We start from the raw sequence: 114,821 nt of genomic DNA, 5'->3' as shown, positions 1-114,821 counted from the left end.
GTTCAAGGCGGGCTTTTACGGAACCCTGCGGTGAATCGTCTTCTCGCGAGTAAGTCCGATGCTCGGCATCCAGCGCCTGATGCACGGCGCGGATGTCAGTTTTCGGCAATGCCGCTTTCTCACGTTCGGAAAGCAACAGTGCGTCAATATACTCAGTTGTTTTATTCATTGGCAGGTAACTGGTAGCTCCAGGTTTCACTTAGCGTCTGATCGGCATTCACCAATGCGGCACGCATTTCCGTGGTTTTCTTCGCGTCTTTGACTTTCACGCGCAGCATTAAACGCCAGCCTTTGGTGACCGGGTTATAGCGTACATTACTGTCAACGATTTCGCCGTTATCGCCAATGCTGGTTTGCGCAGCGACAGGCGTATCTGGCGGCAGTTTTTTCATGTCGGCGCCAACAAAATCCACCACGAAGGCAATAGTGCCGTCGGGCTGGCGAATCAGATTCGACTGTTTAACGTCACCCGTTGAGCGGCGTGTTTGCAGCACCCAGGCATTATCCGGCGCATGAAGTTTATCTTCATCACGGCTGAAGGTCAGAGTGTATTTGAAGTTCATCTCTTTACCCGGTTCCGGCAGTTGATCCGGAGTCCAGTAAGCGACGATGTTATCGTTGGTTTCATCATTGGTCGGAATTTCAACCAGCTCAACCTTACCTTTGCCCCAGTCGCCTTTCGGGGTAATCCAGGCGCTTGGACGCAGATCGTAGCGATCGTCTAAATCTTCAAAGCGCGAGAACTCGCGGCCACGCTGCAACAGGCCGAATCCCTGAGGGTTCTCCATCGCATAGCTGCTCACGGCAAGGTGTTTTGGATTGTTTAGCGGACGCCAAATCCACTCGCCATTACCCGCATGAATGGATAAGCCGTTCGAGTCATGCAGTTCCGGACGATAGTTGGTCGTCGGCGACGGCTGGTTCGGCCCAAACAGGAACATACTGGTTAATGGCGCAACACCCAGCTTGCCCACTTTGTCACGCAGATAGACTTTTGACTGCACGTCCACCACGGTATCGCGGCCAGGAATGATCACAAAACGGTAGGCGCCGGTCGCACGCGGAGAATCCAGTAATGCATAGACGGTCAAACGCTTATCGGTTGGTTTTGGACGCTCAATCCAGAACTCGCGAAAGCGGGGAAATTCTTCACCAGACGGCAAGGCGGTATCAATCGCCAGGCCGCGCGCAGATAGGCCGTACACCTGACCTGCGCCAATAACACGGAAATAACTGGCGCCAAGCATACTGACGATTTCGTCGTTCTTATCTTTACTGTTGATGGGGTACAAGACTTTGAACCCGGCGAAGCCTAAATCTTTTACCGTATCTTTATCGTGCTGGACATTGCCGAAATTGAAGTAATCCGGGCTGTATTTGATTCTTTTGACCGTCGTCGCCGTCACTTCGTTGATCTTGACCGGCGTATCGAAGTACATCCCCTGATGGTAAAATTCGAGCTTAAATGGGGTCTTTAAGTTGTTCCAGTAGGCTTTGTCGCTGTTAAACTGGATCTGCTGATAATCCGCATATTTCATGTCGCGGAAAACGGAGGGCAAGTTGCTTTTAGGCGCCTCATAGCCTTTCCCGGCTAAAGTTTGAGCTTGTTTTGCTACGTCATCAATACTGAACGCCCAGCTTGATGATGCGTAGAGCGTTAACATAACAGCTGCGCCCAACCAACGCATTTTCATCATTTGTCGTTTATGTTTCATAATAAGTAAGCACTTCCCCCTTTGTGTGCTTATATCGATCCGATCCATTTTAATGGATAATCAGGCATTACGACAACTGAATCCAGGCTTTGTTCAGCACGCTGGCTCATGGATTAAGCACCTCTCGCGCCTGTTTTCACTTTGCGTGCTTATCCTGGAGACAGGTTGTCGGAGTTGGTGTAGGGTTGCCACCGAATGTAACCATAATTCGCCTTATGGATAAGGTGAACAATCTGAGAATACGTGACCTTATATGAGCTCTGTACCCGCGCCGCGTGAATATTTTCTTGACTCTATCCGCGCATGGTTGATGTTGTTAGGGATTCCCTTTCATATCTCGTTGATCTATTCCACTCACAGTTGGCATGTCAATAGCGCCTCGCCATCCTGGTGGCTAACCCTGTTTAACGATTTTATCCACTCTTTTCGTATGCAGGTGTTTTTTGTTATTTCCGGTTATTTTTCGTACATGCTATTTTTACGTTACCCGTTAAAACGTTGGTGGAAAGTACGGGTAGAGCGTGTGGGTATTCCCATGCTTACCGCGATCCCTTTGCTTACCTTGCCGCAATTTATCATGTTGCAATTTGTCAAAGGAAAAACAGAGAACTGGCATATGCTCTCTGCTTATGAAAAATATAATACGCTAGCGTGGGAGCTCATTTCACATCTGTGGTTTTTACTGGTACTGGTGATATTAACGACAGTCAGTATCGGAATTTTTACCTGGTTCCAAAAAAGGCAGAAAACAAGCAAGCCTCGTCCCGCCGCCATTTCACTGGCCAAACTTTCGCTTATTTTTTTCCTGCTGGGAGTGGGTTACGCCGCCATCAGGCGCACTATTTTCATCGTGTATCCGGCTATCCTCAGTGACGGCATGTTCAATTTTATTGTGATGCAAACGCTATTTTATGTGCCCTTCTTTATTCTCGGCGCGTTGGCCTTCATTCACCCCGAGCTGAAAGCGCGCTTCACCACGCCATCACGCGGATGCTCTTTAGGCGCTGCTACTGCTTTTATCGCTTATTTACTGAATCAACGTTATGGGAGCGGCGACGCCTGGATGTACGAAACCGAATCCGTGATTACGATGGTAATGGGGCTGTGGATGGTGAACGTGGTATTTTCACTGGGACATCGCTTGTTAAACTTCCAGTCCGCGCGTGTAACCTATTTCGTGAACGCTTCACTGTTTATCTATCTGGTGCATCATCCCTTAACGCTTTTCTTTGGCGCGTATATTACGCCGCATATCTCTTCCAACCTGATAGGGTTCTTGTGCGGGCTGATATTTGTCATTGGTATTGCGTTAATTCTGTACGAAATTCATTTACGCATCCCGCTTCTGAAATTTCTCTTTTCAGGTAAACCGCCTGTAAGACGAGAAAGCCACGCTACGATCGGGTAGTTTTCCGCACGCCGGCTCAAAGCAGCCATTCAACAGGTAAAATTGCCGCCAACCGTACCAAAACCCGCTGCCAGAAACGTGTAGCGGGTTCTTTCTTTAACACCTTTTCCTCTTCTTGCTGACGATCGATCCAGTTAATTCTTCCCCAGCGATCCAGCCGGAGTTGCCAGGCCGCATCACGTTGGCTCTGCGTAAAACGCTTATGGATGAGCGTCGCCAGCGTTTCACTTTCAATTACAAAACCCATTTCGGTATTTAAAAGCGTTGAACGGGGATCAAAATTAAGCGACCCGATAAACACCTTACTACCATCAATGCTGAACGTTTTAGCATGTAAGCTGGACCCTGAGTTCCCGGTGAGTCCGCGATCATGTACGACGGTTTCATGCTCGCGGGTCGGTTTCAGTTCGTAGAGCTCCACGCCATAGCGCAGTAACTTCTTTCGCCAGCGCGCGTACCCCGCGTGAACAACCGCCACATCGTTTGCCGCCAGGGAGTTAGTCAAGATGGCGATCTTCACGCCTTTCCTGACCAGATTAAGCAACTGCGCTACGCCTGCGCGCGTAGGGACAAAGTAAGCGGAAATAATGTCGATACGCTCCGTCGGCGAGCCCATCACGTCAAATAATCGCTGTGGAAGAAGTGAATGGCGCTGCGCTTTCCCCTCGCCTTTAGAAGGGTCGTCGCTCAGCAACCGGGTTTTTGCCCAAATCAGCGGCAACGTTCCACGATCCAAATCCGCCATAAACTGACTGGTTTCCAGCTTATGCAGATAGCGGCGGGTGATTTCATCATTATACCAGGACTCGGGAAGTTCGATACGCTGCGTCAGTTCCTGCTCAGAAAGGGATAGCACTTGCTGTAATGTCGATACTGAACTACAACGCCAGTAACGTTCAAAATCATTGGCGACATCGTTGACCACGGGGCCAATTGCCATCACGTCCAGATCGGAAAATAGCGGCTCCTCGCCAGCGCCGAAATAGGCATCGCCGATGTTGCGCCCACCGACCAGCGTCACTACGCCGTCGGCAGTGTAACTTTTATTGTGCATTCGCCGATTAAGCCGCGCAAAATCCGTCAAATATCCCAGCGCGCGTAGTGTACGAAAAGAGAAAGGATTAAACAGACGAACTTCGATGTTGGGATGGCTATCCAGCAACCGTAACGTATCATCAAGACCGGGCGTATTGTTATCATCCAGCAACAGACGAACATGAACGCCGCGTTTCGCCGCCGACAACAGTACCGAAAAGAGCAGCCGCCCGGACATATCGTCTTCCCAAATATAGTACTGCACATCCAGCGTCCGCGCCGCCATTTCGGTCAGGCGGTAGCGGGCGGCAAACGCATCCAGACTGTTATCCAGAGCGAGAATGCCGCACTTTCCAGGATGGCGCGCACATAGCGGTTCAACGGCACGCTCCAGGCGTGTTTTATCAGGCAGGGTCGTCGCCTTGCTGAGTAAGTAATCTTGCGTAAAGCCGGGCAGTTTCTTCATCATAACAGACAAAGTATACCTGTTCAGGCAGAGCGTAACGGGTAATAAAATCTGAAACCGTCCTGACGGCGATTTCAGCAGCCTGGGCGCGAGGATAGCCATAAACGCCGGTGCTAATTGCCGGAAAAGCGATAGAACGATAGCGATTCGCCTCGGCAAGCAGCAAACAATTCCGGTATGCCTCTTCGAGTAACTCAGCCTCCTGGTGTTCGCCGCCTCGCCAGACGGGCCCCACCGTATGAATAACTGCCTTTACAGAAAGCTTGCCGGCAGGCGTGATAACCGCATGTCCTGTCGGACATTCGCCCTGTTGCTGGCGGATTTGTTTACAGGCGTCCAGCAATGCAGGTCCCGCCGCGCGATGAATAGCGCCGTCTACGCCGCCGCCTCCCATTAATGACGGGTTAGCGGCGTTGACAATCGCATCGACACTAAGTTGAGTGATATCACCCTGTATGACCTGAAGACGTGATGTCATAGTCCCCCCTTTGTCTCACCTTATCTGCAAAGTGTACAGCAGGGCTTTCAACAGAGTCGCTCTTTTTATACCTATGACGCAGCCGTTAACGGTATTCAATATTCATAACCGCCAGACTTTTTTGCGCATTGAGGTAATGAAGCCGCACCGTCGCAATAGACTGAATATCCCGCGGCAAAGCAGGCGCCTGCCGAAGGTCAATCCTGTGTACTTGCTTTTTACCTTCGCGTAGGCAGGTTAAATCAATATTTTCGGCGTGAGTATAAACATCGCACGATGGCTCAACAATAGCGCCGTGAAAATGGATAACGCCCCCCTGTACCGTTTGTTGCCCCATCGCAGAATGAGTAAAAAAAGCGCAAATGCACAGGCTTACACCCGGGATATTTTTCTTTATTACGGACATGTTAACTCCTCAATGATTAGTCATCCTCGAGGGTTCGGCGTTACTCTTTAGCGCCATGCCGAGACGATGAAACGCTTTTATCGTCTTTTTATACCCAGGCCAGCCCATCTATTTCCGCTACCATCAAAAAACTACTGTGCAGAAGGCGGCCATTGTTGTGATAAATGCAGCGATTGTCCGTCTGAAACAGTAACAATAATTTTAACCGAGTCCTCTGAAGAGATATTTACACTAAGTCGAGACAACTCAATCGGTTGATTAGCAGGTAAAGATAGCGTCTGTTTTTGCTGTGTATGGCTTTGTCCCCCAGCCCCGTCACGCACAGAGAGAATTTGCACCTGACAGACGCAGGGTTCGTTTAATGTTACCAGGGGGATTACCGTGTAAATATCACCTTGCTGGGTCGTGGTAAAAGTAATCTGATTTGAAAGTGTGGCAAGAAGCAATAAGGTATGCATAATTTCCTCCCCAAAAAAAACAGGGCTTACGCCCTGTTTTTTATTAGCTCTGACGCTAAATTAATACTGGTTAGCCGTAGCGTTGTTGCCAAAACCAACCTGACGCACCATTACGCTGGAATCAGATGCGGTCTGATTAACCAGCGCAGCGTTATTACCGCCGTATTGACCAACAGTAATATCGGAGTTTTTAGCGTTCCACTGATCGATGGTGGCATTGTTTCTGAAACCATTCTGAGTCAGTTCAATGGTACTATTATCTGCACCCTGGCCCACATCGGCACCGTTACCATAACCGCTCTGGGTAATGGTCGTTTCAGATTTACGGGCATCGCTTTGCAGAGCAAGCGCAGCGTTAGCAGAACCGTACTGATAGATGCTCAACGTTGAATCCGGGCCGGAACTATTGCCGCCGCCGTTATGATTACCGCCGCCGCCCCATTGTGGAACGACGCCTGCCAGAGCACTGCCAGAAACTACGATTGCTGCGAATGCTGCCACTTTTAAAAGTTTCATGGTAAAACCCCCATCGGATTGATTTTAAAAGTCGTAACGGTATTAGCGTTGGGTGACGCGAATAGCCATATGCGACTGTTTCTGTACTACAACTGCTGTTTTCTGCGTACCGTGTTGAGTAATATTGGCTTTATTTCCAGAACCTTTCTGGATAATGGCCGCACTATTACCGTAAGCGCTTTGCGATATACTGGCATCGTTGGCATTGCCTGTCTGTTCAATATATGCAAAGTTATAATTCCCTGCCTGGTCGACTCTCGCCCGGTTATTCCCTCCTTCTTGTGAAATAACGGACAATAGTTTTGAACCTTCCTGGCGTACCCTGGCACTATTATCCGTGCCGACTTGACCAATAATGGCTGCCTGATTAAATGAAGACTTACTTAATTCATTTACCACAAAATTATATTCTGAGCGAGCCAGATCATAATTAGTCGCGGTTGCAATCCCAGGCGCACCCAGTATTGTCAACATCATAAATAACAATTTGTTTTTCATGCTGTCACCCTGGACCTGGTCGTACATAGCAAAATTTATCTATAGCCTTACAGATTGTTAACGACATGCATTTCTTGTTAGCGCGTCGTTACGATGAAGAGTATGTCCGTGGAAACATTTTTAATAACTCACCCACGAGTGGTATTTTTTTATTTAAGCTCATACCAAAGTGCTAATAAGATGATAATTACATGATTATTTATAATTAATTTTTGGCCGCAGAAGATAGTGTATCGCGAAACAAAAACATGAAGTGTTGTTATATGTTACGCCGCCCTGAAGGTGCTCTTATGCTTCCCCGGGAGGGCAATTCGTACAAGACGTGACACACTTCGTTTTTTTTGCCTTTGTGTTGTCCAGGTTAATGCAGCATCTCGAATTTTAAGAAAAAATAAAATCAAGACGTGATGAATAATAATAAAAATCATTTTAAATCAATATATTAATATAATTTGTATGATTTTTCAAATCTATGCAATAACAGCAAAATGTACAACTTTACTATCAAATCTAAACTTCAAAAAAACCCAAAAACAATATTTTAATATATATTTTTACATTCTGTTACAAGTTTAACACTTGCTTTAAGATTTGTAATGGCTAGATTGAAAACAGTTAAAAGTATTTTCTCAAATATTTTTCTCTTTCTGGACGATGGGCTATTTCAACCCACAGCAGTGCAACATCTGTCAGTACTTCTGGTGCCTTTATTTTATGGGGGCAACTGTCAGATGTGCGATTAAAAAAGTGGAGTTTCATCATGTTTAATGAAGTCCATAGTAGTCATGGTCATACACTATTGTTGATCACAAAGCCATCCCTGCAAGCTACGGCATTATTGCAACATTTAAAACAATCGCTGGCCTTAGCCGGAAAACTGCATAATATTCAACGTTCTCTGGAAGATATTTCTGCTGGTTGTATTGTTTTAATGGATATGATGGAAGCGGATAAGAAGCTTATCCACTATTGGCAGGATAATTTAAGTCGGAAAAACAATAATATAAAAACATTATTGTTAAATACCCCTGACGATTACCCCTACCGTGAAATTGAAAACTGGCCTCATATTAACGGCGTGGTTTACGCCGCCGAAGACCAGGAACACGTGGTCAGCGGATTACAGGGAATTCTGCGAGGCGAGTGCTATTTTTCACAAAAATTAGCCAGTTACCTGATTACACACTCAGGGAATTACCGCTACAACAGTACCGAGTCAGCATTACTGACCCATCGTGAAAAAGAGATCCTCAATAAGTTACGTATTGGCGCATCTAATAATGAAATCGCCAGGTCGCTATTTATCAGCGAGAATACGGTTAAGACACATCTTTATAATCTTTTCAAAAAGATAGCTGTCAAGAATCGTACCCAGGCAGTTTCATGGGCAAACGATAATCTCAGGCGGTAAGGCCATGAAACGCTATCTGAGCTGGATGGTAGCAGCAGAGTTACTGTTCGCTACCGGAAACCTGTATGCCAATGAAGTTGAGGTCGAGGTTCCCGGATTATTAACCGACCATACCGTCTCTTCGATAGGACATGATTTCTATCGTGCATTCAGCGACAAATGGGAAAGCGAGTACACCGGTAATCTGACCATTAATGAAAGACCCAGTGCGCGTTGGGGAAGCTGGATCACCATAACGGTAAATCAGAGCGTTATTTTCCAGACCTTTTTATTTCCAATGAAAAGAGACTTCGAGAAAACCGTAGTCTTCGCATTAGCGCAAACAGAGGAAGCATTAAATCGCCGACAAATAGATCAAACGCTATTAAGTACGAGTGATTTAGCGCGTGATGAATTCTAAAACATGATTTTTATCCGGAGGCTGTCATGCGTATTAAACATGCAGTAGTGCTGCTCATGCTTTTTTCGCCATTAACCTGGGCCGGAAATATGACGTTCCAGTTCCGTAATCCTAACTTTGGCGGTAATCCCAATAACGGCTCCTTTTTATTGAATAGCGCCCAGGCGCAAAATTCATATAAAGACCCCAATTATGATGACGATTTTGGTATCGAAACCCCCTCAGCGTTGGATAACTTTACGCAGGCTATTCAATCACAAATTCTGGGCGGCTTGTTGACCAATATTAATACCGGGAAACCAGGACGTATGGTGACCAACGATTTTATTATCGATATCGCTAATCGCGACGGACAGCTCCAGCTCAACGTCACGGACAGAAAAACGGGAAGAACCTCGACTATCGAAGTGTCAGGTTTACAAACTCAGTCAACCGATTTTTAAGCTACAGTCACTAAAGGATATAAATCATGCCGCGCTTACTTATTTTGGTTGCCGTTTTATTGTTGAGTGGATGCTTAACTGCCCCGCCTAAACAAGCTGCGAAACCGACATTAATGCCCCGCGCACAAAGTTACAAAGATTTGACGCACTTGCCTGTACCCACCGGTAAGATCTTTGTTTCGGTATATAACATTCAGGATGAAACGGGCCAATTTAAACCTTACCCGGCAAGTAACTTTTCCACGGCTGTGCCGCAGAGCGCAACTGCTATGTTGGTTACCGCGCTGAAAGATTCGCGCTGGTTTATCCCACTGGAACGACAGGGCTTACAGAATCTTTTGAATGAACGAAAAATCATTCGCGCAGCCCAGGAAAACGGTACCGTGGCGATGAATAACCGTATCCCGCTTCAGTCGCTGACGGCGGCAAATATTATGGTGGAGGGTTCTATTATTGGTTATGAAAGCAACGTCAAATCCGGCGGGGCCGGCGCAAGATATTTCGGTATTGGCGCTGATACGCAATATCAGTTGGATCAGATTGCTGTCAATCTGCGCGTGGTTAACGTCAGCACGGGCGAAATCCTTTCTTCGGTGAATACCAGTAAAACCATCCTTTCCTATGAAGTACAGGCTGGCGTGTTCCGCTTTATTGATTACCAGCGCTTACTGGAAGGCGAAATCGGCTACACCTCGAACGAACCGGTGATGCTGTGTCTAATGTCAGCCATTGAAACCGGCGTTATCTTCCTCATTAACGATGGTATCGATCGCGGACTGTGGGATTTGCAGAATAAAGCGGACAGGCAAAATGATATTCTGGTAAAATACCGTGAGCTGTCAGTGCCACCAGAATCCTGATGAATACGAAAAAGCGTGGGGAAGAACCCCATGCTTTTTTATTTTGTGACCGCCGTATGCGCTGAATGTTGCTCGCGACGTGATGCCAGCCATAGCCCACTATTTTTCATGGCATAGCCAAAGATTAGCCCCAGCGCCAGCGACGGTAACACCAACCGCCAGTCACCCTGTCCTGCAAATGTCGCACAGGCGCCGATAAATGTTCCCGGTACAAAAGAAAGCAATAGCTGCTTTGCCTGGATACACATCAGGAATGCCACGCCCCCCGTCAACACGTAACTGACAATTTCCAGATGCGGCGCCAGCGCGCTGCCGTGAATAATGACCAGCGCCCACACCATACCGCTTAACAGAGTACAGGCGGAAATCAACAATCCCTTAAAGCCGCCCTGCGGACAGGCGAAATAAGCCGTACAGCCTAAAAAACCGGCCCAGCTTAGCAACCCCAGGGAGACGGCCACCCATCCCCATATTCCAGAAAGGATGCCCGTCGTGATAGCAATAGAAAGAAGTATGTTCATGGTGCGCATCATAGCAGAAAAGCGCCCAATTAATGAGATCGCGCACACATTTTATGCAATTTAATAAAACGAGTTACAGTTTAAAGTGATTAACATCACATTACTCTTCATCTTCTTCCTGAAGTTCATCCCACATGACCCCTATCGCATCACGCGTTAGTGGCGCCAGGGTGCGCCAGAATGGCGTAACGGCATGAGCTTCAACTTTACCAAGGAAGGTATTGCACCAGGGAAGCAAATAATCGGCAAATAAGGTTTCCAGCGCTTCACTTTCATCTTCGGCAGACTGTTCTTCCAGCCAGGAGGCAGCGAGCAATAAAGTGCCAATGTGATCGGCAGGCGTATCGCCCAGCGGCATCCCTCGCGACGTTAAAAAAGCGCGCACCTCAGACTCTTCCGCGCCTTCGATCCACGCGCTGCGGTATGGCGGTACCGCGCACTCTTCCCCGACAAATAACGCGTTGTAATCGGTGGAAATCTGCGTGATATCACAGCTTTTCTGTAAACGCGCCAGCATGTCATCCTGCTCCAGCGGCCAGTTTGCCGCCAGCTTACCTTCACGGATTAACGTAAACAGCGGAACCAGTAAAGGATCTTGCGGTTGGCGGTAATACAACGATCCCAGCACACGGCACAGGATTGAAAACTCATTCATTGATATCTTCCCGTAAATAACGATTAAAGTTCGGCAAATTCCGGTACAGGCGCCATACCGCGTGATTCGAGAAAGGCCAGTAAGCGCTGCGGCGAGACGTTCAGGATTCGATCTTCCGGGAAGTTCACCGCATCCAGAATTTTCCGGCACTCGGTGAAATCGCCAAGCGTAAAGGCCGTATGGGAATCAGAGCCTAACGCTACCCAGCCTCCCGCATCGCGTACGGCGGCAGCGACCGCACGGCAATTATCTTCGCTTCCTTTACGCGAATGCAGAAAAGAAGAGTTGTTGATTTCCAGCGCTACATGGTGTTTCGCCGCCGCCTGCGCGATGGCATTAACATCCACGGGATACTTTGGATTTCCGGGGTGGCTAATAATATGCACCTTGCCGTTGGCGATGGTTGCGATCATTGCCTGGGTATTGGTTTCTTTATCATGCGGCGCAAAAACGGGCTCATGAAAGCCTGCGATAATCAGATCCAGCGAGTCGAACATCTTTCCGGAACAATCAATTTCACCGTTAATATTCTTGATATTCGCCTCAATACCACGCAGTATCCCCACGCCGTCAACCAGACGCGGCCAGATGCGCATGTTAATAAAATGCCAGTGATGCGGCGCATCTTCCATGTCCGGACCATGATCGGTAATCGCAAAAAGTTTAATACCTTTGCGTTTGGCTTCCGCGATATAATCGCTCAGCGTACTGTAGGCATGAGTGCTGGCGACGGTATGCATGTGCAGATCAACGGGATACATTGCTCTCTCCTGTAGTCATTTCCGACAAGGATAGCAGGTATCGCCAGCGTTTTTTAGCGAAACCCGGCCCACGCCGGGTTGATGTCAGTATCCTCTCGCCCGGTCCACTTGCCCCGTCACCAACTCCCCCTTCGCCAGCTGGGTAATGGTGCGGGCAATATAATCGATGGCTTCTGCCGGACGGGTTACTGCCGCAATATGCGGCGTCATGGCGACTCGCGGATGGTGCCATAATGGGCTTTCCTGCGGTAACGGTTCCTGGCTAAAGACATCCAACATCGCGCCTTTTAGCTTGCCGCTATCAAGCGCGGCAAGCAAATCCGTCTCCTGAACATGAACACCGCGCGCGAGATTCAGCACGTAAGCGCCATCCGGCAATTGATCCAACAATTCGCTATTGATAATTCCCACCGTTTGGGCCGTATTCGGCAGCAGGTTAATCAGCACCCGAGTCTGGTTCAGGAAAGCGCGCAGTTCTTCACGCCCAGCATAACTTTCCACGCCAGGCCAGGATTTGCGGCTACGACTCCAGCAACGTAACGGGAACCCCCACACCTGTAGACTTTCTGCCACTTTTGAGCCCAGTACCCCTGCGCCCATGATACCGACGCTAAATTCCTCGCGGGTATATTCCGGCAACGGTTTCCATATCGCCTGATTTTTCAGCGACTGATAATCATCGAAACGACGGAACCAGTGTAATACCTGGCTGACGGCATATTCCTGCATTTGCAGGCCCATACCGGTATCTTCCAGGCGGAATAGAGGAATGGAGGCATCCAGCATTTCCGGATGCGCATTTAATTTACTCAGAATTGAATCCACCCCCGCGCCCAGCGCAAAGACGGCTTTTAACCGTCTTCCGGCCAGCATTTCAACCGGGGGCTGCCATACAAGCGCATAGTCTGCGGGGTTGTTATCACCGGCCTTCCATTCACGAACGCGCGCATGAGGGAGGACCTTCTCCAGCGCATTCACCCACCAGGCGGCGTTAAATGTCGGGTGATAAAAAATTATCTCCATGTTATCTCCTGAGCAGTATTGTGCGGAATGTGATTGCGCCTGTTGTCAGCGTTTTCAACGGGATGTGCAGCATAGCAAATTTCCCGGCGCGGGCAAAAAAAGCAGTTTTCGCTTATTAAAGCCACAGATTGGTGGAAGTTTGTATAAACGCGTTTTTTTTAAAAAAAGTTGATTGACGTAGAAAGGATATTTCCCTACATTAGCGCCCGTTCCAGTAATGCTGGAGCGACAATTTGGTGAGGTGTCCGAGTGGCTGAAGGAGCACGCCTGGAAAGTGTGTATACGGCAACGTATCGGGGGTTCGAATCCCCCCCTCACCGCCATCTTAAAGAAAGAGCTCGTACGAAAGTACGGGCTTTTTTTCTCATTAAGTCACCTTATCGGGGGGATGAGAACACCCGACCGGGGTTCGACAACTGGCGCAGCCAGTTGGACAGACGACGAGCCTGCGAGGAGACTGCCCGCAGGGCGAGCGCAGCGAGTCAATCCCCCCCTCACCGCCATCTTAAAGAAAGAGCTCGTACGAAAGTACGGGCTTTTTTTTCACCTAAAGCCACCCTAGAGGCTGAGGAATCCCCAGAAAAAAAGACAGGCATAGAGTTTTGTGATCTACTGATTGCGCTAACAAATTCAATGAGATCACCTCTATGCCTGCCCGAACATTATGCCAGAAATTTTTCCGTGGCGCTCTGAGCCCGTTTCATCAATATCGTCAGAATGCTCTTCTTGATGCTACCGTGGCTTTGACCCGTGGTGCATCACTTACTCTGACAAGCATCGGTCGCTACCTTCCTGGTTCAGCACAAGTCAAAAACAGGATAAAACGCGTTGACCGCCTGTCAGGTAATACCTCTTTGCATGAGGATATCCCGTTGATATTCCGTAATATTACATCACTCCTTACTCGCCAGTTTTCCTGGTGTGTTATCGCTGTCGACTGGAGCGGTTACCCGTCCAGGAATATCACATCCTTCGTGCCAGTCTTATCTGTGATGGGCGTTCAATCCCTCTGCTTAGTCGGCTTGTACCTTCAGCAAAGCAAAATAATTCGCTGATACAAAAAGAATTTCTCGATGAACTTCACCGGTGCGTAAATCCCAAAGCAAAAGTCATACTTATTACAGATGCGGGGTTTCAGAGTGCATGGTTTCGGCACATAAAATCACTGGGGTGGGACTTTATTGGCCGCATAAGGGGAACGGTTCAATTCTGTCTGCTGCATGATGGCGAAAGATGGCTGAAAATAACGGATGTTCGGGGTAAAGCAAGCCCGGAATATCCGGGAGCAGGATGGCTTGCCCGGGCGGAATATGCCCGGTGTTCAGGCCATTTTTATCTTCATAAAAGGGAAACCAGAGGACGTAAAAACCAGCGTTCCAGAGGGCGATTATCCAGCCCAACGACAGAAAAAGAAAAACGGACAGACATTCCGCCAGATCGCCATGAACTGGCATGCCGATCACCGCCGCTGGTCTGAACACTATGCGACGAACATCCGGCGCAGGCTGGAAATGTATGTATTCCCGGATATCGGGGACAAATACATCGATCAAATCGTCACAGAGGATCTGCTGTTTACCCTGCGCAAAGTGGAGAACAAAGGCTTTCTGGAGATCACCGCGCGGCTGAAAAATTACGTCACCGGGATCATGCGTTATGCGGTGAAAAAGCAGCTAATCAAATCAAACCCCGCTCTGGATCTGGACGGTGAATTTACGCCGCCGGAAACACAGCATTACCCGGCCCTGCCGCTTGAGAAACTACCAGAATTATTATCCCGGACGGATAACTACTCCGGCAGGCTGCTGACACGGTATGCGCTTAAGCTGTCGCTGCTGTTCTTTGTGCGCTCCAGCGAACTGCGCTTTGCCCGCTGGAGTGAGATCGACTGGCAGCAGAAGCTCTGGATAATCCCGGTAGAACGGGAGCAGATCGAAAACGTGCGCTTATCTCATCGTGGTACAAAGATGAAAACGCAGCACATTGTTCCATTGTCTGAGCAGGCGATGGCGATCCTGAAACAAACTGAAGCGCTCTCCGGGCATCTGGCGTTTATTTTCCCCGGCGAATACGACCAGGACAAGTGCATGAGCGACAACACCATCAACAAAGCATTGCGCGTGATGGGCTACGACACCAGAAAAGAGATCTGCGGTCACGGCTTCCGGGCGATGGCGTGCAGTGCGCTGAGTGAGTCGGGACGGTGGAGCAAAGAAGCGATTGAAAAGCAAATGAGTCACCAGGAAAGAAACAGCGTCCGTGCCGCCTATATTCATAAGGCAAAATATCTGGAGGAGCGGATCGCTATGATGCAGTGGTGGGCGGATTATCTGGATGCAAGCATGGATCTGTATGTGTCACCTTACCAGTATGCAGGCAACCTTAAGGAGGCCTCGTAACATGCCCCCCAAAGTCTGGTCGTTCTTTGCCCCGTTCAGGGGCAAAGAAACCATTCACGATCGGCTCACGAATTGCCCGGGATTCAGTTCCGGCACGGCACGGAATCCTGTCGTTTTTTTAAAGTTCATATTATGAACAAAATTATTCATTGAATCAGAAGGATCAATGGCATCCATATTCAGACGATCCAGTACCTGCCTGGTTACAGCCACACTAAGAATAGGTAACTCTTCCGGATAGCCCGTTGCAGTATTCAGCAATTCATCCACAGCAGTTACAATCACCATGTCATCAGGGAGCAGGTTAAGTAACTCGCGGGCCACCCGCAAAACACAACTACAGATATAATCCTGAAGTAATTCATTCCGTTTACCGACCGGCATTTTCTTTACAGACAGTTTCCCGCTTTTCAGTAATGATTTAATTTCAGTGGGGATGACATGTCCACCATGAACATGCAACGTCACCAGCAACACCCCGGATATCTCATCAATACAGAAGTGGATCGATGACCCCAATTCACTGAGTTCATCAAACGGAGCGAAAAACTCAATAGCATTTATTCTGGCCCGAGGCTCGCCATCCAGAATGCCAGTGGCAATTCCGGTCTGCTGTTCATGATCTGCAGAATCCTGCTGCCACTGCTGATAGAGTGAATCAAAGTTATCCTGGTCGTCCTTTTTCGCGACGTCAACGGCTTCATTCAGTTTCTGTTTTTTCTTCCTGTCGATCTTCAGCAATCGGGACAAAAAACCGGGGCGGTAGTTTTGCACAGCCTGTCTGGCCTGCGCTTCTTTGCTACCGAAAAAAACAGGCTGCACAGGGGCATCAGCCCGGGCTATTGACAGCCAGTCAACAGGATCTCCGCATCCTTTATGCACCGACTGCAATACATCAATATAATTATTCCAGACGTCAACTTCATATTCAGCCTGCTCCAGTTCGGCCATCCGGGCATACGCTTTTTGCTGCTTTTACAGTTCGCGTCTGCGCTTTTCTGCATCACGTTCAATTCGCCGGGAAGTCGCCTGTAATGAACGAATGGTGCCTTTCCATCCCATATAATAATCCACTCCTTTAACCAGCAATATATCCGGGAGCAACGCTCTCGTTGTGTACTGAACCAAATTGAATGACGACGCGGAATCCTCCCCCTCCTGACTTTTCCAGGTATCTTCCAGCGCACGGCGGAAAACGTGGTATTCTCAAATCACGAACCACACATTCATTATGTCCTGGTCATATAACTTCCATCCGTATTTCATGATTTTCTTTATTTATCATCAGACGTTTTCAGCATCAGTGAATTCCCCTCCAGTGACACGGTACGCGCCTTATCAGGATCGAGGTCATCCCGTGTCAGCACCAGTCGCCAGTCGTTCTTACGCGCATCCGGTGAGCGGAACTGTGCCACCAGCGCCACATATTGCGCTTTCTCATCCAGCAGCATATCCAGCGAGACGGTATTACCTGGACGCACCCACACATCCTTTTCGGCCACCAGGTCAGCGCCCAGTACGGTGTTAGCATCAGACTGCAGTGCCGCATAATCGGCCTTATCAAACGCCTGACGATCTTTCAACTGGTAGACCCACACATCCGTTGCCAGCGGCATCCCGTCTTCATCGGGATTGAGTGCTGCACGGGCCTTCAGATCGAGACGCAGGGTTTTCACCGTCTTGTAAAAGATGGCCGTTACCACCGATTTCGTGCCGTCGCTGACGCTCTGGGTCAGCCCGCAGCCGGACAGGAGAAAAGCCAGCGGCAGCAGCGCGGCCAGCAGTCGGTATTGTTTCGTCATATCACTCTTCAACGTCTGTCACCTCGCGGTGTTGTGGATTTTTCTGCAGTCCTTCGTAATAGCCCAGGCTGACGGTGAGACGGTCCGGCATCGCCGGGTCCGGTGTCATATCGTCAGGGTCGTGCCCCAGCAGGCAGGAGTACCCCATGTATACCGAATCGTCAGAATATTGGCAGGTCAGCCGTGGCCGGGGCAGTAACCGGCGCGGGAACGTCAGGGAAATATGCGCATCGTAGCGCCAGCCCAGATAGACCCGCAGCAGGGCCAGTAAATCGTTATACAGCGTAAAATCCGGGGGGAACCAGCCCTGCAAATCCGCTTTGCTTTCGGTATACAGCCGTATATCAATGGTACCGTTGACATCGGTGGCAACACCGCCCAGCACGAGATGGTCCCCCAGGCAAAATCCTCCGGCGGTACTCAGCGTCAGTTCCGGAACTTCCACCCGCCGCTTATGGTGCGGCAACACCGTGGCCGTCGTATCCGGCGTGACCATTTTCACCACCTGAGCCACCCCTTCGGCAGTCCGCCCCGGCACCTGCAGAGCGGGCAGCATGCCGAGAAAGCGCGACAGCGGAGTGTCCAGGTGTTCAGCGGTGCCGGGAATACCAAGCCCCGCCAGTCCCAGCAGGCACTGTGAAATGGCATCGGTGCCGCCATCCTCAAACGAAGCCGGGTAACTGTGCTTACGCCAGATACGGTAATACTGGGTTATCAGCCGGTGGTTGAAGATATCGAGAAAGTGCTCCACCGTCTCATGACCCTCACGCCGTTGCGTGATGTCATCAATATACTGGGTCGGCAGCGGCGACGTGATGCCGTAGAGCCCCATAAAGGTGGTTCTGACCGTGGGCGGCGAATCCGGATTATCATCCGGATTAATCTCAATGCCCTTAAACTCACCTGCCGGAAAGCCCATTCCGGCATACGGACGCAGACGCACCGGGTCATCGCCGATGCGCCTGCTGCTGCCGAGTGGTGGATACTCAGGATGCGTCTTTTCCAGCCACTGCAGAAAGCGGTAAAAATGGGTGTACGGCAGGCGTTCGCCGAACGCGTCATTTAGCGTCGTAAAGCTGACTGATGGTTCTCTTTCCATCGCAGGCAGTGTCCTGTCGGTTGCAGTATCAGGGTGAGGCGGTTAAACAGGTGCATATCGGCGTACTGCGCGAAGAAGCGGTTGAGCAGGCTGCCGAACAGCCAGACATCGCCCTCACCGGTAAACATCGTGGTGTCGAGGGTCACTTCAATGTCCACGCCCCGCTGTAAGCCGCGTTTCCAGTATTCCAGCCGGTGGTGTTCAACCCTGAGAATGCCATTCAGACGGCGACGGTTAACATCGCTGTCCGCCCAGTTATAGAGCGCCAGGGTATTACGCAGTACCTCTGCATTGTTCATCATCCACAGAAAGCTGCTGCCCAGGTGGCTCAGCAACTTCCAGTGAAAACGATTCTCACTGGGCGGATAGCAGGGTATGGAGGGGCGACAGAGGTTACGCACGCGCACCGGGGTCTGCTGTGTGCCGCAGAGTTGTTCCAGCAACACGCTCTGCAGGGTTTTACGCGGCAGACACCCATTGGTGCCGGTAAGGCTCAGCGCCAGAGGGTCATCCGGCTGCAGGCGCTCCCGTTCAAACGCTTCGCCACCGAGGATTAACCACGTTTCCGTACGCCCGGAGGGGCCACGCTGCACGCGGGTATGAAAGTAGCGGGCCGGTCGCTCACGCCGGTACATCCCGCCCTGCTGTTCAAAGAGACGAAACGATGTGTAACGCAGCGCATCCTCTTCAAACGAGGCCGCCACGGATTCAACCGCAAAGATTTCGGTATGCGGGTCATCATCGCGCAGCGGCTGCAGGCGATAGTCGGTCTGTTCTGCATTAATCGCCAGCGGACGCGCATCGAGGCGAAACAGGTTCACCACCGGCACGCAGTGCAGGCGCAGGTTCTCTTCGCTGACCGTGAAATCGTGCGGCCAGTGCTGCGTGAAACGTAACTCCAGCTCAAACCAGGGCAGCGTTTCAGGCCAGGCAACCTGCTCCAGCCCTTCCAGCGAGACGAACATAAACTTCTCGCGGAAGGTAAAGTATTCCAGCAGATGCTGATAGCTGCTGTACCCGCTCTTTTCCACCTCCCACAGATGCGCATCATCATCAAAGGCGCTGGCGCGAAAGCGCAGCGGTAAGGGCTGGCGGTCCATATTGCCCGGCAAACGAAGGTAGGCCTGGGCCACCCGGCGGGTCAGAAACAGATGCAGCAGTGAGGCCAGCGGCGCATCGCCGTTCAGGTATACCGGCAGCGCGGAGAGGTCGAGCCGCCGCCAGTCCGCCGTGTTACCGCAGGAAAAACGCAAACGCAGGGCGCTGGCACCCTCCGGCTCCGCAAAGACACTCGCCGTCTCAAGGGCGAGCGGCTGCAGGGTCAGCGGTCGCGTGGTGCGGTAACGACAGCGAATCCGGTTGTCGCCCACCGGCGCGGAAATCACTTCGGTGTGCTGATGCACCGTGTCGCTGTGCTTGAGTCCGTCCGGCTCAGGGGCAATTTCCACCACGCACATCGACGGCAGCGGGCGCAGATAGTGCGGCCACAGCAGGCTGATAACACCTTCGGTCAGTTCGGGGTAGTCATCATCGAGTTTCTGCCGAACACGCCCCATCAGGAAGGCAAAGCCCTGGAACAGGCGGGTCACAGACTCATCCATCGCACCGTTCATCGTCAGTCCCATCTGCCGGGCCTCTTCCGGATGCAGCTCAGCAAACTCCCGCGCCGCATCACGCAGGTAGCGCATTTCGGTGTCGAAGTAGCGGAGGGTCAGGTCGTCCATTAACTGTCTCCGTCTGGTATCTTTGCTTTTTCAGTACAGAACTTGATGATCATCCCGACGATACAGACCAGGAGAACGAAGGGACAAAAAGAGAGCAGACAATCAAGAATCCCGCCCCAAAAACCTCTGTAAAACGTACGGGTATCAGTAAAAAAGAGGACGCCGCTAAGTACCAGGAAAATAGCACCGGCAGCACGGGGACACATCAGGGCCGATGCCAGCATCATCAGGATAACAGGCAGCATCAGTAGCGCCTGCACGCCAGTTACGACCATATCTTTAAAGCTGGTGAAATGGTGAGAAAAGTGCATTGAGAAACCCTGCAGGATAAGTACTTAATAAGTCACAGATAGCGCATTCGTTGCCGAAGCCGCTCAGCGTTAAATCGTTCATTACAGTCCGTCTCCGCCACCGTTATCTGACGGCACATCAGGGACGCTATCCGTATCAAGGAACACCTGCTGCGGCAGTCTGAACCCTTTCAGCTTCAGCAGCGCCAGCGGGCCTTCACCTGCATCTGTACGCATCATAATGTTCAGCGGACTGCCGTCTTTCACCTTCCAGCTCAGAATAAAGGTGCTGTTGTCGGTGGCCTGGACCTGCGCCCTGTCCAGCAGGCGGATAAAGCCCCAGCTTCCGGGGTAGTCGGCGTAGATACGCTCTCCGGCGCTGACGCTGGTCCAGGTTAACGTGGTATGCGGTTTCCACTGGCTGTCCGGCCAGACGAACGGCTGCCAGTTCTCCACCTGGTTGTGGTAGTCCAGCTTTTGCTGGTCGAGATAGAGGTCGGTCTGCATCACGTCACGGGCCGGTTTGCCCATCAGCGCAAAATGTACGCTGGCGTCACCGCCGGTAAACGCCACATCCGCCAGTTCGCTGAGCTGGTTCAGGGCATTCAGGAAGTCCGGGTTAAAGTGCAGCCCCTGTGCGGCAATCGCATCCGGCACCCAGTGACGACCTTCCCTGCGCAGCACGCCGCCCAGGCTGGTTTTCACAAACTGCGTGATGCGCCCGGTGTCGTTACGCAGGTATTGCGACAACAGCGGCAGCGATGCTTCGCTCTGTTTATCCGGCGAAAACGGCCAGCGGTCATTGAAGTCCTGCTGCCAGTCGTTGACGATGGCCTGCTGCCATTGATTATTAATGCTCTCTGCAGTGGGCGACAGCACCTGCTGCCAGGCCTGCTCCATCGGTTGCACGAACACCGCCTGACCAAAGCCACTCCATTCCTGACCGAGACTGGCAGCCACCAGACTGCCGTAGTCACGGGTATCGGTGATATCCACCGATTTCCCCTGGAACACCGTCTGCGCCAGCGCCTGCATCATCGCCTGCGGGTCGGCGGCACCGGTGACCTGCTGGAGCTTAAGACGCACGCGGGTAACGCGGGTGAGGAAGGTCTGCAGACTCAGGCTGTTATCACCACTGCCCTTCGTGTCCATCAGCCCCAGCACAGGACCAAAGGCTGCATCGAGAGGACCGTGCGCTCCGGCTTTCTGGTCGATGGCTTTCGCGTCATCGGTACTGAGCAGATTTTTCGCTGATTTCACCAGCGAGTCGGTCAGAGCTTCCTGCTGTTGTCCGGCGCGCCCCTGGGTGTTGAGTGTGTTCATCAGCGCCACCAGCGGCGACTGGCGGACATCCGCCATCAGGGTGAGCTGGTCAATGGCATCCGAGAGCGTGGAGGCTTTCTGCCAGCGGATGCTGTTGAGGAAATCCAGCCAGGCGCTGGCATAATCAGTGAAGTAGCGTTCCGTCAGCCGGGCTTTCAGCGCTTCCGGAGAAATATCCTGCATCACCGGGTGCCGGTTATCGCTCAGCACCCAGTCAATCTCGTCCCGGCGTTCGCTGACCACTTTATCAATCGCCGGTTGAACCGCATCATCCCACGCCTGGCGGGTGAACATCCCCGGCACCACGTCATCGGTGGTGAACAATCGCGAGGCATCCGTGTCGCCGGTCATATCGGTGAGACGCATATCGGCGTAGTTACGGGAGACCTGCACCAGCATTTTCTGGTAGAGCGCCGATTCAGCATTACGCTGACCAATCAGGCGCAACAGGGCGCTGCGGGTGGTGGCGACCAGTTGCGGGTCTGAGGCAATTTTCCAGGCCGGGTGTGACGGCAGATTCTGCGCCAGAAAGGCCAGTTGTCGGGGCCCCTCGTACTGCCAGACACCGGGTGCCACGCCATCACGGCGTGGCCAGAGGGCCATCACCGTTGAGGTGAAGAAATTCGCGTCCATCTTCTCCGGACGGTTTAACATCAGCCAGGCTTTCAGCCAGTTATACGCATCCCGGCTCAGTTTTGCCCGCGGGTCGCTGTCAGCAGGTAGCGCATTCCAGGCGGTCAGCGCGTCACGCAACCTGGCGGCGGAGGCATCACGCAACAGCGGCAACGCGCTGCGGGCATACTCCGGCCACAGGCGGGCCAGCAGGTCATCATTCTGGCTCTGGCCAAAGCGGCTGTACCACGGCACGCCGTGCTGACTCCGGTACTGAAGGCGCGCCATCTCCCGCTGCAGCTCACCCAGTGCAGCCAGTCGTTTATCCGCGTTCTGGTGTTCATCACGGGCTGTTACTGCCAGTTGCTGTGCGTCGGTAATCTCCTGACGGTTGGTGTTCCAGGAAAAGAGTACGCCCGCGCAGGTCAGACCGAGGGCCACCAGCACCGCCTGATACAGCGTGCGCTCCCACGCCATTCCGGCACGCTGGATTCTGAGCGAGGGCAAATCGTTCAGAATGGCGTTCCAGCTGTTATCCGGCAGCCAGCGCTGCCTGTCGGTTCCGTCCTTCGGGTAAACCGCCGGGCTGAACATCACCCCGCGCAGCGGCACCGCATAGGGGCCGGTGAGCAGCGACACCGCCAGCGCATGAAAACGCTCCGCCATCCCGTTACGCAACTGCCAGCCCAGACGCAACAGGAAATCATGCGTATGGCTGCCCAGCCCCTGCTGCACGCCAGGCTCTATCAACGTGTCCGGTAGCGATTTCAGGGTCTCCACCAGCTCCGGCGGCGTGGTGTGCGGGGCCAGCAGGCAACCCACCGGCTGAGTCTCGCGGCCCTCCTGTGGCCACGCGCTCTTCTGCACTTCCCACAGATACAGCGGCACGCGCCAGCCCAGTTTTTTATAGCGTTCGTTAAGCTGGCGAACAATCAGGTCGCCCTGCATCGCCTGACGCAGTTCGCCGTCATAGACCAGCACTATCGCGCTGACCGCACAGCGTTTAAGTTTACGCAGCACCGCGATACGGGCGCTGTCGGCTCCCGGGAGCAGACTGCCGCCCCATACGGCGACAACGTTGTTGGCTTCCAGCCATCCGGCTTCCGTCAGGCCCGGTACAGCAAGGTCTGTCTGGTTCGGTGAACCGCAAATCACCACAAACCGCACTTTACTGCGCCAGGTCAGCCCGTAGTGATGCTTAAGGTAGTCACGCATCTCCGTGATATACGCCGGGGTGGAGACTTTTTCCCGCGCTGTTTTAGCCTGCCTGTCATCGTCTGATTTGGGCTCCCGCTGCTGATACAACCGGTAGCCAGCCATTACGGCCGTCAACAACGCCTGAACACCCAGCCAGACCAGGCCCATCTGTGCAGGAGAGAGTCCGTAATGTTTGCCCAGCAGCCATACCACTCCGGCTGACAGCACTCCCGATACCAGCGTAAACAGGGTTGCCCCCGATGGTCGCCAGACCTGTCCCTTAAGCGACATATTCACCTCCACTGCTGACACTCATCAAAAACGCCTCGCTTCCCTTAGCCAGTGCCAGCACCTGCGTTTCACGGGTATGTTCTGCCATCTGTATTGCCTGCGTGACCGCAAACCATGTTTCACCGTCTTTCATCTCGCCCAGCCAGTGAGGCAGATACTGCTGAACCGGTGATGCGGGTGGAATGACCGTCGCTTCCCCCTGCTCGGCTACAGCCTTATGCTGATGGCTCAGGGCGACCATCAGACGACTGATATGTGGCTGAGTGACCGCATCAGACCACACGCCTTTCATCGTATTGCTGACACACTGATATTGCAGAAACTGCCGGAGATCACCGTCAGGTAAGGTATTATCGGTGGGGAACACACGGTGCAGCGTGGCACAGGGCCGCAGCCCGGTACGGATATCCGGATGAGATAACAACCAGGCCACCGCCCCCTGAGTGCCTTCACTGCCAGGCGTCCAGTTATGACGGATAATGAGCCAGCCCGTACGCACCGCATCTTTCTGTTGCCAGAGTGTCATCTGGCGGCTGAAAGGCTCAGGCTTCATTTCCGAAAGCTGGATCGCCGACAGTGGCAGTGACAGCGCCGCCCACACCGACCGGAAACATTGCCAGTCGTCCTCAGACGCGCTTTCCGGCAGGCAGACCGTCAGCGACTGATTGCGGATGAAAATCTGTAGCGCCACGCGCAGCGGAGCCAGCAATTCGGTAAACAAATACGTGGCCCCCGGACATTCAGGCAGACGTAGCGGAGCCAACGTACTTACCGGCTCACCACTGTCCTGCGGTGTCCGCACCTGTTCAGGGAAAAGAGTACTGACGCCTGACACCACCATGCCTTCTTGAGCCCACCTCTGCCACTGCGCTTCCAGCATGGCGTTGTACTGCGTGGTGCCATCAGCGTGCTCCAGGAGTACGCCATAACGGTACATCCACCAGCCCGCAATCCCGGCAAACAGCAGTATCAGCACCACCACACCGGCAAAGGCGTAAACCAGCGCCCGCGAGTCATGCAGCCAGAAATAAATACCGCATCCGGCCATCACCACGGCTGAACAACTTAACATCAGCGACCGCCACCAGCCTGACCACGACGGCGCGGCAGGCCAGTGAACCGCATCCGGCGCGGGGATTTTCCATGCCATCAGATTCAGCTCCCCAGAATACCGCCGGTGGCGCTGGCGATCACCGTGCAGCCGCACTGGCACTGCGCACCATCAAAAGCAGCCTGTTCACTGTCTGACTGCCATTCCGGTGATGTCCCCACAATGCGATTAACGCCATGCCCTTCAATCGGGCAGGACACCAGATCGTTGAGTAATGCGGCTTTGATACCGTCGATAATCATGGTGGAAGAGGCGGAGATCACTTCCCCGCCGCTGCTAAGTTTGTCGTGCAGACGAATAATGCCCTTGCTCATAGAAAATTCCTATCAATAGTAAAAAAAACCATCCAGGTATGAAGTACGAGAGGGCATTTCACGGCCATCTGAAGTCAATAAATCAGGGGGCAGCACTTTAATTTGCTCTTTGGTGATTTTTTCCAAATCAACCCGCTTTGGCTCATTAAAACCAAGTACAGTAAAAATGGCCTCGGCCAGAAGCGTCGTCGGTTTAGGCCTTTTTCGTTGCTTGCGTACACCACGGAAACAGGCATATGCCGTGATGGAATAGGAAATTACGACGAGCTTCAAAAAATCCTCAAGAGAAAGTGACTTAGAGGCAAAAAAAACAAAAAGGAGCAAAACAGTAAAAAAGCCGCCAATCAAAAAAATTCCTGATCGATACTCATAAAAAACATCGATTTCTCGCCCATGGCGACAATATGGCGTCATAGTGATAGTTCGAAGTTCGGGGAGAGCTATTGCGTATACGACATAGTGTTCTTCTCTACCCATCACAGCCATTTCCACGAAATCACCAACCTTTACATTGGTTTTCCCCAGCCAGCCACTGAATGAAACGCCATTGATCTTCCCACGTACAAAATCACTTGCATCACTCATTCGAACCTGACTTTGGCCTGTTACCGCTGCTCCTGCAGTATTGCCTGTCATCGCCACTAACAATCCCCCTACCTGGTTGCGAGATTCCTGATGAGCAAAGGCTTCTGGGTCATATTCACGATCAGTAAAATAACCGATGACTTTCTGCACGCTAAACTCTTCCAACATTCCACTGACTTTGAACAAAGGCTGTCGAGGTGGTAGCTCTGGCGGTGGTGGTTCTGTTGCCAGGATTGCGTCCAACTGAGTTATCTCAGCAGACGCTTGCTCGTTCTCCCGTTCAAGCTTTAGAGGATCACATTCGTCAGGATGCTCAACCGCCCATTTGTTGTTAACTTCAATGATTGTTTCGCAATGGCTTTTCTTTCGCCTGATTTCATCAAACGCAATAAACTCTCCCGAAAATTTCCTGTCCTTTGTCATAACACAGCCCCCAGTGCTTTTTGATATTCTTCCTGCTGGTTGTCATACTCCTTGTCACGAGGCTTTTTGGGGCCCAGTTGCCAGGTACTCTTCAGTTTGTCATCAGGCTCCAGTCCGAATACGCCCTCCCGACACCATTTCTGTAAATCGTTACCAAAGTAGTAAGTGATGAGTTGTTCGATCAGGAACAGAGCTATCATCACCTCCCAACTCGCCAACCAAGAAATTGCTTCAGCCGCAGCCCACTTTGCAGCCACATCCGCAATTTCTTTCCTCACAATCCCACTATCGGCCAGAAGTTTCATAAGACCTTCGCTGGATTTAACTAATAGCCCCACATCATTGGCACTCTTCATAAAGTACAATCCGACATAAGACCATCGAGTATGCTCAGCAAAGCCCTCTGCATATAAATCTTCAGCATCCAGAACCAGATTGATCACCGCAGCGGTCGTCCCTGCACCGGTCCCCACAAACTTCACGCTTGTGGTTCCGGCCCCATTCTGAATACCGTGTTTAACCGCCGGTTCAATAATCTCTGTGGTTGTGCTAAGAGTCCCAAGGAACGCAGACGCTATCTGCGCATGACTTTTCGAATCCCCTTTGCTCTCCTGCAGCTGATTTTTGAATTCCAGCCCGTTGAAGAACAGCGCCAGCAATTTGATTCGGGCCCCTTTCAGGGCGCTTTCGCCTTCAGCACCCTGGGCAAATTTGTCAAAATCACTTTGATAGCGAGTGCTAAGTTTCCGCCGTTCAGCCGCGCCCGAATACTTCATATCCTCCAGGAGCTGACTTCTGAACGTATCACCGTCCTGTAACTGCCCGAGTGACAGTTGCACCGCATTATCAAATGACACACCGGATACCACCTGGAACAGTGTTTTCGTCAGCAACCCGTTTAACCCGTCCAGAAACTTACCGGCGCGGCTGATGTTAAAGAAGCGATCGCCAAATGTGCTCAGGCGACGGTCACAGTACAGCATCATCCGCGAGAACGATGAAGACGGCGTGGCGGGTCGCTCCAGTGCTTCATTGGCACCGGCATATGCTTCATTCAGCTTGCCTGCCAGCGGGGCCACCGCCGCCAGGAAGGATGCTTCGTCCGCTTTCTCTGTTTTGCCGTGGCTCTTTGCCAGGCTTTCCAGATAGGCGGTCATATCGGCTATCACATCGGGGTTATTGAGCAGCAGCGAGCGCCAGACCAGGTTACTTTCGGATTTCGCAGAATACTGGTTTATCAGGCTGTCCAGCCACTGTGCGCCGGTATCGGTCAGGTTCAGCGAGGCCAGCGCATAATCCACAATTTCGCGGTAGCTCAGGTTATCCTCCACACTCGTGGAGTAAAAATCCTGGCTACAGGTAATAAACGGCGCAGACTTAAGCCAGTCGATACGCAAACCGTGCAGGGCTTCCATCCGGGTGGCTATCACCTTACAAAACTGCTCATAACAGGTATTGAAGGCATTTATCTTGTCGTGATTCAGCTCCGCATCGTACTTCGCCCAACTGGTCGCCAACGCCTCATCACCCGCCTGTTCTGATGACAGTTGCGCCCGTTGCAACAGATCATTCAGTGCCGACTGACGCTGCGTGTCAGCGCCCGGCACCATCGCGATGACACCACCAGAAACCTTATCCATGCCGTAATTTGCAGTACTGCTGAAGGCATCCAGTGTGTGCTTTTCTGCCAGCGCTTTTTCCATCTGCTGGATTTGGTTGCGGGCACCAGCCAGTGACTGCACACTCATAAACTCAATCGACAGCTCGTCCAGCCAGCCCGCATGCAGGGCGGCCATATCATCACTGAATCCCGCCAGCTCATGAGCAATACCCGCCGCATCATCCAGCGCCACCACCAGTTGGGTAATGGGTTTGTCGTAGCGGTTAACCCCGGCCCCCTGTTTCTGCATCGCGTCTATTGTCCGCTGCGCCTGCTCACAGCGGCGGCGGCTCCACGACGTCAGGGTGCCCTGAGCCCGCACTTCGCCTTCATCAAAATAAAACCACGGTGATGCGCTGTCCGTGCGGCTGATACGCCGTACCGGCGGGTTATACGGCAGCGTCAGTACGGGGCAGGCAGGGCCCGGCGTCATGTAGTCAGCTATTTCATTGAGCACCTCAACGCTTGCCTGGGCGACACGCTGTTCGTTAGCAGGCGTGGTCCACTGCCAGTATTCCACGCACTGCATCCGTTTCTTACGGGCGTTCGCATCAGAGCCGTAGCGCTCCAGCGTACCGGTCCGCCATTTGGCCGATGTGAATGCAATCCAGCAGTTGCCCTTCAGGGCAGCAGGACTGAGGATGAGCATCTCCAGATTGGTTGGGTTGTGGTACGGCATGGTGCAGTCAGATTTTTTCTGCGACCGTGCATACGCAGCGGAGGGCTGTTTCCACAGGCTGCCGTCTTCCGCTACCGACCAGCCTTCCCACTGACGGTTACTTTCGTAATACACATACACAAAGCCCTGACGCAGGGCGCGCAGCAGGTAGTCATAGCCGTCGCCGGTGGGGAACGGCGTGTCCGGCTTCGCCCAGGCCGGAACGCTGGCCGACAGCCCGGCAGGCACCACGGCATAACGTACCGGCAATATCGCCGGGCCGGATATCTGGCAGTGTGAGCAGGGTTTCGGCCCCAGGGGAGAGGTTGTCATACAGGGCTCCTTGCGTCAGATGCGGACGCGTTCGTCTCTTCGGTGTTCAGGTCGTGGCAGAGCTGCTGCCAGTCCCGGTCAGACAGTGCGCCAGTGCAGATGGCGTAATCCGTGTCCGGCTCCCGCTCGCGTGGTGAAAGCAAAATCTTCATCCGGGGATGCATATCCAGTTCAGGATGTAACCGCAGGCAGTCGAGCGCCAGCGCCTGCTGGTCGGTATCGTTGTCAAAACCGTGCAGCTGCTGCGCGCGTTTCAGCGCCCTGCGAATAATCGTGACTGCAGTGGCTTCATCGTGACGGGGCTTGTTGATATGTGCCTGCCGATAGTGTTCCAGGACACGGACGATTTTACCGGTCTGACTGATGTGAATTTCATCCTCCGGGTTCACCATCAGGGAGAACGTCATATACGGGTATGGCGACGGAGAATGGTCGTGGCTGACGAGCCTGCCATCACCGTCCGGGTAATGCCAGCCGGAAAGCACGCCCAGCCAGCGTTCATGCTGCACATCATCCAGTTGCGGCCACAGGATGCCGTGTATCGCCGGGTCGTAATACCGCAGCAGTATCTGTTGTCCAGAAATCAGCCGCTGAATGGCCGTGTAACCGAGTTGTTTTGCCATGACAGCGGTTTCGTAAGGGCTGGTCAGCCAGCCGCAAACTGCCCGACCGCCACCATTGCACAGGCGGTCAGGATGTTGATCTTCCAGGGCATGACGGATGCTGCTCTCCAGCAGGGCGTGATGGGTAGCCTGCGTCAGGTCGAGTGGTATCAGCCAGGGATGGCGGTCCATGCTCAGGTTGCGGTGCGGCAGCGTGACCGGCACCGGGCGCTGGTCCATCAGTGCGCAAATAAACGGGTGCATCATATCTTCCGGCAATGCCTCCCGGTCGATAAGCAGGTATACATATTCCTGACGCTCAGTGATGGCGGCCTGCACCTGAGTCAGCAAAACGTCCGCCTGTTGCGTGACGGCCTGCGGACTGAAATCGTACATGATAGTCACAGGGTCGTCCTCACAGTGGCTCAGCCGCATCTTTAGGCGCCTTCATTGTTGAACAGCCCTCCGGCAGGCTGATACTGCCCTGCATCGATGCCGCCCCCAGCTTCTCCAGCGTTCCGGCCTTCACCGTGACGTTACCGGAGCCGCCCAGGGTGATACTCCCGCCTTTCATCTGTATCCATGCGCCACCGCACTCCAGCAGCAGTTCGGTTTGTGCCGAGACCGTGACCTTGCCGCTCTGACTGCTTATCTGTATATCCTTCATCGCGAACATATCCAGTGCATCACTCTGCGCCTGAATCTCCACCTTTCCGGCGGCAGCAAACAGTTTGATGCCGAGCTGTTTCGCAAACAGACTGAGGGTCTCGCTCACGGCGATACACAGCTTTTTGCCGATGCTGATATCCGCATCCTGGCCGGTGGTGGCAATCAGGTTCTGACCGGCGGCAAGCTGGATGCTGGACGGGGTGACCTGTGCGATACCCGACGGGGCCGAGAGCAGCAGCGCCTGTTGTTGCAGGTTCTTCAGCGTGCTGTTGAGCAGGTCGGTCTGTTTCTGCACGTCGGCCAGTTCCGCTTTTGCCATTTCGGCTGCGGCTCTGAGACTGCTGGCTTCCTGAATCGCCGCTTCCAGCTCGCTGACCGCTGCCTGCATATCAAGCATCGGACCGTCAGCCTGTTGCTGGCCGTCGGCGGTGATGAAAATGCCTTTCGCGGCGCGGAACACACCGTGACCGTCAGTGCGCAGTTCAGCCCCTTCACCACGCAGCGCCCTGGCATCAGAATCCTGGACGTTAAATCCCAAGTTTAATTGTGTCTTACCGGAATGCGGCGTGGAGAGGTGGATATTCTCTTTTCCGCGCTCATCCTGCAGGCGCATTTCATTGGCTGCAGGCGTGAGAAGGATGTTGCGTGTGTAATTTTCGATGGTGACGTGGTCGGGATGACGCGAGTCATGCAGCGACCAGGCAATAAATGGCTTGTCCGGGTGACCGCCGTCAAACATCACCGCCACTTCGGTGCCCTGTATCAGCGGCAGGTGCAGACCGAAATTGTCACCGGCATAATCGCGGGCACGGCGCAGCCACGGGCTTTCGCCGCCCTGCGGCCACGAATCTTTATCGAAGTCAAAACGCACCCGGTAGCGGCCCATTTTGTCGATATGGCTGTAGATATCACTGGCCTGTGAACTGGTGATACGCGCCGTCAGCGGGACGGTGATGCGGGCACGGGGCTGTTCCGGCGGGCAGAAACTGACCGCATCCCGCCAGGCAATCCCTTCGGCTTTCAGCTTATAGTGCGAGTCACGACTGGCTGAGGATTCGATGGCGGTCACCAGCATCCCGTTTGCAAAAGCCTGTGAGGTGTCGCCTTCGGCTTTCAGTATCTGACCGGGCGCAATCAGCGTTGAATTACTTTCGAGGCTCAGCCGGTGCTGGCGGTTCAACTGACGTTCGTGACGCAGGCGGGCGTAGAAATAGCCGCTTTCGGTGTTATTGCTGTCCGGGCGGTTGTACTGGTCGCCTTCGCTCAGGAAACCATCGGTATAGTGGTAATCGTTGCCGTAAGTGGTTTTGTCATCGTCGTGGGTCAGGTCCGCATCCGCGTTCATGATGGCGTCAGCGGTACGGTAGTTATAGTCATGCATACTGACTGAACGTTCCGCCACCTGGTGATGCGCCTGTAAATTCCACACCGACTCCGCACGGTTGTCGTGCATCCCCGCCGGGTTCACCGCCGGGACGCTCACGTCATACTGCCAGCCCTTTCCTGAATCCCCGAACAGCACCACTTCATGCCCGGTTTCACTGTCCTGGGTGAAGTTAAACCAGATACCGACTTCACTGAGCAGTCGGGCGATAAACTCCGCATCGGAGAGCATGAACTGGGTGATAATCTCCCTCGACGGCCAGGTATTACTCAGGCGGAACTCAAACAACCAGCCCGGCCAGTTGTGGTTCTTCCGCAGGATTTTTTCCACCACCTCCGGGACCGACATATTCTGGTAAATGGCGCTGCGGCGGCTGTTATCCAGCAGGGAGAGGCGCGGCTCAAACGTCAGGCGGTAGGTGGCTTCATCCGCCGAAACGGAAAGACGAGAGAAACGGGTGATGACGCCGTACACGGTGCGCCGGACTTCCGGCGCAATGGTCCGGCGAAACGCCGCCTCCGGCAGGGTCTGCATAATGAAGGTGACGTTCTTCATCAGCATCACCGACGGGTCGATATCCTTATCAGCACTGGTCAGCACCACGTCATAACGGTAGCGGGTGCTTAAACCTTCGCGTCCCTGAAATGACTCCACGTCCAGCGGCGCGGTGCAGCCTTTCACCTTCAGGTGATAACGGTTCAGGGTCAGGGCATCCAGAACGGGAGAGACAGTGGTCATCGTGGCTCCTTCATCTTTCATCCGGAGCAGGCTCACCTGTGCCGGAAAGCGTGAAATCTCAGCCCGGCAGGGCCATCTGTAATACGTGGTGCAGGGAAACCTGCAGTCCGGCACTCAGAGCGCTGGTCACCAGCAGCGCCAGAACGATATGCGCCAGACGGGAGTGAAGCAGCGTGCCGCGCACCGTCGGGCGGCGCTCCACCACCAGCGGCGCAGATAAGGGCTGTCCACCGGCAGGCACCAGCGCATTAAGGGATTCCAGTGCATATTCGCGCTTATACCGGCCGTCAGGCATTTTGTCCCGGAGCCGTTCACTCCAGCGCTGACTGAACCCCATGCCGAATAAACGCTGGTACAAAACCAGCAGGCGTGGGTCCGGTGCGGCCTGATGCAACAGCTCCCGCACGCGCTCAAACATCACCTCGCCAGCCCGCATCTGCATGACAAAACGGGCCTGCAGCGGATTATGCAGCCAGACGGAGTTCTCCAGCGAGGAGGCAGTGTTGAGTACAGCATCATCCATCATGGCGCACTGTGCATAAATGACATGATTAATAAAATCATCGTGTTCTTTTGCTGCTTTCAGCTTTTCCTGCACGGTTTCCACCAGCATGACTGCATAGTGATACAATGCTTCATCGCGAGCCTGCGCAGGCTGATGATAAATATCCATCACAAACAAATAAGTATCCTGCAGCAGGGAGTCAATATAAACACTGGCATTGTCGCAGCCGGGAAAATGAGATGACGCAGACGATACAGAGAAGTCCAAAATAAGACACCCCACTTACAGTAATGACATTTTTATAAAGACTATCCCTCTGTGATTACAAATCAATCCGGCAAACTGTAATAATTCATTGCCATCCATAAAATAATATCGCCACCCCCGTAAAATCTGGCACAGAGGTAGTATCCATGAGATTCTTTTTGTTTTAGTTCGTAATTAGTTTTCCTGAAAAGTAATTCACAAAACAAATGAAATTAGCATCACCCATAAATATGGGTGCCTATCATTGATATATTCAGAAAGTCAACCAGCTAAAATATCCAATTAAGGACAATGATGATCATAATATCCAATATCATAGATGGCGTTATTTTTTGACAGGTTCAGTTTGTTTTCTGGATGAAGCAAATAAACACCCCGGATACAATCCTGTCAGCATTCAGGAAAAAGGCCGTTAAAAGGCTAAGGGTAAAGGTAAGAGCGCATAAGGGTGGCTACGCAGACCCGATACCCAGAATGCTGATGAGCCGCTGATCAATACGCTGTGTGCGGTGAGTCGGGCGATGAAGTCACTGCTGCTGGATATCGCCCGTATCCGGGGCGGTGAATGGGTACAGTGAAAGGAGGAAATCATGAACCTGAAACCTGTTGAACCCGATGCCCGTGAACTGGTGGACCGTGCCCGTATTCTGACGGGGTGATGCTGGAAAATCCTGATGAGGCCGGGCCAAACTATGTTCTGTTGCTCATTCTGGCCGAACAACTCCATCGTCTGCACGATATCTTCGAAGCGGCTGAATACCGCCGGATGCGGGAAGACAAGCTCTCTCTGTTATTTCACTGTGGCCTCCTGAGCTCTGAGAGACCCCTCTGAAATCACAAAAAACAATCACCTTTTCACGTCCATCGACCGGATGTAAGCTCCGGATTGCACAATGCTGTCGTTGCCAGCGCCCATGCTTCACGGCCTGAAAGAAGCGCCTGAGGAACTCAGGATGGCAGCCCCTACCGGTGAATACCTCCGCAAACACCGGCTCGCAGGTCACTGCGACAGAGGTCAAACTTCACAAACAACATGTCTTTTCGCTGCGCCAGCACTCTGGTCAGCATTCAACGACATCTGAAATTTCCGGGTAAATCCCTGTCCGGCTGAGGATCTGCCCCCTTTACCCTACGGGCTGTGGCCTGCATTGCCGCCAGGCTTTGCTGCCGCGTGACCGTAAAACTGCGCCAGAATCCGCGATCTTTCGCGCCCGGCCCTCAACCGGTGCGTCACTTTGCGTCGCGCAAAGTGACAAAGTGACGCACAACCACCACACCGCGTTATGCCCCTGATTTCAGGAGCCCGGCGCTCATTCCCGAATCTGACACGCCTTTTTGGGGCCGCTGTCAGCAAAAAAGAGGAGAAAAAGATCGATACCGAGGGGGGCATGATGCCCCGGAGAAGTCCTGCGCTGGCAGGCAGTCCGTACCGTGTACTGGCTGAAACTCCCTGTACCTCAACAAGCTGCCACTCCGGCGTGAAGGCATCGTTCTGGCGCAGCCAAAAAGCATACGCCGGAGACTGTTTGTGTTTTCAAAATCATGGGGGAAAGGGTACGGGCAGGTTAGGCAGTGAAATGAAGGCGCTGGCAAAGCACTGTGGCGGCAGCCTAAAACAGTAAACGATCGCCTCTATATGTAACACTTCCGCTGCCGGCATCAGGCTGCCTGTATCAACAATTTTCACAAAGTATTTTAAGCGTCTGAAGTTCATCCTGTCCCCTGCCTTTAATCTCTACGACGTAACGTCTTAGAATGCTTTGCAAAATGCCTGCCAGTTTTTCACGCCTCATCAGACGCAGGTACACAGCCATCACCATAAGGTCACAGCATTTGACCCGTAAAATTACAAACAAAGCTGCACCACGCCGGGGCACAAAGTATGGATTAGATCAAAACTTCAACGCTTTGTTGTTTTTGTCAGCAAACAAACGCGTAATCTTATTTCCCCCTTTGACAAGCCGATCGCACATCGTTACTATGCGCCTCGTTCACACGATTCCTCTGTAGTTCAGTCGGTAGAACGGCGGACTGTTAATCCGTATGTCACTGGTTCGAGTCCAGTCAGAGGAGCCAGATTTTAGTATTAAGACGCCTCAGTGAGTCTTAATGCGTTATAAAAACAAGCAGTTAGATTGACCCGGTTGTCCTGAAAAGGATTGCCGGGTTTTTTGATATCTGTAGTTTTCGGGGGATTCATCGGGGGCCTCTCGGTTCGTTGAACGAATGGAGCCCCCCCGCTATGGCACTCACTGATACCGCTATCCGCAAGCCCAGCCCCACAGACACCCCCTTCAAACTCGGCGGCAGTGCCGGACTGTACCTGCTGATCAAACCCAACGGCTCAAAACTCTGGTATATGAAGTACCGCATTGACGGGAAAGAGAAGAAGCTGGCCTTTGGTCCTTACCCGGATGTTTCCCTGCTTACGGCATGCCAGTTCCGCAATGCGGCACGCAGTAAAATGCGTGCGGGGGTCGATCCCTCCGTTGACAAAAAAATCGCGCAACAGAAAAAGAAAAACGGACAGACATTCCGCCAGATCGCCATAAACTGGCATGCCGATCACCGGCGCTGGATCTGGATCTGGACGGTGAATTTACGCCGCCGGAAACACAGCATTACCCGGCCCTGCCGCTTGAGAAACTACCAGAATTATTATCCCGGACGGATAACTACTCCGGCAGGCTGCTGACACGCTATGCCCTTAAATTGTCGCTGCTGTTCTTTGTGCGCTCCAGCGAACTGCGCTTTGCCCGCTGGAGTGAGATCGACTGGCAGCAGAAGCTCTGGATAATCCCGGAAGAACGGGAGCAGATCGAAAACGTGTGCTTCTCTCACCGTGGCACAAAGATGAAAACACAGCACATCGTCCCGCTGTCCGATCAGGTAATGGCGATCCTGAAACAAACTGAAGCGCTCTCCGGGCATCTGGCGTTTATTTTCCCCGGCGAATACGACCAGGACAAGTGCATGAGCGACAACACCATCAACAAAGCATTGCGCGTGATGGGCTACGACACCAGAAAAGAGATCTGCGGTCACGGCTTCCGGGCGATGGCGTGCAGTGCGCTGAGTGAGTCGGGACGGTGGAGCAAAGAAGCGATTGAAAAGCAAATGAGCCATCAGGAAAGGAACAGCGTGCGTGCCGCCTATATTCATAAGGCAAAATATCTGGAGGAGCGGATCGCTATGATGCAGTGGTGGGCGGATTATCTTGATAAAAATACTGAGCGATATGTGTCTCCTTATCAGTTTGCGGGACACCAGAGGCAAGCGTCATAGAACGGCCTTCCCCTTTTAACCAAGAAAATTTATTGGATAGTTATACAGGCAACACTATCCCGAAATAATAATCCATACTGAATAAATATTTCGTGAATTCCGGTTGAATGTTAACTGTACTGTCACCGTTAATATTCTCGTATTTTTGGCCTCTTCCTTGAGGCTTTGTATTTATTGTTGAGGAGCGTTAGGATCATCACCGTAATCAACTTCACATGGAGAGCCTTTATCTAATGCAGTGAATTTATTATCCTTAAAGGTGTACATCATATATTTGCATTGCAAATTTCTGAGATCAGATTGGGGAGCGGTATTTCCATTCATCCACAATACAATACTATTAGGATAAAAGCCAGGTTCAAACTCTTCAGGTGAAGGCGTACCATTATCATGATAAGGGCGATAATGGGTATTTTCATTAAACTCTGGTAATTCAGAAACGATCTCTCCTGAAGTCTTATCAATCACCCAGCCACAGACCCAGCGATTGTCGCCACACTCTTTCGGGAGTTCACCGTTCCAGCTCAGGTAAAGGCGATAATGTCCGGCAAAATTAACAGGCTTGGCAAGCTCCCGCTGCATTGTCTGCTTCCATTTGTTGGTATAGCTCTGCTGCTCTGCCGATAACGCAATATTCTTTGCAAATGGCCCGGTGCTCACCGCAACAGGGTAATCAGAAAACTGTGGATTATCCTTACCGGCAAAGGCTTCGCAGGTAAAAGTCAGCAATGCAAAGCCCAGTAAAATGTTATTGTGCTTCATTTTTGGAATCCTTCAATTTTTGAATCAGATCATCTGGCATAATAAATACCTTATTTAGCTTGTCACCATTGTAATAACCGATGCCGTCAGCAGACGCGTAACGTTTTTTATGAATACGATGATGGTTTTTGTCTACAACAAATGACCTATCTGGATTTTTCTCGTATTCATGCGGATCGGGGCTGATGGGTTTTCCTTGCTTCACGCCAACTGATGCAAATTCCAACGCACAAGCATAAGCGGCATCGTCCACGCTGCCGTTACCTTCCAGATAGGCGATAATCGCTGGGCGTTTAACTTTGATTATGTATTCTTCAAAAATCCTGTCCTGTATGGCCTCATCATACGGTGCATTAACATCCAGATTAAGGTTTCTGACCGCTTCTTTTAATGGATCGGTTGTTACCTGGTAGCGCCCTGTTGCAAACATATCAAATTGCGCCTGTGCATCCATTACCTGCTGAAGTGTCATCGAGGTCAGATTAGTTTTACTGTGCACCTCTGTGTGGGTCGGATGCGGGTGCGGGTATGTCCGGTTATAAATGGTGTAATCATTCCGGGATTCAGCATCGCAAATTAAATCCGCAAACGGACTGTGCGCCCAGCCGCGTTTTTTCGACGTGCTGATGGCATCCAGAAACACCAGCGGGTGCATATGCCATGGCGTTCGCGACATGTCCGGTACCTGATCCATCCAGCGAGTGGCGTTCAGAAAACGGATACCATAGCTGTACCATTCCGGCGCTTCCTTTTTGAGCAATGTGGTGAAGAAAGCCTGCCAGACGGGGTCATCTGACGTACAGTACCAGTCACCCGGATGTTTCACACACAGGTGTTGCAGGTGATCAATGTAATCCGGGTTCTGTACTGCCCGGCGGTACTCCTGGGCCGAATAGCGTGTCTCACCGCTGTCGATTTTATCCAGCAGCCGCTGGTAGTTGTGTTTCACCTGCGCATGACTGGTACGCGGGTCTTTTGAGGAAGCGTTAAACAGCATCTGAAAAATATGCCACACCAGTCCCGCAGGCTGGTTTTTGCCGTCGAGGTGGTCAAAGCTACGCGGGCTGGCTTCAACGGTTTCAAAACCCCGCTCCGCCAGGTCATAGCGTGACAGCAGCTTCAGGTCGGATTCTGCAAGATAGCCCCGCGATGCGCCAGCCTGCCAGTAAGTCACCTGATTGTCTTCTGTGTGCTGGCTGCCATTCAGGGAAAAAATACCGTCCTGATGGGTAGTCAACTGGCTTTGATATATCGCATTTACGCTGTTCTTCATATAGAGCGGTATACCCGCCGGGTATTTGCCAAACGCGGGTTTATCCCGCTCCACATGTTCAGAATTACTCAGAAAGCGCGGCAAGTCATCAGTGGTAACGCACTCAATATGCACCTGATAGCGCCCGTTATAACCGCCATCCTTCGGTGCCTGATAATACCCCAGATGCCCGATAGCATCCCCGGACCGTATCGGGTACGGCGTCGGGCAGACCACGGTATCAAACTGCATCGTCTCTTTTGCCGGAGGTAGCAGATTACTCCACCATGCCGGGCGCTCCGGCCCGTTATGGTCCGGCAACAGATTGCCGTTATCGCACACCCCCCAGAGCAGGTCCGCGGCGTTCAGGTTCATTTTATCGGTGATACCTTCCACCAGTGACACGTGCGCATACCGTCGCCCGCGAGCGGTCATCTGTGCTGCCGGGTCTGATTTATTCCAGTTCACGCGGGTACCGGGCTTCAGTGTGGTGGCGGTCCATTGCAGGGTATCGTCAACATACGCTTTCAGGTGCTGACCGTCAGCCACTTTGTACGCCGTGCTTTCTTCGGGATACGCCGACCACGGGGCCAGGTGCATATACAGCGTGTAAAACGTCAGGGAGCTGGCAGCGGTTTGTCCCGGCTGGATATGATGCCTGACCAGCACGAAGGACGAGGAATAAAACAAATCGCCCGACTCCCACGGCAGAGTAAGGTAGTCCCGGTTAATACGGTAAGCGACAACCTCACCGTCTGCCATACAGCGTATGGCCTGCTCGCCTTTCCCGGGCACAGGGTACTCCATCACCTCCTGTGGTGCTTTCCCACTCAGGGCGCACCACGGCGTGGTGGCATCGGTGATATGAATCCCGCCATGCCACATCCCGTTACTGCCAATGAGCCAGTGTCCGGTAGGCTCTCCCTGAAGATGAGCCAGAATGTCGTCAATGTTGCTGAACGCGTGCCCCCGGTTATTTTTGGGGACCGGAAAGACCCGGATAAAGGGACGTGGTGGTGTACTGACGGCAGCACCGGTAGTACTGGCTGAGGTGTTTCCCATGAATCTCTGTTCCCTGACACCATGATAAAAGTGCGTTTATTTTCCGCGCAATAGCCTGTATTCAGTACAATTTTTCATTTCAGGATGTTACCGGCATATCTGATACGCCGGACTGACATAGGGCTCCTTCATCCCTGTACGGCATCGCCGCAGCACGAAGAATCAAAAAGGGAAAAGGCCTGGGTAATGGCGCATAAAGGTAACGACCCTGCCCGAAAAGGCTACAGGACTAAAAACAAAAAGGCAGGGCTGATGCAGAAAAGAGCGTTCAGAACGCTTCCCCCAAATCGATTCTATACCCCCTCCAGCCAGCAGCTCTGCCAGCCATGCTATGGTCCGGATGTTTCCGCACCTGCCTGAGGTGGCGTATGTATTCTGATACATACGCCACCTCAGGCAGGCTTCTCTTTGGATGAACCCCGGCTATGTGCCGGATGTCGCTTTTCTGTCGCGCCGCAATGGACTACAACACCCGCGCAGTCCCGAAGGGGCTGCCGGGTGTAGGAACCCGTCGAAACTAACAGGCAATAATGGTTTACCGTTATCGCCCTGAACTGCCGTTGATGTGCGCAGTATATATCTGTGCACGACGTTCAATGGTGGCTCAGGCAGGGCAGCCTTCGGGCTGGCCGGTGTCCTGTTAGGCCGGTTTCTCACCCCTGTTCTGGGCCATCACCATGAGCGTGAGAACTCCGATGATGGCCTGTTACCCCTGACAGGAGAACACCATCATGATGGTTATTCCGCTCTCTGAACTCAGAAAAAAGCTCGATCGCCACGGTTATATTCCCCAGTCCTGTGAAGATAACGACGAACTGATCCAGCTTCTGGATATCCGGGGCCCCACTCCGGCAGGCGTCCTGCACCACGACAACATCCTTCACTGGCTCAGCGAATCCGATCTCTGGAACGAACGTTTTCCCTCTCGCCCTCTGTCCCGCGCCGATCAATATCCACTCCGTCTTGCCCTGGAAATCCACAGCACCCTGGCCCTTGCAGAGTCCCGCACTGTCACGGCCCTGGCCGACTGTAACCATTACCCCCCCGGAAAACTTCACCATCTGCGCCAGTTGCTGGCATCGGTACTTTACGATTTTGCCCTGCGCCTGACGACGTTCCGCTTTGACAGTGCCAACCCACAGCTTCCCGGCGGACTGTTTCCGGTTATCAACGATCTGCGTCAGCTTGCGGATGACATCTTTAGCGATCATAACCAAAAACGGCCCGTAGAGCGTGTGGAGATGGACAGGCTGGCGACAATATTCGCCCGGATACACATCCGGTTTGATGAATGGTGCGCAGACCCGATACCCAGAATGCTGATAAACCGCTGATCAATACGCTGTGTGCGGTGAGTCGGGCGATGAAGTCACTGCTGCTGGATATCGCCCGTATCCGGGGCGGTGAATGGGTACAGTGAAAGGAGAAAATCATGAACCTGAAACCTGTTGAACCCGATGCCCGTGAACTGGTGGAGCGTGCCCGTATTCTGACGGGGTGATGCTGGAAAATCCTGATGAGATTGGGCCGAATTTTGTCCTTTTGCTTATCCTCGCCGAGCAGCTCCAGCGCCTGCGTGATATTTTCGAAGCGGCTGAAGTCCGGCGCATGCAGGAAGACAAGCTCCCTCTGTAATTCCACCGTGGCCTCCTGGTTTTTCGGGAAGCCACATAAGATCCATAAAAAATATTAGAGTCAAGGGGAAACTCTTTTCACGTCCATCGACCGGATGTAAGCTCCGGATTGCACAATGCTGTCGTTGGCAGCGCCCATGCTTCACGGCCTGAAAGAAGCGCCTGAGGAACTCAGGATGGCAGCCCCTACCGGTGAATACCTCCGCAAACACCGACTCGCAGGTCACTGCGACAGAGGTCATACTTTACCGACAATACGTCCTTTCGCTGCGCCAGCTCACTGGTCAGCATTCAACGACATCTGAAATTTCCGGGTAAATCCCTGTCCGGCTGAGGATCTGCCCCCTTTACCCTACGGGCTGTGGCCTGCATTGCCGCCAGGCTTTGCTGCCGCTTGACCGTCAATCTGCGCCAGAATCCGCGATCTTTCGCGCCCGGCCCTCAACCGGTGCGTCACTTTGCGTCGCGCAAAGTGACAAAGTGACGCACAACCACCACACCGCGCTATACCCCTGATTTCAGGAGCCCGGCGCTCATTCCCGAATCTGACACGCCTTTTTGGGGCCGCTGTCAGCAAAAAAGAGGAGAAAAAGATCGATACCGAGGGGGGCATGATGCCCCGGAGAATTCCTGCTCTGGCAGGCAGTCCGTACCGAGTACTGGCTGAAACTCCCTGTACCTCAACAAGCTGCCACTCCGGCGTGAAGGCATCGTTCTGGCTCAGCCAAAAAGCATACGCTGGAGACCGTTTATGTTCCCAAAATCGGGGGAGAAGTGTATGGGCAAGTTAGGTGGTGAAATGAAGGCGCTGGCAAAGCACTGTGGCGGCAGCCTAAAACAGTAAACGATCGCCTCTATACCGTGCAATGTTTTGATCACTTGGGCAAATTTGATAGTCGGCTAAGAGCGCAGGGTGTATGAAGAAATCTGAGTTACCCGGTAGATTCGCTCACCGGCACGCTGAGTTTATGTGGTTACTTGAGCGATTACTCCCTGACTTTAAAACCATTACCAACTTCAGAAAAATAACGGTAAAGGTATCAGGAACACCTGCTGAACCTGTATTGATCTGGATCGGCGAATGTAAATGTTTACAAATAGGGTGATCGCTATCGATGGCAGTAAGATCAAGGTGGTAAACAGCAAACAGAACGACTGGACTGATCATACTATTGTGGTTGAGTACCCACATGAATATGGCCATATAATCACGAATGAGGGATTGCCCGCTATTGCACTAACAAGTAAACCGCGCATTTTCACGCGCGATAGCCAGGAAAGCCTGTACCGCACCGCTATTCTCGATCTTTCTGCTGATCAGCATCAGATTAGCCGACAGTTCCGGAGCATCCAGCGGACGGTACACCAGCCCCGGTATAGAAATATTCAGCAGCGGCTCCGGCACCAGCGCCAGCCCTTGCCCTGCCGCCGCCAGGGTGAGAACGCTCAGGGTGCTGGAGGTACGATGCGCAGTCTGGGGCGCGCGGCCCAGTATTCGGGTGAGCGCCGTGTAAAGCGGCTCATCCGCGCTGTGGGTATCGTAAAAAATGATAGGCTCATCCGCCAGCATATCCACCGTCAGATATGGCTGTTTGGCCAGCGGATGATCGTCGGCGATAGCCACCAGACGGTTCCAGACACCGACCGTTTCAGACAACAGTCCCGGGACGTGGAGGAGACTGTGATCCGGCGTATAACCAATATCGAGCTGCCCGGAGAGGATCGCATCCGCCTGCAACAGCGGCGCCACTTCACGCGCCACCAGCTCAGCATCAGGGTAGGCTTTGCGAAACGCCCGCATATCTTTTGTCAGTTTACCGCTGAACACGGCGTTTCCGGCAAAACCGACACGGACCCGGCCGCTTTCGCCGCGTATTGAGCGCTGCACCGCCAGCCGGGCGTTTTCAGCCTGATCCATCGTACGCTGCGCCTCTACCTGCAACAGCCGCCCGGCTTCGGTCAACACGACTTTCCGGCTGGTGCGCATAAACAGCGGGCCGCCCAGTTCCTCTTCCAGCGCTTTGATTTGCATACTGAGTGCAGGCGGTACAATATTTAACCGCTCGGCGGCGCGACCAAAATGGCCCTCCTCCGCGACGGCGAGAAAATAGCGCAGGTGACGTAGTTCCATATACAACTCCCATCATTCATTTAAACTGAATAATTGGTCAGTTTCATCTACTGGATTTTATCTTTAATCGCGACCAAACTGAAGTCCCTCCTAAATTATGAGCTGACACGCTATGCATACTTATCTGGAAGATCGTCAACAAATTACCGACCTGCTTACGGGATGGATCTACCGCGATCTGGGCGAGTGGGAGCAACTCCGCAATCTGTTCCACCCGGATGGCACGATTGAGATCACCTGGTTTGAAGGTCTGGCCAGCGATTTTGTCGACGGTTCAATGCGCATGGGGGCATCGGACGCACGTACCAAACATCTGATCGGCACGCCGGTCGTCACCTTCAATGCTGACGCCACTAAGGCAATTGTCGAAACTAACGCGATGATCATCGCTGAAAACGTGAGGCTTAATATCGGCTGCACCACCCACAACCGTTTTTACGACATGGCGGAAAAACGCAACGGCGTCTGGAAACTGTTCCACCGTCAGAGTATTTACGATATGGGCGGCTTCACCTTCCCGCTCGGTATCGTCGATATCGATCAAGAAACAGTGGCGAAGTATCCGCGCGAATACGCCGCACTGGCTTATCTGCTGGATAAAAGCGGCTTCCCGGTCAACCGCGTCTTCGCAACCCGAGGCAGCGACCTTGAAAAACACATGAAGGAAGCGGGCGAGCGCTGGCTTGCAGCCTGATGCTTCAGTTGAGCGATGCCGCTAACCGATCGTTTTGCCAGTGAATAACGTCATATTTTGCTGTAATCAGGAAGATAAAGAGAAAATACCCTCGGCCACCCACGGCAACGCCGAAAAACTATTTTACCTAAGCGAAGGACGCGGATGAAAACCAGATATTTACACCAAAAACTAATGGCTCTATTACTCGCGACGTCGCTGCTGCCCGCCGTTGCGTCGGCAAGCCAGACGCTCACCTACAGCGATCATGAGCCACTGGGAGGCATGCGTACCCGTTTTATTAACGACGTATTTTTCCCGGCGATTGAAAAAGAGTCGCAGGGTCGCCTGAAGATCGACGCTCACTGGGGCGGAGAGCTTAACACCAGCTATGAGGCGTTAAGCAAAGTCAGCAAGGGCGATGTTGATATGGCAACCGTTGTGCCGGAGTACAACGCCGACCAGCTACCGCTGCATCAAATCTTCAAAAGCTTTCCTGTCGGCCCAACCGGTGCGCAACAGGTTGCATTCTTCCGTCACGTATACGCTGACGTTCCTGCCTTCCCGGCAGAGCTGAAGAAAAATAATGTGGTGAGCGTTTTTCTGGAAACTGGCTATCCACTGGCCTTTTTCAGCAGCAAAACGATGCCAGATCTGGGCAAGATTAAGGGGGGGACATGGCGCTCCGCCAGCTTCTGGCACCGGGATTTTCTGCAAAACGCTGGCGCAACGCCGGTAACCATGCCCTGGGGCGAACCTACCTATAACGCGCTGAAAACCGGCGCGATTGATGGCATGATGCTGAACGTCGACAGCGGTTACGATCTGAAAGCGTATCAGTACGCGCCCAACGTGCTGATTTCCAAAGAGCTGTGGCTGGGACATCTCTATATTCTGGCGATGAACGAAAAAACCTGGGACAAGCTATCCCCGGAAGACCAGGCAGCCATCCAGCGCGCAGCGCAAACTGCGTATCAGTCCTTAGGCTCAGAGATGGACCACAGCTTTAACACCCAGATAGACGATTTGCGTAACGTCGGTGCCTCGGTGCGTATCCTGAAACCGCAAGAAGTTGCACAATGGCAAACCACTACCCACTACCAGGCCGCGCAGGCTAAGTGGGTAAAAGAACAGGAAGCGAAAGGCGTTAACGATGCAGGAACGGTGATGAAGCAGGTTAACGCCATCATGGATAGCGCGATGCAGCAGAAGGCGCGCTAAAACGAATAAACCGCCTGCGCAGTGAAAATCGCTGAGCAGGCGGTCGAGGAAGTATTCAGAATCCCAGGAGTGAGGTCATGATAAAAAACTGTCCCGATTGCTGTTGCTCACCTTCCTTATCACTTCCAGATACGTGCTGACGGCAACCTCCCCTGAGCTCAAACAACCGCAGGCACCAGTTAACGCCATCACACCAGTTAATGTCTCTCCAGGGGATATCGCCAGCGTGGTTAAAGCGTGGGATTCACGTACTGCCAGCCTGACGAAAGCACCCGGTTTTATCAGCACCACCCTGTATCAGTCGGTCCTGCCCAATCATCCCTGGCCGTTGATCGAAGTCGCGCAATGGCAATCGTATACTACCTGGACAAAGGCCCATGACAATGCGGATTGCAACCACCTGACCGAACGCTATCCCCCGCCACTGGCCACACCGGAAGTGCTGAACCAGAGCTGGTCTGTCGATTTTATGAATGATGATTTGGTCTGTGGCCGTCGTTTCGCACGTTCAATGTTGTTGATGACTTTAACCGCGAGGCGTTGTCGATTGAAATCGATCTGAATCTGCCAGCCCCACGAGTGGTCCGGGTGCTCGACAGGATCGCGGCAAACCGCGGCTATCCGGCCATGCTTCGCATGGATAATGGACCGGAATTTATCTCGCTGGCACTGGCTGAATGGGCAGAGAAACATGCAGTAAAAGTGGAGTTTATCCGGCCGGGTAAGCCAACGCAGAACGCTTTCATTGAGCGTTTTAACCGGACATACCGTACAGAAATACTCGATTTTTATCTGTTCAGAACACTGAATGAAGTGCGGGAAATCACAGAGAAATGGTTATCAGAATATAACTGTGAACGCCCGCATGAATCGCTGAACAATATGACGCCGGAGGAATACCGACAACACCATTATCCGGCCGGGATCTCAAAAAATGCATGGAACTAAAACGGGTCTATTTACACAGAAGTTCAGAATCACCAACTGGCACACCTATAACAACGCTCTAATCAACCGTGGTTCCATGACTTTCTGGCTGGATGACGAGGCGATTAAGTCGTGGTATGACACATCCCCGCCTTCAGCACGCGGAAGACCTCAGCGCTATTCTGACCTTGCCATCACTACCGTTCTGGTGATTAAACGCGTATTCCGGCTGCCCCTGCGGGCCGCACAGGGCTTCATTGATTCCATTTTCACCTTGATGGGCGTTCCGCTACGCTGTCTGGATTACACCTGTGTCAGCAGGCGGGCAAAGTCGGTCAATGTCAGTTTTAAAACAGTCACCCGGGGTGAAATCACGCATCTGGTGATTGATTCCACCGGGCTGAAGCTCTTCGGTGAAGGCGAATGGAAAGTCAAAAAACATGGCAAAGAACGCCGCCGTATCTGGCGAAAGTTGCATCTGGCCGTTGACAGCAAAACACATGAAATCATCTGCGCAGACCTGTCACTTAACAACGTTACAGACTTAGAGGGTTTCCCCGGGTTAATCCGGCAGACCCACCGGAAAATCAGGTCGGTCGCTGCCGATGGCGCTTACGATACCTGGTTATGTCACGATGAACTGCGCCGTAAGAAAATCCGCACCCTCATACCTCCCCGTAAGGGAGCGGGTTACTGGCCTGGTGAGTATGAGGACCGCAATCGCGGCGTTGCTAATCAGCGGCTGAGCGGAAGCAATGCAAGGTGGAAATGGACAACGGAATATAACCGTCGCTCTATAGCGGAAACAGCCATGTATCGGGTAAAACAGCTGTTCGGAGGTTCACTGACACTGCGTGACTACGATGGTCAGGTTGCAGAAGCTCTGGCCATGGTACGCGCGCTGAACAAAATGACGAAGGCAGGTATGCCAGAAAGCGTGCGTATTGCCTGAAAATCCAGCCAGCTACAGGGACGTTCGCACAGAATCTTATTTATTCAACAAAGCCGAAGGATGTCACAAAACCGGATGCACTGCGCTGCATTCGCCCAGTGCTTTATGGATTGCTGCCATCTTTTCATCTTTATGCGAGTCACGGATACGCAGGGTGGCGCAGCCCTGCGCCATACAAGCCCCGCAGACGGAAACCAGCGCCACACGGTTCAGGTCCATAATCTCAGTGCGGCTCTGGATGTGTAATATCCGATCAACAAAATGTGTTTCCAGGCTATCACTGTACAAGCATTTATGCTCTGTTGATGAGATGGTGTACCAGACTTGTCAGCAGTTGTTCCTTATCCGTGACCCCATAGGGGGCATAATATTGAACTGCCCCCAGGGTGGTGAACGTAACTGCTTTTGGCGTATTGGAAATGAAAATGCCGCAGGACTCCAGCCAACCTGGGGCACGTTGCATAGTTTCTGCTGCCAGATCACTACCGTCCTGTTTGAAGATCAAATACATTTTTATCAGGCCATTCCCCAGATTCCTGAGCACTGGTGTAGTACTGATGTGTTGATTAGCCAGCAACTCCTGGCACACCGTCTGTACCCGTTCTGTCTGTTCTCGCCAGTCATGTTGTCGGCTATCCACAGTCACAGCCAGGGTAGGTAAATGCCAGTCAACCTGTTGGTATTTGTCATCAATCAACACCTGCGAGTTTTGATAGAACAGGGGCAAAGGGACATCGCCAGGAATAAATTGTAAGTGCGGCGTATTTTTATCGCTGCTGGTTTCAAAGGGGTTTTGTACCAAAATATCCCCTTCTTTGCTGAACTGGGTTAAATACTCGACCATTGGGGTGAAATATTGCGTTTTATTCAAAAAGTTGTCGCCAGCACGCAGTGCTGTTTCTTTGGCAAATACATCATCGTTGTACCTTTTTAGCTCAATGATCGGGGTTTGATTGAAATACAGCGCGCTATCATCTCGCGTTTTACATAATAAAAGATTATTTCTTTGTTTTTCTTGCTCTGCACGGTACGTGGTGAAATCAGGAGTGATAACTCTTTGTCCAGCAAAGTAAGGTTTGGTAGGCTCCTGCTCTATAAGAGGGTGCGTCATTTTCTCAATGCTACTTTTACTATCACCCGGCAGGGCATCCATTTTGATAAATTCCCCGACAGGTCTGTCCTGGGTTAGATTTGCTGTACGGACTTCATTATTTTCCTGCTGGAGCGGAAAAAATTGGCCAATAATGCTTCGATAATTATGAATAATCATATTGGTTATTTACTCGTTTGTAGAGAAAGGGGCCATCATGGCCCCGGGGAAACAGGTTCAGTCTGCCAGTTGATCGTTTAACAGACGATGGGTAATAAAGTGCTGTAGTAGTGGTTGCTGTTGATCTTTCATACGGGCAAGATGAGTGCTATCGACGTTGGCCCCCAGGTTATGCAAAGTGGCGGCTGCCTGGTCCAGATCGTCTACCATGTAGTAGGTGAACAGTGAGAGTACCTGATGGGTTTCTGGGTGGGTTGCGCGTGTCGGGAACTGACTGGCATACTCTCTGGCCAATTCTGCCCGGCTTTCATATAACGCTATCAGTTTAGGGTCTGCCTTTAACGCTTTGAGAGAATGGACTCCCTTCTGGTAAAAGTCCTGAATATCATGAGTGATATCAATCAATTTATCCATGGAGAGAAGGTTGTTGGGGCTGTGACTCATTTTGACGTGTTGTAAATCTCGTTCCAGCGGTTCCCTGAATTGTTCGTTAGTGCGTTCCCGCAATTGGGTTCTGGCAGGAAATGCCTTATTTTCGGAGCAATCGGGCTTCAATTCGGCATTCTGATCGTAGTTCATTAGCATGGGAACGATAGTGAGCACGTCCTCAGTTAAATCTGCAGAGGAAAGCTCCAGTTTCGGGAGCTTATCCAGAACTTCGGGTAGGTTATCGTAAGTGCTTATCTGTTTATTGAATAATTCCTCGTCGGTGATTTGTAGCCCCTGTTCACTGAATTTTGCCACAGTTATTTTTTCTAGTGGTTTAAGTGCGTTGCCCGTCAGGCTTTGCCTTATTTGCGCGTTAAGAGTTTCTTTTTGTTCTTTTAATGCTTCGAGAAATTGTTGAGGCTCGGCATCACGGAATTCACCCAATACGAAACGTTGTAATGACGTGAGATGCAGGGCTTGTTCAAGTTCCTGTGGAGTAAGGAAAGGTTGGCACCGGTCAACACCATGGAAGGTCATCAATTCGGCATCGCGTGATTCCGTTTCGTTTTTGCCGCTTGCAGAACGGTGATGTACAATTATCTCGGTGCGAATACCTGTTTCAATCGGCGTTGTGTTGTCGGGGTTACGAATAACCACATAGCTGGCTCCCGGTATATGACTGAATTCTTTTTGCAGGTCGTCCATCGTCGGGAATTTTGTTGCCGCTTCGCTTTGCGTAAAACGGATGGTTTTTTCGGTATCATAGGGGAACGCAGCCAGGCACTGTTCGTTGTTGGCCTGCTCGGTACCTGCGGTACGTGTGGTAATCAGTTTAAACTCGGCAGCATAATTACTGTTGTCAAAGTGATACATCCACTCCCGGTATTTACCGTCGTCTTTAGTGGCTGGGTTGTTCATAAAACGAAAGTTGGAAACTGCAGGGGTATCGCCTAGCTGAAAAGCCGCTTTGAACAGTTGTAATGGCGTCAATTTGGCGTTTATACAACGTGGGTCGGTAATGTGTGATTTAATATTTTGGGTGGAAAAATCAAGTTTGGCATAATCATCTTTTTTTACGGCATGGCTTGCCATTTCTTCATCATAGAATTGTTTGAAATTGGAATAGGCTCCCTTATCGACCTCGCAGGCGGAAACACCATAGGTTCCCCACTCATTTAACAGACTACTGAACGGTTCTTTCAGATCGTCGTCAACGAGCGAGAGGAGAGCCTAGCGCAGTTGTGCCGTTTTGTCGGATTCTGATAACTGTTTGTATTGGCTCTTTTCAACCCCACCTAAATCGGTGATGGCCTTGAATCGGCCAGGCGATGAGGAACTAGAGCTATACGGGCTAAGAATAGTATTGATCATACTAGGGTTTTTCATTATCTCAATGGCATCGCAGTGTGTAACCTTATCTATAGATTTGATCCCCATTGCCTTTTTTAGTGTAGATAAATCCACCTGATTTAGTTTCATAGTATTGTTTGTAACAATCGAAAACTGGTAAACGATCCCTTTGTTTTTATCAATCACAAAACGCTCATCGCCATGGTCAGTCTTTGCCTCGACAACAGCGAGGGGATAATGGGTTTGTGTCAGATGGGTATTACTAATATTAGGCATGCATATTCCCTTGATGATTTAGTGGTGAGAGTGTTCATAATTCCGTGTCATGTTAAAAATTTTACAGCGTCATCACATTATTCAGTCTCCCTTCAAAATAAATAGCTAACTGCGACAATGTCAAAAGAACTACACCAGGTTCGTTTTTCCTTAAGGAACATCAATGGCATAGTTAGGGCTGCGTCAACAGTGTTGTGATCGCATGCGAAATTCTCATAATATAATAATCCAGATGAGATTTTTATTTACTATGTGTCCGTCTGCTTGTTACAAGAACAGATATTTCAAAAGGAGCAATGTAGTATGCAATATCCTGCATCAATTTCAATATGTAGGTCGAGGCAATAATAGACTACGGCAGATCAATAAAATCATATTCCATTAGATCATAAATGCAATAAATGCAATAAATGCAATAAATGCAATAAATGCAATAAATGCAATAAATACAATAAATGTAATATGATAAATATCATGCCAAAAATAGCATTTGTGCTTAATAAATATACCAATGTATATAATGCATATCCTTGAATGTTTTCAGTGCATAGATGAGGTTAAGTCCCAGAAAACGATATGGCTATGGTGTTTCTCATAAAATTTATGTGCTTTTTCATTTAAATAAGTGATTCGAATATTGTTACATTTTTGCCAGCACATGCTTACCTCCTGGGAATGGGCTGAGGGTTTCCATAAAATGCCGGACTTTTTTCAGCAACTGCCTGATCTTACCCAGCGATAGTGGACACACGACAGGAGCGTCAATGCGGTGGCCGAATCGTTCTCCAGTTCGCTGAAAAAAGAGCGCATCAGGAAACGCATATATAAAACCCGGGATCTGGTCCCTGTAGTGGCACAGTAAATTTGGCCACCTGATTAAAGGTGATATTCTCACCTCAACACAAAACAGGTGACTTAATGAACAAGAAAACTAAGCGTACTTTCACCCCCGAGTTCAGGCTGGAATGTGCACAGCTGATTGTTGATAAGGGCTACTCATATAGACAAGCCAGTGAAGCGATGAATGTCGGTTCTACCACGCTTGAGAGCTGGGTACGCCAGCTCAGGCGAGAGCGCCAGGGGATTACGCCCTCTGCCACACCTATTACTCCAGACCAGAAACGTATCCGCGAGCTGGAAAAGCAGGTTCGCCGCCTGGAGGAACAGAATACGATATTAAAAAAGGCTACCGCGCTCTTGATGTCCGACTCACTGAACGGTTCACGATAGTTGCCAGACTGAGTGACAGCCACACGGTTGTCAGCCTGTGTTCTGCTCTGGGAATACACCGCAGTGTAACGATAACCACAACAGCTCTATCGGATTCAGCCACGGGGAAGACACTGGCAGGAACAGCAACCGGAACTTCGTGTTCTTTTCCAACCAGCGTTCCACTTTGCGGCTTTTATGAATGACGTAGTTATCAAGTACCAGCGTAATGGTTTTCGCTCATCGGTATGTGCGCCGTAATGCTTCTAACAGGCTGATAAATAAATCAGAACTCTTACCACTGCCACTGACATAGTGGATTTTCCCGGTACCCGAATGTAGTGCGCCTGCCAGATAATGCTTCTGGTTCTGCCCCGGCGTGGCGATACGTTTCTGTTGCCCTTTGGGCATCCAGTCCGCGCCAATTTTAGGGTTCAGGTCGATATCGACTTCATCCTGATAAAACACGGGATGTTCTGCCGGAGCCTCATTCAGCGCCTGTCCGATGGCAAGCTGTTTTTCTTCATACAGCGGGTCCCGGATTTTCAGCGTTGGCGAGGCTCTGCGCCAGACAATGCCCGCACGTTTCAGGTATCGGTGCAGAGTGGGGCTATGCAGTGTCAGGTTAAAAATCTGGTTGATGATGCGGGACAACAACTCTGTACTCCAGCGTGAGCGCAACCAGCCAAAATCCTTTGGGGAGCGCTGAACCAGCAGCGGAAGCACCTGAAGAATATCGGTAACCGGCCATTGTGGAGCACGTCCCGGCCTGAGGCTTTTTAAGCCTTCAGCGCCATGTAAAGTAAACCAGTTTATCCATCTGCCGACAGATGAGCGGGCAGCACAGAGTATTCTGGCGACATCGGTAACGGTCATTCCCTGATGCTGCATCAGCATAGCAATGAGTCGTCTGGCATGATTTTTATCGCGGGTCTGCTGTGCTTCTTTGCGCATCAGTCGTCGTTCTTCCTCAGGAATTGGTGCTATGATCGGCATCGCTCAGTCCGGTTGGTGGTTTGGGATATTTGGCGATTGATCAGATCGCACAATCCGGGCTGAGTTCCTTTTAAGTGATCTACTATTTTGCGAAGTTATTTAGTCGCTGACGACTAATGAGGTTGAACTCACTCACCAGCTTTATGCCAGCCAGCGGCCAAACTTTAAGCCCTTCGAGATGATCATTGCGTCAACATTACATACGTCACATACGTCACATACGTCACATACGTCTGCAGAACTAAATCGCCACGCCTTTACCAAACACATCTGCCTCCATAATGGACTCAATTATGAGCATAGTCATCCCACATAACGAGAACTATCTGTTCGATGATGATTTCGATTCTATTACCGTCAAAATGACTGTTCTAAAAGACCATATATTTATTGCTTTTCAACTCTGCAAAAGAATTAGCCTTTTCATAAACTTCCCCTTACCACTGCTATGCCACCATAGTTTTTATTTGGTGGTCATTCTGGTGGTCTTGACAAACAGCAAATTCAAGTTTAGCCAGTTACTAACAAAAGCGATCCCAGTCAGAGAGCCAGATTTTAGTATTAAGACATCTCAGTGAGTCTTAATGCCTTATAAAAACAACCAGTTAGATTAACCCGGCTGTCATGAAAAGGATTGTCGTGTTTTTTCACATCTGTAGTTTTGGCGTCCGAGCGCTTCACGGTTCGTTAAATAAATAGCCTTTCACTATGGCACTCACTGACACTGCTATCCGCTCAGGCTATTACGACTTTAAAGCAGGTTAAATGCTTTTCTGGCGATGGCATCCAGCGCTCTGAGTAAGTCAGGATGCTGACGCGAAGAGCCCATTAAAAATGAACATGAGCCGTCAGAAAAAATCATATTATTGCAGTCTATATTTATAATTAACAGCCGGATAAATAGACATATTATTTACGCATTAATTCTACAGAAAAATTCTCCTTTTTAACTGATATAGCATTAAGATTAAAAGCCTGCAAAATCTTAGCGGTAGATTTTCCATTTGGCGTATTATTAAAAAAAGCCGACATTAACTTCTAGCCCTTTAACCAGGCAGTGTTCGCTAATGTATCCTCATTAATGACATTTTCTCTGATCAAAGTTGATGCATCTGTCCTACCCATCCCCCTGAGACTGCTGCCAGTAAATACTGATATTGTGCTATGTGACTGGCAAAATAAGGTAAAGTTCCCCCATCCATGGGTTGGTATTTAAAGTTTCGCTACTCCCGCTCCAGACAGACGTTCCCCCGTAGGGGTTGTATTCCTCCACACTAATGATGCAGCCATCCTCATCCACCTTCAGCCCACAGTTTCCCGTCAGGTTATCGTAGCTGTAACGCAGCCCATCATTATTAAGCCCCTCCGGTTTTCCACTCTCCCAGTGCAATAACCGCACGTTACCCGCTACCACTGTCTGCAGGCTTTCTCCACTGCTTTTCGTTCGCAGCTCCAGCCCCGGCAGGTATACCACCCGTTGCGTCTGTGTCCCGCTCCCTGTCCGCCGCCGACTTCCCTTCACCACTCGCTGGCTTCTCGCATCGTAACGATAGTATTCCCAATCGTCCTGCGTTCCCTCACGTTCCACTGGCGTCACCTGCAACAACTCCCCACGCGCTGTCCATGCCAGTGTCTGGCCTGGCTGAAGCTGAAGTTGCTCCCCCCCCGGGCCAAACTGCATTTCCACCTCTGCTGGCGTCGCCGCCAGAGAACGCAATACGGCCCGGTTACTGCAGTCGCTGACGGTGATATATGTCGTGTAACCGTTGCTACTCCCCGGCGCGCTGTGTCGTATCCGACTCAGGTTGTTGTCGCTGTCGTCGGTATAGGTGCGTAGATAACGGGTACAGGAGATACTGTCGGCGGGGAAGAAGGAACGGTTCTGTTGGCCTATATTAACCTTTTCCCGCCCGCTGGCGCTAATCAACTGGTAGAGGCTGTCATAACCGTATTGGTTCTCCGGCTCCACTTGCTGGTTGCGCCAGAACCGGGTTTCTTCTGCGTCATTGCGAACACATTTCACGTTGCCTACCGGGACATATTCATAACGCAGGTCCTGAAGCACTCCTGTCCCCTGCGGATGCCCTGCCGGACGTTCTGTTTTTATCCTTTTCAGCCGCTGCGTCTGTGGCTCATATTCCCGGCTTACCCCCCCATTACCGTGCTCCTCCTGCAATACCTGTCCAGCGGCGCTTCGGGTAGTCGACCTGACAATGACCTGGCATCTGCCAATACATCTATCTTTGGACAGTTCCTTTTCATTCTATTAGTGATATTAAAGCGTGAAAATGAATTACGACATCATTCGCAGCTATGACATTTCCTTGAAATAATTCATCTACTCGGCAAAACAAAATCTTTCATCTATAATGTTGATCAATTCATATCTACATCTCACTCACTTATTTTAACCACGGATGCAAAGAAAAGTTTTTGCAAAGGTTATTTTTATAATATCAGTCTTGGTGACATCCAACTTAATTATCGCAGAATCACCTGCTTACCCATCATTGGATCTACTAACATTTAATTAATCTACGCCATAATATCGGCTAATTTTATTTTTAGTCGCACGATTTTGTTCAAAAAAAATCGCATTAGATATTCCTGTCATTTTTAACGATAACTTTTTAATGTTTTTTTTCATTTTTATGACGATATTATCGTCTTATCCAATAATCGAAGAGATTTACAGATCCCCCAAGGAGTGTGGTCCAACAAGCCTGTGTTTAAGAAGACTTTAAATTGCTGACAAGCCCAAAGTCATTTTGCCGGATGGCGGAATAAAATGCCTTATCCGGCCTACAACAAGCAATACAGATACTCCAGCCCAGAACAGCCAGCAATGTGGTCGGATATTTAAAGGCCTGACATGCCCGCGCTGATGTTAACCGGCATTCCGGAACGGCGTTCCAGCACCTCATTAACCCGCGAAGTATCAACGTCATCCCCTTTGATAAACGTGCTCAGCACTGGCGTAACGGGCAATGGAACTTTTTTGTCTGATTCAAATTCAGCACGGTTGCGCGAAAGCGGTTCGTGTACCTCCAGCCAACGACTGCCATCCGGCTCTACCGAGAATTTAACAGGCTTATCGATAATCTGAACGCGGGTTCCGACAGGAACATTGTCGAATAAATATTTAATGTCGTCATTGCGTAAACGGATACAGCCCTGACTGACACGAAGGCCAATACCAAAGTTAGCGTTGGTGCCATGAATGGCGTATAACCTACCGATGTATATCGCGTACAGACCCATAGGGTTATCCGGCCCCGCTGGCACCATCGCGGGCAGCGTTTTTCCCTCTTTAGCATATTCCCGACGCGTATTAGCCGTTGGCACCCAAACCGGACCATCTTGTTTGCGTTCAACCGCAGTTATCCAGTTGCGCGGCGTTTCACGGCCAGCCTGACCAATACCAATGGGCAATACGTCTACCGTATTCGTACCTTCGGGATAATAATAAAGGCGCATCTCGGCGACGTTTACCACAATACCTTCACGAACGGTGTCAGGCAGAATCAACTGCTGCGGCACTACCAGTGTGGAACCAGACTGAGGTAAAAACACATCCACGCCGGGATTAGCTTCAAGCATATTACTCAGCCCCTGACCGTAGCGGGCGGCAAATGCCTCTAAGGGCTGAGTATTGTTCTGCGGTACGGCGATCGTGACAGGACGTCCTACCAGACGACTGCCTTCGGGCGGCAATGGATAGCTTATAGCCAGCGCGAAATGGCTTACCAACAAAACGAAAAGCGGAAAAAAAGGTGTGATACGACGCATTATATCCCTTCCTCTGTCGCGGCAGGCGTGCGTTAAGTATAGCTTTTTTCTCACATTGCTGATGTTGTGCTCCGGGGTTATGTTGCGTTTGCGTTTTCCTCCGGCAGGACAATATTACTGGCCGCCAACTCTCCCATGTTGTGGAACATCGCGCACGCGGCCTCCACGATAGGCATCGCCAGCGCTGCGCCGCTCCCTTCACCTAACCGCATTGCCATATGTAAATAGGGCTCCATCGCCAGATGCGCGAGCGCGATGCGGGCGCCCTTTTCCGCCGAAAAGTGCGACGGGATCAGGTAAGGTCTGACCGCAGGCGCAATCTGACAGGCCGCCAGCGCTGCCGAGTAGGAAAGAAAACCGTCCAGCAATACGGGTAAGCCACACCTTGCCGCGCCAAGCATCACGCCGGTCATCCCGACCAGATCAAAACCACCTACCTTCGACAATACATCAATGCCATCACGCGGATCGGGCTGATTAATCGCAATCGCCCGCCGCACGACCTCCACTTTATGATCTATACGGGAAGGCGGAAGATTCGCGCCAATCCCCACCACCTCTTTTGCATCATTTCCTGTAAAAACGCTGACCATCGCGGCGGCTGGCGTAGTGTTCGCCATTCCCAGCTCCCCCACACCAAATAAGGTCACGCCGCGTTGCGCCAGGTCGCAAGTGTAGCGGGAAACCGCCAGCAAAAGCTCCTCAGCCTGAGAGCGACTCATCGCCGGGCCAACGGCGATATTTCCGCAGCCGCGCGCGACGCGCATATTAACTACGCCAGGAATAGGTTCGGCATCAATACCGACATCAATGACATGCACCTTCGCACCGGCCTGAGCGGCAAGCACGCATACGCCGGTTGTTCCCCGCGTCATATTCGCCGCCTGAATCGCCGTCACGATTTTGGGCGAAACCGCCACGCCTTCATCCCAGACGCCATGGTCGGCGCACATCACCAGCATCGCCTTTTCGCCTACCTGCGGCGCACCGTGAAGACCCGGCATTCCTGCGAGCTGAACAGCTAAGGCTTCCAGTCTCCCCAGGCTGCCCGGCGGTTTGAGCAGGCCGTCAATATGTTGCTGCGCCCGCGTCATCGCGTCGGCATCCGGCGCGGGAATGTCACGGAGTAAAGCGTGTAGTGTCTGCATAAGATGTCTCGTCCGTAATAATCGGCTCATAACAGAGCCAGCAGAAAGATCAGTTCGCCAAGTTCGATCGCCGCGCCCAGCGTATCGCCGGTTTGCCCGCCAAGCGTACGTTTAAGCAACTGGCCGAGGATGAAAATCGCCGTGAGTGTGACCACCATTGCGGCCAGTCCCTGCATACCGGGCAGCAATACCGTGGCGACGATTACCGCCAATCCCAGCGTAACGCAGGTTTGCCGTCCGCTGACTTTACCGATAAATACGTTGCCAAGCCCCTCTTCACGGGCGTAACGATGATGGTACATCAATAAAACGGCGCTGCCGCGTCCAGCCGTACAAGCCGCTGCCAGCGCCGCCAACATTGGCGCTCCGCGTAACGCCAGTTCGCTGATGACCAGAATTTTTGCCAGTAGCACAAAAATAAGCGCCAGCCCTCCGTGGGTTCCCAGACGGCTATCGCGCATAATCTCCAGCATCCGCTCACGACGGCGCGCGGAAAAAATGCCATCGCAGGTATCGGCCAGACCATCCAGATGAAAACCGCCGGTCAGCAGCGCCAACGCCAGAATACAGAACAACGCCGCCAACGGAATACCGCACCAGGGTTGCAGGAGGATAAAAACCAGGCCGCTGAGCCCCCCCAGAATCAACCCGACAAAGGGAAACATCACAATCCCGCGCGAATACTGCTCGAAGTCCAGTCCCTGCGACCAACGCGACGGCACGGGCAAGCGGCTAATAAAAGCGAGCATGGCCCAAAACAGCTTACTCATTTAATTTTGACTCCAATACCTGAGACTACCAGCCAGACCTCATCCGCCGCTGCCGCCAGTCGTTGGTTTACCCGACCGGCAATATCACGAAAATGGCGCGCCAGACGGTTTTCCGGGACGATCCCCATTCCCACCTCATTTGTAACCAGTACCACTTTCGCCGGGCAGCGCTGGCAGGCTGCAATTAAAATCCGAATTTCATCTTCAATGGCACGCTCCATCGCCGCGTAATCCCACTGTTCGGGATCGTTTTCTCCTCCCAGCGCAAACAGCAGATTCGTCACCATCGTGGTCATACACTCCAGCAAAATCGCGTCGTCAGGGGCAAGATCCGCGGTAATCAACGTATCAAGATGCCGCCAGCATTCTGCGGTCCGCCAGTGTGCCGGCCTGCCATCTTTATGATGCTGAATTCTCGCCGCCATCTCGTCATCAAGAATGTGCGAGGTGGCGATATACAGTACCTGCGGCGCATCGCCAATTAAGGTTTCAGCATGGCGGCTTTTTCCGCTACGCGCCCCGCCCGTCACCAGAATCATCATACTGGCTCCTGGTGCTGTTGCATGATGGTATAAATTTTATCAATATCAATATGTTGCCGCATCGCCTCCGCCAGCAGATCAAATTGCCGCGCTTTATGCTCCGCATAACAAAAAGCCGTTTCCCGCGGCGCAAGTCCTTTTCGCGCCCGTAAGCCATTGACCACCGCACGGGTAAACGCATCGCTGTCAAACAGGCCGTGAAGGTAAGTGCCGAACGCCAGTCCGTCGGCAGTAACCGCGCCATCCGCCATAGGGCATCCATTTTTCTGTAACGTCATGGCCGTACAGCATCCTTCCTGCAGCACCGTTTCCCCCATATGGATTTCATAACCGCGTACCGGTAGCCCCGCCGCGGCAGCCAGCCAGCCGGGCAGTTCGCCTGACATTGTCGCGTTAACCTGCGTCGTGGTTTTATCCTGTGCAAAGCGAGTGATCGTATTAAGCAGCCCCAGGCCCGGCTGCGTACCCAGCCCCGACTCCACCTCATCCACAATGGTGTCGCCCAGCATCTGGTAGCCGCCGCAAATTCCCATCACCGGCACGCCCTGTCGATGTGTCTGCAATACCGCATCCGCCATCCCGCTTTCGCGCAGCCAGGCGAGGTCGCTCAGCGTATTCTTACTGCCCGGCAGGATCACCAGATCAACGTCAGTCAACGCTTCCGGGCGACGGACATAGCGTATGCGCACATCCGGCTGGGCTGCCAGGGGGTTAAAATCCGTAAAGTTAGAAATATGTGGCAGTTGCACGATGGCAATGGTGATATCACGAGGGTCGTTACCGCGATATTTATCGTTTTGCAGCGCGACGCCATCTTCATCTTCCAGATCCACATCCAGCCACGGCATCACTCCCAGGACCGGGACGCCGGTAAGCGATTCGATTTGTTCGATACCGGAATAGAGCAGCGCCACGTCGCCGCGGAATTTGTTGATAATGACGCCCTTTACTCTGTCACGCTCCTGTTTATGCAGCAGTGCCAGCGTGCCATAAATAGCGGCGAATACGCCGCCCCGGTCGATATCCGCCACCAGAATAACCGGACACTGGGCCATTTCCGCCATTCCCATATTGACGATATCACGATCGCGCAGATTGATTTCCGCCGGGCTTCCGGCGCCTTCCAGCACAATAACGTCATATTCCTGCGCCAGGCTGTTATAGACCGCAAGAATTTGCTCACGCAAATGCGGTTTATAGTCATGGTAACTGACCGCATCCATATTGGTCGCCACTTTCCCCATCAGCACGACCTGCGCCTGGCGATCGCTGGTCGGTTTGAGCAGCACCGGATTCATACGCACATCTGGCGTGATCCCCGCGGCTTCCGCCTGAAAAATCTGCGCCCGCCCCATCTCTTTACCATCCGGCGTAATACCAGAATTAAGCGCCATATTTTGCGATTTAAACGGCGCGGTACGCAGACCATCCTGATAAAAAATGCGGCATAAACCCGCCGCCAGCACACTTTTGCCAACATCGGATGCCGTCCCCTGCAACATAACTGCCTGCGTCATGACGCCTCCCTGAATGCGCACTTTTGCATTCGATGAAAAAACTCCGTTTCTGTTTTACACAGCGGCAGTCCCAGTTGAGTATGAAGTTTGACCAGCCAGGGCTGGGTTAGCCCCGCTTGTTCCATCGCTTCCGTACACGCGAAAACCTCGTCAGGCGCGCCATACGTCAGGACCTGGCCCTGGCGTAGCACGTATACGGCATCGCTAATTTCATAAATAAGATCGATATCATGGCTGGAGATAATGACATGATTTCCCTGCGCCACAATCCGCCTGATGATAGCGATCATCTGGGCGCGCCCCGCGGGATCGAGACCGGCAGTGGGTTCATCCAGCAATAGATAGCGTGCCTGTAGCACCAGCGCTCCGGCGATAGCCACACGTTTTTTTTGCCCATGACTCAAACACTGAATGGGCTGATGGCGAAAATGTTGAGCATCAACCAGCGTTAGCGCCTCGTCGACGCGGCGCGTGATTTCCGCCTCCGGCACGCCCAAATTACGTAAACTAAACGCAATGTCGCTATCGATATCAGTATAAAAAATCTGCTGCTCGGGGTCCTGAAAAACCGTCGCAACGTGCTGGCGCAGCGCCAGTAGTCCGCGTTTACTGTAATCCAGCGGTTTTCCCTGCCACAACACGGCGCCCTTTTGCGGGCGCAACAGGCCGTTCAGGTTCATAAAAAGCGTAGACTTCCCACAACCGTTCGCGCCCACCAAACCGGTAACAGGCGAGAGCGAAAAATCCAGATTTAACCCTTTAAGTACCGGCTCATCCTGATAACGGAACCACAGGTCTGAAGTGGCAAGCATAATAGTCCTTACAGGTGAAAATCACCCTGATACAGTTTGATATCCAGCGTGGTGGTCATTTGCTGATAACGCATTAACACCCGCGTAAACAGGAGTCCAGCCAGCATCGCCAGAGATCGATAGCCGTTAGGCAGACTGCAATAACCAAAACGCAGCGTTTGCGCGCGACGGATTGCCACCGCCTCATCCAGAAGAATAAAGATAAAGCGCCACATTAACAGGATTTGCTCGGTAAGCAGGCGTGGAACATGCGCGCGTTTAAGCAGACTAATTAACTGCGGAAACGGTAGATTCATCACCAGCCACAGAGTCGCGGCCAGCGCCGTCAGGCTACGCCAGAACGTTGCATTCGCCGTGACCACGCCCGCACGGGTAATCCCGATCCAGTACGGCCCGACAGATACGCCAGCCAGCAGCATTTGCGGCTCGCGGCTGATGCTGAAGATAATCGTTATCACGCCGACCAACAAAAATCCCAAAGGTATCGCCATCCATCGACACCAACGCCAGAGGGATATCCGCAATAGCCAACAGCTCAATCCGGCAATGATCAGCAGCTCAATGCCCTGCCCCACAGGCGGCAGAACAAACGCCAGTATCATCATCGCCAGCCACAGCAAAAACTTGCGCTGCGGCGCAACGTGTACCCAGCGGCTTTGATAGCTGAGTCGGTCAAGCCCGGTCATCACGGCGTTGTTTACCTTTGCAGTAACCCAGAATATAGAAAATCACCGCCGCGCCGAGAGAGCCCTGAAGGGTAAACAGCAGGCTTTCAATTTCACCGCTGGCAGGCTCATACAGCGGCTGAAACCAGGGTTTATACTGCGGCGCAATAGTCTGAATCTGGCTTTCCGCTTCTCCGTCTGAACCGCCATATTCACCGCCATGGTTAATAAAAAACGGCAGAATCACCAGCGCCACCACCATCGCTAACAACATCAACGTTTTTTTCATTTTAATGTCCTTGTACGGTAATCAATTGCCGTTTGGTTAACTGGTCATAAATCATGACGGTTAATAAACCTTCGGCAATGGCGACAGGAATCTGTGTGAGGCAGAAAATCCCCATAAACTTCACAACAGACCCTGTCGCTCCGGCATGGGGATCGGGAAACGCAACGCCAAGCTGGACTGAAGTCACAAAATAGGTTGCCAAATCCGCCAGCATCGCGCACAGAAAAACGGCGACATCGCGGCGCAGTCCGGCGCGGCAGGCCATCTTCCACACCAGATAACCGACAACCGGACCAATCACCGCCATCGACATTCCGTTTGCGCCAAGCGTCGTCAGACCGCCGTGCGCCAGCAACAGCGCCTGAAACAGCAGCACAACCGCGCCGAGAATCGCCACCACCCCGGGCCCGAACAAGATAACCGCCAGACCAACGCCGGTCGGATGTGAACAACTCCCCGTTACCGACGGAATTTTGAGCGCGGACAGGACAAAAATAAACGCGCCGCACAGCGCCAACAGTACCTTCTGATGATTATCCTCCTGCACAATACGCCGTAAGCGCACCAGCCCATACCACAAGCAGGGTAAAAACAGTAACCACCAGGCCAGCGCCCACACTGGCGGTAAAAAGCCCTCCATGATATGCATCGCAAACGCCTGTTGCGGGACAACCATCAGCAATAGTGCTGCAGCCAGTCCACTGAAAGACAACTGTCTAAGCTGCTGTTCAAGTTTCATTCTGCATACTCCCACTGTTTGTTGACCAGAATGGTCGAAAAATAGGGCAACGGTCGATCATCGTTGACCTCGTGGAGATGACGCCAGCACTGCTCGCCGGGCAGCGTGGCCTCGGACATCATTAAGGCGCACTCCAGCAGGCCAGCCTGCGCCAGCAACGCTTTAATACGGGCGAACCGGCCATACACTTTCATCAACACCAGGCTATCATGCTGTTGTAGCGCCTGGGCTATTTCCGCTTCCGGCGCGGTACAAGAAATAACCGCCAGCGATTGCTGCTCTATGGCGAGCGGCATTTTCGCCCGGGCGGCTATCGCGGCGAAGGAGGTGACGCCGGGGACAATCTCCAGCCACGCCGGGCAACCGATACGCTGGAGTAAAAAAATCCAGGTACTGAATAGCATCGCATCGCCAAGGGTAATAAAACCGACCTGTTTACCAGCCCCTACCTCTGCGGTAAGCGCGGCGGCAACCTCGTTCCAGACCGCTTCTTTCTCGGCGCTGTCAGTACTCATAGGGAAATGGCAACAACGTACTTCCGTCTGCTCGCCGAGATAGTCGCGCACAATCGACAGCGCCAGACTATCGCCGCCCTTACGACCAGCGGGCGCATACAGAATGTCCAGCGCGCCAAGAATCCGCGCTGCGCGAACGGTAATCAGATCGGGCGCGCCAGGCCCGGTACTTAATGCGTATAATTTACCGTTCATGCCGCCTCCTCTACCGCCATGTTCAGCGCCTGACGCAAATGCGCGACAAACATCGCCCGGATAGCCGGGTTTTCTCCCAGCCCGCTCAGCCACGGCGTCGCCGGAATGCCCGCCGCGTTAAAGCGCATTTTCCATGAGTCGCCGTCGTCTGAAGCCATATCATTAATGGCGTGATCGCCCGCCACCAGCATTAGTGGCATCAAATGTACGCCGGTGACACCTTCGTCACGCAGGCTGTCGATCAGGATATCGACCTCTGGATAACTTTCTACGGCGCCGACGCGCGCCGGGAAGCGCTGCGCGGTCATCATATGATCGAGGCAGGCATAAGCTGCGAATGCATGATGGCTGGCGCCGTGGCCCATAAAAACGACTTTCTCCGTGTGTCTGAGCGATGGCATCTGTTGTAGCAACGCCTGCATTAGCTGCACATAATCGTTATGGCTGCTCAGCAGCGGCACGCCCAGAGTCAGGCGAGTAAATAACGGACGCAAGGTTTGTACTTCACGGGCAATTTTTTCATATTCGTCGCCGTTAATAATGTGCAACGACTGAATCGCCACGTCCTGATATCCCTGTGCAGCAAGCTTTTGCAAAGCCTGGAATGGCGTATCGATGTCGATACCGTCACGCTGGCGAAGCTTGCGAATGATCATTCCGGAAGTGAAGGCGCGAAACAGGTCGCGATCGGGACAGGACGCCGCCAGATCACGCTCGCACGCCACAATGTTTTTTTCACAGGTGTCGTGATAGCTGGTGCCAAAACTGACCACCAGAAGCGCTTTTTTCATTTTTACTCCTTAGCTGCGGCCAGCCAGCGCGATAAACGCTGCGCAAAGGCGGCCTGGCTTTCCAGTAATTCATCACCCGTCACGAGCGGCGTCGGGCGCGCAATAACGATGCAGGGAATGCCCGCATCCAGACAGGGCCGGACTTTTTCCTGATATCCCCCCTCCGCGCCGGACGCTTTGGTAATGACCACGTCGGCCCGGCATTGGTGGTAAAACGCGGCGTTGAAATCAGCGCTGAACGGCCCGCACAGTGCGAAAATCTCTCCAACGCCGAACCCCAGTTCGCTGCAGCGTTGAATCACCTCCGCCACGGGCAGTACGCGCGCCAGCAACGTTTTTTCCGCCAGTCCGGCACGCCAGACGGCCAAATCTTTACTGCCGGTCGTCAGTAAAACGCGCGGACCAAAACGCCTCGCTATCTCGCAGGCATCGGCAATACTGCGCGCCGTATAGAGAAGCGGATGCGTCAGATTGCTAAGCTGATCCGGACGCTGATAACGACTTAACAACACGCCCGCCGTTTCACAGGCGCGAAGGAGGTTATGGCTGACCATTTCCGCATAGGGATGCGATGCGTCTATTACCCAGCGAGTGCGGTTTTCTTTTAGCCAGGCGACCATCTGCCCGTACTCCAGACGACCGCAGCGCACCTGTCCTTTAATATCGCCAGCCAGCGCTTTTCCGGCTGGCGTCGCCACGGATAAGGTGTATGCGACTTTCGCCGCATCCAGTTGTCGGCATAACGCGCGCGCATCGCTGGTACCGCCCACCACCAGCACCTCCCCCTCTTTCACAGCGTGTAACCTCGCGGCGTGATCATCAGCCCATCCTGAACATAGGTCGTTTTATTACCGACAATGACCAGACTGGTCATATCTACCGGTTCAAAATCCATATCGCCGAGCGTAGTCAGCCATTTTTCCTCTTTCTTACGTCCAGCGGATTTCACCACGCCAACCGGCGTTTGCGCACTTTTACTGGCGGCAAGCAGTTCAAACGCGCGCGCCAGATGCCCTTCGCGCCCGCGGCTACGCGGGTTGTAAAAACAGATAACAAAGTCTGCTTCTCCGGCAGCGACAATACGTTTTTCAATAACCGGCCACGGCGTGAGCAAATCACTCAGGCTGATATGGCAGAAGTCATGCATCAGCGGCGCGCCCAGTAAAGAGGCGGCGGCGATGCTGGCGGTCATGCCAGGAATGAGCCGCACCTCAACGTCCAGTTTCTGTTTGCCGACCAGTTCCAACACCAGACCCGCCATGCCGTAAATCCCCGCATCGCCGCTGCTGATTAGCGCTACGTTATGCCCGGCCTGCGCCAGTTCAATAGCCGCCTGGCAGCGTTCAATCTCCTTACACATGCCGGTCTTGATCACCTGTTTGTCGCCGGTGAATGCTTTAACCAGATGGGTATAGGTTTTGTAGCCCACGACGATTTCCGCCGCCTGAAGCGCGTCGATAGCCTCCATCGTCATCATTGCCTGCGAACCGGGGCCAATACCAATTACGCTCAACATCAGTGTGCAACTCCTAAAGTAATAGTGACGCCCTGTTCTCGCAGGGTCTCGCCTAACAATTGTCCCTGGCTTAATAACCACGCTGCCGGGCCGGATACGCTGCTAACGCCCACCGTTTTTCTGACGAAGCCAGAACCAGGAAAATGGTGTTCGAATTCGCGCAACGCTTCGGCGGTAAAGGTTTTAAAAGGCACGCGGCAGCAGGAGGCGAGCTGAATAAGCCCCGGCTCCCCTTTTTTGAGCGTGACGCTGCCAATCGCTTTTAACGCCAGCGGATCGAGTTTTTGCGCTTCAAGCTGGCGCGCCAGTAATGTCGCTAACAGGGGAAATGGCGTATCGCGGCGACAGCCAATTCCCGCCACCACGCGCTGGGGCACCAGTTTCCAGTGCAGTACGGGAAGCTCAGGGAGGTCATTACGCAAAGAGACGCAGATCAGCACATCCAGTTCAGGCAACCGCTGCAAATCATCAACAGGGATAAAACCGCGAATATCGCACTGGCCGATGTCTTCCGTCAGTTCGGCATCCCACCATAACCCCACACGTTGATGACTAACCAACATCTGGTTAACGGTTTTTACCGCCGTTCGAAGATCAGTCATGCGGGCATTAAGCTGGAAAGCTAAGGTGTCCAACGCGGACATCTCATTGATATCCGTTGCCGTGGTAATCACCGGATCGGCGCCTAACATTCCTGCCAGGTAGCGCGTCAAGGCATTGGCCCCGCCCGCATGACCGGAAAGCAGGCTAATGACATGCTGACCACGTTCATCAATGACGACCACCGCCGGATCGCTGAACTTGTCGTTCACTAACGGCGCCAGGACACGAACGGCAATGCCGGTCGCGCCGATAAAAATGAGCGCGGTATAGGTGGTAAAAGCCTGCCGCGCGGTATTAGCGAATCCGCCGTCGAAGGGAATAAATCCCTCTTCCCGCAGTTTTTCACTGGTAAAGCAGGTTAACGGCAGCATCGCGGCAAGTCTCTTTGCCAGCGCCACACCGCCGGGCGTCAGGCAAAACAACGCAATGGATTCAGGCTTTACGGTATTCATGGCTAAAGTCCGCTGCATAGAGTCTTGAGTAGTGATACTCCTTACCCAGAAAATTCCCGACCAGGATCAGCGCCGTCTTACGGATGCCAGCATCACGTACTTTGTCGCTAATATCCGCTAACGTGCCGCGAACGGTCTGGCTTTCCGGCCAGGTAGCCTTATAGATGACCGCGACAGGCGTAGTTGCCGGATAACCGCCGACAATGAGACGTTCCGCCACCCGGTGAATACGCTGAACGGAGAGATAAATCGCCATCGACGTCTGGTGACTGGCGAAAGCCTCCAGTTGTTCGCGCGCCGGTACTGGCGTACGCCCTTCCAGACGGGTAATAATGAGACTCTGCGATACCTCCGGTACGGTATATTCCACGCCCAGCTCCGCCGCAGCGCCGAGAAACGCGCTGACGCCAGGCACTACCTGCCAGTCAATACCGCGGCGGGTTAACGCTTCGCCTTGCTCACGTACGGAGCCATACAGCGAGACATCGCCCGTTTGCAAACGCACCACCGTTTTTCCCGCTTTCACGCCCGCGACCATCAGCTCGATAATCTGCTCAAGATGCAGTTCGGCGCTGTCGTAGCGTTCTGCCTGCGCGGGGCAGTAATCCAGCAGTTCGGTATTGATCAGCGAACCGGCATAGATAACTACCTGCGCCTGTTGCAGCAGACGGTATCCTTTAAGCGTGATCAGCTCGCGATCGCCCGGCCCGGCGCCGACGAACCACACACAGCGTGGATCAAATGTCTCAGACATGGTTTTCTTCCTTCTGACAGGCGATAACAAAAACAGGATTGTTCGGTTTGAAATAGTGTCCCGCCCCCAGCGGCGTTAACGATGAGAGCTGAAGCTGTACACAGTCCATTCGGCATGCACCGATGCGCGCAAGATGCGCCAGAGCGCCATGGAGGTTTTCCTGCAAGATAAAGGTCATTACCAGGCGGCCACCGGGATGCAGATGGCGCATCGCCCAGTCAATCAGCGCCGTCAGATGCCCGCCGCTGCCGCCCATAAACACCGCATCGGCTTTCCTGGTTATGGTCATTGGCGCTTCGCCGGGGAGAATATCGATATTGCCACAGGCAAAGCGCTGACGATTCTCATCAAGCAACCGTAACGCGGCGGGATTGCGCTCAATAGCCGTCACCTGCAACGAAGGAAATTGCAGCGCCGCTTCAATTGAGACGCTTCCCGTTCCCGCCCCGACGTCAAGCAGGTGACTGGCGCGGTGGAGCTCAAGTTTCGACAGTGCCAGCGCCCGTACTGCCTCTTTGGTCATCGGTACGTTCTCGCCGCGCAGAAAAAGCTCATCTTTCATCAAGGATCACCACTGTACTCATTTCATAGTCGGCGTTCACCGCACTGACAGGTAGCCAGTGGATTCGCTCATTTTCCATCGCCAGATTTTCACCAATCACCATTAAGCGATGCCCTTTACCGCGCGCGACCAGTTCCCGCGCGATTTCCCGCGGGCCGCAGCGGGCGTCCGTGACCATCGCCACTTTGCGATGGCTCGCCAGTTGCTCGAAGCTGACGCAACGACCGTGACTACTGGTCAACCACATGTCATTCATATCAATTCCAGCCTGCGCGCACAGATACTGTACGGCGCTGATCCCTGGGATAATGCGAACATGCTCAATACCAAAATGGGCCACCATGCGCGTACCGATGCCATAAAACAGCGGATCGCCGGAGGCCAGCACCACGATCCGTTTATCCCGACGGGCGGCAATCCAGGACAACAACGCGCCAATATCCGCGCCCAGCGTAAATCGTTCGCCGCCAAACGTCGGAAACTGCGCCAAATGGCGTTTACCGCCTGCCAGCGCATCGGCATGGTCTATCGCTTCCAGCGCCGCAGGCGTCATCAAATGCCGTCCGGCGGGCCCCATTCCCACGACCGTTAGCATTGCAGCTCCTTAGCAATCTCGTCGACGGGACGATTACTACCGAGAATATGGTTATCAAAAGAAAACAGGATGGCGTCGCAGACAGGCAGCGTTTTGGTAAAACGCAGCATCTGTATGACTCGCAAACAAATACGCCTGGCAAGATGGTTGTAGATATGCCCGAAGCCATATGCTTCAATGTGCTCCATTGCCGCTTCGGTGGTATCGCAATCGCCGACCAGAGTGAGTAACTCCAGCGGCGCGCCCAGTAGAGCTAAATGCGCGACCAGCGTTTCCATCCGCGCATCGGCAATATGGCTATGGGTATGGAAGATCCCGGCAGCGATTTTGATCAATTTTCCAGGATGACCCACCAGCACTATCTGGCGAAATCCCAGCCGTACCGCCTCTTCAATCATGTAGCCGACAAAATTGCTCATGGTGACGACCGCCTGTGTGTCGACGCCCATTTGTTCGCGAACAAACCGTTCGCCGTGATTGCCCGGCACGAGTATCACCCGCGTTAATCCTGACGCCCGTTTGATCTCCAGCTCCAGCGATAGCGAGCGTTTCCAGCTTTCTTCCGACATCGGCGTCACAATGCCAGTAGTGCCAATAATGGAAATGCCGCCAAGAATGCCAAGCCGCGAGTTATACGTTTTTTGCGCCCGCGCTTCGCCTTCCGGGGCAAAAATCTCCACATCGGCCCCACGCGCCGGGCCTATCGCTTCGCGCATCGCAGACTCAATGGTATGGCGCGGCGTACGATTGATAGCGGCGCTCCCGAGCGGCAGTCCGACCCCTTTACGCGTTACCGTACCAATACCTTCGCCGCCAGTGAGCGTAATCTCACCGCTGTCGTTGAGCGTAACGCGGGCAAAAATCAACATCCCGTGCGTGGCATCCACGTCATCGCCGCCATCTTTACGAATTGCGGCTATCGCCTGCTGGCCTTCAATGTGCGGCGACTCCACGTTCAGGCATAGCGTGACGCCCGACGGCGTGACGATGGAGACCTGATGAATTAGATGTTGACGCAATATCATCAGCGCGGCGACTTTTGCCGCCGCCGTCGCGCAGGAACCGGTGGTATATCCTTTACGTAACGCTTTACCGTGATGCCAGACCGGCGCGTCAAAAGAAAGCTCGCTCATCAAGCCTCCCGGAGGTGATAAAGCAGCGCATTGACGATAGCGGCGGCTACGTTACTGCCGCCTTTACGCCCTAACGCGGCAATCGCCGGGAAATGGCTATGGGTGAGCGCCTCTTTGGACTCCGCAGCGCCAACAAAGCCTACCGGTACACCCACCACGCCGCTCACCGTCACGTTATGCTCAAGCAAACGGAACAGGGCCGTCGGCGCATTGCCGAAAACAAAGATTTTGTTTTTCTCCTCCTCGTCGATAGCAATATCAACAGCAGCCATTGAACGGGTAATCCCCTGCGTTTTTGCGGCGCGTATCACGCGCGGATCGCTGATATAACAACGACACTCGCCGCCAAACGTCGCCAGCAATCTTTTATTAATGCCGGACAGCGCCATCGTGGTATCGGTATAAATAATGCACGGATGGCGTAGCGCATCACAAAGCTGCTCCAGCGCATCAGCAGAGAACCACAAAATGTCCAGCCAGTCGAAATCGGCGGTGGTATGGATAACCCGCTTGATAATGGCCTCATGGAGCGGACTGGCGAAACGGTAATCGGGATGCGCTTCGCGAATAATGTCGCTAATAATGGTGAAACTATTGGCCTCAATGGTTTGGGGCTGCTGGATATAATGCATACTGTCGTCCTCAGGCCACGCCAGATAACCAGCACCGTGCCGCAATAAACAGCGCCAGCGCCAGGGTTGAAGCGACCCACATCAATCGAATCGTTCGGGAAATATCGTCTACGGAAATATCGCGCTGCGCGTCGCCGATCCAGGGTTTGTCCACACGCTCGCCAAAGTAGCTATTTGGGCCACCTAGCTGGATACCTAAGGCGCCGGCCACACAGGCTTCCGACCAGGCGCAATTTGGGCTACTGTGGTTATAACGGTCACGCCAGCCAATACGCAGCGCATGCCAACCACTCAGGCGACAAAGTCCTGCCGCAATGCCCAGCAACAGCCAGCTCAGTCGGGCGGGAAGATAGTTCGCTACGTCGTCCATACGGGCGCTAACCATACCAATCGCCCGATACTTTTCATGTTTGTAGCCCACCATTGAATCCAGGGTATTGACGGCTTTGTAGGCCATAGCCAGCGGCACGCCGCCGAGAAAGAGGAAAAAGAGCGGCGCGATAATGCCGTCAACGGTGTTCTCTGCAACCGTTTCCACCACGGCGCGATTGATCTGCTCTGGCTGAAGTTGCGACGTATCGCGCCCGACGATCCAGGAGAGTTTTATTCGGCTTTCCGCAAGGTCGTCCTCCCGTAACGGTCGTTCAACCTCCTGCGCGGCGCGGGCCAGAGAGCGTCCGGCCAGCGTGGTAAAGATCATCCAGACTTCGACGCTCCAGCCAAACCAGGGATGAATCCGCTGCGCCAGCGCCAGTACGCCCCACGCCATGCCCCAGGTCGCCCCGACAACCACAATCCACATTACGCCACCGCCAATCCGCAGCGCTTTGTCGCTGTGACAATAGCGACGCACAATTCGCTGCACAAACGTGATTAAACGACCTATCCAGCGTACCGGATGAGGCCAGTGTTGAGGGTCGCCGATGATAAAATCCAGCACCCAGGCGATACACCAGGCAAGGATCGTCATGATACGCGCCTCGCCGCCGCCAGCCAGTGCTGCAACATTTCCGGACGCTGGGCGAAATGGACATGCAGGTAGCTGGCAAACGTGTTGCCTGTCTGCCAGCCGCCAGTCCATTCCTGTAACACGCGGTCATCGCGAACCTTACGACAGGCCATAACGGCGGGTGTTTCGGGGATAAAATCTGAGTAGTGAAATTCATGACCGCGCACTATCTCGCCAGGCGCCGCCAATAGCGTTGGCTGCATAGCCCGCGCTTCACAGTAACCAAAGCGGGTAAGTCGCTTACCCATTTTGCTGTGGCCGGGGATAATATCCGCCATCTGATGAATTTCTCCGCCGCTATCCTCCAGAGTGCTCCCCAGATACATCAGACCGCCACACTCCGCATAAATCGCCGCGCCGCGCTGATGCGCAGCCCGCAAATGTTTTAACATCATCGTATTTGCCGCCAGATCCGCGGCGTATAATTCAGGATATCCACCGCCCAGCCAGATCATCTGACAGTCAGGCAATATGCGGTCATGCAGTGGGCTAAAACGCACAATGTTAACGCCGGCACGTTCCAGCAAATCGATGTTGTCGGGGTAATAAAAGTTAAAGGCTTCATCATCCGCCAGAGCAAGCGTCAGCCCTGCCCCCGCCGTTTTACCTGGGCGTTCAGGCCACGTTCCCGCCGGAAGCGCTGATAACAGACTCAGCGAGAGTAGCGCATCCACATCCACTGTTTGTTCCAGCGTAGCGACAAAATCATGCCATGATTGCTGATTGACGAGGGATTCTCTGGCGGTAATCAACCCCAGGTGGCGTTCAGGTAATGCGACGCCGTCGCAAGGAGGGACATACCCCAGTACCGGCAGTGAGCAATAATGTTCAATGGCATTTTTGAGGAGCTGATAGTGGGCGTCGCTAGTGACGCGATTCACAATCACGCCCGCGAGGTTGAGGGTCGGGTCGAAGTGCTGAAATCCCATAACGGTAGCCGCAAGCGACGTTGAAACAGCCTTGCCGTCCACCAGTAGTATGACCGGGCAGTCAAGCTGTTTTGCCATTGCGGCTGTACTGCAATAATTGGGGTCGACGCCATAGCCGTCATACAGCCCCATGACCCCCTCAATGACAGCGACATCCGCCCGCTGCATTTGTTCGCAAAATAAGGCGTTGAGAACAGGAGGAGGAAGCATGAAACTGTCAAGATTACGGGACACCACGCCACAGATAGCGGTATGCCAGCCGGTATCAAGGTAATCTGGCCCAACTTTAAACGGCTGTACGCGCAGCGCGCGTTTTTGCAGCAGCCTCAGCAAACCAAGCGTCACCGTGGTTTTGCCACAACCGCTTCCTGTGCCTGCAAGAATAAATGCGTGATGCCTTGCCGCCATTACCCTGATCCTGTTCAGGGTGGTAGGGGTATACAGGTACGCGCATGTTCAGTCTTTCGACTGTACGCGTCTTCGCAACCCACTTCCCACCGAAGTTGTTGGTTATCACCGACAGGCAGGTCTTCTGGCTTAGCGTCCTCCTCGCCCGTCCTTCCCAATCTTGCGATCAGTGGTCTTTACGGGGTCGTCAGCATCACAGCAGCGGGGGCTGCGGGGGATTTTCACCCCCTTCCCTACCACAAATGTGGCAAACCTGTTGGTTTACGTTATGGCTGTACGGCACACCCATAACGGCAATTAATAATGTGCTACATTTTACATTTCTGTGAGCAATAGCCTGAGCGGTTGCTCATCTGACGTTAATCTACTCATCCTTACCGGTATATTGACGATAGAACGTGTCGACAAAGCGTAATAAAACTTATCTTTCCTAACACTGTACTTCATCACAAAAATAAAAACTGGTGCAGTTTATGCCCTAAATTTTATTATTTTGTTGCGCTATGACAATTTATTGTTACACCAGATAAATTTTCTTTCTGAAATGATTAAGATACAAAACACTATCAAAAATCGGCAATAGCAAAATATTGCTACTTATATCGATGGAGGGTGAGAACTCTCATTTATCTGCTGGCGGTAAACCTGCGGTGTAACCTGATAGGTCTGGCGGAAGACTTTGCAAAAATAGCTGGTTTGCGAAAAGCCTAAATTACGTGCAATACTGGCAATACTCCAGTCACTATGGCAAAGCAATTCTCTGGCGCTAACCATCCTTTGGCGATTCACCCACGCATTAAATCCGATCCCCTGATATTTCTTGAATAGCTTACTGAAATAATAGGGGCTGAGATAGACATGTGAAGCGACATCCTCCAGACGAAGATCGTCGGACAAATGCGCATCAATATAGCGAAGCGCTTTTTTCATTTTACTGTCATGCGGGCTGGGGCCACGAGCGGTTTTGTTTGTTTCCGATTTCTGCGGATTGTCTTTGATAACCACAAAATTGAGTTGTTTTTTCAGGCAATTCTCAACGATCAGTTTAAGCAGATCGGCGGAAGCGATAACTCGTGAATAGTCCATCTCTGGCACATTCCGAAATTCATTCAACAGCTCAGGGTCAGCCTGCCAGCGATCGTCGACATTAAGAATGTCTACCAGTTCCACGTCATTACTTAATCGAACCTGTCCGCATAAAACAAAGCCAACTAAATGCCCTGCAATTACCAGCGGAATAGAAAAATCCGTTAGCCCGGCATGACAACGATAAATACAGGGTTGATCGGACTTCGATGCCTCCAGTCCCCCGCAGCGATCGCTCATACGACAACGTGTACTATGCTGGGGATGTTGCCGCATCAACTGACAAAACGGCGTGAAATTGAATAGCTCAGATATTTCATCACCATGAATATTGACAACCACAACCGCCAGACCGGTGGCTTGTGCAAAATCCTGTGCGATTTTATTAATGAGTTCTGAGTTCAGAGCGCTCGCAGAAATCATGATAAAACCCCTCAGTTAATTTATTGTTATAAACAAAACACATTATTTACATTCACTTTTTATTACCATTATCCTGGCCCTGATAAAAAGTACAATGACAATACCAAAAGTCTCCCATTGCAGGGAGACGTTTTGATCAGTTCGTGAAAGCAGATCACGAAATTATCTCACCTGTTTTTACGATACATCATTGCTGTGAATCTGGTTCGCATTTTCTTCCGGTTTACAGCGATTACAAGGTAAATTCTTACCAATAAAATAGCGATATATGGCCGCTCCGGCACAGGCGCCGATAACAGGCGCGACAATTGGCACGATAAAGTAAGGGATCTCTCGCCCACCGCTCATCGCCATGTTCCCCCACCCCGCTAACCATGTGAACAGTTTGGGGCCGAAATCACGCGCCGGATTCATTGCAAAACCGGTAAGAGGCCCGGTAGACGCGCCGATAACGGCAACCAGTATCCCAATAAGCAAAGGCGCAAGCGGCCCTTTAGGAACGCCATTGCCATCATCCGTCAATGCCATGATCATGCCCATCAGAATCGACGTAATTACCACTTCCACTAACGCCGCCTGCCATACATTTAGCGCTGCGGCCGGATAGGTACTGAAAATGCTGGCTAATTGCAAACTTTCGACGCTACCGCGCACCATATGATGCGCAGTCTCAAATTCAATAAAAAGGCTACTATAAAGCGCATACGCCAGCAGAGCGCCACCAAAAGCGCCGGCAACCTGGGCAATAATATAAGGCAATACTTTCTGCCTGGGAAAGCAGGCAAACAGCCACAGCGCGATTGTCACCGCAGGATTAAGATGTCCGCCGGAGATCCCGGCCGTAAGGTAAACGGCCAGTGAAATCCCAAGCCCCCAAATAATGCAAATCTCCCATAATCCGAGGCTGGCGCCTGCGACTTTGAGCGCGCTCAAACAACCGATACCAAAAAACAAAAAGAGTCCGGTGCCTAAAAATTCCGCACCACATTGCGCTTTTAGAGAATCATTCATGTGACACCTTCTGAGCAAAGTTCGTGTCCTGACCAGCGCAAGTTTCGGCTGGCGGTAGAGTACAGCTAACCTCACTATAAAAAGTGCCGCCTGTAAATTGTTGGCAACCTGCGGACCTGTCTCCCGGAAAAATCGTGTTGCGATAGCAAAATTTTGCTTTCCCTATATTTTTATCAGCCCGTCATACGGGAAATATGAGCTATAAAATACGCCTGTGAGAATAATAAAATATTGCGCAAGCCAACTTATCAAGTTCGAATAAGCATCACATTTTGCGTCTTTCGCCATATCAAATAAAAATACTTCCGTCACTAACAAAAATGTAAAAATGAAATAATAAAAGCAAAATAATCATATAAATAATAATATATTAAACATTAATTATCAATGAGTTATAAAAACAAAAAGCAATTTAATCATATTGCTCCCCCATTATTTTATGATACTCAACAGCAAGTCAGCCATTCTTTTTCCTCGCATCTTCTTATAGTCATCACTATCGGGAAAACCCAGGCGAGGTCTTTATGCAACAAGAAGCGTTAGGAATGGTAGAAACCAAAGGCTTAACTGCCGCCATAGAGGCCGCAGACGCAATGGTGAAATCAGCCAATGTGATGTTGGTCGGCTACGAAAAAATTGGCTCAGGGCTGGTAACGGTTATCGTTCGCGGCGACGTCGGCGCGGTAAAAGCGGCTACCGACGCTGGCGCGGCAGCCGCGCGAAATGTAGGAGACGTAAAAGCCGTACACGTTATCCCACGCCCACATACCGATGTAGAAAAAATCTTACCAAAAGGAATTAACCCATGAGTAGCAATGAACTGGTGGAACAGATCATGGCGCAAGTGATTGCCCGTGTGGCGACGCCGGAAAAAACGGTTAGTTCTGATACCCCCCATCCCAAACGAGAGACGGCTATGGCAGAAAAAAGCTGCAGTTTAACGGAATTCGTCGGTACCGCGATTGGCGACACCATCGGTCTGGTGATCGCCAATGTAGACAGCGCCTTGTTAGAGGCGATGAAACTCGAAAAACGCTACCGCTCCATCGGTATTCTTGGCGCCCGTACTGGCGCAGGCCCCCATATTATGGCCGCGGATGAAGCGGTCAAAGCGACTAACACTGAGGTGGTCAGTATTGAGCTACCCCGCGATACCAAAGGCGGCGCGGGTCACGGATCGCTGATCATTTTAGGCGGAAACGACGTTTCCGACGTAAAACGCGGGATCGAAGTCGCACTGAAAGAGCTCGACCGTACCTTCGGCGATGTTTACGCCAATGAAGCTGGACACATCGAGCTGCAATATACCGCACGCGCCAGCTATGCGCTTGAAAAAGCCTTTGGCGCGCCAGTTGGACGCGCCTGCGGCGTAATTGTCGGCGCCCCTGCTTCCGTCGGCGTACTGATGGCTGATACCGCGTTGAAATCCGCCAACGTTGACGTCGTAGCGTATAGCTCTCCGGCACACGGCACCAGCTTTAGCAACGAAGCGATTCTGGTCATTTCCGGCGATTCCGGCGCAGTACGTCAGGCCGTGATCTCCGCTCGTGAAATTGGCAAAACCGTCCTTGCGACCCTCGGTGACGAACCGAAAAACGATCGCCCGTCCTATATCTGATATCCGTGAGGCTGATTCATGAGATCGAAAAGATTTGAAGCGCTGGCGAAACGCCCTGTAAACCAGGACGGTTTCGTTAAGGAGTGGATCGAAGAAGGCTTCATTGCAATGGAAAGCCCGAACGACCCAAAACCGTCTATCAAAATCGTTAACGGCGCCGTCACGGAGTTAGACGGTAAACCGGTGAGTGATTTTGACCTGATTGACCACTTTATTGCCCGTTACGGCATCAATCTGGCGCGAGCGGAAGAAGTTATGGCGATGGACTCCGTAAAACTCGCCAATATGCTGTGTGACCCTAATGTGAAACGCAGCGACATTGTTCCACTCACTACCGCCATGACGCCGGCAAAAATTGTCGAAGTCGTCTCGCAGATGAATGTGGTTGAGATGATGATGGCGATGCAAAAAATGCGCGCTCGTCGTACACCTTCTCAGCAGGCGCACGTCACCAACGTCAAAGATAATCCGGTACAGATAGCTGCGGATGCCGCCGAAGGCGCATGGCGTGGATTTGATGAACAGGAGACAACGGTAGCAGTAGCGCGTTATGCGCCGTTCAACGCTATTGCCCTTCTTGTTGGCTCACAGGTGGGCCGCCCCGGCGTACTGACCCAGTGTTCGCTGGAAGAAGCTACCGAACTCAAACTCGGGATGCTGGGCCATACCTGCTACGCCGAAACAATTTCCGTTTACGGTACGGAACCGGTCTTTACCGATGGCGATGATACGCCGTGGTCGAAAGGCTTTTTGGCCTCTTCTTACGCCTCTCGTGGCCTGAAAATGCGCTTTACCTCCGGCTCCGGCTCAGAAGTGCAGATGGGCTATGCCGAAGGCAAATCCATGCTTTATCTGGAAGCGCGCTGCATTTACATCACCAAAGCGGCTGGCGTTCAGGGGCTGCAAAACGGATCGGTCAGCTGTATTGGCGTACCGTCCGCGGTACCGTCAGGCATCCGCGCCGTATTGGCGGAAAACTTAATCTGCTCGTCGTTAGATCTGGAATGCGCCTCCAGCAACGATCAGACCTTCACGCACTCGGATATGCGCCGTACTGCGCGCCTGCTGATGCAGTTTCTGCCGGGGACCGACTTTATTTCCTCCGGCTATTCCGCGGTACCGAACTACGACAACATGTTCGCCGGCTCTAATGAAGATGCCGAAGACTTTGACGATTACAACGTCATTCAACGCGACCTGAAAGTCGACGGCGGTCTGCGCCCGGTTCGCGAAGAAGACGTTATCGCTATCCGCAATAAAGCTGCCCGCGCGCTACAGGCCGTCTTTGCCGGTATGGGGTTGCCGCCGATCACCGATGAAGAGGTTGAGGCCGCAACTTACGCTCACGGTTCGAAAGATATGCCTGAACGCAACATCGTTGAAGATATTAAGTTCGCGCAGGACATCATCAACAAAAACCGTAACGGTCTGGAAGTGGTGAAAGCGCTTGCCAAAGGCGGCTTCCCGGATGTCGCTCAGGACATGCTCAACATTCAGAAAGCCAAGCTGACCGGAGACTACCTGCATACTTCCGCCATTATCGTCGGCAGTGGACAAGTGCTCTCGGCGGTGAACGACGTTAATGATTATGCCGGACCGGCAACAGGTTATCGCCTGCAAGGCGAACGCTGGGAAGAGATTAAAAATATCCCTGGCGCACTCGATCCCAACGAACTTGGCTAAGGGGTGAAAAATGGAAATTAATGAAAAACTGCTGCGTCAGATAATCGAAGACGTACTGTCAGAAATGCAAACCAGCGACACGCCGGTTTCGTTTCACGCCCCTTCAGCAACCGCCGCTGCACAAACCACTGCACCTGGCGGAGAATGTTTTTTGACGGAAATTGGCGAAGCGAAACAGGGAACGCAGCAGGATGAAGTCGTCATTGCCGTTGGACCAGCGTTTGGCCTGTCACAGACCGTCAATATTGTCGGATTACCGCATAAAAGCATTCTGCGTGAAGTCATTGCCGGGATTGAAGAAGAAGGTATCAAAGCGCGTGTCATTCGCTGTTTTAAATCTTCCGATGTCGCCTTTGTAGCCGTTGAAGGCAACCGACTGAGCGGGTCTGGTATTTCTATCGGCATTCAGTCAAAGGGTACAACCGTTATTCATCAGCAAGGCCTGCCGCCGCTTTCTAACCTGGAGCTGTTTCCACAGGCACCGCTTCTGACGCTGGAGACCTATCGCCAGATTGGTAAGAACGCCGCGCGCTACGCAAAACGCGAATCACCACAGCCAGTCCCAACGCTGAACGATCAAATGGCTCGTCCGAAGTACCAGGCAAAATCGGCCATTTTGCACATTAAAGAAACGAAATACGTTGTGACGGGTAAAAACCCGCAAGAACTGCGCGTGGCGCTTTAAAAAAGGATACCTCCATGAATACCGAAGCAATTGAATCTATGGTTCGGGACGTGTTAAGCCGCATGAATAGCCTGCAGGGGCAAACCTCTGTGTCGGCCGCCGCGGGAACGTCAACGCACACGGCGAAAGTCAGCGATTATCCGCTGGCAAATAAACATCCAGAATGGGTAAAAACCGCCACCAATAAAACGCTGGATGATTTCACGCTGGAAAACGTACTGAGCGACAACGTCACCGCCCAGGATATGCGAATTACGCCAGAAACACTGCGTATTCAGGCGGCTATCGCTAAAGATGCCGGACGCGATCGCCTCGCGATGAACTTCGAACGCGCGGCAGAGTTAACCGCCGTACCCGACGATCGCATTCTGGAAATCTACAACGCCCTGCGTCCCTATCGCTCCACAAAAGAAGAGCTGATGGCCATCGCGGACGATCTGGAATCACGCTATCAGGCAAAGATATGCGCTACTTTCGTTCGTGAAGCCGCCACGCTGTATGTCGAACGCAAAAAACTCAAAGGCGACGATTAAGCGCGGGAGCGGATATGCAATATATAGCTGGCATAGATATCGGTAACTCCTCAACGGAAGTCGCACTGGCAGCGTTGAGTGATTCAGGCGAGCTGATAATAAAAAGCAGCTCTCTGGCAGAAACCACCGGAATCAAAGGCACATTGCGGAATGTGTTCGGCATTCAGGAGGCGCTTGCGCTTGCCGCAAAAAACGCAGGCATCAATATCAGCGATATTTCGCTTATTCGCATCAATGAAGCTACCCCAGTTATCGGCGATGTGGCGATGGAGACCATAACGGAAACCATCATCACCGAATCAACGATGATCGGTCATAACCCCAAGACCCCCGGCGGCGTGGGTTTGGGCGTTGGCGTAACGATTACGCCGCAAGAACTGCTCACCTGCCCGGCAGATAAACCTTACATTCTGGTAGTCTCTTCCGCCTTTGACTTTGCTGACGTCGCGACCATGATCAATGCCGCTGCGCGCGCCGGTTATCAGCTAACCGGCGTTATCTTACAGCAGGATGATGGCGTGCTGGTCAGCAACCGGCTGGAAAAACCGCTGCCTATCGTGGACGAAGTTCGTTATATCGACCGAATTCCACTGGGAATGCTGGCGGCAATAGAAGTTGCCGTTCCAGGAAAAGTGATCGAAACGCTGTCCAATCCTTACGGCATTGCTACCGTCTTTAATCTTAATTCGGAAGAGACCAAAAATATTGTGCCGATGGCACGCGCGCTAATTGGCAACCGCTCGGCGGTGGTGGTGAAAACACCCTCAGGGGATGTAAAAGCCCGCGCGATCCCCGCTGGCAATATTGAGCTGCTTTCACAGGGACGCACTCAGCGCGTTGACATCGCCGCCGGTGCCGATGCCATTATGAAAGCTGTGAGCAACTGCCCTCGTCTTGATAACGTCACGGGTGAAACTGGCACCAACATCGGCGGAATGCTGGAACATGTCCGTCAAACCATGGCGGAACTGACCAATAAACCCAGCGCTGAAATCTTTATCCAGGATTTATTGGCTGTTGATACCTCCGTTCCGGTGAACGTGACGGGCGGACTGGCCGGAGAGTTTTCCCTGGAGCAGGCAGTAGGCATAGCCTCAATGGTGAAATCGGACCGTCTCCAGATGGCCATGATTGCACGTGAGATTGAGCAAAAACTCAGCATTAACGTCCAGGTCGGCGGCGCAGAAGCGGAAGCCGCTATTTTGGGCGCACTAACCACGCCCGGCACAACGCGCCCACTGGCTATTCTGGATTTAGGCGCAGGCTCAACAGATGCTTCCATCATTAATCCCAAAGGTGAAATTATCGCCACGCATCTCGCTGGTGCGGGCGATATGGTCACGATGATTATTGCGCGTGAGCTGGGACTTAATGATCGCTACCTTGCGGAAGAGATCAAAAAATACCCGTTAGCAAAAGTGGAAAGTCTTTTTCACCTTCGCCATGAGGATGGCAGCGTTCAGTTCTTCCCCGCTCCGCTTCCTCCTGAAGTATTCGCTCGTGTCTGCGTCGTCAAACCAGGTGAACTGGTGCCGCTTCCGGGAGATATAGCGCTGGAAAAAGTGCGCGCTATTCGCCGCAGCGCAAAAGAGCGCGTATTTGTCACCAACGCATTGCGGGCGCTACGCCAGGTCAGCCCAACGGGCAATATCCGCGACATTCCGTTTGTTGTCCTGGTCGGTGGTTCGGCGCTTGATTTCGAAGTACCGCAGCTCGTTACTGACGCGCTGGCGCATTATCGTCTGGTGGCCGGACGCGGCAATATTCGTGGGACAGAAGGCCCAAGAAACGCTGTCGCCACAGGGCTGATTCTCTCCTGGCATAAGGCATTTGCTCATGGAAAGTAATCACAATTTACCCGCTATCGTTATCACCACTCTGGGATGCCATATATCCGACTGGCAACACGTATTGCTGGGTATTGAGGAAGAAGGCATACCCTGGGTTGTGCAGGAACAAGAGGCTGGCGAGGTGATCTATCAGGCATGGCTTGCCGCCAGCCGCTCCCCCTTGCTCGTCGGCATCGCTTGCGATCGGGAAAAACTGATAGTGCATTACAAAAATCTTCCCCCATCAGCGCCGCTTTTTACGCTGACGTATCACCAAAACAACCGCGCTCAGCGATGCACCGGCAATAACGCTGCGCGACTGGTTAAAGGCATTCCTTTCAGGGAATGTGACTCATCATCGACAGGAGAAAAGCAGTATGAATAACGCACTAGGACTGGTTGAAACAAAGGGGCTGGTCGGCGCCATTGAAGCCGCTGATGCCATGGTGAAATCTGCCAATGTGCAACTGGTTGGCTATGAAAAAATTGGCTCCGGTCTCGTCACCGTTATGGTTCGCGGCGATGTCGGCGCGGTGAAAGCAGCCGTTGATGCGGGCAGCGTCGCGGCAAGTGCGGTAGGCGAAGTGAAATCCTGCCATGTTATTCCGCGTCCGCATAGCGACGTTGAGGCTATTTTACCTAAATCCGCCTGACTGGCAGCAAATAAGGAGCACAGCGTGAAGCAATCACTGGGATTACTTGAAGTTAGTGGTCTGGCATTAGCCATCAGTTGCGCGGATGTCATGGCGAAAGCCGCTTCCATCACGCTGGTGGGCCTCGAAAAAACTCACGGCTCAGGCTGGACGGTGATCAAAATCACCGGTGATGTGGCCTCCGTTCAGGCGGCCATCATCACCGGCGCAAGTTTTGCCGACCAACGGCATGGTCTGATTGCTCATAAAGTGATCGCCAGGCCAGGAGACGGTATTTTAGCCGTTATCCCCGAATCCGCTCCCGCCATTGCGCAGGCAACGCCGATTAAGGAACCTCAACTGCCAGATTTATCGCCTCTTATTAGCTGCAATTTATGCCTGGACCCTGCCTGCAAGCGCCAAAAGGGCGAACCCCGCACGCAATGTCTGCATTCAGGAAAACGAGGCGACGCGTAATGGATAAAACGCTTCTTGAATCCACGGTTCATAAAGTGCTGGATGAGCTGCGCAATCGCCCCATTCCGCTCGGCGTTTCAAATCGGCATATCCATCTCTGCGCCGCAGATTACGCGCGACTTTTCCCCGAACAGGCCATCCGCGAAAAAAAAGCGCTACTGCAACCGGGACAATACGCGGCGGAACAGACCGTCACGCTGGCTGGCCCTAAAGGTCAGTTAAAAAAGGTTCGACTGCTGGGCCCGCTGCGAAGCATAAGCCAGGTTGAAATATCCCGGACCGACGCCAGGACATTAGGTATCACCGCGCCGCTACGTATGTCTGGTGATTTGCAAGGAACCCCGGGCATTCGTCTGATAAGCCCGTTCGCTGAACTGGAGTTAGCGTCCGGGGTCATCGTCGCTCAACGCCACATTCATATGTCCCCGCTTGATGCGCTGATCTTCCGCGTGGCGCATGGCGATACCGTTTCTGTCGCCATTGAAGGCAGCGAACGCAGGCTTATTTTCGACAATGTCGCAATTCGCGTCTCGCCGGATATGCGTCTGGAGATGCATATCGACACGGATGAAGCTAATGCCGCCGGCGCCGACGATCCTCATACTTTCGCTTCTTTGGTAGCCCGACGATGAACGAAGACAAAGTACAACGCATTGCTGAAGAGGTCGTCTTTCGTCTGCAGCGACGGGCGCAAAGCAATATTGCGCTTAGCACAGCCCAGCTCCGGGACGCCGATTCACGCACGCTGTTTTCCCGGTATGGCAATCTGCGCATTTTGCTGGCGGATCTGCCTTTGCTCAGGGGAATTGCCGAACAAAACGACAACGATATTGCCGCCATAAAGCTCCACTACGCACTTGCGCTGGGGGTCAATGTACAAATATCGCTATGCCGTTCTTTGTTGACGTCCTTACCGGTGAAAAAGCTGGCGCGTCTGCCGTTGAGCTTCTGTGATGAAAATGGTCAGTCCATCATTCTGCACTCAGGTCAGCTCCTGAGTTATGCCGATGTTGCCCGACTAAGGCGCCAGATTCTGGTACTTCGTCGCCGATGCATCGTTACCGCACTGGCCCACGAAGCGGCCAGCGTCCGAAACATTCAACTGATTAGGCAGGAGTAAATCATGCATCTGGCTCGCGTCACAGGCGCAGTGGTCTCCACGCAAAAATCCCCCTCTCTGGTCGGGAAAAAGCTCTTACTGGTACGCAGAGTCAGTGCTGACGGACACCTTCCGCAACAGCCAGCGAATGGCGACGAAGTTGCCGTTGACTCCGTAGGCGCTGGCGTTGGCGAACTGGTTCTGCTTAGTAGCGGCTCCAGCGCCAGGCATGTTTTTTCCGGTCCTAACGAAGCCATCGATCTCGCAGTTGTCGGTATTGTCGACACGCTTTCACGTTGAGGTGAACTATGACGATTTACACCCGAACTGGCGATGCAGGTACTACGGCTTTATTTAGCGGACAACGCGTCAGTAAAACGCATCCACGCGTCGAAGCGTATGGCACGCTGGATGAGCTCAATGCCGCGTTAAGCTTATGCGTGTGCGCCACACACCATCCACAGCATCGTCGCTTTCTCGAATCCGTCCAGCAGCAAATATTCTGGTTTAGCGCCGAACTGGCCAGTGAAAGTGAGCAACCTAACCCAGGCCAGCGTTATATCAGCACCGAAGAAATTGCCGTACTGGAAGCGACGATAGACGCGGCAATGTCACGCGTTGCCGTTGTACACAGTTTTATTTTACCGGGTCGCTGCGAAGCGGCGAGCCGCCTGCACTTCGCACGAACGCTTACGCGTCGAGCCGAAAGACGCCTGGTGGAGTTGAGCGCAGATATCGCCGTCAGACAGGTGCTCATGCGTTACATCAACCGTCTGTCCGACTGTCTGTACGCACTGGCGCGCGCAGAAGATCATGACGCTCGCCAGCGCCACATTATTAACGAAGTGACCAGGCGTTATCTCGCCTCAACTTATCCCTCAACCATTAAGGAATCTTCTATGTCCCTTTCGTTTCAGGAGCTCCATCAGCTAATTCGCTCCGCCGTGGCGCGGGCAGAAGAGCTTCATGTTCCGGTTGTTATCAGCATTGTCGATGGTAACGGCACGCCAACCGTGACCTGGCGGATGCCCGACGCGTTGCTGGTCAGCAGCGAACTGGCGCCCAAAAAAGCCTGGACCGCCGTGGCCATGAAATCCGCCACCCATGAACTCGCCTCCGCCGTCCAGCCTGGCGCTGCGCTTTATGGTCTGGACACCCATATGCAGGGGAAAATCGTCACCTTTGGTGGCGGATTTGCATTGTGGCGTAACGGCGCACTGATTGGCGGTCTGGGTATCAGCGGCGGAAGCGTTGAACAGGACATGGATATTGCACAAGCCGCCATTGCGGCGATTGACGTGAGAACATATCAATGAATACATCTGAACTTGAGATGCTGATCCGCAATATTTTAAGCGAACAGCTAACGCCGGAAAAAACGCAAACTAAAGGAAACGGTATTTTTCAGACTGTTGATGAGGCGATTCGCGCCGCGCATCAGGCTTTCTTACGCTACCAACAATGCCCGCTAAAAACGCGTAGCGCCATTATTCACGCTATTCGCGCGGAGTTGGCGCCGCATCTGGCTTCGCTGGCGGAAGAAAGCGCAGCCGAAACGGGAATGGGCAATAAAGAAGATAAACTCCTCAAAAACAAAGCCGCGCTGGATAACACACCGGGTATTGAAGATCTCACCACAACGGCGCTCACCGGCGACGGCGGGATGGTGCTGTTTGAATATTCGCCGTTTGGCGTTATCGGCTCCGTTGCGCCCAGCACTAACCCGACAGAAACGATTATTAATAACAGTATCAGTATGCTGGCGGCGGGAAACAGCGTTTATTTTAGCCCTCATCCCGGCGCAAAATCGGTGTCGCTCAAGCTGATCGGGATGATCGAAGAGATCGCTTTTCGCTGCTGCGGCATACGTAATCTGCTCGTCACCGTGGCAGAACCTACCTTTGAAGCGACACAGCAGATGATGTCGCATCCTGATATCGCCGTGCTGGCGATTACGGGCGGCCCGGGTATTGTCGCGATGGGCATGAAAAGCGGCAAAAAAGTGATTGGCGCTGGTGCAGGGAATCCGCCCTGCATCGTCGATGAAACCGCCGATCTGGTTAAAGCGGCGGAGGATATCATTAACGGCGCTGCCTTTGATTACAATCTGCCCTGTATTGCCGAGAAAAGCCTGATTGTTGTCGAGAGCGTTGCAGAACGCCTGATTCAGCAGATGCAAGCGTTTGGCGCGCTGCTTCTCAGCCCGTCGGACACCGATAAATTACGTACCGTCTGTCTACAGGATGGTCATGCGAATAAAAAACTGGTGGGTAAGAGCCCGGCGACGCTACTGGAAGCATCAGGCATCGCAACACCGGCAAAAACGCCTCGCCTGCTCATCGCGGTGGTGAATGCCGAAGATCCGTGGGTCACGTGTGAACAACTGATGCCCATGCTGCCCATTGTGAAAGTCAGCGATTTTGATAGCGCGCTGGCGTTGGCGCTAAAAGTCGAAGCGGGCCTTCACCATACCGCGATTATGCACTCAGAAAACGTGTCACGTCTGAATCTGGCGGCGCGTACCTTACAGACCTCCATATTCGTTAAAAATGGCCCGTCTTATGCGGGTATCGGCGTCGGCGGAGAAGGTTTTACCACCTTCACTATCGCCACGCCGACCGGAGAAGGTACGACGTCAGCACGCACATTCGCCCGTTCGCGGCGTTGCGTACTCACTAACGGCTTTTCTATCCGCTAACGAGGTTGTAATGAATACCTTTTCACTACAAACCAGGCTGTATAGCGGTCAGGGCAGTCTGAAGGCGCTTAAGCGTTTTACGAATAAACATATCTGGATTATCTGTGATGCTTTTCTGGCGCGATCGCCGCTGCTTGATACGCTGCGTAATGCCTTGCCAGCAAATAATCGTCTCAGCATTTTTAGCGACATTACGCCGGATCCTACTATCGGTACGGTCGTACAGGGTATTACGCAAATGCAGTCCCTGAATCCTGATGTTGTGATTGGTTTCGGCGGCGGTTCCGCGCTGGATGCCGCAAAAGCTATCGTCTGGTTCAGCCGAGAATTTGGCATCGAAATTGAAACCTGCGTGGCTATCCCTACCACCAGCGGAACGGGATCTGAAGTCACGTGCGCCTGTGTTATTAGCGATCCTGATAAAGGAATTAAATATCCATTATTTAATAACTCGCTTTATCCTGATATGGCTATTCTCGATCCGATGCTGGTAGTCAGCGTACCCGCCACTATTACGGCGAATACGGGTATGGATGTGTTGACCCACGCGCTGGAGGCCTATGTTTCGCTACGCGCCAACGACTTCACTGATGCCCTGGCGGAAAAAGCGACGCAAATCGTCTTTCAGTATCTTCCCGTAGCGGTCAATAAAGGCGACTGTCTGGCGACGCGCGGCAAAATGCACAATGCGTCAACGTTGGCCGGTATGGCGTTCAGCCAGGCCGGACTTGGTTTAAACCATGCCATCGCCCACCAGTTAGGCGGACAGTTTCATCTGCCGCACGGGCTTGCCAACGCTCTATTGCTTACCTCCGTTATCCGCTTTAATGCACACGACTCACGCGCGGCGAAGCGATACGCCAGGCTCGCCAAAGCCTGCCGTTTATGCCCGGAAAGCGCTAACGAAACGACTTGCCTCAATGCGTTAACACAGCGCGTTGAACAGCTCAAAAAGCAGTGCGCCATCCCAACGCTTGCTGAAGCGCTGAAAGATAAAAAACAAGCTTATACGCCGCGTATCCCTGCTATGGCGGAAGCGGCGCTGGCGGATATCACGCTGCAAACCAATCCGCGTACTGCCGATGCCATCGCTATTAGCGAGCTACTGGAGGCGATGTTATGAATACTGCTTCAACCGTCAACCTCGCCGATTACGACGCGCAAACTATCCGCGATCGCGTGCGCGCCGCTGGCGTGACGGGCGCTGGCGGCGCAGGATTTCCTACTCACGTAAAATTACAGGCGCAGGTCGACACATTTTTGGTTAACGCCGCCGAATGCGAACCTATGCTCAAAGTCGATCAGCAACTGATGGCCTTACAAGCTTCACGGCTGATTCGTGGCGTGCAGTACGCCATGAGAGCAACCGGCGCGCGTGAGGGCATCATTGCGCTTAAAGAAAAATATCAGACGGCAATCAAAGCGTTGACGCCGTTACTGACGCCAGCCATCCGATTGCATATGCTGCCGGATGTCTACCCTGCCGGTGATGAAGTATTAACGATATGGCTGGCAACAGGTCGTCGCGTCCCGCCAGCCGCGCTGCCTGTCAGCGTTGGCGTGGTGGTGAACAATGTGCAGACGGTACTGAATATCGCCAGAGCAGTTGAACAGCAGTATCCGGTTACTCGCCGAACGCTAACGGTCAATGGCGCAGTCGCAAGGCCGCTGACATTAACGGTTCCGCTGGGAATGCCGTTACGCGACGTGCTGGCGCTTGCGGGTGGCGCAACGGTGGACAATCCCGGGTTTATTAATGGCGGTCCGATGATGGGAAATCTGCTCCCTTCTCTGGATGCGCCCGTCACCAGGACGACCGGCGGCCTGCTGGTCTTGCCAAAAACGCATCCTTTGATCGCGCGTCGGATGCAAGACGATCGCACAATTCTCGCGATCGCCAGAACGGTTTGCGAGCAATGTCGGTTATGTACGGAGCTCTGCCCAAGACACTTAATCGGTCATGAGCTATCGCCGCATCTGCTGGTGCGCGCCGTTAATTATCACCAGGCCGCGACGCCCCAGCTCTTACTCAGCGCACTGACCTGCTCGGAATGTAACGTTTGTGAAAGCGTCGCCTGCCCGGTGGGCATCTCCCCGGTTCGCATCAATCGGATGCTTAAGCGCGAACTCAGGGCGCAGCATCAGCGCTACGAAGGACCGCTCCACCCGGCGGATGAGATGGCGAAGTACCGTCTGATTCCCATCAAACGGCTGATCGCCAAACTGGGTTTAAACGACTGGTATCACGACGCGCCATTCAACCCGTTCGAACCGCAGCCTGACAGGGTCATATTACTGCTGCGCCAGCATATCGGCGCCAGCGCGATCCCCTGCGTACAAAAAGGCGATCGCGTAGTGAGAGGACAATGTATCGCTGACATCCCGCAAGACGCATTAGGCGCGCCCATTCACGCCAGTATTGATGGCATCGTTCACGAAATCACCGATGAGGCCATCACGGTCGTAAGAGGTTAATTATGTCTCAGGCAATAGGTATTTTAGAACTCACCAGCATCGCCAAAGGAATGGAAGCTGGCGATGCGATGCTAAAAAGCGCCAATGTGTCGCTCCTGGTGAGCAAAACAATCTGTCCGGGTAAGTTTTTATTGATGCTGGGCGGCGATGTCGGCGCAGTGCAACAGGCAATAGCCGCGGGCGTCTCTCTGGCAGGTGAGATGCTCGTCGACAGCCTGGTGCTGGCGAACATCCATGCCAGCGTCTTACCCGCCATTAGCGGGTTAAACGCCGTGGAGCAGCGTCAGGCGATTGGTATTGTTGAAACCTGGAGCGTGGCTGCCTGTATCAGCGCCGCCGATCGGGCGGTAAAAGCCTCCAGTGTGACATTGGTACGCGTCCACATGGCCTTCGGCATTGGCGGGAAGTGCTATATGGTCGTGGCGGGTGATATCTCTGATGTTAATAACGCCGTGACGGTAGCCAGCGAAAGCGCCGGGGAGAAAGGACTATTGGTTTACCGTTCTGTGATCCCACGTCCGCATGAGGCTATGTGGCGACAGATGGTGGAGGGATAATGGAAATACACACCACGACCGAACGTATGATTCAGGAGTACGTCCCCGGTAAACAAGTGACGCTGGCGCATCTGATCGCCAATCCCGGTAAGGATTTATTTAAAAAACTGGGCCTGCCGGATGCGGTTGCCGCCATCGGCATTTTAACGATTACGCCCAGCGAAGCGTCTATCATTGCCTGCGATATCGCTACAAAATCAGGCGCCGTCGAGATCGGTTTTCTGGATCGTTTCACGGGCGCAGTGGTGCTGACCGGCGATGTTTCAGCCGTTGAGTATGCGCTTAAACAAGTCACGCGCACTCTGAGCGAAATGATGCGTTTCACCTCATGCCCCGTTACGCGGACGTAATGCCATGAAACGCATCATGCTCATTGGCCCTTCGCAGTGCGGTAAAACCTCATTAACGCAGTGCTGGCGTGGAGAAACGCTCCATTATCAAAAAACGCAGACGATTATCTGGTCCCCCGCCGCCATCGACACGCCAGGGGAATATCTGGAAAACCGCTGTCTCTACAGCGCCCTGCTGACCAGCGCCTGCGACGCGGAGGTTATCGCACTGGTACTTAACGCTGACGCCGCGTGGTCGCCTTTTTCACCGGGGTTTACCGCACCGATGAATCGCCCCACTATCGGGATCGTCACCAAATCTGATTTAGCCAGTCCACCGCAGATTTCCTGTGTCCGCACCTGGCTGGAACAGGCTGGCGCGCAACAGGTTTTTATCACCAGCTCGGTAACAAAATCCGGATTTGATGAAATGGCTGCTTTTTTGAATGCTAAGGAATCTTTATGACGCACAACATAATGGCAATTAACGCGGGCAGCTCATCGCTGAAATTTCAGTTACTGGCGATGCCGCAGGGCGACATGCGCTGCCAGGGGTTGATTGAGCGTATTGGAATGGCGGATGCGCAGGTGACAATTAAGACGCTCAGCCAAAAATGGCAGGAAACCGTCCCCGTTGCCGATCATCGCGATGCGGTAACGCTGCTGCTGGAAAAGCTGCTGGGTTATCAAATCATTAACAGTCTGCGGGACATTGACGGGGTGGGCCATCGTGTGGCGCACGGCGGTGAGTTTTTTAAAAACTCGACGCTGGTCACGGATGAAACGTTAGCGCAAATCGAACGTCTTGCTGAACTGGCTCCGCTTCACAACCCGGTAAACGCATTGGGTATTCACGTTTTTCGTCAACTGTTGCCTGATGCCCCTTCCGTAGCCGTGTTTGATACGGCATTTCACCAGACGCTGGATGAACCCGCCTATATTTACCCGCTTCCCTGGCGTTATTACGCCGAACTGGGGATTCGCCGTTATGGCTTTCATGGCACCAGCCATAAGTATGTCAGCGGCGTTCTGGCTGAAAAGCTGGGCGTACCACTCAGCGCATTACGGGTGATTTGTTGTCATCTTGGAAACGGTAGTAGCGTCTGCGCCATCAAAAACGGGCGTTCGGTCAATACGTCGATGGGCTTTACGCCGCAGTCAGGCGTGATGATGGGCACCCGTAGCGGAGATATTGATCCCTCTATTCTGCCGTGGATAGCCCTGCGCGAAAGCAAAACGCCGCAACAGTTGAATCAGTTATTAAATAATGAGTCAGGCTTGCTGGGCGTTTCTGGCGTGTCGTCTGATTACCGCGATGTCGAACAGGCAGCCAATACCGGTAACCGGCAGGCTAAACTCGCTCTCACCCTGTTTGCCGAACGCATTCGCGCCACCATTGGCAGTTATATCATGCAAATGGGTGGACTGGATGCGCTGGTATTCACTGGGGGCATTGGTGAGAACTCAGCGCGCGCCAGATCGGCGGTTTGCCATAATTTGCAATTTTTAGGCTTAGCCGTTGATGAAGAGAAAAATCAGTATAATGCGACATTTATCCAGACGGAGAACGCCCTAGTGAAAGTCGCCGTCATCAACACCAACGAAGAGTTAATGATCGCACAAGACGTTATGCGCATTGCGCTACCGGCCACGGAAGGGCTTTGTGTATCAGCCTGAGAGCGTTATACGACGAATTGCGGCAAGTCATGGTAATAGCGCCTTTACCATGACACTATGCGCGCACCCTATTCGTACCTGAAAGGTGATAACGTGGCTGTTGCGCAATGCCCCGCCTCATGCGGGGAACTTATCCAGGGATGGATTCTGGACAGTGAGAAACTGGTCTCCTGCCCGGTTGACTGGTACAGCACCGTAGCAGTCACGGCTGCGCCGCCGTTGGTAAACGAGCGCCCATTGTCGCGGGCGATGGTGGAGCGCGTTCTGGCGCACTGGCAGTATCCTGCGCACTGGAGTCACGAGATTCGCGTCGACGTGCGTTCGTCAATTCCCATTGCCAAAGGCATGGCCAGCAGCACCGCAGATATCGCCGCTACGGCGGTGGCAACGGCGCATCATCTTGGCCATTCGCTGGATGAAGCTACCCTTGCTCGGCTTTGTGTCTCAATCGAACCTACCGATAGCACTGTTTTTCATCAGTTAACGCTGTTTGATCATAATAATGCGGCCACGCAAATCGCCTGCGAGCCACCGCCGCCTCTTGATTTGCTGATGCTGGAAAGCCCGGTCACGCTGCGCACGCAAGATTATCACCGTCTCCCTCGCCAGCAGAAATTACTAGCAAGTTCAGCAACCTTGCAGCAGGCCTGGAGTCTGGTGCAGGAAGCCTGTATAACGCAAAATCCGCTCCGACTGGGTGAGGCGGCTACGCTTAGCGCTATCGCCAGCCAGACTCTGCTACCTAAGCCGGGATTTACCGCCCTGCTGTCGCTGGTCGAAGAGTGCGATTTATACGGATTGAATGTGGCGCATAGCGGTAGCGTGGTGGGTTTGATGCTGGACCGGAAACGTCATGACATTGCGCGCCTGAAAAGTAAGCTGGCAGAGAAAAAACTTACCCGGCACTGGCCAAAACAACATTTACTCAAGATGGTAACTGGCGGGGTTAAACTGCAGTGAGAGCCCGATATAAGCTCCCACTGCCGTAGCGCATTATTCGGCTTTTACATCGGCGTGTTTCATTTCGCCCATCGCTTTCAGCTTCTTGGAAATGTCGCGACGCTCTTTGGAGATTTCGGCATTTTTGATGATGTAGTCATCAACGCGATCTTCATAGTCGCTTTTCATACTGGCGATGATGCCCTGAATCGCCTCAACGCTCATACCTGGCTTGATGTAGTCGCTCAGGTTGTCCAGCAGCAGCACACGCTTCTGGTTGTCACGGATCTTCTTCTCAATGTCCTGAATTTCACGCTGCAGTTTATTTTTGCGACGGAACAGACGAACAAACTCCAGCACGTCCTGGAAAGAAGGCTTGGTTGTTTCCATTTTTACACCCCTGATAATGTGAGATTCGGATTCGTTAAGCAACTGCTAGTGGATAAACATTACGTTTATCCCCGTCATACTTCAAGCCGCCAGAGGAAACACCGTTACGTCGCCGCCTGGGGAAACCTGAACGTTCGGGGATAAAATCGTTGCCAGTAACACTCATTTTATCCTTATATTAGTATCATACTCTTAATCTTTGCTGAATCGAAGCAGCAACGAATTCATTCGCCCCATCTGCTTTTTATTTGCGCAAAGCCCGGCAGATCAAATGCGAAAGCAGTTCCAACTGTCGGGCCGTTTCCATACTTAGCCAAACATAGCCGTGGATGGGGGTTTCAGCCACCGCGTCGCCCTGCTGCTCGTTCATTAGCTGCCGCAACTCGGCAGCAATATCATTCAGTTTACCAGTGTTTGCCAGTACCGGTTGCGGGTTGCCTTCATACAACGCGTGGGCGATCGTTAACAAGGTTTGCTGCGTCATCTGCTGGGTTTCACGCAATGTGTGCGCGTTAAGCATCACAAAATGACTGGCGCGCGTCGCCCAGTGGGCATTGATTTGTAATTCCAGCATACAAACCAGATTACGGTTGATGGTCTGAATAGCCTCGAAAATAGATTTTTGTATCCGGGTTTCTTTACTGGCGGGCGTTATCAGCCCACGCATTTTGACGACATCGTTCAGCAACTGTTGCAAATGTTTATCCAACCGGGGGCGCTCCAGCAAATTCGGCGACAGCGCCGCCTGATACACCCGATTATACGCCGTGACGCAATGCGCCAGTTGGATGCGCCAGTGCAAAAAGGCGCGCTGGGGCCAGATGCCGGTAAACAACATCGCCAGTAGCGACCCCAAAATCACATCCCCGCCACGCCATAATGCCGTATCCATATCGCCAGCGGGAGCGCCGACAACAACCGCAAGCGTTATACCTATCAATAGCGCCTGATACGGTTTTTTCCCTAAGGCCAGCCACCCGCATAAAAACATCGCTACCGCACACCACACCAGCATCAGCGGTAAGGAAAAGAGTTCCAGGCGTAGCGCCACCAGCCCCAACGCAGCGCCCAGAATCGTACCGCCTATGCGCTCAAAAGCGCGAGGCACTACATTTCCCCAGAACGAGATGGGCCCCATAATCACCACTAAAGTAATAAGCGGCCATGTGCCTTCGGGAATAGAAAACAGACGAACCAACAGAAAGGTAAGAATGAACGCCAGAGCAATACGTATACCATGCACGATGCGATAATGACGGTACAACCGTATTTCAAAGGGGCTTAATGACTTATCGGCACGCACTCTTACACTCCTTACGGGAATGGCAAAAAATGCATTGTACCTGCTTTATAGCAAAAATAGCGCACAGGCGGACGGAACAAATTATCCGTCCGCTATTTTCAGGTTGAAAACAAATCGATCACTTCCGCCGTACCGGAATATACATTTCAATATCCCAGTACCCGTCTTCGGCGCCGTTATTCAGATAGGTTTCAAAACAGGGCGCAGCGGCTATCTGATAAGCGTTGTCCTGTAGCAACGCGTCAAAAAACTGATACCACGGCGTCGCAAAGTCGTCATTTTCGACACGTGCGACAGCCGTTGCGTATTCGCCGCCTTCGATTTCAGTCACGATCGCGCCTTCGCTATTGTCCGGCAGGACAAAATTTTCCGCTACGGAAACAACGGTATCGCAGCGGAGTTTTTCCGCAGGCACTTCATCCGGATTATCGTAGTAAACGGCTATCCATTCGATCGGGACGATTTGATTTCCGTCTACCCACATCATCAGTTGTTCAAAACCCTGCTTTATGGTTTGTTCCCATGGGCCGACCATATGGAAACCGGCTATCTTACGTTTTTGTTCCTGCCTGATTTCGTAATCCATGCTGCCTCCACCATTACACTGTATTTATATACAGTGTAATTTTTAACTTTCAACGCCACAAGGATAACGTGATTATTATGTGAGCAGACTCGCACTCCTCCCTTTGCAAGCAGGAGTTTGAGGCGCATGGCGTGTGACAACGGCTTACGCTTTATGCTGAAAATAGTCGCTCAGACGAGAGAACATACCGCCTTTGCCCACCGATTCCAGAGTGACCAGCGGCCACTGGGCGACCAGTTTATCTCGATCGTAGAGCTCTATTTCACCTACCTGTTGATGAGCGGCGATTGGCGCCTCCAGCTCTTTTCTATCCAGCACATATTTTGCTTTGATATGCGGAATTTCCGCTTTAGGCAGTGCCATCCAGAAGTCCTGTTCCGTACCCAGCACAATCTTTTCTTTGTCTCCGTACCAGATCCGCTCGCTGCCCACTTTTTTGCCGCTGTGCAAAATCTGCACCGTTGCAAAGTTTTGCTGGCCCCACTGCAACAGTTTTCGCGCCTGTTCCTCACGGCCTTTCGAACTTTTCGCCCCCATCACGACGGCGATGAGTCGACGCTGTCCGTCCACCGCCGATGCGATAAGATTAAATCCCGCCCCCGATGTGTGTCCGGTTTTAAGCCCATCGATATGCATTGTCTTATCCCACAACAAGCCGTTGCGGTTCTGCTGCGTGATGCCGTTCCAGGTCAGGCTCTTCTCGCTGTACATGTGATAAAATTCAGGTTCGCCGTGAATAATCGCCCGGGAGAGTACGGCCAGGTCATATGCGGAACTATGTTGCCCCGGCGCATCCAGTCCGTGGACGGTTTCAAAATGGGTATCCTGTAAGTTAAGTTTTTTCACATAGCTGTTCATCATCGCCACAAACTGTGGCTGCCCGCCCGCGATATAATCCGCCAGTGCCACACAGGCATCGTTACCGGAATCCACAATTAAGCCACGGCTTAAATCACGTACCGACACGCGATCCCCTTCTTTTAAAAACATCAACGAGGAGCCGACAAAAACCGGATTATCCTTCGCCCAGGCGTCGCGCCCAACGGTGACGATATCGTCAGGACTGATACGATGACTATCGATGGCGCGATCGACGACGTAGCCCGTCATTAGCTTGGTGAGGCTGGCGGGATTGCGTTGCTGGTGTTCATTACCGGCGGTAAGAACCTGTCCCGTAGTGTAGTCCATCAACACCCAGGCGCCTGCATCAATGGCTGGCGGTTGGGGAGCAAAACTTACGGTATCAGCCGCAAGCGCAGGAGAAAGGTGCATCGCAAATAAAGAAGCGGCAATAAACAAACGGCGTTTCAACAGCATGTCCTCAGGATTGTCTCTATTTGCCGTTCTTTTTACGGAAGTTCGGTTAAACAAACATGGATAAATTGCAAGAAAATGTGACACAAGGCACATTTTCTTGCTTAATTTATTTTATGAATACGGTCAGACGGCGGGCTTATCCCCACGCGGCGCGGTACGATGACGGTGATAGCCGTCAACCATACTACGGAAGATTTGTCCCGGCGTGTCGCCTAGTGTACACAGATAGAGATGTGCGCAAATAAACAGTAAGCCGATGATAGCAAGCGCCATATGCAGCACCAGCATCACTGGGCCCAGACCCGCAACCTGCGGATAGAGACACAATAGACCTGTGATGATTAATAGCGGCACCAGCGCGTACATAATCGCCAGATATGCCAGTTGTTGCAGTGGATTAAACTTATTCTGCTCTGTTGCGGCAAACGGATGCGCCTCCCCTTTCATGATGCCAAAAAGGTAAAAACGCGTCTGACGTATGCAGCGCGTCACCAGTCCGGAAAAATTTACCCGATAGTGACGCCCGTTACCTGTGGTGAGGTTGATCAGCACAAACCCAACCCAGAAGGCCAGTAAGGCAAAACCACACCAGGTATGCACCTGTACCATTAGCGCTACAGGGCCGAGAGAAAAATGACCAAATAAACCGCTTAACAGTAACAAAACGAACAGTAACGCATTTCCCCAATGCCAACGGCGAATCGCTAGCGAGTAGAGATAGTCACGATGCTCTTCGCCGCCCGCCGTTTTTGGCGCCAGCATCCGGCGCAATAACGCATGGATAATCAGCCCGACAAGCATGAGCAGCACCACGACGCCTGCGTAAATTAACCACAGCGGCCAATAATCCGGTGCATAGTGTAGTTCCGCTCCCCAGATAGTATTCATGCTTTACCCTCCTGATGGACTTCTTTACGACGGTACAGACTGACTGCGCCGCTACGCGCCTCCTGCTGGCGGTAGACCTCTTTCTGACCGACCCAGCGCTGGATCTCGCTCTCATCCAGTCTGCCGAATTTCAGCGCGTCCGTTGGGCAAACGGATACGCACCCCGGAGACTGGCCAGCCGCCAGCCGCGTATCGGCACAGAAGTTACACTTGTCGGCGACGCCGGTTTGCGGATTCAGATAGCGCACATTGAAAGGACACGCGGCAACACAATAATCGCAGCCAATACAGCGCGATTTATCAACCTGCACGATCCCGTTTTCATCACGATATGACGCTCCGGTAGGACAAACGCTGACACACGGCGCATTGTCACAGTGCTGGCAGGAGACACGGACAAATTGAAAATGGGTTAGTGCGTCGGATGCCTGTTCAGGGGCGCGAATTTGTACCTGTACGCGGCTAAATCCCTCAGGTACGTCATTAAGCACTTTGCAGGCAACGGTACACGCCTGGCAGCCGATACAACGTTTTTCATCATGCAGCATGACGTACTGATTCGTTAAATGATTCATGGTTCCCTCCTCCCTCATGCCCGGCTCAGCGTCACGCCTGCGGTATGCACTACCGTACCGGATACCGGGCTCGTCACGTGCGGCAGTAAATTGCCGCAGTGGATGCCGTGTGTCGTCGCCGCCGTTTTGGCCCCAGCTTTAGCGCCAAATCCCATATAGACAAAAAGCGTGTCCGGGCGGATTCCGGGCGTCACCAGCGCCTTACCTTTCTCTTTACCCGTGGCATTTTCCAGCCAGATCTCATCGCCGGTCTTAATGCCTTTTTCTTGCGCCGTTTGCGGATGGACCCAGACCGCGTTATCCCACATTAGCTCGCTGAGTAAAGGTACGTACTGCGTCGCGCCATTGGTATGCACGGCCACCTTGCCCTGAATGAAGTAAAGCTCATTCTCTTTTTTAAGCGCAAAGTCACGAACGCGCGGAACGCCGTAGCCTGGGAGCAATTCCTCCAGGGTTGCGGAATAAAGTTCGATTTTGCCGGAGGGCGATTTGAAGCGAAGCTGTTCGCCATAGGTGTTGTCACTGTCCGTCGCGATAGCGCCGGGGTAACGCGCCGTAAACTGGCGAACGGATTCAGGTTCGCGTAATAGCAGCGGAACGCCCCATTCGAGATACCCTGTCTGTCGCAGTTCCTTCGCTAAGGCATGGTCGCCGTTCAACTGATAGAGTTGGCGCGTCTGCATATCCTGCCAGGGATAGTACTGCCCTAATCCTAACTGCTCGCCAAGTTCTTTCCAGATTTGCCAACTCGGACGCGCCTCGCCAATCGGATCTACGACCTGTTGGCGCAGAGCGTAAGCCGGGTGCAGCCCCGACATATCCGATATCTCTTCGTCCCGTTCGAGATAAGTGCATTCCGGCAGCAGATAGTCGGCATACGCCGCGCTCTCACTCAAATAGACATCGCAGCTAACCACCAGATCCAGTTGCTCAGCGGTTTTTACCAGGTCCGGACAACAGGTGACGGTCTGGAAAGGATTATGCCGCGACATAATCCACGCCTTTATCGGGTAAGGCTTCCGGGTTAACGCCGCGTCAATAATGCTTTGCACCACGCCGCCGCCAGCGGCGATATATTTAAACTGCGGTGCGACCATGTCGATTCGTTGCGCCGTCGGTTTCGGCATATTTTTAATGTTGAGTTTCGCCAGCGTGGGCGCGACCTTTTCCCCCGCCAGTTTGTTGTAAACCGACGCGCCTTTTTTCTGATATAGCCCGCCTTCGCGCTCAATATTACCGAGCAGTACATTAAGCGTAAAAATCATACGCCGCATATCGATCTCTTCCTGCGAGAACGTCGCGCGATGGCCAGGACTGACAATAGCATGAGGCGCGCAGGCGGCCAGTTCACGCGTCACCCGGACAATGACGTCGGCAGGGACATCGGCCTGTGCGGCAGCCCATTCCGGCGTCGCCTCTTTTACCGCCTGTGCTAACTGTTCAAATCCGCTGGTATAACGCTCAACAAAAGACGCATCGTAGAGCTGTTCGTCAATCATGACGTGGCACATCGCCAGCAGAACCGCTAAATCACCGCCGGGACGAATAGCGTGCCACTCATCCGCCTTGCTGGAAAATATCGACAGACGCGGATCGAAGCTGACCATTTTGGCGCCCTTCTCCTGCGCGGTCATTAATTCATGGGTATCCGCAACTTCAATGCCTTCATACAAATTGTGACCAAACGAAACCAGATAGCGCGTGTTAGCGATATCCATCGCCAGATCGCCGCCCATCATCACTTTTGCTGCGATGGCTTTCCCGGCAGGGCATGTTGAGGCATGAGTAAAGGTATTAGGCGAACCAAAGGCAGTAGCCAGATGGAAAAGATGGCTGGAGAGCGAGCCCGATTTGGAAGAGAAAACCACGCTCTCGGGGCCATGCTGCGCTTTGATGGCATTCATTTTCGTCGCGATTTCCTGGTAAGCCTGTTGCCAGCTAATCACCTGCCATTCACCGCCGCCGCGCGGTCCGGTGCGTTTCATGGGTTTCACAATCCGTTGCGGGTCATTGACCAGGCTGACGCCGCTTCCGCCCCTGGCGCATACGCGCGTCCCCTGCTGCGGCGCAGAAGGATTGCCCTGAATAAAAACGGTCTTGTTATTGACTACCTGCGCCTGAATAGGGCAACGAAAAGAACACATTTCGCACAAACTTGGCGTTAGCGTGGTTTTACCGTTAATACCGGCAATCGGATTGCGCGCCAGCGCCCCGGGCGGAAAAGCGCCCAGCGCGCAGGCAGAGCAGCCGATGCCTACCCCCTGCAAAAAAGAACGACGACTAATGCTCATATAACCTCCTGTTATTAGATATAGCTGAAGATTATATTTAATTTGTATTATGAAATTTCGGCTTTACTCACAATTTGAAACAGTTGTTAAAATGAACATATGAATACATAAAACCTTTTGTTTTATAAAGATTTTATATTTTCTGAACACGCACATTGAATGTAATTAAATAATCACAAGAATTATCAAACAACCTACTGTTAATTATAAGAATGATACAACTCCAATAACACGTAATAACATTTTAAAAAAGACGATTAATTCCAGTAATTCTCCCGTGGCGTTTTTACTGACGACATTCTTCATACACTCCCGCAATCTTCACATGCCGTGCTGATTAGCATGGCGATTTTTGGTACTCTTACTACAGCGCTAAAATTGATACCGGATATCATCACCCCATGACTGACGATAAGCAGCAACCTACCTTTTTATTTCACGATTACGAAACCTTCGGTACGCATCCGGCCCTCGACAGACCTGCGCAATTCGCTGCGCTCCGTACGGATAATGACTTCAACGTTATTGGCGAGCCGGAGGTGTTTTACTGCAAACCCGCCGATGATTATCTGCCGCAGCCCGGCGCGGTGCTGATTACCGGCATCACACCGCAGGAAGCGCGTGAGAAAGGAGAGAACGAAGCCGCTTTCGCCAGACGCATTCATGCGCTGTTTACCGTTCCTAAAACCTGCGTTGTAGGCTACAACAATGTGCGTTTTGACGATGAAGTCACACGCAATATTTTTTATCGCAACTTTTACGATCCCTACGCCTGGAGCTGGCAGCATGATAATTCACGTTGGGATCTATTGGATGTCATGCGCGCCTGTTATGCGCTGCGCCCGGAGGGAATTAACTGGCCGGAAAACGACGACGGCCTGCCCAGCTTTCGTCTGGAACATTTAACCCAGGCGAACGGTATCGAACACAGCAACGCTCACGATGCGATGGCGGATGTCTACGCCACTATTGCGATGGCGCAACGGGTGAAAACACGCCAGCCGCGGCTGTTTGATTATCTTTATAGCCACCGCAGTAAACATAAACTGGCGGCGCTGATTGACGTTCCGCAAATGAAGCCGCTGGTGCATGTCTCCGGCATGTTTGGCGCGTGGCGCGGTAATACAAGCTGGGTTGCGCCGCTGGCGTGGCATCCTGAAAACCGTAACGCGGTGATCATGGTCGATTTAGCAGGCGATATTTCCCCTCTTCTTGAGCTGGACAGCGATACCCTTCGCGAGCGGCTTTATACGACCAAAGCCGATCTTGGCGATCACGCCGCAGTGCCGGTAAAGCTGGTGCATATCAATAAATGTCCGGTACTGGCACAGGCGAATACCTTGCGCCCGGAGGATGCCGACCGGCTGGGAATTCATCGCCAGCACTGCCTGGATAACCTGAAAGTGCTGCGTGAAAACCCGCAGGTCCGCGACAAAGTGGTGGCTATTTTCGCCGAAGCCGAACCTTTTGCCGCCTCGGATAATGTTGATGCCCAGCTCTATGATGGTTTTTTCAGCGATGCCGATCGCGCAGCCATGAAAATCGTACTCGAAACCGAACCACGTAACCTGCCCGCGCTGGATATTACCTTTGTCGATAAGCGCATTGAGAAGCTACTGTTTAATTACCGCGCGCGCAATTTTCCCGGTACGCTGGATGACGCAGAGCAGCAGCGCTGGCTGGCGCATCGCCGTCAGGTGCTGACGCCGGAGTTTTTACAACAGTATGCCAACGAATTGCAGATGCTTTCTCAGCAGTATGCGGAAGATAAAACGAAGCTGGGGTTACTGAAATCACTGTGGCAGTATGCAACTGAGATTGTGTAATTGACCAATGCCTGATGGCGCTGCGCTTATCAGGCCTACAGGGCCAGCGTTTACGCCACCATCCGGCAAACGTGCTGGATGACAGAGAAAAAACCGGAGGCAGTGCCTCCGGTTTTGCTATTGTCGATAATACGCGCGATTACGCGACGTCTTCGTACTGTGGAACCGGGTTGCGGAAGCTTTTGGTTACGCACGCCAGATAAATCAGCCCGATACCCGCCCAGATCAGGCCCAGTACCATTGAGCTCTCTTCCAGGTTAACCCACAACGCGCCAACCGTCAGCGCGCCGCACATCGGCAAGAACAGATACTGGAAGTGATCTTTCAATGTTTTATTACGCTTCTCACGGATCCAGAACTGCGAAATTACGGACAGGTTAACGAAGGTAAACGCGACCAACGCGCCAAAGTTAATCAGCGCTGTCGCCATCACCAGGTCAAAATTAATCGCCAGCAGCGCGATCGCCCCGACCAGAATGATGTTCATCGCTGGCGTACGCCATTTCGGGTGAACATAACCGAAGAAGCTTTTCGGGAATACGCCGTCACGTCCCATCACGTACATCAGGCGCGCTACGCCTGCGTGCGCCGCCATACCGGAAGCCAGTACGGTGATAGTAGAGAAGATCAGCGCCCCCACCTGGAAGGTTTTACCCGCCACGTACAGCATGATTTCCGGCTGAGACGCATCCGGATCTTTAAAGCGAGAGATATCCGGGAAGTACAATTGCAGGAAATAGGTCGCAAAAATGAAGATCAGGCCGCCAATCAGTGCGGTCAGGAAAATCGCACGCGGGATCACGCGTTCAGCATCTTTGGTCTCTTCCGATAGGTTACTGATGCCGTCAAAGCCGGTAAAGGAGAAGCACAGGATCGTCGCTCCCGTAATCATCGGAATAACGTGCGCATCGCCGGACCAGAACGGACGGGTGCTCGTCAGCGTACCGGCGCCTTCGCCTTCAAATACGCCATAAACCACCATGCCCAGAATGACCGCAATCAGCACCACCTGTAGCACCACAATCACGGTGTTGAAGTTAGCGACCGATTTGAGGCTGCGCAGGTTAAAGGCCGTCATAAAGGCCACCAGCGCCACGACAAACACCCATGACGGAATGGAGGGCACCAGCGCTTCAAAATAAATTTTCGCCAACAGAATGTTGATCATCGGCGCGAACAGATAATCGAGCAGAGAAGACCACCCCACCATAAAGCCAACGGTCGGGCTGATAGATTTCTGGGCATAGGTGTACGCCGAACCCGCGGAAGGGTAGCGACGTACCAGTTTCCCGTAGCTCAACGCCGTAAACAGAATCGCGATTAACGCGAATGCATACGCCGTCGGTACGTGACCGTCAGTGAGGCCTGAAACGATACCAAATGTATCAAACAGCGTCATCGGCTGCATATAGGCAAGACCCATCATTACAACCGGAACTAACGTAAGCGTTTTACGTAATTCCACGCGAGAGGTGTTTGGAGTAACGTTATGCGACATGGTCATTCTCCTTTACGGCGAATGCCGTCGCGTAAGCAAAAAATTGCCCCATTTTCTGGATTCCTCAGCGACAACAACTGTCGATTTTTAAGTAAGTATCTATCCGGTACGAAGCCCGGCCTCTTGGTATTGAATGATGTGTTTGAAGCAAAAAAATAACCGACGCGTATTAAAACGTCGGTTAGTGTCATTTTTTGCAAGCGGCGTATTCTGCCCTAAACTGAAGTGAAATGACAAGAGAATGAGAGCGCGTTCAAAAAATTATTTTTCATAAGCGATTGATTTTTAAACTGGCGATTTTGCATACACCCCAGCAATAGCATTATTTGCTAAAATCTCATCCCGCCACCAGCCGCTGGCCAGCCCGGCGGTCTGTTCATTCCAGCCAATCCACACCGGTTCATAGACAATTTGCGCCACAACTTTCTTCTCTATAAGCGCGCCGCTTTCCAAAAATCGCTGCGCCAGATAACGCGGTAAATAGCCGCATCCCAGGCCGCTAATTTGCAGCTCCAGCTTGGTTTTAAAATCAAACACTGTAATCGCTTCCTGAGCGTCGAGCAGTTCAGACCCTATTGATCGGGATGAATGGGCGCTATCGCCAACCACAATCGCACGAAAGCGTTTGATCGTCTGGCGGCTAAGCGGTTCCTCTTCATGAACCAGAGGATGATGAGGGGCGACAGCAAACACCAGTTCAAGATCGCCCAGTCTTGCAAAGCCAAAGCCGGTGTCAGGCGGCGGCGCGCGCATGGCGCCAACGATGATATCCGCCCTTCCCTGCGTCAGCGTCTCCCATGAGCCGCCGAGAACGCCATTAACAAATTTAAGGCGCGTCACGCTGTGGCGTTGATAAAAAGCCTCGATAAGCGGGGCCAGAAGAGAAAAGGGAAAGGTATCATCCACACCGATGACCAGTTCGTTCTCCCAGCCTTCATGCAGTTTAATCGCCTGCTTTTCCAGCTCGCGAACGGTGTGCAGCACTTCACGGCCTTTTTCCAGTAGCATTTTACCGGTTCGCGTAAATCGCGCGCGATATCCGCTACGGTCGAGCAGTTGGATATTAAGATCGTTTTCCAGCTTATGAACGGTATAACTGAGGGCGGACGGCGTTTTAAATAATTTTGCCGACGCCGCCGCGAAGCTGCCCTCTTTTTCTAACGCATCAAGAATAATCAGAACGTCCAGCAGTGGTTTCATACTCGTCCCCTTGCACTATATGGCGGCCACCTGCTGGACAGCGACTCATTCCATCGGCATCACCAGCGGATCGGGATATTGATATTCAAATCCAAGCTCATTACAAATCCGGCTACCGTCGATAATCTTCCCTTTGCCGTTGTCCGGCGCGTCACGAAAATGCGGCGGTTCCATTCCCAGCAAGCGCGCCATTTGCGGATAGAACACGTTGCGGGCCGGATGCGCCGGCGCACATATATTATAGATGTGCCCCCCTTTCGGCGCCTGTAGCAAGAGGGTAATGGCGCCAACCACGTCTTCAAGATGCACCAGATTGACCCCGTGTTGACCATCCGGCGCGGTTTTTCCGGCAAAGAAACGTCCAGGATGGCGTCCCGGGCCGACCAACCCCGCCAGCCGCAGAATATCCACTGACGTGCCAGGCAGATTGTGCAGCCAGTCTTCCAGTTCCTTCAGCGTACGCCCACTGGCCGTGACCGGATTACGCGGCGTAGTCTCTTTCACTACGCCTTGCGCATCGCCGTAAACAGACGTCGAACTGGTAAAAATAATACGCGGGATACGATAAGCCAGCGCGCTGTCGACCAGCTCCTGCATCGCCTGCAGATAAAACTCATCTCCCGGACCGCTACGGCGCGCGGGCAGTGTTATCACCAGCGCATCGACGTCCAACAGAGCGTCAAGATCGTCTGCTTCACAGACCAGCTCCGGCTCCAGACGCAGCGGATAGCTTTCAATTCCACTCATACGGGCCGCTTCCACCCCGTCAAGGGTGGTTTTGCTGCCGGTAACCTGCCAGCCTCTCGCTGCCAGCGACATTGCCAGCGGCATGCCTAACCAACCTAAACCGACAATTGCGACCTTTTTCATCCATTTTCTCCTGACTTTAACGCCTTATACATAAGGCTACGCCAGCCCGCCGTGACTGACAATTCATACTATAAATGCGAAATGAAAAAAGCGCTTGCTTTAAGGCGTAAAAGTGGTTTAGGTTAAAAGGTATCAAATGAATAAGCATTCATCGGAATTTTTATGACACGCGTTCAATTTAAACACCACCATCACCACCATCATCCTGACTAGTCTTTCAGGCGATGTGTGCTGGAAGACATTCAGATCTTCCAGTGGTGCATGAACGCATGAGAAAGCCCCCGGAAGATCATCTTCCGGGGGCTTTTTTTTGGCGCGCGATACAGACCGGTTCAGACAGGATAAAGAGGAACACAGAATGTTAGACAACACCCGCTTACGCATAGCTATTCAGAAATCAGGCCGTTTAAGCGATGATTCACGGGAATTGCTGGCCCGCTGCGGCATAAAAATTAATTTACACACTCAGCGTCTGATTGCGATGGCGGAAAACATGCCGATTGATATCCTGCGCGTGCGTGATGATGACATTCCGGGTCTGGTGATGGATGGCGTGGTCGATCTCGGCATTATCGGCGAAAACGTGCTGGAAGAAGAACTACTCAACCGCCGCGCGCAGGGCGAAGATCCGCGCTATTTTACCCTGCGCCGTCTTGACTTCGGCGGCTGCCGTTTATCGCTGGCGACGCCGGTTGACGAAGCCTGGGACGGCCCGGCGGCGCTGGACGGTAAACGTATCGCTACCTCTTATCCGCACCTCCTCAAACGTTACCTCGATCAGAAAGGCGTCTCTTTTAAATCGTGTCTGTTAAATGGCTCTGTCGAAGTCGCGCCGCGCGCGGGGCTGGCCGACGCTATCTGCGATTTGGTCTCTACCGGCGCGACGCTTGAAGCTAACGGCCTGCGTGAAGTCGAAGTTATCTACCGCTCTAAAGCCTGTCTGATTCAGCGCGACGGTGAAATGGCACAGAGCAAACAACAGCTGATCGATAAATTGCTGACCCGTATTCAGGGCGTGATTCAGGCGCGCGAATCGAAATACATCATGATGCACGCGCCAAGCGAACGCCTGGAAGAGGTTATCGCCCTGCTGCCAGGCGCCGAAAGGCCAACGATTCTGCCGCTGGCGGGCGAGCAACAGCGCGTGGCGATGCATATGGTCAGCAGCGAAACTCTGTTCTGGGAAACCATGGAGAAACTGAAAGCGCTTGGCGCCAGCTCGATTCTGGTACTGCCGATCGAGAAGATGATGGAGTGATCTAAAGCCTGATGGCGCTACGCTTATCAGACCTACGTAATGCGTTGATATTTTGGGTTCTGTATACCGGATAAGGCGGAACCCTGTGATGGAGTTAAGACCATGAGCTTCAATACCCTGATTGACTGGAATAGTTGTAGCCCTGAACAGCAGCGTGCGTTGCTGACGCGTCCGGCGATTTCCGCCTCTGACAGTATTACCCGGACGGTCAGCGATATTCTGGATAATGTAAAAACGCGCGGTGACGACGCCCTGCGTGAATACAGCGCTAAATTTGATAACACCGAAGTGACAGCGCTACGCGTCACCACTGAAGAGATCGCCGCCGCCGGCGCGCGTCTGAGCGACGAATTAAAACAGGCGATGGCCGCCGCCGTCAAAAATATTGAAACGTTCCATTCCGCGCAGACGCTACCGCCAGTAGATGTGGAAACCCAGCCAGGCGTGCGTTGCCAGCAGGTTACCCGTCCCGTCGCGTCTGTTGGTCTGTATATTCCCGGCGGCTCGGCTCCGCTCTTCTCAACGGTGCTGATGCTGGCAACGCCGGCGCGCATTGCGGGATGTCAGAACGTGGTTCTGTGCTCGCCGCCGCCCATCGCTGATGAAATCCTCTATGCGGCACAGCTATGTGGCGTGCAGGAAATCTTTAACGTCGGCGGCGCGCAGGCGATTGCCGCTCTGGCCTTCGGCAGCGAATCCGTACCGAAAGTGGATAAAATTTTTGGCCCCGGCAATGCTTTTGTAACTGAAGCCAAGCGTCAGGTTAGTCAGCGTCTCGACGGCGCGGCTATTGATATGCCAGCCGGGCCGTCTGAAGTGCTGGTCATCGCCGACAGTGGCGCAACGCCGGACTTCGTCGCTTCTGACTTGCTCTCGCAGGCAGAACACGGCCCGGATTCCCAGGTGATCCTGCTGACGCCAGATGCTGACATCGCCCGCAAGGTAGCGGAGGCGGTGGAACGTCAACTGGCTGAACTGCCGCGCGCAGAGACCGCCCGTCAGGCCCTGAGCGCCAGTCGTCTGATTGTGACCAAAGATTTAGCGCAGTGCGTCGCCATCTCTAATCAGTATGGACCGGAACACTTAATCATCCAGACGCGCAATGCGCGCGATTTAGTGGATGCGATAACCAGCGCAGGCTCGGTATTTCTCGGCGACTGGTCGCCGGAATCCGCCGGTGATTACGCTTCCGGAACCAACCATGTTTTACCAACCTATGGCTATACTGCTACCTGTTCCAGTCTTGGGTTAGCGGACTTCCAGAAACGAATGACCGTGCAGGAACTGTCGAAAGCGGGCTTTTCCGCTCTGGCATCAACCATTGAAACATTGGCGGCGGCAGAACGCCTGACCGCCCATAAAAATGCCGTTACCCTGCGCGTAAACGCCCTCAAGGAGCAAGCATGAGCACTGAAAACACTCTCAGAGTCGCTGACTTAGCCCGTGAAAATGTCCGCAACCTTGTACCGTATCAGTCCGCCCGCCGTCTGGGCGGTAACGGCGATGTCTGGCTGAACGCGAATGAATTCCCGACAGCGGTGGAATTTCAGCTCACCCAACAAACGCTTAACCGCTACCCGGAATGCCAGCCAAAGGCCGTGATTGAAAACTACGCGCAATATGCTGGCGTAAAGCCGGAGCAAGTGCTGGTCAGCCGCGGCGCGGATGAAGGGATCGAACTGGTGATCCGCGCCTTCTGCGAACCGGGGAAAGACGCCATTCTCTACTGCCCGCCCACTTACGGTATGTACAGCGTCAGCGCGGAAACCATTGGCGTAGAGCGCCGGACGGTTTCCGCGCTTGAAAACTGGCAGTTGGATCTACAGGGGATTTCTGACAACCTTGACGGCGCAAAAGTGGTGTTCGTTTGTAGCCCCAATAACCCCACCGGGCAACTTATCAACCCGCAGGATCTGCGCACGCTGCTGGAGTTGACACGTGGTAAAGCGATAGTCGTCGCCGACGAAGCTTATATTGAGTTTTGCCCGCAGGCCACGCTGGCAGGCTGGCTGGTTGAATATCCTCATCTGGTTATCCTGCGCACATTGTCGAAAGCTTTTGCGCTGGCGGGTCTACGCTGCGGCTTTACGCTGGCCAATGAAGAGGTGATCAACCTGCTGTTAAAAGTAATCGCCCCTTATCCGCTTTCTACGCCAGTGGCGGATATCGCCGCCCAGGCGCTGAGTCCGCAGGGAATAAACGCAATGCGCGAGCGCGTGGCGCAGACAGTGCAGGAGCGTCAGTATCTGGTGAATGCTCTGCAACAGACCGCCTGCGTAGAACACGTCTTTGACTCAGAAACCAACTATATTCTGGCGCGGTTTACCGCCTCCAGCAGCGTATTTAAATCATTATGGGATCAGGGCATTATCTTACGCGATCAGAATAAACAACCTTCTTTAAGCGGCTGCCTGCGGATTACGGTCGGCACCCGCCAGGAAAACCAGCGCGTCATTGACGCCTTACGTGCGGAGCCAGTATGAGTCAGAAGTATCTTTTCATCGACCGGGACGGAACCTTGATTTCCGAACCGCCGAGCGATTTTCAGGTAGACCACTTTGATAAACTGGCCTTTGAGCCAGAGGTAATTCCCGTATTGCTGAAGCTGCAAAAAGCCGGTTTTAAGCTGGTGATGATCACTAACCAGGATGGACTTGGCACGCAAAGCTTCCCGCAGGCGGATTTCGACGGACCGCACAACCTGATGATGCAGATTTTCACCTCTCAGGGCGTACGCTTTGATGACGTGCTTATCTGCCCTCACCTGCCCGCAGACGATTGCGACTGCCGCAAGCCCAAAGTGAAGCTGGTGGAGCGCTATCTTGCGGAACAAGCGATGGATAGCGCCAACAGCTATGTGATTGGCGATCGTACGACTGATATCCAGCTCGCTGAGAACATGGGCATTACTGGTTTACGCTATCACCGTGAAACTCTGAACTGGACGATGATTGGCGAACAGCTAACGAAACGCGATCGTTATGCGCATGTGGTCCGCAACACCAAAGAGACACAAATTGATGTCAGCGTCTGGCTGGATCGCGAAGGCAACAGCAAGATTAATACCGGCGTCGGCTTCTTTGACCATATGCTCGATCAAATCGCCACCCACGGCGGCTTTCGCATGGAGATTACCGTTAAGGGCGATCTCTATATCGACGATCATCACACGGTAGAAGATACCGGACTGGCGCTCGGCGAGGCGTTAAAACTGGCGCTCGGCGACAAACGTGGTATCTGCCGTTTTGGCTTTGTACTGCCGATGGATGAATGCCTGGCACGCTGCGCGCTGGATATTTCCGGTCGTCCACATCTGGAATATAAAGCTGAATTTACCTACCAGCGTGTGGGCGATTTGAGTACAGAGATGATTGAACACTTTTTCCGCTCGCTCTCTTACACGATGGGCATCACTCTGCATCTCAAGACTAAGGGTAAGAACGATCACCACCGCGTTGAAAGTTTGTTTAAAGCCTTTGGTCGTACACTACGTCAGGCTATTCGCGTGGAGGGCGATACATTGCCGTCCTCGAAAGGAGTGCTGTGATGAACGTCGTCATCCTTGACACCGGCTGCGCCAATTTAAGCTCGGTAAAATCCGCCGTGGCACGCCACGGTTACCCCCCAGTGGTCAGCCGCGAACCGGAAGTGGTGCTACGTGCTGACAAACTCTTGCTACCGGGCGTCGGCACGGCGCAAGCCGCTATGGATCAACTACGCGAACGTGAACTCATCGACTTAATTAAAGCGTGTACTCAGCCAGTACTGGGTATCTGCCTGGGTATGCAACTGCTGGGGCGTCGCAGCGAAGAGACGCGCGGCGTGGATCTGCTGAACATCATCGAACAAGATGTGCCGAAAATGACCGATTTTGGCCTGCCGCTGCCGCACATGGGCTGGAATCGCGTGTATCCGCAGGCGGGCAATCGGCTGTTTCAGGGCATTGAAGATGGCACCTATTTTTACTTTGTTCACAGCTATGCGATGCCGGTCAATCCGTGGACTATCGCCCAGTGTAATTACGGCGAGCCGTTCACCGCCGCAGTACAGAAAGACAATTTCTTCGGCGTACAGTTCCACCCGGAACGTTCGGGCGCGGCGGGCGCGCAGTTGCTGAAAAACTTCCTGGAGATGTAATGATTATTCCGGCATTAGATTTAATCGACGGCGTCGTGGTGCGTCTCCATCAGGGCGACTATGCCCGGCAGCGGGATTACGGTAACAATCCCCTGCCCCGTTTGCAGGATTACGCCGCCCAGGGCGCCGAGGTACTGCATCTGGTCGATCTCACCGGTGCTAAAGATCCGGCTAAACGACAGATATCGCTGATCAAAACGCTGGTCACGGGTGTAAATATTCCCGTACAGGTCGGCGGCGGCGTGCGTACCGAAGAAGACGTTGCGGCATTATTGAAGGCTGGCGTTGCCCGTGTGGTCGTGGGTTCAACGGCAGTAAAATCCCCTGATGTGGTGAAAGGCTGGTTTGAACGTTTCGGCGCGCAGGCGCTGGTACTGGCGCTGGACGTTCGCATAGACGAACACGGCAACAAGCAGGTAGCGGTTAGCGGCTGGCAGGAAAATTCCGGCGTCTCGCTGGAGCAACTGGTGGAAACTTATCTCCCCGTCGGCCTGAAACATGTGCTGTGTACCGATATTTCGCGCGACGGCACGCTGGCAGGCTCTAATGTTTCGCTGTACGAAGAAGTATGCGCCAGATATCCGCAGATCGCCTTTCAATCCTCCGGCGGTATTGGCGATATCGATGATATTGCCGCCCTGCGCAGCACCGGCGTACGCGGCGTGATTGTCGGACGCGCGCTGCTGGAAGGGAAATTTACCGTTAAGGAGGCCATCCAATGCTGGCAAAACGTATAATTCCGTGTCTGGACGTTCGTGATGGTCAGGTGGTAAAAGGTGTACAGTTTCGCAACCATGAGATCATTGGCGATATCGTTCCGCTGGCCAAACGCTATGCCGACGAAGGCGCGGACGAACTGGTGTTCTATGATATTACCGCCTCCAGCGATGGCCGCGTAGTGGATAAAAGCTGGGTGGCGCGTGTCGCCGAGGTGATCGACATTCCGTTTTGCGTAGCGGGCGGTATTCGGTCAATTGACGACGCCGCTAAAATTCTCTCTTTCGGAGCGGATAAGATCTCTGTCAACTCCCCGGCGTTGGCTGACCCAACGCTGATTACCCGTCTGGCTGAGCGCTTTGGCGTACAGTGCATTGTCGTTGGAATTGATACCTGGTTTGACGACGCCACGGGGAAATATCATGTTAACCAGTATACTGGCGATGAGAACCGTACCCGCGTGACGCAGTGGGAGACGCTGGACTGGGTGCAAGAGGTACAACAGCGTGGCGCAGGAGAAATTGTCCTGAATATGATGAACCAGGATGGCGTGCGTAACGGTTACGATCTGACGCAGTTGAAAAAAGTCCGTGGCGTTTGCCGCGTGCCGCTGATCGCCTCCGGCGGCGCGGGCACGATGGAACACTTTCTTGAGGCGTTCCGTGATGCCGATGTCGACGGCGCGCTTGCCGCCTCCGTTTTTCACAAGCAAATCATCAATATTGGCGAATTAAAAGCGTACCTGGCAGGCCAGGGCGTGGAGATCAGGATATGTTAACAGAGCAACAACGCCGCGACCTGGACTGGGGAAAAACCAATGGCCTGATGCCAGCCATCGTGCAACATGCGGTATCCGGCGAAGTATTAATGCTGGGTTATATGAACCCACAAGCGCTGGACAAGACCATTGAGTCCGGCCACGTCACTTTCTTCTCACGCACGAAACAGCGTTTATGGACCAAAGGCGAAACCTCGGGCCATGTGTTGAATGTCGTCAGCATTGCGCCGGATTGCGACAACGACACACTGCTGGTGTTGGCAACCCCTGTCGGGCCGACCTGCCACAAAGGTACCAGTAGCTGCTTTGGCGACGCCAGCCATCAGTGGTTATTCCTGTATCAACTGGAACAACTGCTGGCAGAGCGCAAAACCGCCGATCCAGCCAGTTCTTACACGGCGAAACTGTACGCCAGCGGTACCAAGCGTATTGCGCAAAAGGTTGGCGAAGAAGGTGTAGAAACCGCGCTGGCGGCAACCGTTAACGATCGCTTTGAGCTGACCAATGAAGCGTCTGATTTGATGTACCATCTGCTGGTGCTGTTGCAGGATCAAGATCTCAACCTCACCACCGTGATTGACAACCTCCGTAAGCGCCATCAATAAGCGTAAAAAAACCGGGCAACGCCCGGTTTTTTGCTGAAGAATATTGCGTTCCGCAGAATGGATAAGGCGCTTGTGCCGCCATCCGGCAAAGACGCCTATAAGGCTTTTGGCTTATAGCTACGTAGCGCATTGCGTCCCAGCACAATCCCGGCGCCGATCATCCCGCCCAGCAGCACAGCCAGCACGAGGGTAATGGCCTTTTTCGGGCTATCACGACGAACCGGTAACGTCGGCTTCATCACATAACGATAGACGTGCACCGTATCGGCAGTCACTTTTAGATTTTTAATATCCAGCAGTGTCTGCTTCGTCTGGTAATAGGCCGGAGAAAAGACCAGTGGACGCGTCGCTTCGTTCTGTATCATCGATTTTAGCGCATCGCTCCCCAGCAGGAACATAGTGTCCTGGGTGACATCCTGGGTTTGTTGAATCTGCGGCTGCGTGATTTTGGCCTCATCCGCATAGCGCAACGCTTCTTCGATTTGCTTTATGCGCAGATCTTTTTGATCCTGCGCCACAACTTCCTGTGTCTCAAGGGACTCCTGCAACGTTTTGGTTTGTAGCGTAATGTTATCTTCCAGGTCAACTTCCAGTTCCTTAGCGACCTCTTCATCCACCTGTTGGATATATTCCGCCAGTCGACGCTGCGCCCCTTCAGCGGTAGTACTCACATAAGTAACCGAGAGCGGCAGCGCTTGCCCTTTTACCGACTGTTCAATGGTGAGCTTTTCCGGTTCTTTCTGATTATCCAGCGCTTCCGCCAATGCGGAAAACGCAGCGCTAAAGCGGCTAATAAAACCGGACTGGACTTCAGAAATTTTAGGCGCATTTCCACCATACAAGACATTTAACGCATTGGTATAGGTGGCAACCTGCGCGGCATCGGGTTGAGTAATAATCGCCGTAGATGTCCATTTTTCTTTGGCTATCATCAGATAGCCTACAGCCAGTAAAATGGCGATAATAACAGCTACAATAATGGTCATCTTCCCACGCCATAACTGTAGCAATAAATCAATCAAATCAATCTGTTCCGGATCGTTCCCACGCCCGGAAGACGTATTACTATCCACTGTCATAGATACCCTAACTAAAAAAGGATGAAGCTGGGAATAGTTTAGTCGTAAAGCAAATATATGCTATAGGATTAATGATAAAAACAGACATTTTTTTCCATTTATTTGGTCAATAAATCATCGGGATTCATCAAGCCCCGAAGTTTTATTAGTCGCTACCGAAAAGATCGCGGGTATACACTTTTTCAGCGACATCCGAAAGCTCTGCAGCCATCCTGTTAGAAATAATAACGTCCGCCTGTTGTTTAAAGCAGTGCAAATCACGCTCAAGGCGAGAGTTGAAGAAAGTATCTTCTTGCATTACCGGTTCATAGATAATGACCTCTACGCCTTTCGCTTTAATGCGCTTCATAATCCCCTGAATCGATGAGGCGCGGAAGTTATCGGAGCCACTCTTCATGATCAGGCGATAAATTCCCACCACCTTAGGCTTTCTGGCGAGGATAGCGTCGGCAATAAAATCTTTACGTGTACGATTTGCTTCAACGATAGCGGAAATAATATTATTAGGCACCGACTTATAGTTAGCCAGCAACTGTTTGGTATCTTTTGGCAAACAATATCCGCCATAACCAAAAGAGGGATTATTATAATGGTTGCCAATACGCGGATCGAGGCACACCCCTTCAATAATTTGTCGGGTATTTAATCCTAACGTTTCAGCATAACTGTCTAATTCATTAAAATAAGCGACTCGCATGGCGAGGTAAGTATTGGCGAAAAGTTTAATGGCTTCCGCTTCAGTGGAGTCCGTAAACAGCGTCGGAATCTCCTGTTTAATAGCGCCTTCCTGGAGTAATGCGGCAAATTCTCTGGCGCGCTCAGACTGTTCCCCAATCACGATACGGGAGGGATAAAGGTTATCGTAAAGGGCTTTACCTTCACGTAAAAATTCCGGAGAGAAAATGATATTTTCTGTCG

109 protein-coding genes, 2 tRNA genes, 11 pseudogenes, 1 riboswitch and 1 other annotated feature (2 of these 124 running past the window's edge) are annotated in these 114,821 nt (G+C 52.6%); of the genes and pseudogenes, 51 read left to right on the top strand and 71 right to left on the bottom strand.

Going from position 1 to position 114,821, the window contains the following annotated elements; translation table 11 throughout:
• Positions 1-169, bottom strand: the 5' end (the start) of a protein-coding gene (gene mdoH / locus ACE15A_RS08555) for a glucans biosynthesis glucosyltransferase MdoH (RefSeq protein ID WP_023246043.1). 2,375 nt of this gene lie to the left of the window's left edge; only the first 169 of its 2,544 coding nucleotides appear in the window; it begins with the start codon at positions 167-169; its stop codon lies off the left edge, out of view.
• Positions 162-1,697: a glucans biosynthesis protein MdoG gene (gene mdoG / locus ACE15A_RS08550; RefSeq protein ID WP_023246042.1), complete on the bottom strand. Its 1,536-nt coding sequence runs from the start codon at positions 1,695-1,697 to the stop codon at positions 162-164. Before mdoG ends, mdoH begins: the two co-directional genes overlap by 8 nt.
• Positions 1,698-1,968: 271 nt before the next feature.
• Between mdoG and mdoC the strand changes: the two genes are divergently transcribed.
• Entirely contained in the window at positions 1,969-3,123 is a 1,155-nt protein-coding gene (mdoC, locus tag ACE15A_RS08545) for a glucans biosynthesis protein MdoC (RefSeq protein WP_053509544.1), read from the top strand.
• Positions 3,124-3,139: 16 nt separating this feature from the next.
• Here the strand turns inward: mdoC and ACE15A_RS08540 are convergent, their stop codons facing one another.
• The 6 genes from ACE15A_RS08540 to csgB all read right to left on the bottom strand — a co-directional run bounded on the left by ACE15A_RS08540 (position 3,140) and on the right by csgB (position 6,980).
• Entirely contained in the window at positions 3,140-4,627 is a 1,488-nt protein-coding gene (locus ACE15A_RS08540; protein WP_023246040.1) for a phospholipase D family protein, read from the bottom strand.
• The gene (gene ymdB / locus ACE15A_RS08535; protein WP_053509546.1) at positions 4,563-5,102 is read right to left on the bottom strand and encodes an O-acetyl-ADP-ribose deacetylase; all 540 of its coding nucleotides are present in this window, start codon (positions 5,100-5,102) and stop codon (positions 4,563-4,565) included. The genes ACE15A_RS08540 and ymdB overlap by 65 nt, the downstream gene beginning before the upstream one ends.
• 85 nt (positions 5,103-5,187) lie before the next feature.
• The gene (locus ACE15A_RS08530; RefSeq protein WP_023246038.1) at positions 5,188-5,508 is read right to left on the bottom strand and encodes a type 1 fimbrial protein; all 321 of its coding nucleotides are present in this window, start codon (positions 5,506-5,508) and stop codon (positions 5,188-5,190) included.
• A gap of 131 nt (positions 5,509-5,639) precedes the next feature.
• Entirely contained in the window at positions 5,640-5,966 is a 327-nt protein-coding gene (gene csgC, locus ACE15A_RS08525; RefSeq protein WP_053509548.1) for a curli assembly chaperone CsgC, read from the bottom strand.
• Positions 5,967-6,026: 60 nt separating this feature from the next.
• Complete coding sequence (csgA, locus tag ACE15A_RS08520; protein ID WP_000771416.1) at positions 6,027-6,482, bottom strand: curli major subunit CsgA; 456 nt, start codon at positions 6,480-6,482, stop codon at positions 6,027-6,029.
• A gap of 42 nt (positions 6,483-6,524) precedes the next feature.
• Positions 6,525-6,980, bottom strand: a complete 456-nt coding sequence (csgB, locus tag ACE15A_RS08515; RefSeq protein WP_053509550.1) for a curli minor subunit CsgB — start codon at positions 6,978-6,980, stop codon at positions 6,525-6,527.
• Positions 6,981-7,740: 760 nt separating this feature from the next.
• Between csgB and csgD the strand changes: the two genes are divergently transcribed.
• From csgD to csgG, 4 genes are read left to right on the top strand one after another with little or no spacing between them, the layout of a single operon-like run.
• Positions 7,741-8,391, top strand: coding sequence for a biofilm master transcriptional regulator CsgD (gene csgD, locus ACE15A_RS08510; RefSeq protein WP_129382400.1), 651 nt, complete (start codon positions 7,741-7,743; stop codon positions 8,389-8,391).
• Between the two features lie 4 nt (positions 8,392-8,395).
• The gene (gene csgE / locus ACE15A_RS08505) at positions 8,396-8,791 is read left to right on the top strand and encodes a curli production assembly/transport protein CsgE (protein ID WP_023246034.1); all 396 of its coding nucleotides are present in this window, start codon (positions 8,396-8,398) and stop codon (positions 8,789-8,791) included.
• Positions 8,792-8,817: 26 nt separating this feature from the next.
• Positions 8,818-9,234, top strand: coding sequence for a curli production assembly/transport protein CsgF (gene csgF, locus ACE15A_RS08500; RefSeq protein WP_023246033.1), 417 nt, complete (start codon positions 8,818-8,820; stop codon positions 9,232-9,234).
• Positions 9,235-9,260: 26 nt separating this feature from the next.
• Positions 9,261-10,094 carry a curli production assembly/transport protein CsgG gene (gene csgG, locus ACE15A_RS08495; RefSeq protein WP_023246032.1) on the top strand — a complete coding sequence of 278 codons (834 nt, stop codon included), beginning with the start codon at positions 9,261-9,263 and terminating at the stop codon, positions 10,092-10,094.
• A gap of 38 nt (positions 10,095-10,132) precedes the next feature.
• Here the strand turns inward: csgG and ACE15A_RS08490 are convergent, their stop codons facing one another.
• From ACE15A_RS08490 to ghrA, 4 genes are all read right to left on the bottom strand, one after another.
• A complete protein-coding gene (locus ACE15A_RS08490; protein WP_053509553.1) occupies positions 10,133-10,615 on the bottom strand; it encodes a DUF1097 domain-containing protein in 483 nt (160 codons plus the stop codon).
• Between the two features lie 100 nt (positions 10,616-10,715).
• Positions 10,716-11,270, bottom strand: a complete 555-nt coding sequence (locus ACE15A_RS08485; RefSeq protein ID WP_053509555.1) for a molecular chaperone — start codon at positions 11,268-11,270, stop codon at positions 10,716-10,718.
• Between the two features lie 23 nt (positions 11,271-11,293).
• Positions 11,294-12,031 carry a phosphatase gene (locus tag ACE15A_RS08480; protein ID WP_023246029.1) on the bottom strand — a complete coding sequence of 246 codons (738 nt, stop codon included), beginning with the start codon at positions 12,029-12,031 and terminating at the stop codon, positions 11,294-11,296.
• Between the two features lie 84 nt (positions 12,032-12,115).
• Positions 12,116-13,054, bottom strand: a complete 939-nt coding sequence (ghrA, locus tag ACE15A_RS08475) for a glyoxylate/hydroxypyruvate reductase GhrA (RefSeq protein WP_023246028.1) — start codon at positions 13,052-13,054, stop codon at positions 12,116-12,118.
• 235 nt (positions 13,055-13,289) lie between these two features.
• Between ghrA and ACE15A_RS08470 the strand changes: the two genes are divergently transcribed.
• From ACE15A_RS08470 to ACE15A_RS08460, 3 genes and pseudogenes are all read left to right on the top strand, one after another.
• Positions 13,290-13,377, top strand: a tRNA-Ser gene (locus ACE15A_RS08470).
• Between the two features lie 324 nt (positions 13,378-13,701).
• Positions 13,702-14,471: pseudogene (locus ACE15A_RS08465) on the top strand (IS4 family transposase); the annotation flags it as partial.
• Positions 14,365-15,453: a tyrosine-type recombinase/integrase gene (locus ACE15A_RS08460; RefSeq protein ID WP_255135956.1), complete on the top strand. Its 1,089-nt coding sequence runs from the start codon at positions 14,365-14,367 to the stop codon at positions 15,451-15,453. The pseudogene ACE15A_RS08465 and the gene ACE15A_RS08460, both read left to right, overlap by 107 nt.
• 54 nt (positions 15,454-15,507) lie before the next feature.
• On the opposite strand, the gene ACE15A_RS08455 is transcribed toward ACE15A_RS08460, so the two are convergent.
• The 13 genes from ACE15A_RS08455 to ACE15A_RS08395 all read right to left on the bottom strand — a co-directional run bounded on the left by ACE15A_RS08455 (position 15,508) and on the right by ACE15A_RS08395 (position 32,941).
• On the bottom strand, positions 15,508-16,404 hold the full coding sequence (locus ACE15A_RS08455; RefSeq protein WP_206541415.1) for a hypothetical protein: 897 nt from the start codon (positions 16,402-16,404) through the stop codon (positions 15,508-15,510).
• 323 nt (positions 16,405-16,727) lie between these two features.
• Complete coding sequence (gene tssJ, locus ACE15A_RS08450) at positions 16,728-17,255, bottom strand: type VI secretion system lipoprotein TssJ (RefSeq protein ID WP_071891280.1); 528 nt, start codon at positions 17,253-17,255, stop codon at positions 16,728-16,730.
• A gap of 1 nt (position 17,256) precedes the next feature.
• Complete coding sequence (tssG, locus tag ACE15A_RS08445) at positions 17,257-18,354, bottom strand: type VI secretion system baseplate subunit TssG (protein WP_053509559.1); 1,098 nt, start codon at positions 18,352-18,354, stop codon at positions 17,257-17,259.
• Positions 18,318-20,078: a type VI secretion system baseplate subunit TssF gene (gene tssF, locus ACE15A_RS08440; protein WP_053509560.1), complete on the bottom strand. Its 1,761-nt coding sequence runs from the start codon at positions 20,076-20,078 to the stop codon at positions 18,318-18,320. The genes tssG and tssF overlap by 37 nt, the downstream gene beginning before the upstream one ends.
• Positions 20,078-20,389 (bottom strand): hypothetical protein, encoded by a 312-nt coding sequence (locus tag ACE15A_RS08435; protein WP_053509562.1) that lies wholly within the window; start codon positions 20,387-20,389, stop codon positions 20,078-20,080. Before ACE15A_RS08435 ends, tssF begins: the two co-directional genes overlap by 1 nt.
• Positions 20,390-20,470: 81 nt before the next feature.
• A complete protein-coding gene (locus tag ACE15A_RS08430) occupies positions 20,471-23,791 on the bottom strand; it encodes an ImcF-related family protein (protein WP_188085449.1) in 3,321 nt (1,106 codons plus the stop codon).
• Positions 23,781-24,941 (bottom strand): hypothetical protein, encoded by a 1,161-nt coding sequence (locus ACE15A_RS08425; RefSeq protein WP_053509564.1) that lies wholly within the window; start codon positions 24,939-24,941, stop codon positions 23,781-23,783. The genes ACE15A_RS08430 and ACE15A_RS08425 overlap by 11 nt, the downstream gene beginning before the upstream one ends.
• Before the next feature lie 5 nt (positions 24,942-24,946).
• A complete protein-coding gene (locus ACE15A_RS08420) occupies positions 24,947-25,216 on the bottom strand; it encodes a PAAR domain-containing protein (RefSeq protein WP_053509566.1) in 270 nt (89 codons plus the stop codon).
• A 12-nt stretch (positions 25,217-25,228) separates the two neighbouring features.
• Positions 25,229-26,224 (bottom strand): putative type VI secretion system effector, encoded by a 996-nt coding sequence (locus ACE15A_RS08415; protein WP_053509568.1) that lies wholly within the window; start codon positions 26,222-26,224, stop codon positions 25,229-25,231.
• Positions 26,221-28,875, bottom strand: a complete 2,655-nt coding sequence (locus ACE15A_RS08410) for a T6SS effector BTH_I2691 family protein (protein WP_064055849.1) — start codon at positions 28,873-28,875, stop codon at positions 26,221-26,223. The genes ACE15A_RS08415 and ACE15A_RS08410 overlap by 4 nt, the downstream gene beginning before the upstream one ends.
• A complete protein-coding gene (locus tag ACE15A_RS08405) occupies positions 28,872-29,873 on the bottom strand; it encodes a DUF4123 domain-containing protein (protein WP_226303013.1) in 1,002 nt (333 codons plus the stop codon). Before ACE15A_RS08405 ends, ACE15A_RS08410 begins: the two co-directional genes overlap by 4 nt.
• 19 nt (positions 29,874-29,892) lie before the next feature.
• Positions 29,893-32,268, bottom strand: coding sequence for a type VI secretion system Vgr family protein (locus ACE15A_RS08400; RefSeq protein WP_064055868.1), 2,376 nt, complete (start codon positions 32,266-32,268; stop codon positions 29,893-29,895).
• 58 nt (positions 32,269-32,326) lie between these two features.
• Positions 32,327-32,941, bottom strand: coding sequence for a DotU family type IV/VI secretion system protein (locus ACE15A_RS08395; RefSeq protein WP_053509576.1), 615 nt, complete (start codon positions 32,939-32,941; stop codon positions 32,327-32,329).
• A 689-nt stretch (positions 32,942-33,630) separates the two neighbouring features.
• Here ACE15A_RS08395 and ACE15A_RS08390 point away from each other — a divergent pair.
• Positions 33,631-33,872: pseudogene (locus ACE15A_RS08390) on the top strand (hypothetical protein).
• Between the two features lie 801 nt (positions 33,873-34,673).
• Here ACE15A_RS08390 and ACE15A_RS08385 read toward each other — a convergent pair.
• Positions 34,674-34,754: pseudogene (locus tag ACE15A_RS08385) on the bottom strand (hypothetical protein); the annotation flags it as partial.
• A gap of 286 nt (positions 34,755-35,040) precedes the next feature.
• Between ACE15A_RS08385 and ACE15A_RS08380 the strand changes: the two are divergent.
• Together ACE15A_RS08380 and ACE15A_RS08375 are read left to right on the top strand one after the other, a co-directional pair.
• Positions 35,041-35,116 (top strand) — tRNA-Asn (locus ACE15A_RS08380).
• 166 nt (positions 35,117-35,282) lie between these two features.
• Positions 35,283-36,325, top strand: a pseudogene (locus ACE15A_RS08375) (tyrosine-type recombinase/integrase).
• A 171-nt stretch (positions 36,326-36,496) separates the two neighbouring features.
• Here the strand turns inward: ACE15A_RS08375 and ACE15A_RS08370 are convergent.
• Positions 36,497-37,087, bottom strand: a complete 591-nt coding sequence (locus ACE15A_RS08370; RefSeq protein WP_053509580.1) for a hypothetical protein — start codon at positions 37,085-37,087, stop codon at positions 36,497-36,499.
• Positions 37,074-39,401, bottom strand: coding sequence for a hypothetical protein (locus tag ACE15A_RS08365; protein ID WP_380913356.1), 2,328 nt, complete (start codon positions 39,399-39,401; stop codon positions 37,074-37,076). Before ACE15A_RS08365 ends, ACE15A_RS08370 begins: the two co-directional genes overlap by 14 nt.
• A gap of 731 nt (positions 39,402-40,132) precedes the next feature.
• Here ACE15A_RS08365 and ACE15A_RS08360 point away from each other — a divergent pair.
• The 4 genes and pseudogenes from ACE15A_RS08360 to ACE15A_RS08345 form a co-directional block, all read left to right on the top strand.
• Positions 40,133-40,735 carry a hypothetical protein gene (locus ACE15A_RS08360; protein ID WP_129382398.1) on the top strand — a complete coding sequence of 201 codons (603 nt, stop codon included), beginning with the start codon at positions 40,133-40,135 and terminating at the stop codon, positions 40,733-40,735.
• A complete protein-coding gene (locus tag ACE15A_RS08355) occupies positions 40,693-40,821 on the top strand; it encodes a hypothetical protein (RefSeq protein WP_254893444.1) in 129 nt (42 codons plus the stop codon). The genes ACE15A_RS08360 and ACE15A_RS08355 overlap by 43 nt, the downstream gene beginning before the upstream one ends.
• A gap of 12 nt (positions 40,822-40,833) precedes the next feature.
• A pseudogene (locus ACE15A_RS08350) lies at positions 40,834-41,036 on the top strand (hypothetical protein).
• Positions 41,037-41,813: 777 nt separating this feature from the next.
• A pseudogene (locus ACE15A_RS08345) lies at positions 41,814-41,914 on the top strand (phage integrase N-terminal domain-containing protein); the annotation flags it as partial.
• Positions 41,915-42,272: 358 nt separating this feature from the next.
• Here the strand turns inward: ACE15A_RS08345 and ACE15A_RS08340 are convergent.
• Complete coding sequence (locus ACE15A_RS08340; protein ID WP_053510249.1) at positions 42,273-43,166, bottom strand: LysR substrate-binding domain-containing protein; 894 nt, start codon at positions 43,164-43,166, stop codon at positions 42,273-42,275.
• Positions 43,167-43,278: 112 nt separating this feature from the next.
• On the opposite strand from ACE15A_RS08340, the gene ACE15A_RS08335 reads away from it, so the two are divergent.
• From ACE15A_RS08335 to ACE15A_RS08320, 4 genes and pseudogenes are all read left to right on the top strand, one after another.
• A complete protein-coding gene (locus tag ACE15A_RS08335; RefSeq protein WP_053510250.1) occupies positions 43,279-43,860 on the top strand; it encodes a nuclear transport factor 2 family protein in 582 nt (193 codons plus the stop codon).
• Positions 43,861-44,004: 144 nt separating this feature from the next.
• Positions 44,005-45,060 (top strand): TRAP transporter substrate-binding protein DctP, encoded by a 1,056-nt coding sequence (gene dctP, locus ACE15A_RS08330; protein ID WP_053510253.1) that lies wholly within the window; start codon positions 44,005-44,007, stop codon positions 45,058-45,060.
• 400 nt (positions 45,061-45,460) lie between these two features.
• A pseudogene (locus ACE15A_RS08325) lies at positions 45,461-46,008 on the top strand (transposase); the annotation flags it as partial.
• Entirely contained in the window at positions 45,995-46,939 is a 945-nt protein-coding gene (locus ACE15A_RS08320) for an IS5 family transposase (RefSeq protein WP_053510255.1), read from the top strand. The pseudogene ACE15A_RS08325 and the gene ACE15A_RS08320, both read left to right, overlap by 14 nt.
• A 69-nt stretch (positions 46,940-47,008) precedes the next feature.
• On the opposite strand, the pseudogene ACE15A_RS08315 reads toward ACE15A_RS08320, so the two are convergent.
• The 4 genes and pseudogenes from ACE15A_RS08315 to ACE15A_RS08300 form a co-directional block, all read right to left on the bottom strand.
• Positions 47,009-47,148 (bottom strand): annotated as a pseudogene (locus tag ACE15A_RS08315) (IS630 family transposase); the annotation flags it as partial.
• Positions 47,149-47,231: 83 nt separating this feature from the next.
• Positions 47,232-48,209 (bottom strand): hypothetical protein, encoded by a 978-nt coding sequence (locus tag ACE15A_RS08310; protein ID WP_053510257.1) that lies wholly within the window; start codon positions 48,207-48,209, stop codon positions 47,232-47,234.
• A gap of 57 nt (positions 48,210-48,266) precedes the next feature.
• Complete coding sequence (locus tag ACE15A_RS08305) at positions 48,267-49,730, bottom strand: hypothetical protein (RefSeq protein WP_053510260.1); 1,464 nt, start codon at positions 49,728-49,730, stop codon at positions 48,267-48,269.
• A 138-nt stretch (positions 49,731-49,868) separates the two neighbouring features.
• The gene (locus tag ACE15A_RS08300; RefSeq protein WP_053510262.1) at positions 49,869-50,264 is read right to left on the bottom strand and encodes a hypothetical protein; all 396 of its coding nucleotides are present in this window, start codon (positions 50,262-50,264) and stop codon (positions 49,869-49,871) included.
• Between the two features lie 882 nt (positions 50,265-51,146).
• Here ACE15A_RS08300 and ACE15A_RS08295 point away from each other — a divergent pair.
• Positions 51,147-51,559: pseudogene (locus tag ACE15A_RS08295) on the top strand (transposase); the annotation flags it as partial.
• On the opposite strand, the pseudogene ACE15A_RS08290 reads toward ACE15A_RS08295, so the two are convergent.
• From ACE15A_RS08290 to pduF, 25 genes and pseudogenes are all read right to left on the bottom strand, one after another.
• A pseudogene (locus ACE15A_RS08290) lies at positions 51,558-52,469 on the bottom strand (IS630 family transposase); the annotation flags it as partial. The pseudogenes ACE15A_RS08295 and ACE15A_RS08290 sit on opposite strands and share 2 nt — an antisense overlap.
• Before the next feature lie 909 nt (positions 52,470-53,378).
• A pseudogene (locus tag ACE15A_RS08285) lies at positions 53,379-54,699 on the bottom strand (hypothetical protein); the annotation flags it as partial.
• 629 nt (positions 54,700-55,328) lie between these two features.
• Entirely contained in the window at positions 55,329-56,258 is a 930-nt protein-coding gene (gene ldtA, locus ACE15A_RS08280) for a L,D-transpeptidase (protein WP_053510271.1), read from the bottom strand.
• A 77-nt stretch (positions 56,259-56,335) separates the two neighbouring features.
• Positions 56,336-57,406 (bottom strand): nicotinate-nucleotide--dimethylbenzimidazole phosphoribosyltransferase, encoded by a 1,071-nt coding sequence (cobT, locus tag ACE15A_RS08275; RefSeq protein WP_023249072.1) that lies wholly within the window; start codon positions 57,404-57,406, stop codon positions 56,336-56,338.
• Positions 57,407-57,432: 26 nt separating this feature from the next.
• Complete coding sequence (gene cobS, locus ACE15A_RS08270; protein WP_053510273.1) at positions 57,433-58,176, bottom strand: adenosylcobinamide-GDP ribazoletransferase; 744 nt, start codon at positions 58,174-58,176, stop codon at positions 57,433-57,435.
• Positions 58,173-58,718: a bifunctional adenosylcobinamide kinase/adenosylcobinamide-phosphate guanylyltransferase gene (cobU, locus tag ACE15A_RS08265; protein ID WP_023249074.1), complete on the bottom strand. Its 546-nt coding sequence runs from the start codon at positions 58,716-58,718 to the stop codon at positions 58,173-58,175. Before cobU ends, cobS begins: the two co-directional genes overlap by 4 nt.
• Positions 58,715-60,235, bottom strand: a complete 1,521-nt coding sequence (locus ACE15A_RS08260; protein WP_053510275.1) for a cobyric acid synthase — start codon at positions 60,233-60,235, stop codon at positions 58,715-58,717. The genes cobU and ACE15A_RS08260 overlap by 4 nt, the downstream gene beginning before the upstream one ends.
• Complete coding sequence (locus ACE15A_RS08255) at positions 60,232-61,047, bottom strand: energy-coupling factor ABC transporter ATP-binding protein (RefSeq protein ID WP_053510277.1); 816 nt, start codon at positions 61,045-61,047, stop codon at positions 60,232-60,234. Before ACE15A_RS08255 ends, ACE15A_RS08260 begins: the two co-directional genes overlap by 4 nt.
• Before the next feature lie 8 nt (positions 61,048-61,055).
• Positions 61,056-61,733 (bottom strand): energy-coupling factor ABC transporter transmembrane protein, encoded by a 678-nt coding sequence (locus ACE15A_RS08250; RefSeq protein WP_023249077.1) that lies wholly within the window; start codon positions 61,731-61,733, stop codon positions 61,056-61,058.
• The gene (locus tag ACE15A_RS08245; RefSeq protein ID WP_023249078.1) at positions 61,720-62,001 is read right to left on the bottom strand and encodes an energy-coupling factor ABC transporter substrate-binding protein; all 282 of its coding nucleotides are present in this window, start codon (positions 61,999-62,001) and stop codon (positions 61,720-61,722) included. Before ACE15A_RS08245 ends, ACE15A_RS08250 begins: the two co-directional genes overlap by 14 nt.
• A gap of 1 nt (position 62,002) precedes the next feature.
• Entirely contained in the window at positions 62,003-62,740 is a 738-nt protein-coding gene (gene cbiM / locus ACE15A_RS08240; protein ID WP_053510279.1) for a cobalt ECF transporter S component CbiM, read from the bottom strand.
• Positions 62,737-63,450, bottom strand: a complete 714-nt coding sequence (locus ACE15A_RS08235; RefSeq protein WP_023249080.1) for a cobalt-factor II C(20)-methyltransferase — start codon at positions 63,448-63,450, stop codon at positions 62,737-62,739. Before ACE15A_RS08235 ends, cbiM begins: the two co-directional genes overlap by 4 nt.
• Positions 63,447-64,241 (bottom strand): sirohydrochlorin cobaltochelatase, encoded by a 795-nt coding sequence (locus ACE15A_RS08230; protein WP_053510281.1) that lies wholly within the window; start codon positions 64,239-64,241, stop codon positions 63,447-63,449. Before ACE15A_RS08230 ends, ACE15A_RS08235 begins: the two co-directional genes overlap by 4 nt.
• A 2-nt stretch (positions 64,242-64,243) precedes the next feature.
• Positions 64,244-65,035 carry a cobalt-precorrin-6A reductase gene (locus ACE15A_RS08225; protein ID WP_023249082.1) on the bottom strand — a complete coding sequence of 264 codons (792 nt, stop codon included), beginning with the start codon at positions 65,033-65,035 and terminating at the stop codon, positions 64,244-64,246.
• Positions 65,032-65,757 (bottom strand): precorrin-3B C(17)-methyltransferase, encoded by a 726-nt coding sequence (locus tag ACE15A_RS08220; RefSeq protein ID WP_023249083.1) that lies wholly within the window; start codon positions 65,755-65,757, stop codon positions 65,032-65,034. Before ACE15A_RS08220 ends, ACE15A_RS08225 begins: the two co-directional genes overlap by 4 nt.
• A complete protein-coding gene (gene cbiG, locus ACE15A_RS08215) occupies positions 65,757-66,812 on the bottom strand; it encodes a cobalt-precorrin 5A hydrolase (RefSeq protein ID WP_023249084.1) in 1,056 nt (351 codons plus the stop codon). The genes ACE15A_RS08220 and cbiG overlap by 1 nt, the downstream gene beginning before the upstream one ends.
• A complete protein-coding gene (locus ACE15A_RS08210; protein WP_053510283.1) occupies positions 66,793-67,566 on the bottom strand; it encodes a cobalt-precorrin-4 methyltransferase in 774 nt (257 codons plus the stop codon). The genes cbiG and ACE15A_RS08210 overlap by 20 nt, the downstream gene beginning before the upstream one ends.
• Positions 67,559-68,128 (bottom strand): decarboxylating cobalt-precorrin-6B (C(15))-methyltransferase, encoded by a 570-nt coding sequence (locus ACE15A_RS08205; RefSeq protein ID WP_053510286.1) that lies wholly within the window; start codon positions 68,126-68,128, stop codon positions 67,559-67,561. The genes ACE15A_RS08210 and ACE15A_RS08205 overlap by 8 nt, the downstream gene beginning before the upstream one ends.
• The gene (locus tag ACE15A_RS08200) at positions 68,118-68,723 is read right to left on the bottom strand and encodes a cobalt-precorrin-7 (C(5))-methyltransferase (protein ID WP_053510288.1); all 606 of its coding nucleotides are present in this window, start codon (positions 68,721-68,723) and stop codon (positions 68,118-68,120) included. The genes ACE15A_RS08205 and ACE15A_RS08200 overlap by 11 nt, the downstream gene beginning before the upstream one ends.
• A complete protein-coding gene (gene cbiD, locus ACE15A_RS08195) occupies positions 68,717-69,856 on the bottom strand; it encodes a cobalt-precorrin-5B (C(1))-methyltransferase CbiD (protein ID WP_053510290.1) in 1,140 nt (379 codons plus the stop codon). The genes ACE15A_RS08200 and cbiD overlap by 7 nt, the downstream gene beginning before the upstream one ends.
• Entirely contained in the window at positions 69,856-70,488 is a 633-nt protein-coding gene (locus ACE15A_RS08190; protein ID WP_053510292.1) for a cobalt-precorrin-8 methylmutase, read from the bottom strand. The genes cbiD and ACE15A_RS08190 overlap by 1 nt, the downstream gene beginning before the upstream one ends.
• 10 nt (positions 70,489-70,498) lie before the next feature.
• Positions 70,499-71,458 carry an adenosylcobinamide-phosphate synthase CbiB gene (gene cbiB, locus ACE15A_RS08185; RefSeq protein WP_023245829.1) on the bottom strand — a complete coding sequence of 320 codons (960 nt, stop codon included), beginning with the start codon at positions 71,456-71,458 and terminating at the stop codon, positions 70,499-70,501.
• Positions 71,455-72,834 carry a cobyrinate a,c-diamide synthase gene (locus ACE15A_RS08180; protein ID WP_023245830.1) on the bottom strand — a complete coding sequence of 460 codons (1,380 nt, stop codon included), beginning with the start codon at positions 72,832-72,834 and terminating at the stop codon, positions 71,455-71,457. Before ACE15A_RS08180 ends, cbiB begins: the two co-directional genes overlap by 4 nt.
• A gap of 96 nt (positions 72,835-72,930) precedes the next feature.
• Positions 72,931-73,106, bottom strand: a riboswitch (cobalamin riboswitch).
• Positions 73,107-73,431: 325 nt separating this feature from the next.
• Positions 73,432-74,343: a regulatory protein PocR gene (gene pocR, locus ACE15A_RS08175; protein WP_023245831.1), complete on the bottom strand. Its 912-nt coding sequence runs from the start codon at positions 74,341-74,343 to the stop codon at positions 73,432-73,434.
• Between the two features lie 177 nt (positions 74,344-74,520).
• Positions 74,521-75,354 carry a propanediol diffusion facilitator PduF gene (gene pduF, locus ACE15A_RS08170; RefSeq protein ID WP_023245832.1) on the bottom strand — a complete coding sequence of 278 codons (834 nt, stop codon included), beginning with the start codon at positions 75,352-75,354 and terminating at the stop codon, positions 74,521-74,523.
• A gap of 524 nt (positions 75,355-75,878) precedes the next feature.
• On the opposite strand from pduF, the gene pduA reads away from it, so the two are divergent.
• The 21 genes from pduA to pduX all read left to right on the top strand — a co-directional run bounded on the left by pduA (position 75,879) and on the right by pduX (position 92,606).
• Entirely contained in the window at positions 75,879-76,163 is a 285-nt protein-coding gene (pduA, locus tag ACE15A_RS08165; protein WP_001183617.1) for a propanediol utilization microcompartment protein PduA, read from the top strand.
• Positions 76,160-76,972 (top strand): propanediol utilization microcompartment protein PduB, encoded by an 813-nt coding sequence (gene pduB / locus ACE15A_RS08160; RefSeq protein ID WP_023245833.1) that lies wholly within the window; start codon positions 76,160-76,162, stop codon positions 76,970-76,972. Before pduA ends, pduB begins: the two co-directional genes overlap by 4 nt.
• A gap of 18 nt (positions 76,973-76,990) precedes the next feature.
• Positions 76,991-78,655: a propanediol dehydratase large subunit PduC gene (gene pduC / locus ACE15A_RS08155; RefSeq protein ID WP_001256883.1), complete on the top strand. Its 1,665-nt coding sequence runs from the start codon at positions 76,991-76,993 to the stop codon at positions 78,653-78,655.
• A gap of 10 nt (positions 78,656-78,665) precedes the next feature.
• The gene (gene pduD, locus ACE15A_RS08150) at positions 78,666-79,340 is read left to right on the top strand and encodes a propanediol dehydratase medium subunit PduD (RefSeq protein WP_000405056.1); all 675 of its coding nucleotides are present in this window, start codon (positions 78,666-78,668) and stop codon (positions 79,338-79,340) included.
• A 14-nt stretch (positions 79,341-79,354) separates the two neighbouring features.
• The gene (pduE, locus tag ACE15A_RS08145) at positions 79,355-79,873 is read left to right on the top strand and encodes a propanediol dehydratase small subunit PduE (RefSeq protein ID WP_053510294.1); all 519 of its coding nucleotides are present in this window, start codon (positions 79,355-79,357) and stop codon (positions 79,871-79,873) included.
• Between the two features lie 14 nt (positions 79,874-79,887).
• Complete coding sequence (locus ACE15A_RS08140; RefSeq protein ID WP_053510295.1) at positions 79,888-81,720, top strand: diol dehydratase reactivase subunit alpha; 1,833 nt, start codon at positions 79,888-79,890, stop codon at positions 81,718-81,720.
• The gene (locus ACE15A_RS08135) at positions 81,710-82,087 is read left to right on the top strand and encodes a glycerol dehydratase reactivase beta/small subunit family protein (RefSeq protein ID WP_023179472.1); all 378 of its coding nucleotides are present in this window, start codon (positions 81,710-81,712) and stop codon (positions 82,085-82,087) included. The genes ACE15A_RS08140 and ACE15A_RS08135 overlap by 11 nt, the downstream gene beginning before the upstream one ends.
• On the top strand, positions 82,080-82,355 hold the full coding sequence (pduJ, locus tag ACE15A_RS08130; protein ID WP_001057756.1) for a propanediol utilization microcompartment protein PduJ: 276 nt from the start codon (positions 82,080-82,082) through the stop codon (positions 82,353-82,355). The genes ACE15A_RS08135 and pduJ overlap by 8 nt, the downstream gene beginning before the upstream one ends.
• Positions 82,356-82,811 carry a BMC domain-containing protein gene (locus tag ACE15A_RS08125; protein WP_264167659.1) on the top strand — a complete coding sequence of 152 codons (456 nt, stop codon included), beginning with the start codon at positions 82,356-82,358 and terminating at the stop codon, positions 82,809-82,811.
• Complete coding sequence (locus ACE15A_RS08120; protein ID WP_053510299.1) at positions 82,811-83,443, top strand: phosphate propanoyltransferase; 633 nt, start codon at positions 82,811-82,813, stop codon at positions 83,441-83,443. Before ACE15A_RS08125 ends, ACE15A_RS08120 begins: the two co-directional genes overlap by 1 nt.
• Positions 83,440-83,931 (top strand): microcompartment protein PduM, encoded by a 492-nt coding sequence (gene pduM / locus ACE15A_RS08115; protein ID WP_023245839.1) that lies wholly within the window; start codon positions 83,440-83,442, stop codon positions 83,929-83,931. Before ACE15A_RS08120 ends, pduM begins: the two co-directional genes overlap by 4 nt.
• 3 nt (positions 83,932-83,934) lie before the next feature.
• Entirely contained in the window at positions 83,935-84,210 is a 276-nt protein-coding gene (locus ACE15A_RS08110) for a EutN/CcmL family microcompartment protein (RefSeq protein WP_023179480.1), read from the top strand.
• 8 nt (positions 84,211-84,218) lie between these two features.
• Positions 84,219-85,226: a two-domain cob(I)yrinic acid a,c-diamide adenosyltransferase PduO gene (gene pduO, locus ACE15A_RS08105; RefSeq protein WP_053510302.1), complete on the top strand. Its 1,008-nt coding sequence runs from the start codon at positions 84,219-84,221 to the stop codon at positions 85,224-85,226.
• Complete coding sequence (gene pduP, locus ACE15A_RS08100; RefSeq protein WP_023245841.1) at positions 85,223-86,608, top strand: CoA-acylating propionaldehyde dehydrogenase PduP; 1,386 nt, start codon at positions 85,223-85,225, stop codon at positions 86,606-86,608. Before pduO ends, pduP begins: the two co-directional genes overlap by 4 nt.
• Before the next feature lie 10 nt (positions 86,609-86,618).
• Positions 86,619-87,731, top strand: a complete 1,113-nt coding sequence (locus tag ACE15A_RS08095; protein ID WP_064055890.1) for a 1-propanol dehydrogenase PduQ — start codon at positions 86,619-86,621, stop codon at positions 87,729-87,731.
• Positions 87,728-89,083 (top strand): 4Fe-4S dicluster domain-containing protein, encoded by a 1,356-nt coding sequence (locus tag ACE15A_RS08090; RefSeq protein WP_023245843.1) that lies wholly within the window; start codon positions 87,728-87,730, stop codon positions 89,081-89,083. Before ACE15A_RS08095 ends, ACE15A_RS08090 begins: the two co-directional genes overlap by 4 nt.
• 2 nt (positions 89,084-89,085) lie before the next feature.
• Entirely contained in the window at positions 89,086-89,640 is a 555-nt protein-coding gene (pduT, locus tag ACE15A_RS08085) for a propanediol utilization microcompartment protein PduT (RefSeq protein ID WP_046094620.1), read from the top strand.
• A complete protein-coding gene (pduU, locus tag ACE15A_RS08080; protein WP_000402456.1) occupies positions 89,640-89,990 on the top strand; it encodes a propanediol utilization microcompartment protein PduU in 351 nt (116 codons plus the stop codon). The genes pduT and pduU overlap by 1 nt, the downstream gene beginning before the upstream one ends.
• 4 nt (positions 89,991-89,994) lie before the next feature.
• Complete coding sequence (pduV, locus tag ACE15A_RS08075; RefSeq protein WP_023245846.1) at positions 89,995-90,435, top strand: EutP/PduV family microcompartment system protein; 441 nt, start codon at positions 89,995-89,997, stop codon at positions 90,433-90,435.
• Entirely contained in the window at positions 90,432-91,646 is a 1,215-nt protein-coding gene (gene pduW, locus ACE15A_RS08070; protein WP_129382397.1) for a propanediol utilization propionate kinase PduW, read from the top strand. The genes pduV and pduW overlap by 4 nt, the downstream gene beginning before the upstream one ends.
• A 93-nt stretch (positions 91,647-91,739) precedes the next feature.
• On the top strand, positions 91,740-92,606 hold the full coding sequence (pduX, locus tag ACE15A_RS08065) for an L-threonine kinase PduX (RefSeq protein WP_129382396.1): 867 nt from the start codon (positions 91,740-91,742) through the stop codon (positions 92,604-92,606).
• 33 nt (positions 92,607-92,639) lie between these two features.
• On the opposite strand, the gene ACE15A_RS08060 is transcribed toward pduX, so the two are convergent.
• The 7 genes from ACE15A_RS08060 to phsA all read right to left on the bottom strand — a co-directional run bounded on the left by ACE15A_RS08060 (position 92,640) and on the right by phsA (position 99,935).
• Positions 92,640-92,975 (bottom strand): DUF496 family protein, encoded by a 336-nt coding sequence (locus tag ACE15A_RS08060; protein ID WP_000450405.1) that lies wholly within the window; start codon positions 92,973-92,975, stop codon positions 92,640-92,642.
• Positions 92,976-93,219: 244 nt separating this feature from the next.
• Positions 93,220-94,278, bottom strand: a complete 1,059-nt coding sequence (locus tag ACE15A_RS08055; protein ID WP_023245849.1) for an FUSC family protein — start codon at positions 94,276-94,278, stop codon at positions 93,220-93,222.
• A 118-nt stretch (positions 94,279-94,396) separates the two neighbouring features.
• Complete coding sequence (gene sbmC, locus ACE15A_RS08050; protein ID WP_044135986.1) at positions 94,397-94,864, bottom strand: DNA gyrase inhibitor SbmC; 468 nt, start codon at positions 94,862-94,864, stop codon at positions 94,397-94,399.
• 144 nt (positions 94,865-95,008) lie between these two features.
• On the bottom strand, positions 95,009-96,181 hold the full coding sequence (dacD, locus tag ACE15A_RS08045) for a serine-type D-Ala-D-Ala carboxypeptidase DacD (RefSeq protein WP_053510317.1): 1,173 nt from the start codon (positions 96,179-96,181) through the stop codon (positions 95,009-95,011).
• 123 nt (positions 96,182-96,304) lie between these two features.
• Complete coding sequence (gene phsC / locus ACE15A_RS08040) at positions 96,305-97,069, bottom strand: thiosulfate reductase cytochrome B subunit (RefSeq protein ID WP_023245852.1); 765 nt, start codon at positions 97,067-97,069, stop codon at positions 96,305-96,307.
• The gene (gene phsB / locus ACE15A_RS08035; RefSeq protein ID WP_053510319.1) at positions 97,066-97,644 is read right to left on the bottom strand and encodes a thiosulfate reductase electron transport protein PhsB; all 579 of its coding nucleotides are present in this window, start codon (positions 97,642-97,644) and stop codon (positions 97,066-97,068) included. The genes phsC and phsB overlap by 4 nt, the downstream gene beginning before the upstream one ends.
• 14 nt (positions 97,645-97,658) lie before the next feature.
• Complete coding sequence (gene phsA / locus ACE15A_RS08030) at positions 97,659-99,935, bottom strand: thiosulfate reductase PhsA (protein ID WP_064055888.1); 2,277 nt, start codon at positions 99,933-99,935, stop codon at positions 97,659-97,661.
• 401 nt (positions 99,936-100,336) lie between these two features.
• On the opposite strand from phsA, the gene sbcB reads away from it, so the two are divergent.
• On the top strand, positions 100,337-101,761 hold the full coding sequence (gene sbcB, locus ACE15A_RS08025; RefSeq protein WP_053510323.1) for an exodeoxyribonuclease I: 1,425 nt from the start codon (positions 100,337-100,339) through the stop codon (positions 101,759-101,761).
• A gap of 139 nt (positions 101,762-101,900) precedes the next feature.
• Here sbcB and plaP read toward each other — a convergent pair whose 3' ends face one another.
• From plaP to ACE15A_RS08005, 4 genes are all read right to left on the bottom strand, one after another.
• Positions 101,901-103,259 carry a putrescine/proton symporter PlaP gene (gene plaP, locus ACE15A_RS08020; protein WP_023245856.1) on the bottom strand — a complete coding sequence of 453 codons (1,359 nt, stop codon included), beginning with the start codon at positions 103,257-103,259 and terminating at the stop codon, positions 101,901-101,903.
• Positions 103,249-103,311: a membrane protein YoeI gene (yoeI, locus tag ACE15A_RS08015; protein ID WP_096335044.1), complete on the bottom strand. Its 63-nt coding sequence runs from the start codon at positions 103,309-103,311 to the stop codon at positions 103,249-103,251. The genes plaP and yoeI overlap by 11 nt, the downstream gene beginning before the upstream one ends.
• A gap of 233 nt (positions 103,312-103,544) precedes the next feature.
• On the bottom strand, positions 103,545-104,459 hold the full coding sequence (locus ACE15A_RS08010) for a LysR family transcriptional regulator (RefSeq protein WP_023245857.1): 915 nt from the start codon (positions 104,457-104,459) through the stop codon (positions 103,545-103,547).
• 45 nt (positions 104,460-104,504) lie between these two features.
• Entirely contained in the window at positions 104,505-105,329 is an 825-nt protein-coding gene (locus ACE15A_RS08005) for an SDR family oxidoreductase (protein WP_053510325.1), read from the bottom strand.
• A gap of 162 nt (positions 105,330-105,491) precedes the next feature.
• Between ACE15A_RS08005 and hisL the strand changes: the two genes are divergently transcribed.
• The 9 genes from hisL to hisIE all read left to right on the top strand — a co-directional run bounded on the left by hisL (position 105,492) and on the right by hisIE (position 112,824).
• Positions 105,492-105,542, top strand: a complete 51-nt coding sequence (hisL, locus tag ACE15A_RS08000) for a his operon leader peptide (RefSeq protein WP_001364200.1) — start codon at positions 105,492-105,494, stop codon at positions 105,540-105,542.
• Positions 105,518-105,641, top strand: a sequence feature (His leader region). Its footprint overlaps the gene before it by 25 nt.
• A gap of 46 nt (positions 105,642-105,687) precedes the next feature.
• Entirely contained in the window at positions 105,688-106,587 is a 900-nt protein-coding gene (hisG, locus tag ACE15A_RS07995; protein ID WP_000886600.1) for an ATP phosphoribosyltransferase, read from the top strand.
• Between the two features lie 102 nt (positions 106,588-106,689).
• A complete protein-coding gene (hisD, locus tag ACE15A_RS07990) occupies positions 106,690-107,994 on the top strand; it encodes a histidinol dehydrogenase (protein ID WP_053510327.1) in 1,305 nt (434 codons plus the stop codon).
• Complete coding sequence (hisC, locus tag ACE15A_RS07985; protein WP_053510329.1) at positions 107,991-109,070, top strand: histidinol-phosphate transaminase; 1,080 nt, start codon at positions 107,991-107,993, stop codon at positions 109,068-109,070. The genes hisD and hisC overlap by 4 nt, the downstream gene beginning before the upstream one ends.
• The gene (gene hisB, locus ACE15A_RS07980; RefSeq protein WP_064055887.1) at positions 109,067-110,134 is read left to right on the top strand and encodes a bifunctional histidinol-phosphatase/imidazoleglycerol-phosphate dehydratase HisB; all 1,068 of its coding nucleotides are present in this window, start codon (positions 109,067-109,069) and stop codon (positions 110,132-110,134) included. Before hisC ends, hisB begins: the two co-directional genes overlap by 4 nt.
• Complete coding sequence (gene hisH / locus ACE15A_RS07975; RefSeq protein ID WP_023245862.1) at positions 110,134-110,724, top strand: imidazole glycerol phosphate synthase subunit HisH; 591 nt, start codon at positions 110,134-110,136, stop codon at positions 110,722-110,724. Before hisB ends, hisH begins: the two co-directional genes overlap by 1 nt.
• Entirely contained in the window at positions 110,724-111,461 is a 738-nt protein-coding gene (gene hisA / locus ACE15A_RS07970; RefSeq protein ID WP_053510333.1) for a 1-(5-phosphoribosyl)-5-[(5-phosphoribosylamino)methylideneamino]imidazole-4-carboxamide isomerase, read from the top strand. The genes hisH and hisA overlap by 1 nt, the downstream gene beginning before the upstream one ends.
• Positions 111,443-112,219 (top strand): imidazole glycerol phosphate synthase subunit HisF, encoded by a 777-nt coding sequence (gene hisF, locus ACE15A_RS07965; RefSeq protein ID WP_023245864.1) that lies wholly within the window; start codon positions 111,443-111,445, stop codon positions 112,217-112,219. The genes hisA and hisF overlap by 19 nt, the downstream gene beginning before the upstream one ends.
• The gene (hisIE, locus tag ACE15A_RS07960; RefSeq protein ID WP_053510335.1) at positions 112,213-112,824 is read left to right on the top strand and encodes a bifunctional phosphoribosyl-AMP cyclohydrolase/phosphoribosyl-ATP diphosphatase HisIE; all 612 of its coding nucleotides are present in this window, start codon (positions 112,213-112,215) and stop codon (positions 112,822-112,824) included. The genes hisF and hisIE overlap by 7 nt, the downstream gene beginning before the upstream one ends.
• A 95-nt stretch (positions 112,825-112,919) precedes the next feature.
• Here hisIE and wzzB read toward each other — a convergent pair whose 3' ends face one another.
• Both wzzB and ugd read right to left on the bottom strand, forming a co-directional pair.
• Complete coding sequence (wzzB, locus tag ACE15A_RS07955; RefSeq protein ID WP_023245866.1) at positions 112,920-113,903, bottom strand: LPS O-antigen chain length determinant protein WzzB; 984 nt, start codon at positions 113,901-113,903, stop codon at positions 112,920-112,922.
• A 145-nt stretch (positions 113,904-114,048) separates the two neighbouring features.
• Positions 114,049-114,821: the 3' portion of a UDP-glucose 6-dehydrogenase gene (ugd, locus tag ACE15A_RS07950; RefSeq protein WP_053510337.1), read on the bottom strand. It continues 394 nt past the right edge of the window; only the last 773 of its 1,167 coding nucleotides appear in the window; the start codon falls outside the window, past its right edge; the stop codon is at positions 114,049-114,051.

Origin of the sequence: Salmonella sp. HY31 (assembly GCF_042604575.1) — a bacterium.
GTDB classification, from domain to species: domain Bacteria; phylum Pseudomonadota; class Gammaproteobacteria; order Enterobacterales; family Enterobacteriaceae; genus Salmonella; species Salmonella diarizonae.
This window is presented reverse-complemented; position numbering and strand designations above follow the sequence as displayed.

Excerpts from the sequence above, each read along its gene's own strand:
- mdoG (WP_023246042.1), bottom strand. The coding sequence starts at position 1,697 with ATGATGAAAATGCGTTGGTTGGGCGCAGCTGTTATGTTAACGCTCTAC.
- mdoC (WP_053509544.1), top strand. The coding sequence starts at position 1,969 with ATGAGCTCTGTACCCGCGCCGCGTGAATATTTTCTTGACTCTATCCGC.
- ACE15A_RS08540 (WP_023246040.1), bottom strand. The coding sequence starts at position 4,627 with ATGATGAAGAAACTGCCCGGCTTTACGCAAGATTACTTACTCAGCAAG.
- ymdB (WP_053509546.1), bottom strand. The coding sequence starts at position 5,102 with ATGACATCACGTCTTCAGGTCATACAGGGTGATATCACTCAACTTAGT.
- ACE15A_RS08530 (WP_023246038.1), bottom strand. The coding sequence starts at position 5,508 with ATGTCCGTAATAAAGAAAAATATCCCGGGTGTAAGCCTGTGCATTTGC.
- csgC (WP_053509548.1), bottom strand. The coding sequence starts at position 5,966 with ATGCATACCTTATTGCTTCTTGCCACACTTTCAAATCAGATTACTTTT.
- csgA (WP_000771416.1), bottom strand. The coding sequence starts at position 6,482 with ATGAAACTTTTAAAAGTGGCAGCATTCGCAGCAATCGTAGTTTCTGGC.
- csgB (WP_053509550.1), bottom strand. The coding sequence starts at position 6,980 with ATGAAAAACAAATTGTTATTTATGATGTTGACAATACTGGGTGCGCCT.
- csgD (WP_129382400.1), top strand. The coding sequence starts at position 7,741 with ATGTTTAATGAAGTCCATAGTAGTCATGGTCATACACTATTGTTGATC.
- csgE (WP_023246034.1), top strand. The coding sequence starts at position 8,396 with ATGAAACGCTATCTGAGCTGGATGGTAGCAGCAGAGTTACTGTTCGCT.
- csgF (WP_023246033.1), top strand. The coding sequence starts at position 8,818 with ATGCGTATTAAACATGCAGTAGTGCTGCTCATGCTTTTTTCGCCATTA.
- csgG (WP_023246032.1), top strand. The coding sequence starts at position 9,261 with ATGCCGCGCTTACTTATTTTGGTTGCCGTTTTATTGTTGAGTGGATGC.
- ACE15A_RS08490 (WP_053509553.1), bottom strand. The coding sequence starts at position 10,615 with ATGAACATACTTCTTTCTATTGCTATCACGACGGGCATCCTTTCTGGA.
- ACE15A_RS08485 (WP_053509555.1), bottom strand. The coding sequence starts at position 11,270 with ATGAATGAGTTTTCAATCCTGTGCCGTGTGCTGGGATCGTTGTATTAC.
- ACE15A_RS08480 (WP_023246029.1), bottom strand. The coding sequence starts at position 12,031 with ATGTATCCCGTTGATCTGCACATGCATACCGTCGCCAGCACTCATGCC.
- ghrA (WP_023246028.1), bottom strand. The coding sequence starts at position 13,054 with ATGGAGATAATTTTTTATCACCCGACATTTAACGCCGCCTGGTGGGTG.
- ACE15A_RS08460 (WP_255135956.1), top strand. The coding sequence starts at position 14,365 with ATGCCCGGTGTTCAGGCCATTTTTATCTTCATAAAAGGGAAACCAGAG.
- ACE15A_RS08455 (WP_206541415.1), bottom strand. The coding sequence starts at position 16,404 with ATGGCCGAACTGGAGCAGGCTGAATATGAAGTTGACGTCTGGAATAAT.
- tssJ (WP_071891280.1), bottom strand. The coding sequence starts at position 17,255 with ATGACGAAACAATACCGACTGCTGGCCGCGCTGCTGCCGCTGGCTTTT.
- tssG (WP_053509559.1), bottom strand. The coding sequence starts at position 18,354 with ATGGAAAGAGAACCATCAGTCAGCTTTACGACGCTAAATGACGCGTTC.
- tssF (WP_053509560.1), bottom strand. The coding sequence starts at position 20,078 with ATGGACGACCTGACCCTCCGCTACTTCGACACCGAAATGCGCTACCTG.
- ACE15A_RS08435 (WP_053509562.1), bottom strand. The coding sequence starts at position 20,389 with ATGCACTTTTCTCACCATTTCACCAGCTTTAAAGATATGGTCGTAACT.
- ACE15A_RS08430 (WP_188085449.1), bottom strand. The coding sequence starts at position 23,791 with ATGTCGCTTAAGGGACAGGTCTGGCGACCATCGGGGGCAACCCTGTTT.
- ACE15A_RS08425 (WP_053509564.1), bottom strand. The coding sequence starts at position 24,941 with ATGGCATGGAAAATCCCCGCGCCGGATGCGGTTCACTGGCCTGCCGCG.
- ACE15A_RS08420 (WP_053509566.1), bottom strand. The coding sequence starts at position 25,216 with ATGAGCAAGGGCATTATTCGTCTGCACGACAAACTTAGCAGCGGCGGG.
- ACE15A_RS08415 (WP_053509568.1), bottom strand. The coding sequence starts at position 26,224 with ATGACAAAGGACAGGAAATTTTCGGGAGAGTTTATTGCGTTTGATGAA.
- ACE15A_RS08410 (WP_064055849.1), bottom strand. The coding sequence starts at position 28,875 with ATGACAACCTCTCCCCTGGGGCCGAAACCCTGCTCACACTGCCAGATA.
- ACE15A_RS08405 (WP_226303013.1), bottom strand. The coding sequence starts at position 29,873 with ATGTACGATTTCAGTCCGCAGGCCGTCACGCAACAGGCGGACGTTTTG.
- ACE15A_RS08400 (WP_064055868.1), bottom strand. The coding sequence starts at position 32,268 with ATGACCACTGTCTCTCCCGTTCTGGATGCCCTGACCCTGAACCGTTAT.
- ACE15A_RS08395 (WP_053509576.1), bottom strand. The coding sequence starts at position 32,941 with ATGGATATTTATCATCAGCCTGCGCAGGCTCGCGATGAAGCATTGTAT.
- ACE15A_RS08370 (WP_053509580.1), bottom strand. The coding sequence starts at position 37,087 with ATGAAGCACAATAACATTTTACTGGGCTTTGCATTGCTGACTTTTACC.
- ACE15A_RS08365 (WP_380913356.1), bottom strand. The coding sequence starts at position 39,401 with ATGGGAAACACCTCAGCCAGTACTACCGGTGCTGCCGTCAGTACACCA.
- ACE15A_RS08360 (WP_129382398.1), top strand. The coding sequence starts at position 40,133 with ATGATGGTTATTCCGCTCTCTGAACTCAGAAAAAAGCTCGATCGCCAC.
- ACE15A_RS08355 (WP_254893444.1), top strand. The coding sequence starts at position 40,693 with ATGGTGCGCAGACCCGATACCCAGAATGCTGATAAACCGCTGATCAAT.
- ACE15A_RS08340 (WP_053510249.1), bottom strand. The coding sequence starts at position 43,166 with ATGGAACTACGTCACCTGCGCTATTTTCTCGCCGTCGCGGAGGAGGGC.
- ACE15A_RS08335 (WP_053510250.1), top strand. The coding sequence starts at position 43,279 with ATGCATACTTATCTGGAAGATCGTCAACAAATTACCGACCTGCTTACG.
- dctP (WP_053510253.1), top strand. The coding sequence starts at position 44,005 with ATGAAAACCAGATATTTACACCAAAAACTAATGGCTCTATTACTCGCG.
- ACE15A_RS08320 (WP_053510255.1), top strand. The coding sequence starts at position 45,995 with ATGCATGGAACTAAAACGGGTCTATTTACACAGAAGTTCAGAATCACC.
- ACE15A_RS08310 (WP_053510257.1), bottom strand. The coding sequence starts at position 48,209 with ATGATTATTCATAATTATCGAAGCATTATTGGCCAATTTTTTCCGCTC.
- ACE15A_RS08305 (WP_053510260.1), bottom strand. The coding sequence starts at position 49,730 with ATGGCAAGCCATGCCGTAAAAAAAGATGATTATGCCAAACTTGATTTT.
- ACE15A_RS08300 (WP_053510262.1), bottom strand. The coding sequence starts at position 50,264 with ATGCCTAATATTAGTAATACCCATCTGACACAAACCCATTATCCCCTC.
- ldtA (WP_053510271.1), bottom strand. The coding sequence starts at position 56,258 with ATGCGTCGTATCACACCTTTTTTTCCGCTTTTCGTTTTGTTGGTAAGC.
- cobT (WP_023249072.1), bottom strand. The coding sequence starts at position 57,406 with ATGCAGACACTACACGCTTTACTCCGTGACATTCCCGCGCCGGATGCC.
- cobS (WP_053510273.1), bottom strand. The coding sequence starts at position 58,176 with ATGAGTAAGCTGTTTTGGGCCATGCTCGCTTTTATTAGCCGCTTGCCC.
- cobU (WP_023249074.1), bottom strand. The coding sequence starts at position 58,718 with ATGATGATTCTGGTGACGGGCGGGGCGCGTAGCGGAAAAAGCCGCCAT.
- ACE15A_RS08260 (WP_053510275.1), bottom strand. The coding sequence starts at position 60,235 with ATGACGCAGGCAGTTATGTTGCAGGGGACGGCATCCGATGTTGGCAAA.
- ACE15A_RS08255 (WP_053510277.1), bottom strand. The coding sequence starts at position 61,047 with ATGCTTGCCACTTCAGACCTGTGGTTCCGTTATCAGGATGAGCCGGTA.
- ACE15A_RS08250 (WP_023249077.1), bottom strand. The coding sequence starts at position 61,733 with ATGACCGGGCTTGACCGACTCAGCTATCAAAGCCGCTGGGTACACGTT.
- ACE15A_RS08245 (WP_023249078.1), bottom strand. The coding sequence starts at position 62,001 with ATGAAAAAAACGTTGATGTTGTTAGCGATGGTGGTGGCGCTGGTGATT.
- cbiM (WP_053510279.1), bottom strand. The coding sequence starts at position 62,740 with ATGAAACTTGAACAGCAGCTTAGACAGTTGTCTTTCAGTGGACTGGCT.
- ACE15A_RS08235 (WP_023249080.1), bottom strand. The coding sequence starts at position 63,450 with ATGAACGGTAAATTATACGCATTAAGTACCGGGCCTGGCGCGCCCGAT.
- ACE15A_RS08230 (WP_053510281.1), bottom strand. The coding sequence starts at position 64,241 with ATGAAAAAAGCGCTTCTGGTGGTCAGTTTTGGCACCAGCTATCACGAC.
- ACE15A_RS08220 (WP_023249083.1), bottom strand. The coding sequence starts at position 65,757 with ATGTTGAGCGTAATTGGTATTGGCCCCGGTTCGCAGGCAATGATGACG.
- cbiG (WP_023249084.1), bottom strand. The coding sequence starts at position 66,812 with ATGAATACCGTAAAGCCTGAATCCATTGCGTTGTTTTGCCTGACGCCC.
- ACE15A_RS08210 (WP_053510283.1), bottom strand. The coding sequence starts at position 67,566 with ATGTCTGAGACATTTGATCCACGCTGTGTGTGGTTCGTCGGCGCCGGG.
- ACE15A_RS08205 (WP_053510286.1), bottom strand. The coding sequence starts at position 68,128 with ATGAAAGATGAGCTTTTTCTGCGCGGCGAGAACGTACCGATGACCAAA.
- ACE15A_RS08200 (WP_053510288.1), bottom strand. The coding sequence starts at position 68,723 with ATGCTAACGGTCGTGGGAATGGGGCCCGCCGGACGGCATTTGATGACG.
- cbiD (WP_053510290.1), bottom strand. The coding sequence starts at position 69,856 with ATGAGCGAGCTTTCTTTTGACGCGCCGGTCTGGCATCACGGTAAAGCG.
- ACE15A_RS08190 (WP_053510292.1), bottom strand. The coding sequence starts at position 70,488 with ATGCATTATATCCAGCAGCCCCAAACCATTGAGGCCAATAGTTTCACC.
- cbiB (WP_023245829.1), bottom strand. The coding sequence starts at position 71,458 with ATGACGATCCTTGCCTGGTGTATCGCCTGGGTGCTGGATTTTATCATC.
- ACE15A_RS08180 (WP_023245830.1), bottom strand. The coding sequence starts at position 72,834 with ATGGCGGCAAGGCATCACGCATTTATTCTTGCAGGCACAGGAAGCGGT.
- pocR (WP_023245831.1), bottom strand. The coding sequence starts at position 74,343 with ATGATTTCTGCGAGCGCTCTGAACTCAGAACTCATTAATAAAATCGCA.
- pduF (WP_023245832.1), bottom strand. The coding sequence starts at position 75,354 with ATGAATGATTCTCTAAAAGCGCAATGTGGTGCGGAATTTTTAGGCACC.
- pduA (WP_001183617.1), top strand. The coding sequence starts at position 75,879 with ATGCAACAAGAAGCGTTAGGAATGGTAGAAACCAAAGGCTTAACTGCC.
- pduB (WP_023245833.1), top strand. The coding sequence starts at position 76,160 with ATGAGTAGCAATGAACTGGTGGAACAGATCATGGCGCAAGTGATTGCC.
- pduC (WP_001256883.1), top strand. The coding sequence starts at position 76,991 with ATGAGATCGAAAAGATTTGAAGCGCTGGCGAAACGCCCTGTAAACCAG.
- pduD (WP_000405056.1), top strand. The coding sequence starts at position 78,666 with ATGGAAATTAATGAAAAACTGCTGCGTCAGATAATCGAAGACGTACTG.
- pduE (WP_053510294.1), top strand. The coding sequence starts at position 79,355 with ATGAATACCGAAGCAATTGAATCTATGGTTCGGGACGTGTTAAGCCGC.
- ACE15A_RS08140 (WP_053510295.1), top strand. The coding sequence starts at position 79,888 with ATGCAATATATAGCTGGCATAGATATCGGTAACTCCTCAACGGAAGTC.
- ACE15A_RS08135 (WP_023179472.1), top strand. The coding sequence starts at position 81,710 with ATGGAAAGTAATCACAATTTACCCGCTATCGTTATCACCACTCTGGGA.
- pduJ (WP_001057756.1), top strand. The coding sequence starts at position 82,080 with ATGAATAACGCACTAGGACTGGTTGAAACAAAGGGGCTGGTCGGCGCC.
- ACE15A_RS08120 (WP_053510299.1), top strand. The coding sequence starts at position 82,811 with ATGGATAAAACGCTTCTTGAATCCACGGTTCATAAAGTGCTGGATGAG.
- pduM (WP_023245839.1), top strand. The coding sequence starts at position 83,440 with ATGAACGAAGACAAAGTACAACGCATTGCTGAAGAGGTCGTCTTTCGT.
- ACE15A_RS08110 (WP_023179480.1), top strand. The coding sequence starts at position 83,935 with ATGCATCTGGCTCGCGTCACAGGCGCAGTGGTCTCCACGCAAAAATCC.
- pduO (WP_053510302.1), top strand. The coding sequence starts at position 84,219 with ATGACGATTTACACCCGAACTGGCGATGCAGGTACTACGGCTTTATTT.
- pduP (WP_023245841.1), top strand. The coding sequence starts at position 85,223 with ATGAATACATCTGAACTTGAGATGCTGATCCGCAATATTTTAAGCGAA.
- ACE15A_RS08095 (WP_064055890.1), top strand. The coding sequence starts at position 86,619 with ATGAATACCTTTTCACTACAAACCAGGCTGTATAGCGGTCAGGGCAGT.
- ACE15A_RS08090 (WP_023245843.1), top strand. The coding sequence starts at position 87,728 with ATGAATACTGCTTCAACCGTCAACCTCGCCGATTACGACGCGCAAACT.
- pduT (WP_046094620.1), top strand. The coding sequence starts at position 89,086 with ATGTCTCAGGCAATAGGTATTTTAGAACTCACCAGCATCGCCAAAGGA.
- pduU (WP_000402456.1), top strand. The coding sequence starts at position 89,640 with ATGGAAATACACACCACGACCGAACGTATGATTCAGGAGTACGTCCCC.
- pduV (WP_023245846.1), top strand. The coding sequence starts at position 89,995 with ATGAAACGCATCATGCTCATTGGCCCTTCGCAGTGCGGTAAAACCTCA.
- pduW (WP_129382397.1), top strand. The coding sequence starts at position 90,432 with ATGACGCACAACATAATGGCAATTAACGCGGGCAGCTCATCGCTGAAA.
- ACE15A_RS08060 (WP_000450405.1), bottom strand. The coding sequence starts at position 92,975 with ATGGAAACAACCAAGCCTTCTTTCCAGGACGTGCTGGAGTTTGTTCGT.
- sbmC (WP_044135986.1), bottom strand. The coding sequence starts at position 94,864 with ATGGATTACGAAATCAGGCAGGAACAAAAACGTAAGATAGCCGGTTTC.
- dacD (WP_053510317.1), bottom strand. The coding sequence starts at position 96,181 with ATGCTGTTGAAACGCCGTTTGTTTATTGCCGCTTCTTTATTTGCGATG.
- phsC (WP_023245852.1), bottom strand. The coding sequence starts at position 97,069 with ATGAATACTATCTGGGGAGCGGAACTACACTATGCACCGGATTATTGG.
- phsB (WP_053510319.1), bottom strand. The coding sequence starts at position 97,644 with ATGAATCATTTAACGAATCAGTACGTCATGCTGCATGATGAAAAACGT.
- phsA (WP_064055888.1), bottom strand. The coding sequence starts at position 99,935 with ATGAGCATTAGTCGTCGTTCTTTTTTGCAGGGGGTAGGCATCGGCTGC.
- sbcB (WP_053510323.1), top strand. The coding sequence starts at position 100,337 with ATGACTGACGATAAGCAGCAACCTACCTTTTTATTTCACGATTACGAA.
- plaP (WP_023245856.1), bottom strand. The coding sequence starts at position 103,259 with ATGTCGCATAACGTTACTCCAAACACCTCTCGCGTGGAATTACGTAAA.
- ACE15A_RS08010 (WP_023245857.1), bottom strand. The coding sequence starts at position 104,459 with ATGAAACCACTGCTGGACGTTCTGATTATTCTTGATGCGTTAGAAAAA.
- ACE15A_RS08005 (WP_053510325.1), bottom strand. The coding sequence starts at position 105,329 with ATGAAAAAGGTCGCAATTGTCGGTTTAGGTTGGTTAGGCATGCCGCTG.
- hisG (WP_000886600.1), top strand. The coding sequence starts at position 105,688 with ATGTTAGACAACACCCGCTTACGCATAGCTATTCAGAAATCAGGCCGT.
- hisD (WP_053510327.1), top strand. The coding sequence starts at position 106,690 with ATGAGCTTCAATACCCTGATTGACTGGAATAGTTGTAGCCCTGAACAG.
- hisC (WP_053510329.1), top strand. The coding sequence starts at position 107,991 with ATGAGCACTGAAAACACTCTCAGAGTCGCTGACTTAGCCCGTGAAAAT.
- hisB (WP_064055887.1), top strand. The coding sequence starts at position 109,067 with ATGAGTCAGAAGTATCTTTTCATCGACCGGGACGGAACCTTGATTTCC.
- hisH (WP_023245862.1), top strand. The coding sequence starts at position 110,134 with ATGAACGTCGTCATCCTTGACACCGGCTGCGCCAATTTAAGCTCGGTA.
- hisA (WP_053510333.1), top strand. The coding sequence starts at position 110,724 with ATGATTATTCCGGCATTAGATTTAATCGACGGCGTCGTGGTGCGTCTC.
- hisF (WP_023245864.1), top strand. The coding sequence starts at position 111,443 with ATGCTGGCAAAACGTATAATTCCGTGTCTGGACGTTCGTGATGGTCAG.
- hisIE (WP_053510335.1), top strand. The coding sequence starts at position 112,213 with ATGTTAACAGAGCAACAACGCCGCGACCTGGACTGGGGAAAAACCAAT.
- wzzB (WP_023245866.1), bottom strand. The coding sequence starts at position 113,903 with ATGACAGTGGATAGTAATACGTCTTCCGGGCGTGGGAACGATCCGGAA.